Genomic DNA, 110801 nt, shown 5'->3' on the forward strand with positions numbered 1-110801 from the left:
TCACATAAAGTGTCGCGGGATGGAGCAGCCCGGTAGCTCGTCAGGCTCATAACCTGAAGGTCGTAGGTTCAAATCCTACTCCCGCAACCAAACTAAACGGTCGGATATCAAACACTTAGCCTCGCAACTCGCGAGGCTTTTTGCTTTGCGCCAACCCAACTGGAAGCACTGTGGAAGCAAACGGTGCGGAAATATTGGTGTGGCGGACCCGCAACAGACATAGTTCGCCCAATTACCCGCGATAGGTCGCGATGAAGCTCTAACCAGACCTTCACCGTTTATCTGAGATGCCGCGAGTGCATCCGGCAACTCCGAGCCCATAGTCAGGATGCTGCACCGCGCGTCAACGCCAATTTCGCTCGCGCTTTTGCAACTGGCTTTCCATCACTAATCACTATTGGCGGGCGTATATCCACTAGAGATCAAGGGATAGTTGAATCAAGTATCGACAGTTTTTACGACACGTGAGAACAAAAATTAATTTAGGGTAAGTCATGTTCTATCGTTTCTTTTCCTCAGTGGTCCTGACGGCGGTTTTGTTCAGTGTGAGTGCGTGTGCTTCGAGGGAAGAAAGGCGTATCGCAAGAATTAGCGAGCCAAATGTTGTCGTTCCGAAGGCCGAATTCACTTCAGGGGAACTCACCGAACTTTTCTTGGAAGTGTGTGTAGAGCACGTGAGCGACCCAAGCTTTGTGCAGAAAAAAGGAGCAGAGCTAGGACTAAAGAGACGTTTTACATCCTCGCCAGACCTTTACCGCGCAACACGACGGGCGGAAGACGGGGGGCAAGTAGTACTCGCTTATGGCAATAGCACCGTCCTATGGCATAGTAGTAATGACGCCGGTGGATATGATGTCTTCAGTTGCATCGTTGAAGCCAATGTAAGCGATGCCTATTCGCCAATCTCGGATGAGATTTATGAGGCATTTTCAGTTGAACCAAGTTTTACAGCCGACGAGGAAAGGTGGGAAGAGTCGCGGACCATGGAAGCATACTCGTCAGGCAGAAAAGGTGTTCTGCGGGTCCGTCTTCCCACTGCCTATATAGGTAGCTCAAATCTCTGCGTAGGAATTCCGGATTGCAGTTTTGTCGGACCGCTAAATTTACAATTAGAAATCCGAAGGTGAAGCAAACTAGGTATTGTCCAACCTTTAACCGGCGAGGCCCCAAAAACGGCGGTCAGGCACATTTAGGTGGTTCGGACGTCTTTCCTGCCTTACGCCCTGTAGAACAAGCTCCTAAACCATCGAGATGGTGAAAATGGCTGGAGTTTCTACCTGTGGATTCAAGCTGATTGTGTGGCCTCTCAAGACAACCGATACTTCCCGCGCGCTTTGGCAAAGCCGTCAGGGATATCTGCCTGAATGGTGAATTTCAGCCCATCGAAGCCTGAATGCAGGATAGTAGCTTCCATTTGCGCTGACCTTCGCTTTCGTATTCGTGGAGGGGGGTGTTACAAGACCCCCCTCTATCGCGGTAGGGGTTAGGTCGGGCGCTTTCAACCTGTTTTTAAAGAGTGTGATCTTATTGCGGTCTGCTTAACGATGTGAGTGACGCGACACCAATGCAGGCGCGCACGAATGGCCGCTATGCGGGACAAAGCTGACGTTGCAAATGCGGAGTAAACCCACTTCAAACATTTTAGAACGATAAGGCTCAGTTTATGTCGCAACCATTTATTTGAGCATACTTGGAGGTTTCTTTTTTAAACTCTAAAAGCAAGTCAGAGTTGTCAAAATTGAAGTACAGACCAGGATAAAACACTGTGGATTGGCCGAACTTCGAGTAGTCAATTCTCCCGTTCAGCCCCAAGTTAAGAAGGCCAGAGTGCTGTATCTCACGTTCTAACCACGGAACGGCTTCTACTTGGTAATAAGGATGTTCAAACGGCCATACCTGCCCGGTTAAGCGGCGGTTCACGATGATGGCAAAATTTTGGACATTTCTATATGCTTCTGCATACCAATCATCCATAGGGAATCTTAATTCGTATAGTTCTCGACCACGCAAAACGATTCTCTCAACTCGCGCTTCGTCAAATCGGGAAAATGAGTTCAAGTTGAAGAAGTCAGTATAAAGAAAATACTCGTTGTTTTCCTCGGTTGGCTCAACCTCTCGCGAATAAACCATGGTGCAGCCGACCAGCTTAATATCAAAGTAACCCATTTCGTCCAATACGGCGTTTAGGGTTCTCGTTCCTTCGGATGCGCTGGTTCCAGCAACGAACAACACAAGCAATAATGGCAGAACAAGGCAATTAGAAATCGCTTGAAGCATCAGTCTACTATGGATCCTATTCATCACTGGGAGCGTTAAGCCTCTGTTCACATGGAGTGTAGGGGCGTGGTGAAATCAACACAGGTTTCAACATTGACCAACCTTTGAAAATCTAACAATAGAAGTTCTTTAAAGCAACTCAACCATGAATAGTGGGCCGTCACCTCTCGGGATGCCTCTTAACATCAATGCTCGGCGTCTCGGCCTCTATCTAAGTTGTTTGCCTATCAAATAGGCTGTTTGGCTTAAAGGTTATGATCCAAATTTTTGCATTCTTGGTGAATCAAGTAGCTTTGGGCTCAAACCAGACATCTGACGCTTTCTGTTAGGCTTGTGGTCTGTCCCAGCGTGGCTAACGGCCGCTGTGTGGACAAACCTGCCATTCACTCTCAAGAGCCGGATGTCTGCTTAAAAGGGTACAATCATTTCTGCTCAATCCAGCTGAAAATGACGTCGCGGACGTATTGATCAATCGCGATCCAGTCCGCGGGCTTTGTGTTTTCTTCAATCCAAATTTCGTAGGAAAATTTCAGATTTTGATCGATGCGGTATTCGAAATTGCACGTTCTACTCACACAGAACATATGGACAGACGTACCGATGGGTGATGTGTAAGATTTCGGAAAAAGCCAACTGCCAGCTATTGGAATGGTGTTCTGCCCGATCCGATGAGTATACCCATCTTCGGTCACAACCCCACCCTCTGCAATCCGTAGATCTTGGCGAGTTTCATTATCTTCGGCAGCTTTTGCACCGATTGTAGACAATCTAATGGATCGGACGCGTACACCTTCGACGCCGGGGACACCAAATTGCCCATGACCTAGTCTGGGATCGATGAACCCCCCCCAGAGCCCAGAGGTGCTTATTGGCTCAACTTGACATGGCAAGTAATTCAGGAGCTTATTGTTGTCGGCCTTTATCAGCCAGCCACTCGGGTTGGGGAGCGCAATTCCCGTGCGCTCAAGAATGGTGCCCTCGTCTGCGACAATTGACGGCATCGAGACTTTCAATTCGTCACCGTAACACTCAGCGAGGTCGGTTTCATCGGAAGAAGCTGTTAAAATGATCTGCTCAGAAGCAGCACCCTCGGCTAGTGCACCAGATTCAATTTCTTCTGGGAAACCCTGCCCACTGCTCTCAAGTCCGAGTGTATTTGACACATATGCATATGCTTGTTGGCTGCCTAGGGCTATAAATACTGCGCACATTGGGAGGCTGACGTACCAACGGTATTTTTTCAATAAATTCAATTTCGTGCACTCCACTGGAAGTCGCCACGGCAATCCAATTGATGCATGCATAAATTGATAGAGTGGTCAATGTTCTTGATAGTTGCCAACGTGATTGTACATGATAGCTGATTGCAAAGCCGACATTTGTCCACCGGGCAGCATTCGGCACTTTGGACTCGCCCCGGACCTTAGCTGCAAGCTGTTCGGATGGCGGTAGGGCGGACAAAGCGAACCCTAAACAAAGCCTGTCCAACGTCAGCTTTATTCACAAGCTCCTTCGGCAAAGCACTTTAGAAGGTCAGCCTGCTCTAAAGGCGAAATTGAATAGAAAGTCGGACACGGCGAGGTAACCAATTCTACCCTTTTGTTATTTTGGTACCGACGCAAAATTCCAGCAACGTAGATATCTGTTGGCGGCAACAAATCGACAATACCCTCATACTCAGACGATATTGACACACGCGCGTCTATATCTTCTGCAACGAACTGAATGAGTATCCCATCCAAAAGCCGATGTCCTTCAAAACGGTAGTGGCCGGGAACAGCCCCGGCAATGACGTAAGGGTTGTCAGCAAGCCGTGGCAGGGCGCTCAGAACCGCTCGGGCGGCTTGGGGCAGGGGAATGCGCCGCGCGCCTGTTTTGGTGTCTGGAAGTTCCATTCCGGCGTCTGTGATGAAGGACCATTGCAAGGTTTGGATTTCACCAAGGCGACACCCGGTCAGGATCAACAGCCGGAAGGCGGCCATGATAAAGGGTGACTCCGATCCATCCTGTTCTGCCTCTGACAATGCTTGTCCGAGCCGTTGCAACTCGTCTTGGCTCAGAAACCGTTCTCGTTTTTGTTCGCGGTATTTCGGGACATGGCGACAGGGGTTCGACCCGTCAGGGCGCAAGCCCCAGATTTCCGCCAGATTGAACATCTTGGATAGCACACCCAATGTTCGGTTGGCCTGATAGGGTTTGTCCCGGTACTTGTGGTGCAGCTCGGCAATGTCTTTCCGCTCCACATCCACCAATTTGAAGCTGCCAATGGCCGGAACAATGAACAGGTCAATCGCCCTGCGATACTCCCCTTGGGTGGATGGCTTACAGCGTTCCTTGACGTGCGTGTCAAAGAACCGCTCACACAAGGCCGCGACCGTGGGTGCGCGCCGATGCTGGGCAATCTCTTCGGCTGGGTTCTCACCCTTTGCAACTTGGCCCATCAGTTCCTTTGCCAGCTTCCGCGCCTCGTCGACTGTGATCTTGCCATGCCGACCAATGGAAACGCGCCGTGTCCTTCCGCCTTTGCGATATTGCGCCTGATAGGTTTTGGCCCCGGAGGGCATGACGCGAACACCAAACCCGGCAATCTGGCTGTCCCAGACAAAGTAGTCTTTCGCCTCAACCGGTAAGGCTTCTACGGCGCGTTTGGTCAGTTTGGGCATCCCTCATCCTTTCACTGTCATCGCCCCGTGGAAGCATTGTGGAAGCAACTGGAAGCGGTTTATGGCGTAAGAGGTAGGAACGGAGCGTGCCGGTCGTCAATAATAAAACAACGATTACAACAGGATAGGGTAAGTCAGCGTTTTCCGGCGTAGTTGGTGCAAGTGAGCGTAAGCTATCTCATAACCTGAAGGTCGTAGGTTCAAATCCTACTCCCGCAACCAATACTTCCAGTCAGATATCAAACACTTAGCCTCGCAACTCGCAAGGCTTTTTTGCTTTGCGCAACGAAGCTGTCATTCAAACGAGATGTCAATAACTCGATCGGATGCCAGCTCTCATTGCGACATTTGGTTCGCGGCCGCCTGAAATGCAGGCAATGCATTCTCTATCATTTCGTCAGTAGCAGTAAGGCAAATACGAAAATCCGTTGGCCGGTCGAAAACCGTTCCTGGCATCACGTAAACGCCATGCGTTTGAAGACACTCAGCAAAGGCATCGCTGTCACCGCCCGGGGCCCGACCCCATAGATAAAAGGTGCCTTCTGGCCTTGTCATCCTGTATCCCCATTGGCCAAGAGCACCAAGCATACGTTCACGTCGGCGAGCCAAGGCCGCTATGTCGATTGAGACGTTTTCAAGATCCGGCAGCGCATAAATCAATGGAGCATCCGGGACATTCCAACCATCCGCCATCTGCACGGCAAACCTCAGATTTTGAAGCTCTCTTCGTTCCGCCGCAGGCAAGGTTGGAGAGATTGCAAGATAACCAAGGCGCAGACCGGGTGCGAGGAGAATTTTCCCATAGGAATAGTCGATCAGTGTGTGGGGATAGACAGTCGCCGGTGTCGTAAATCCAATACCGTCAAACCGAATGCGGCGGTAGGGTTCGTCAGACAATATCCAAATTCGATGACCGATCTCAGCTGACTTAACTTCGAGCAGGTCGGCGAGCTTTTGCAGATCAGAACGCGAGTAAACGCGACCTGTCGGGTTGTGGGGCGTATTAACAACCACGATCTTGGTGCGCGGGGTAATGGCGCCGGCAATAGCCTCAAGGTCTAGGTCAAAACTGTCCGGATCCAGAGGCACCTGCACCTCTTTGGCGTCGGCTGCGGCGAGCATCGGCCCGTAGCAGAACCAACCCGGCAGCGGCACGATGCATTCGTCTCCGGGCTCAAGAAGCATGGTGAAACACATCTTGATGGCCCCAAAGGCGCCTTTGGTCAACGCGATGTCTTCCGCCTCGAACGGAAGCCCCAACTCCTTGGACAAGGCGTCTGCCAGAAAGGCGCACGGGTCTGCTTCGTTGGTCTTATACGCGAACCAGTCCACACTCTGAGGTTCGGCATGTGTCTTCAGCGCATCGACGACACTGGGCAAAGGCATTTCGTGCGGATTGCCAAATGTGAAATCTGCGACAGCTGGCGTTTCCTTCACCGCAGCATTGTAGGTTGTAAAGAAGGCTTCGACTTTCCGGATGGAATGCGCAGCACTGTTTGCACGGCGGGCAGTCATGGACATTGAACTCTCCTAACAAGATGTCGGCCCTGTAACCACAGAACGAACACTGTATTGGCGAACAGAATATAGATACCCGATTCACAGCATTTTGCAGCCTTTTTCCCTATTTGACTTGTGCGACTGGAAAGCCCGGCCATGGAACTACTTACATATTTGTCCCGGAACCGGCATTGATATCAGTGACCGGCAACGTCTAAGGCGCAAGAAGAACAGGAACCGTTATCCTGACAAACGCGCAAAGTTCAGAGCCAGAAAGCCAAACCACTCTCGCCCAAACAACGTCCAATCCAAAAACGATAAACCAAACCGTTTGTCTGGTTGCATCCGATCGTTCCAGCCGCCACGCGGGACCTTGAGTTTCACCTCGCAGTTATCTCATCAAGCAAGTCACGGGCAGCGATTACATCTGTCGTATGTTCGCCTCCTGCAATTGCTTTCAAGGCGGTACTTAGTAGGGAAGGGGCGGCAGGCGATGCGAAATTCTTGCATTGCCTAAAGTAGTCTACCGCAGTTCGAAGCTCGAACATCCCTGCTTGCTGTCGCCGTGCAGTTTCCAACGCGTCACGAAACTCCGCATCGGCAGGCCCGTTCCCGGAAAGCGCCAGCGCGTAGACCCGGTCCGTTTCAGCTTGTGCCCAACCTTCATTCGTCAGGCCTTGGTGTCTGCGTGCTTGGGCCAGCAATTCCAGAGCACCTTCCCGGTCACCTGTTTTAAGGGTGAGTTCGGCAATCAACGTCAGAAAGAACGGCTTGTAGTTCCCTGCGCCACTGGCCCACCAGGCTTCGGCCGCATTTCGCAGCGCCCGGATCGTGGTCTGGTCGGGTGAAACAAACGCATCCACCCAACTGCGCCACAGGACTGCGGTCACGGACATGAACGTGAATGAGTGTTTTGAGGCCAGATCCTCAAGTTGATCCACACGCTTGATGACCTGATCGGGTTCGCGGCGCAGAAGATGCAACATGCACAGGTAGGTCAGTGATTGGGCGATGCTATGGGCATGCTCAAGCTTTTGGGCGGCCGCAACCGCCTGTTTTTGGACCTCAAGTGCTTTGTCCGGGGCGCCGCGCATCCAAATGGCCAGACTCAGAAAGCACGAGGTGATTGCTGCGTGGTCCGACCCATATATAAAAGCCAGATGCCCATCCCGTTCCCGGTTGTAGAGCTCGAGCGCCTGCTTCAAATGCGCGTAGGCTGGGTTCAGTTCGCCAATGTGAAAAAGCACGGCCCCCATCGCACGATGGGCCACCATCTGATGCTGCGTTTCACCGGTCGTTCCGGCCAATTTCAGCAGTTGACCGGCGACATCCCTTGCCAGATCGTATTCAGCACGCACCAGGTGAAACGAATACAAACCGTTCAAAACCGGGAACAAATGCCCGGTTTCCTCGACGCGCTCACACAGGTCGCGAATTCGCTCGTAGACAGAGCCGGTTTCATCGGCGGCTATTCCGGCCGTCGATCGCAGAACACCTGCTCTGAGAACCTGTATCTCGATTTCTTTTCGGTCACGGTCGTTGCTGTGGCTTTGCTTGCGCAACTGCTCGATCGCCAGGGAAAGCTGTGTGTTTGCTTCGATGTTCGCCGAACGTTTGACCGCGCGCTGACCAGCGAGGTAGCGGCAGTCGATTGCCTGCTTGCCCATCCCGGCCATCGTGTAGTGATGCGCCAGGATTTCCGGACTGGCATCCCCGATGTGAGGGGTTTCCTGATCAAGCGACTCGGCGACCCGCGCATGCAGGACGCGACGCTCGCTTTTCAACAGGCTGTTGTAGGCGGTATCGCGAATTAGGGCGTGACGATAGCTGAAGGTTTCCAGACCTTCCGTTGCGGCGGTGGTGACAATGCCGGCGTCAACCAGCAACTCAAGGCTGGACCGCAGCGCCTTTTCGCCAAGGTGCGAGACTTCGGCGATCAGCGGATAGGAAAACTGAGGTCCGATGACCGCGCCGATCTGGGCCACTTCCTTGGCCGAACTCAGCCGGTCGAGGCGCGCCATCAACGCATCATGCAATGTGCTGGGAACCGGGCTTGCCTGAGAAGACGTACCAACCGGGTGAGTATCCCCGCCTTGGGTCAAAGTGCCTGATTCCAAAAGGTCTTTAGTCACTTCTTCCACGTAAAGCGGTACGCCATCTGATCTGGCCGCGATCAATTCATACATCGCGTCCGAGATTGGCTGACCGTGCGCAACCTCATCCACAATACGTTTGACCTGATGGAAATCCAGTTGCCTCAAGACAACTTTCGTGAGGTTGGATTGCAGCGCCCAGCCCGGGTCGAATTCGGGCCTGAATGTCATCACCACCAGCACGGGAAGGTCCCGAATCCGATCCACGATCCGGTCCAGAAGCAATTTGGTTGTCGGATCAACCCAATGCGCATCCTCGAACAACAGCAGCACTGGCTTTTCCATTGCCAGAGCCGCCAGTTTTTCCAGCAACATTGTCAGCGTCTGATCCATGATTTGCTGTGGCGTCAGATCCAATGGCCCCAATTGGTCCTCGAATGGAACCGAGAGAAGGGACGCTGCCAATTTCAATATGCCGTCGGCTGGATCACCCAGAACCGAGGAAATCTTTGCAAGCTTGGTTTCGTTTGAATCGTCGGGGCGAAATCCTGCGGCGCTCTCGAATTGGCGAATGACAGGGTAAAACGCACTCGCAAAATGATAGGGCGAACACTGGTATCGAATTTGAGTGTGCGACGCCCCCGAACTGTTTTGGCGCAGCTCTTCGACCAGCCGAGATTTGCCAATTCCCGGCTCACCCGACACCAGCACAACCTGCCCCTGACCACCACTGGCCAGCTTCCATTTTTCGTTCAGGGTCTCGTATTCGGCTGCACGGCCAACCAAGGGGTTCAGTAAAACATCGTCCAACGCCATAAAGCGGCTGACCGTTTCCCGCGCGCCGGTTACTTGCCAGGCTTCGACCTCTTTCGCAAAACCCTTGAGCTTGAAGGCGCCGCGCAAAACGTATTCGAAAGCGTCCCCTGCCAACTGATGGGTGCTGGGGGCGATAATCAGCGTGCCAGGGTCCGCCATGGCCTGAAGACGCGCCGCCAGATTCGGTGTCTCGCCCATTGCTGTGCCGTCCTCGAACATCTTTTCGCCGCGCAAATCGCCGACCACAACCAGCCCGGTCGCGATCCCTATTCGGACGTTCAGTTTCGCATGGGTCCGGATGTCCGGGATTTCCTTGATGATCCGCAGGCCCGCACGCACCGCACGCTCGGGATCATCTTCGTGGGCATGGGGAAATCCGAAAAAGACCATGATCCCGTCGCCGTAATAGCTTGCGATGTGGCCATCAAAGGCAGCAACAGACGCCGCACATGTTTCCTTGAAAAGCCGCAGAACTTCGGCCAGGTCTTCCGGATCGACACGCTGGGCGATTTCGGTGGACCCGACCAGATCGATAAACATGACGGTCAGTTGCCGTCGCTCTGCCACAATGGCGGGGCCAGGCGATGTGTGTTGCTGGCGTCGTCCGTCCTCGGCGCCAGCACGAACAGCTTTCAGGAAACGCCGTCTCGGACCCAGAGGAAGCCCGATCGTGACAAGATCTTCGTCGGTCAATTCTGTCAGATCGCCGAGTTCAATTTCGTGCTTTTCAAAGGCCGCTGCGTATTTGGACAATCCGTGATTTTCCAACCAGACCGCGATATCGGACATATTTGATCGTTTCGCTTGCTGCTTCAGCAGAACCGTCGTCTGCACCCCAACAGCGCGCATCCCCCTGTTTACTTGGTCTGTGCGGGACACACCGTGCCGGAGTGTCCAGTCCTTTTTGCCAATGAAGTACGTCGATCCGGTTTTGGTCAAGGGGGTCATGGCGCTTTACCGGGCGGGGCCGCCAACAATTCCGTGACCGTTTTGGGCTTGGCGCAAACGCAAGCCAACTGGTTAGACCCAACCCGATAGGTCCAATGCCTGTCTGCCAGATTTCATTCGATACCTAGTGCATACAGCAGAAGGCCCCGTGCGGAGCGTCTTTCATCAATGTATCGAAATCCTTGCCGCGCATCTCGACCAGTGTCTTGTGGTCACCTGCTTCGAACCAGATCTTGTCCAACCCGGTCAGGCTGTCGTCGACGACGGTCGGCAGATCATAGGCTTCGCCCACAGGCGGCACCGCGCCGAGGGCGCAATCATCGAACAGACCATCCATTTCAGATTCCGGTGCCAATCCAAGACGGCGGTTCATCATCGATTGCAGGGCGGTCAGGTCAACCCGGTGATTGCTGGGCAGAACCGCAAGCAGAGGTCCTTCCTCCATATGGATCAGAACCGATTTGGCGAGGTGGTCACCGGGGACATGCGCCGCTTCGGCACATTCGGCAGCGGTTGCGGCATAAGGATGGGGAACGGTGTCAAACGGAAGCCCTTGGGCATCCAGATGATGTTTCAGACGAGTCGCAATGGTCATGTAGCCCTCCGTATCATCGAAGGCGTCCCGGTCGCGAAACGTGTGACGGTGCGCAACTAGGGCGCAAGTGTGTGTGAGCCCATATTGTGCGCCGATTGGCCGGATCGGGCAAGGGGGCGGGTCGGTGATTGGCTGGATCAGATCGGACCATCTTGACAACATGCTGTTTGAAAACCAAGAAAATCCGAAATGTCGGGAAATCTGTTTGTCGTCCGCCAGTTCCAGACATCATCAGGTATTTGCGCCAAGGAGTTACTTCCATGAAATACGGTTTTCTGGGCATCTGGTTTCTGTTGTCGGCCATCGCGACACCCGCCCAGGCGCAGTACCGGATTGCCGATGGAACACAGGTAAACGATCTGGAGATGTTTCAGGAATGCGACGTCTGCCCTGAAATGGTTGTCCTGCCCCTTGGTGAGTTCCAAATGGGTGGTCCTCCGGGTGAATCCAAGCAGAATGTCAAATTTGATGACGCTGGAAATTGGATACTTGTCACTCCAGATGATCCCTACATAGCGTTTCATGAGGGGCCGGTTCATTCTGTCACGATTGATTTGCCCGTTGCCATGGGCCGCAATGAAGTCACTTATGATGAATGGATGGCGTGCGTGAATGATGGCGGGTGCGGCGGGTACGAACCTGAGGATTTCATTCGGTTACCAAAATCGCAGCGCGCGAAGGTCATTGGGAAACATCCAGTCATCACTGTCTCTAACCTGGACGCGGCTTTGTACACAGATTGGTTGAACAGCAAGGTGGGGGCGGATGTTTATCGCCTGCCAACCGAAGCAGAATGGGAATATGCCGCCCGCGCCGGGACCCAAACTCCTTTTGCCCAGGGCGAAGAGGTGACAACGGATCAGGTGAACTTTCTGGGCAGCGCGACCGAGATCATGTTGGGCGAAGAATTCCCTGACCTTGTCTCACGCGGGAAACCTGTGCCGGTAGATACCCTCGATGCAGCCAATGCATGGGGTCTGCGGCACATGTCCGGCAATGTGGTGGAAAGAACAATGTCCTGCTGGACAGACACGTATGAGGGGTGGGAGACCTCCAGCCTCTACTTGGAAAAGGCCCGCGAACCAAACTGCGAAAGACGCGTTACGCGAGGAGGGGCGTACCCGGCGGCCATGGATAGCTCACGTGTTGCCGGACGGGGCAGCGGATTGGAAGACACCCGAACAAGCGTGTCGGGGTTCCGTGTTTTGAGAGACCTGAAGTGAGTGTTCTTGCCCACAAGTGACGGGCACAGAAGTTGCTTTCCCGCACACAGGCCGGAACGATAGAGGTGTGGGCCAGTTCACATAAAACGGCTCTCGGACTTCGGACTTTCCGCAGTAGGGGGCGTAGTCACTCATTCTCCAATACGCGCCGCGCCACCCGAAAACACTCCAGTGCCTGGGGCACGCCGCAGTAGATGCCGATCACGTGGATGATGGCGCGAATCTCTTCTTTGGTGACGCCGTTGTTCAGTGCGCCTTTGCAGTGAATTTCCCACTCGTGCATCTTTCCCAATGCGCCAATCATCGCAAGGTTCATCATCGACCGGGTTTTTGCGTCGATCACGTCATCGCCCCAGCCAAAGCCCCAGCACCAGGCGGTCATCGCCTCTTGAAACGGGCGGGTGAAATCATCTGCGGCCGCCAGGTTCTTTTCCACGTATTCGGCGCCCAGAGTGCCTTTGCGTTGTTCCAGACCTTTGAGGAAAAGGTCTTCGTCGAAAATATCTGCCATGTTGGGTCTCCGGTGCTTCAGCGCGTCAGGCGGTGTTTGTAGAGGTGATCATAGTGCGGTTTCATCCGGCGATGCACCTGTTTCACCCGGTCCGGGGCATCGTCGATTTCAATATATTTGCGGGGCTGTGGTGCAAGGCCCGTTGAATTCGCAAGGTTGGCGTGGAAGGACCCGCCATCCCACCAGCTATGGGCCGAGGGGTCGCCGCCCGCCTCCCAGCTGAGGGCGTCTTCGATAAAGGGAATGCCGACGGCGTCGCAGAACGCCTGCGTCATGCCGTGCGGGTCTTCCAGCAGATCATCGCTGTCGATCACCGGCGGCGGGGTGCCGTTCAACGCGGTCAGCAAGTCGAACAGGGCGCGTTGTTCGGGAAAGCCAACCTCGCCCTCGGCGAAATCGGGCCAGCGTTTGTAGATGGAAGTGATGGTTTTCGCCGGATCGCGGATCAGGAAGGCATGGTTGAAATGCGACAGGAACTCGGCATCCCACATGTGGTTGATGTAATGCGGGAAGTCCTTGAGGAAGACCGGCCCCATTTTTGCACGCGCCTGAATGTCCTGCCACACGCTGTCCAAAGTCAGGCCGGGCGTCGTCACATCGCCCGGCTTGAACCGATGCCACAACGGGTCTTCGCCCTGATACCAGGCCTCGCCAAACGGTTCGTGCAGGCAATCCAGATCGCCACGTTGCCGCATCATCCATTCAAAGGCCGTCGAGGTGGACCGGGGCACCGCCCAGAGCGCGAGGATTTTGTGCATGGGTTTGGAACCTCCGGGTCAGAGCCGTTTCAAAAGCTGGCCATGCGGCGTTTCCGGTGACAGGCCGAGCGACTTGAAGATGCGCCAATAGAGCGCGATGTCATGGCCGATCACCGGCTTGCCGAGGGCGGCCTCCAGCGTATCGGCCAGATGCAGCGGACGCTGTGGCAGACCATTCGGACCGGTTCGGAAATTGCACATCCCGTTGATCAGGATCGCATCGGCCTGTGGTGCCTGTTCGGCGACGTATTCGAAGCTTTTCAGCGCCAGGTCACTGTCAAACACCCAGCGGCACGCGTTGATATCCTCCTGACTGGCAAACCACCCCTGATCGTGGAAATTGCCCGCATAGAGCACATCGAACCCGGCCTCTTGCAGAAATCCGACCGTGCCCTGCCACCATTCGGGCCAGTGATAGGCGGCATTCAGCGCGACCTTTTCCACATTCACCTCGCGCAGGGCTTCGACCATCGCGTAACCGGCCATGTGGAACCGGGTGCCATACCTGTCCGACAGCTCTGCGCAATGCTGACGGACGCCCTCGACCCCCAACCCGCAGGCATGCACCCAGTTCGAACCGACCTGACCGCAGACGTCGACACCGTTGCGGGACATGCAATGCACGAAATCCTCGAGCATGCCGAAATTCTGCTTTCGTTGATCCAGTCCGTGCGCGTAGTCCGGCACATGCAGCATCCAGCCATGTACGCCGACCGTCTCGGGGCAGATGCGCAGAAAATCCGACGGGGCGGCGTCAAAGTCGAAGGGCGGACAGGTGAAGCCGACCTGATGCGGGAACAGCTTGTGCTCGGGTCGCCAGTCCTCGGGCATCAGCATGGGCATTCACCGGTCAAGGATCGACCGCCTCGCGCATCCATTGCTGCAACCGGGCAATCGAATGTTCCGACATCACGCCACAGCCCGGGTCCAACACCAGCGGGCCGGGGCGGTAGCCGCGGGATTTCAGGCCGCGATGAACGGACTCGACCAGCCGGATATCCTCCTCGACCGTGGTCTCTCGGTCCTGCACCGCCAACTGCCGGATCACGGCGCTTTCCGAGCCGCCCTCGGTGTACCAGCCGCGCCAGACAGTGCAGTGATCCGCATCGTTGGCGCGCCAGTGATAGGTGTTCAGCACATTGCCCGGGTAGCACTGGAACGAAAACATCGGCCACAGGAACCATGACTGGTAATCCCCCGCATGGGGCACTGACAGGTCGATGGGATAGGTCATCTTGTCGAGGCTTTGGCATTCCGTCGTATGGCGCAACACGTAACCACCATCCGCGTCGGGCTGGATGTCATAGGTTTCGGGCTTGACCACGCCTTCGGCAAAGGTCGGGTGGTTGGTCGGGCAGTGATAGCATTCCGAGTAGTTCTCGATGCTGACTTTCCAGTTGCAGTGTTCCGGAATCTCGACCCATTCCAGCGGTTCCAGATCGTCGATCTGCGGCACGAAGGCCCGGATTTCCTCGCGCACGCCGGGATACCATTCGTCCATCGGCGCGGCGTTGTCGTCGAGATTGACGAAGATGAAACCGTTGAACACTTCGGTCCGCACCGAGGTCAGGCAGATGGCGCTGCGGTCGAAGCCGGGGACGGATTTGATGTTCGGTCCGGCGCGCAACTGGCCGGACAGTTCATAGGTCCAGGCGTGGTAGGGGCAGACGACGACGCGGGTGTTGCCCGCGCCGCTGACCATTTCGTGCGCGCGGTGCTGGCAGACATTGTAAAAGGTGCGGATTTCGCCGTCACGGCCCCGGATGCAGAACAGGCTTTGCCCGGCGATTTCGAACGCGAAATAGTCGCCGGTTTCCCGCACCTGCGCCACATGGCCCGCGAATTGCCACGTTCGGGCCAGAAGACCCTGCATTTCCTGCGCGAATATCGCCGGGTCCGTGTAATAGCGCGCGTCCAGTGAGTGCGTCAGCGGTGCGTTCATTCGGGCTCCTCCGCGTAGAGGCCAAGTTGGTGTCTGCGTTGGTGAAACCGCTCCACCCGCTCGACGATTTCGTCGCTGGACACCGCAATCACGAAGGACAGCAACGTTTCCAGCAAGGCGATGGTCGAAACGGAGGAGGGGAAGAATTGCGGCGTATCCGCGGCCACGACAAAGCCATGCTGCGCGTTCAGGATGACCGGGCTGGCCGGGCTGTCCGAGATGCCAATGACGGTCAGCCCCTGCAGGCGGGCCAGTTTGATCGCGTCGATCACTTCGGTCCGGTAGGGGTGACAGGTGATGGCGATCAGCACGTCCTGTTCATCGGCCCAGGCCAGATCGTCCACGGGGGTCGAGCCGGGACGGGGGATGGCGTGAAATTGCTTCATCCCCGTTGAGGCCAGATAGGTGAAGTTCTGCGCGTTCGCATTGTTGACGCCGACGCCCAGCGTGAAAATCTGGCGGCAGTTCCATATGTCTTCGGCCGCCGCCTTTAGGCGCGCGGCGTCGATCCCGGCAAAGGTGTCCTCGATATTGCGGATCGCCGCGCCGACCATATCGGCATAAAGCCCGCCCAGCTCACCGGACTTGCCGATATCCTGCAACCAGCGGGCGCGATCAGGAAACGACACGCCACCCTGACGAATCGCATCGCGGAACGGGGCGCGAAAATCCTCGTACCCTTCGAACCCAACCTGCCGGGCCATGCGGACGAATGTGTTGGGCTTGACCTTTGCAGCCTCGGCAATTTCTCGCACGGTCGAAACCCCAACATCCGTTGGGTTTTCCAGCACGTAACGCGCGGCTTTCTGTGCCTCGGGGGTGAGGGCTTCCCACTCCTGGCTGAGGCGGTCGAGAACGATTGATGATACATTTGTGTCATTCATGATTGACGATGGTACAAATGTGGAATTAGCCTGTCGAGCAGAAAAGCGACTCGGGAAGAGGAAATGTCATGTCCGAGAAGAAATTGCCCACCACAGCCCGCGTGGTCATCGTCGGAGGCGGCGTCATGGGGGTCGGTCTGGCCTATCATCTGGCGCATGAAGGCTGGGGCGCGGATACCGTCCTTTTGGAAAAGGCAGAATTGACTAGCGGCAGCACCTGGCACGCGGCGGGGCAGATCACCCATTCGACCTCAAGCTTTGGGCTGGGCAAATGCGTGGACTACAATATCGGTCTCTATTCCGGGGCGTTGGAGGCCGAAACGGGCCAGCCGGTGACATGGCACGGCTGCGGGTCCTTCCGTCTGGCCTATACCGAGGATGAGATGGACTGGCTGCGCCATACCCTGTCGGTGGGCCGGTCACTGGGCTTCAACATCGAACTGGTTGGCCCCGAAAAGGTCGCCGAGTTGCACCCGTTCTACAATCTCGACGGCGTTTTGGGCGCGTTGCACACGCCGGATGATGGCCATGTTGACCCGACCAATGTGACCATGGCGATGGCTGCGGGCGCGCGCCAGAAGGGTGTGCAAATCTTCCGCAACTGCCGCGCAACCAACATCACGCAGGCCGACAATGGCGAGTGGGTGGTCGAGACCGAGATGGGCACCATCACCTGCGAGCATGTGGTGAATGCTGGTGGCACCTATGCGCGGCAGATGGGCGAATGGTCGGGGCTGCAACTGCCTATGACCTCGATGACCCACCATTACTTCGTGACCGAGCCGGTGCCCGAGTTCCAGAACCTGGACAAAGAGCTGCCGGTGATCCGCGATGACCGCAAGGTCTCGGGCTATATCCGGATGGAGCAGCAGCGTGGGTTGATCGGGATTTACGAGAAAGAGAACCCGAATTCGGTCTGGCATGATCACTGCCCGTGGGAATACGAAAATTGGCTGTTCGATGCGGATTACGACCGGGTGATGCCATGGCTTGAGGAAAGCCTGAACCGCATGCCCATCTTTGCCGAACTGGGTATCCAGCGCGATGTGCATGGGGCGATCTCGCATCCGCCCGATGGCAACCCGCTGATCGGGCCCGCGCCGGGTGTGCAGAACTACTGGTGCTGCTGCGGTACGCAGATCGGCATTGGCTGGGGGCCGGGTCTGACCCGCGAGCTGGCGCGCTGGATGGTGCATGGGGCGGCCGATATCTCGATGCGCGAGTTCGACCCGCGCCGGTTCGGCAGCTATGCCACCAAGGACTGGCAGGTGATCAAGGCTGAAGAGGACTACTGCCTGCGCCATGAAATCCCCTTTCCGCATTTCAACCGTCTGGAGGGGCGTCCGATCAAGCCATCGCCGCTGTATGAGTTGCTGAAGTCCAAAGGCGCGGTGCATGAAGAGGTCTATGGGTTTGAGCGCCCCCGCTGGTTCGCCCGCGACGGGGTCGAGCAGCGCGATCACTACTCCTTCCGCCGTACCCCCGCCGACGACATGGTCGCGGCCGAGGTCAAGGCGGTGCGCGAACGCGTTGGTATCATGGATGTAACCGCCTTCACTAAGGTCGAGGTCTCTGGCCCTGACGCCTATGCCCTGCTGGATCGGCTGACCGCCAATCGGATGCCGCAGAAGGTTGGCTCGATCACGCTGACCCATATGCTGAACCGCCGGGGCCGGATCGAGTTGGAGGCCACGATTGTTCGCATGGCCGAGGATCGCTTCTATCTGGTCTGCGCGGCGTTCTTCGAGCAACGCCTGCTGGATCACCTGGCGCAACACCGCGCGGACGAGGTTGTGCAGATCACCGCCCTGTCCGCCGAATGGTCGGCCCTGTCCCTGAACGGCCCACGGTCGCGGGACGTGTTGGCGCGCTGCACCGATGCCGATCTGACCAATGCAGGTTTCCGCTGGTTGTCCGCGCAAAAGATCACCATCGCGGGGCATAAAATCTGGGCCTTTCGCATGTCCTATGCCGGTGAGCTGGGCTGGGAACTGCACATGCCCAACGCCGCCTGTCTGGATGTTTACACCGCGCTTTGGGCGGCCGGAGAGCCGCATGGCATCGCCGACTATGGCAGCTTTGCCATGAATGTGATGCGGATGGAGAAGGGTTTCAAAGGTGCGGGCGAGTTGACCAACGAAGTCACTCTGGCCGAGGCAGACGTGCTGCGCTTTGCCCGCACCGACAAGGACTATCTGGGCAAGGACAAGACCCTGAACGCGGACCTGCCGTGGATTTGCGCCTATCTGGAAATCGAACCGGATGGTGAGATTGATGGCCACGGTGGCGAAGCGGTGATGCTGGATGGTCGCGTCGTGGGGTCCACTGCGTCGGTGGTCTACGGGCATACGGTCGGCAAAATCCTCGCCTTTGCCTATATCAGGCCCGAAGCCGCAACATCCGGAACCGCCCTGCAGGTCGTAATCCACGGCTCGGCCCGCGCGGCGCGTGTGCTGGGCGAACCAGCCTATGACCCGCAAAGCCTGCTGCCCCGCACCGACACCGCATTGGAGACCGCGTGATGAGACTGCCCGACACAATGAAAGCCATGGTCACGATGGGCCATGGCGGTCTGGACCAGATGGTGCTGCACAAAGACTGGCCCCGGCCCGACCCCGCGCTCGGAGAGGTGCTGATCAAGGTTGCCGCCTGCGGTCTGAACAACACCGACGTCAACACGCGATCCGGTTGGTATTCCAAGACCGTTACCGATGCGACCACCGGAGGAGCCTTTGAAGAAGTCGGCGAAGAGGACCCCACATGGGGCGGCGCACCGATCACCTTCCCGCGCATACAAGGCGCCGATATCTGCGGCGAAATCGTGGCCGTGGGCGACGGCGTGGACCCCGCCCGTATCGGCGAACGTGTCATCACCGATGGCTGGCTGCGCGATCCGTCGGATCCCGGCAACATGGACAAGACCGGTTATTACGGCTCGGAACGGGACGGCGGTTTTGCCGAATACGCCACGACGCTGGCCGTGAACGCGGTGCCGATCACGTCCGACCTGTCGGATGCCGAGCTTGCGACCTTCTCCTGTTCCTATTCCACCGCCGAAGGCATGCTGACCCGCGCCAACGTGACTGACAGGGACACGGTTCTTGTCCCCGGAGCCTCGGGCGGTGTCGGTGGCGCGCTGGTGCAACTGGCCAAACGGCGCGGTGCCCGTGTGATCGCATTGGCGTCCGAGGCGAAACATGCCGACGTGGCAGAGCTGGGGCCGGACATGATCCTGCCTCGGGCACCTGAAAACCTGCGCGCCGCGCTGGGCGATGAAAAGATAACCGTGGTCGCGGATGTGGTCGGTGGCCCCTATTGGCCCAACCTGATCGACATCCTCGAACGTGGCGGCCGGTACACCTGTTCCGGTGCCATCGCCGGCCCGATGGTCGATTTCGACCTGCGCACCTTTTACTTGCGTGACCTGACCTTCACCGGCTCGACCGTGATCGATCCGCAGGTGATGCGGAACCTCGTGACATACATCGAGGCCGGAGAAATCAAACCCGCCCTCGCCGCGACCTATCCGCTGGAGGAGCTGCGCGAGGCGCAAGCCGCCTTCATCGCCAAACAGCACACCGGGAATATTGTGGTGATCCCATGACTCTGGACGACGTATTAGAGGCCGCGCGGCAGCTGCATCAGGCGCATCCTGATCTGTCGGACTTCGGAGCATGGCCCACGGACCTGACCGCAACCCAACTACAGCCCAGCCACATTCCCGCAGTTGATCTGGTGCGCAATTTCGATGCAGGCGGCAGCGAAACCACCCGCGCCTTGTCCGACGCGATCAGGGCCACTGCCCATCTGGCCCACTGGAAGCTGACCTATACCGAGGATGAAGTCGGTGCCGATTTCCTCAATCGCTATGGGTATTACGAACTGTTCGGTCCGACCGGTCATTTCCGCTCGACCCAGTTGCGGGGATACGTCGCCTATTGGGGGGCGGGTCTGCACTATGACTGGCACAGCCATCAGGCCGAGGAGCTGTATCTGACGCTGGCCGGAGGGGCCGTGTTCCGGGTCGCAGGCGATGACAGCTTTGTCGGGCCGAACCAGACGCGCCACCATGACAGTTGGCAAAGCCATGCGATGACCACGACAGACCAGCCGATCCTGACCTTTGTCCTCTGGCGTGGGGAAGGCATGGATGACTTGCCACGGATGGATGCCGCATGAAGATCACCCGCATCCGCATCTATCAGACCGGTCTGCCCTATGTGGGCGGGGCCTATGTCTGGGGTGCGGGCAATGCGATTGAAACGGCCACGGCGTCGGTGGTTGTGATCGACACCGACGCCGGATTGCAGGGCTGTGGTGAGTTCACACCCTGCGGTGAGAACTACATGGTCGCCCATTCCGAGGGGGTGGCGTCCTTGGCGCGGCTGGTGGCGCCGTCGCTGCTGGGGGAAGACCCCCGGCAGGTGGCACGGATCGAACAACTGTTGGACCATCTGGTGCAGGGGCACGGATACGCCAAGGCTCCGTTCGACGCGGCGTGCTGGGATATTCTGGCGCAGGCCTGCGATCAGCCCGTCTGGATGCTGCTGGGCGGAAAGCTGACCGATGGTGCGCCGATGTACCGCGTGGCGCCGCAAAAGGCGGTGGATGAGACGGTGGCCGAGATGAACACCTACCGCGATCAGGGCTATCGCCAGTTTCAGATCAAGGTCGGCGGCGATTGGGTCAGCGATATTGACCGCATTCGCGCCTCGGTGTCCTTGCTGCAACCGGGTGAAAAGGCGATGGCCGATGCCAATCAGGGGTGGCGCGTGGACAACGCGATCCGGGTGGCGCGGGCAACGCGCGATCTGGACTTCATCCTGGAACAGCCCTGCCGTAGTTATGAGGAATGCCAGCAGGTCCGCCGTGTTGCCGAACAGCCGATGAAGCTGGATGAATGCCTCACCGGACTGCACATGGCCCAACGGATCGTTGCGGATCGGGGTGCCGAGATCTGCTGCCTGAAAATCTCGAACCTCGGCGGTCTCAGCAAGGCGCGCCGGGTGCGGGACTTTCTGGTGGAAAACCGCATTCCGGTGGTCAGCGAGGATACCTGGGGCGGTGAGATCACCACTTCGGTCGTGGCGCATTTCGCGGCCTCGACGCCGCCCGAATTCCTGCAGAACACCACTGACCTGATGAATTACAACACCCGATCCACCGGAAACGGCGGCCCGGCGTCGCGGGATGGCAAGCTTTACGCCCCGGATACGCCAGGGTTGGGCGTAACCCCGGATTTCGAAAGCCTCGGCGCACCGGTGGCGGAGTATGCCCTATGAAAATCAAGACCATAACAGTTTTCCAAGTCGATCTGCCGCTGGAGCATCCCTATTGGCTGTCCGGCGGGCGGCTGAAGTTCGAAACGCTCGACGCGACGGTGGTGAAAATCGAAACCGATACCGGCCTGATTGGCTGGGGCGAGGGCACCCCATGGGGCCATACCTACGTGCCCGCGCATGGGCCGGGCATCCGCGCAGGGATTGAAACGATGGCACCGTTCCTGCTCGGCCTTGATCCTCGCAAGGTGCTGAATGTGGAACGCGCAATGGATATTGCGCTGCCGGGGCATCTTTATGCCAAAAGTCCGATCGACATGGCCTGCTGGGATATCGCGGGGCAGGCGGCGGGCCTGCCGATTGCCGATCTGATGGGCGGAGGGTCCCGCACCCCGCGCCCGATTGCCTCGTCGGTCGGCGCAAAAACCATCGACGAAACTCGCGAGGTGATGGACCGCTATCGCAGCCGGGGCTACATCGCCCATTCGGTCAAGATCGGCGGCGATGTGGAACGCGACATCGCCCGCGTCCGCGACGTGGAAAGCACCCGCCGTCCGGGTGAGATCATCCTCTACGATGTCAATCGCGGCTGGACCCGGCAACAGGCCCTGCGGGTGATGAGCGCCTGCGAGGACCTGAACGTGACGTTCGAACAGCCCTGCGAGACATTGGACGACATCGCCGCGATCTCGGGCCGTCATGCCTCGCCCGTGTCGGTCGACGAAAGCCTCGTCACCCTGCAGGACGCCACCCGCGTCGCCCGTGATGGCCTGGCCGAGGTGTTCGGGATCAAGCTCAACCGCGTCGGCGGCCTGACCAAGGCGGCACGGATGCGGGATATCGCGCTGGCGCATGGAATCGACATGTTCGTGATGGCGACCGGAGGCTCGGTTCTGGCCGATACCGAGGCGCTGCATCTGGCCGCCACCATCCCGGATGGCAATTGCCACGCCGTCTGGGCCTGTCAGGACATGATCACCGTCGATATCGCCGATGGTCGCGGGCCGCGCAACATCGACGGCCACCTGCACCTGCCGGAAACGCCGGGCCTCGGCGTCCACCCCGACGAAGACGCCCTCGGCCCCCCGATCGCAACCTACGAGGCCCCGCGATGATCCGCCTCTTCATCTGTCCAAAAATATCCCGGGGAGTGAATTGGCCAAAGGCCAAGAGAGGGGCTGGCCCCTCTGACAGCGCCGCGCCCAAACGCAAAGGACGGGTCTAATGAAGATCAACAAGATAACGCTTTGGTCCGTCGACCTGACCAGCCATGAAACCTATCACATGGCCGAGGGCAAAACCTGCGGTACCGTGACCTCTCATATCCTCTGTCTTGAAACGGATACCGGTCTGATGGGATGGGGCGAGGTCTGCCCGATCCCGCATTACCTGCCTGCCTATGCGGGGGGTGTGCCGAGTGCGATCAGGGAAATGGGGCCGGAGATCCTGGGCATCTCCCCGTTTGGAGCCGATGCGCCGATGCGCAAACTGGACGGATTTCTGCAGGGGCACCGCTATGCAAAGTCGATGGCCGATATCGCCCTGTGGGACCTGTTCGGGCGGGCCACCGGCCAGCCGGTCTATGCGTTGCTGGGCGGCCGGACGCGCAGGGACATGCCGCTTTACCACTCGATCACCTGTATCTCGCCGGACGAGATGGCCCGCATCGCCCAAACCGCTTACCAGACGGGTATTCGGCAGTTTCAGGTCAAGCTGGGCGTGGAAGGCGACTGGCAGGCCGATGCCGAACGCCTGATCAAAGTGCGCGAGGCCGTGGGGCGGGGGCCGCTGGTCTATGGCGACTGGAACTGTGGCGCGTCACGCCTGCAGGCCACGCGGACAGGACGGGCTGTGGCACATCTGGACGTGATGCTGGAACAGCCCTGCAAAACGCTCGAAGATTGTGCAGCCGTAAGGCAGGCCACCGGCTTGCCAATGAAGATCGACGAGAACGCCCATGATCTGGCCTCGCTGCTGCGCGCGCATGAGCTGGGCTGCATGGATGCCGTCGCGCTGAAACTGTCCAAATTCGGCGGGCTGTCGGCGATGCGTCGGGCGCGGGACCTGACCGTGCATCTGGGGGCCGAGATTTGCGCCGAATGCACCTGGGGTTCGGATATTGTCACCGCTGCCTCGCTGCACTTTGCGGCCTCGACCCCGCACGGATCGCTGATGAATACCTGCGACCTGTCCTCTTATGTGGCCCCGCGCCTTTGCCCGGACGCACCAAACCGTGAAGAGGGCTGGATTGCCCCGCCCGACGGTCCGGGCTTAGGTGTAACCCCTGACCCCGAAATCCTTGGTTCCCCGATATTGGAGATCGTGTGAGATGCTGAAGATCAACACCCAATCCGAATGGATCGCCCGCGCGAACGAGGTTCTGCCCGCCGGGGGATTTGGCAATTTCGACCCCGGTATCATCATCGCCCGCAGCCAAGGCAGCCGGGTCTGGGATGAGGATGGCAATGAATATATCGACTATCTGATTGGCTCTGGCCCCATGCTGTTGGGCCATGGCCACCCCGAGGTGATGGAGGCCGTGCTGGAACAATTGCCCAAGGGCATGACCTTCTTTGCCAACAATTCCAAAGGTATCGAATTGGCTGAAGCCATCGTCGCGGCGGTGCCTTGTTGCGAACAGGTCCGGTTTGTCGCCTCGGGTGGTGAGGCGGATATGTATGCCATCCGCCTAGCCCGCGCTTATACCGGGCGCGACAAGATCCTGAAATTCGAAGGCGGTTATCACGGCATGAGCGCCGAGGCGCAGATGAGCCTCGCCCCCAGCCGCCGGGTCAATTTCCCTCAGGCGGTGGCGGACAGTGCGGGTATTCCCGACAGCGTGGCCGAACAGATGCTGATCGCGCCCTACAACGACCTTGAGGCCGTCGCGGCCCTGCTGGATGAACATGACGACATCGCCGCGATCATGGTCGAACCGCTGCAGCGGATCATCCCGCCGCTGCCCGGATACCTGCAGGGTCTGCGTGATCTGTGTGACAAGCACAACGTCCTGCTGATTTTTGATGAGATAGTCACCGGATTCCGACTGGCTTATGGCGGTGCGCAGGAAAGATACGGGGTGACGCCCGATATCTGTACGCTGGGCAAGATTATCGGCGGCGGCTTCCCTCTGGCCGCGCTGGGCGCCAGCGCCGAGATCATGCAGCATTTCGACAAGGCCAAGGTCGGCGAGGAGGGCTGGCTGATGCAGTTGGGCACCCTGTCAGGCAACCCGGTGGCTTCGGTCGCAGGGCTGAAGACAATGGAGGTTCTGCGGCGTGAGGGTGTCTATGACCAACTCCGCGCGACCGGAGCGGCGTTGCAGCAGATGCAGGGGGCGGCGCTGACCAAGGCCGGTATTGCGCATCAGATCGTCGGGGATGAGACGCTGTTTGACATCTATTTCACCGATGCCGCTTGCCGCGATTATCGCAGCGCCAATCATGACGACCCCAGCCGCAATGCGCTTTACAACGATACGTTGCGTGCGCATGGGGTATTCAAATCTCCGGGCAAGCTCTACCCGTCGCTGGCGGTGACCGAGGGTGATCTGGAACAGACCCGGTCGGCCGTCGATCACGCCGTGCGGGCGATCAGTGCGGTCTGAGGTGCTGTAACGGAATAAAGTGGGCCGCTGTCATAATGTGACAGCGGCCCTTACCAATCGGATATCAAGGTTGGTCTCGCCCCCTCGAATACCACTTAATCAAGTTAACTGAACAAAAACTTTCGACTTATTCGAGACCGATCCAACATCGCAACCGGTATGGTTCATTTATGCCCGATCCGGATGTTGGTTACAGTGAAGTTGTTCACATTGAATAAGTTTTTCAGCCTCTCCAGTCGAAAAAACCCGGCCCTGCCTGTTTCAGAAGGGTCTCAGCCATGACGCGGCCCATCTCGGCGCCGTCGGCAATTGCGCCGGTGATGTCCTCGGATATCGCCTCGGACCCGTCGGGGCGCAGCACTTCGCCGCGCAGGCGCAGCTGGCCGCCCTGTATCTCGGCCAACCCGGCAATGGGCGTTTCACAAGAGCCATCCAGCGCCGCCAGCAAAGCGCGTTCCGCAGCAAGACGCTGACCGGTTTCGGCGTGGTGGATCGCCTCGAGCATACCCGCAGCACGGGAATCGTCGCTGCGGCGTTCGATGCCGATCGTACCCTGCGCGATGGCGGGCAGCATGTCCTCGGGCGCGATTGCCGTGGCCGGGACGTCCTCCATATTCAGGCGGCGGATGCCGGCCATGGCCAGAAACGTGCAGTCCGCCACGCCGTCGGCCAATTTCTTCAGGCGGGTCTGCACGTTGCCACGAAACTCGACCACATTCAGATCAGGCCGCCGGTTCAGCAATTGCGCCCGGCGGCGCAGCGATGAGGTGCCGACCACGGCCCCCTGCGGCAGGTCATGGATCGAGCTCAGGCTGGGTGAGATGAACGCGTCGCGCACATCCTCGCGGGGCAGGAACGTATCCAGCACCAGACCTTCGGGCTGCTCCACCGGCATGTCCTTGGTAGAGTGCACCGCAATGTCGATACCGCCGTTCAGCATCGCCTCTTCGATTTCCTTGGTGAACAGGCCCTTGTTGCCGATTTCTTTCAGCGGGCGGTCCGCGTCGATCATGGCGCGGTTGTCGCCGGTGGTTTTGATCACCACAATCTCGAACGCCTCTTCGGGCAGGTCGAATGCCGTTCCCAGCCGTTGCCGGGTTTCATAGGCTTGTGCCAGCGCCAGGGGCGAACCACGGGTGCCGATCTTGAGCGGTGAGTCGGGGGAGGGCAGGGTCAGTGTCATGCGCACAGCTTTAGTCGCGTCACATTGCCCTGACAATGGGGGCATGGCTTGACAAATTGCCGCCGAAGGAAGACCCGTTGCGGCAAACCAGATGATTGGGGGCAAAAGATGGCCGAGACAAAGAAACTGCTGCGGGCGCTGGCGGGCGAGGTACAGGATGTGCCGCCGATCTGGATGATGCGTCAGGCCGGGCGGTATCTGCCGGAATATCGGGCGACGCGGGCGCAGGCGGGGGATTTCCTGTCGCTGTGCTACAACCCGGAACTGGCCGCCGAAGTGACCCTGCAGCCGATCCGCCGCTATGGGTTCGATGCGGCGATTCTGTTTGCCGACATTCTGCTGGTGCCGCAGGCGCTGGGCGCGGATCTGTGGTTCGTCACCGGAGAAGGCCCGCGCCTGTCGACGATCACGCAGCAATCGGAATTCGACGCGCTGAAACCGGTTGAAGCCATCCACGAGACCCTGTCGCCGGTCTATGAAACAGTCCGCATCCTGTCGCGGGAATTGCCGTCCGAGACGACCCTGATCGGGTTTGCGGGTGCGCCTTGGACGGTTGCGACCTATATGATCGCCGGGCGTGGCACACCGGATCAAGGCCCGGCCCACGCGCTGCGCGAGGAAAACACTGCTTTGTTCGAAGCGCTGCTGGAGCGGATCACGCTGGCCACCATCGAGTACCTCTCGGCGCAGATCGAAGCCGGGGCCGAGGTGGTCAAGATCTTCGACAGCTGGGCCGGGTCGCTGAAAGGTGAAGCATTCCGGAAATACGCGGTCGAGCCTTGCCGCGTGATCACGCAGGCCATCAAGGCGCGCCACCCCGGTATCCCGGTGATCGGCTTCCCGCGTGAGGCGGGTGACGGCTATATCGGGTTTGCCAAGGCGACCGGTGTGGATTGTGTGGCGCTGGACAACTCGGTGTCGCCGGAATGGGCGGCCGAGCATGTGCAGGTTGACGGCTGTGTACAGGGCAACCTGGCCTCGTCGCATATGGTGACCGGTGGGCAGGCCCTGGTGGATGAGACGCGGCGGATTGTCGAGGCGTTCTCGAAGGGGCCGCATATCTTCAACCTTGGTCATGGAATCACGCCGGATGCGAATCCGGAAAACGTGCAGTTGATGATCGACACGGTGCGCGGGCGGTAAACAAGGGAAGGGGGCCAGCCCCCTTCTTGGCCTGCGGCCAATTCATCCCCCGGGATATTTTTAGACAGATGAAGAGCCGGATGCCTTTTGTGCGTCGAGTTCATCCAGAATGTCGTGACGGTGTTCTCCGCGGGCGGGGCTGGTTTTGGGGTGCCATTCGGATGTCGAGAATCTGGGTGCGGCGGCGGCTTGTAGGGTGCCATCTGCCGTGCGCCACGTCTGGCGGGCGGCGTTCATCGGGTGGGCGTGTGCTTCGATGGGACTAAGGACCGGCGCGACGCAGGCATCGGTACCGTGGAAAAGATCCGCCCAGTGGTCGCGCGGTTTGCTGGCGAAGATGTCAGACAGGCGTTGGGTGAGGGCGGGCCATGTCGCGGGATCGAATTGCGATTGGAAGCCGGGGTCGTCCGACAGGCCCATTTTCTGCAGAAACTGCGCGTAGAACTTGCGTTCGAGGCATTGGACCGTCACAAAGCCGCCGTCGGAACAGGTATAGGTGCGGCTCCAATGGGGGCCGTCCAGCAGGCTTTGACCGCGGGTTTCCGACAGGTTTCCGGATTGGTTCAGGCTCATGAGCAGGTTCATCATATGCGCCGAACCATCGTAGATGGCGGCATCGACCACGGTGCCTTGGCCCGTTCTCTGCGCGTTCAGCAGCCCGGCCAGAAGGCCCGCGACCAGATACATGGCGCCTCCGCCAATGTCGCCGACCAAAGTGGCCGGGGTTTGCGGGGGCTGGCTGGGTTGAGACGCGTACCAGAGCGCGCCGGACAGAGCGATGTAGTTCAGGTCATGCCCGGCTGTGTCCGAAAGGGGGCCGTTCTGGCCCCAGCCGGTCATCCGCCCGTAGACCAGCCTTGGGTTCATTTGGTGGCAGGGCTCCGGCCCGAGGCCGAGTTTTTCCATCACACCGGGGCGGAAGCCTTCAATCAGAGCATCGGCCGAGGAGATCAGGCGTTTGGCGATCTCCAGATCGCGTGCGTCTTTCAGGTCCAGATCAATGGACCTTTTGCCACGATCCAGCACCGAGTGTTCGGGCATTCCCGGCGTTGCAGCCTGTCCCTTGCGGTGGATGGTGATCACGTCGGCGCCCATATCCGCAAGCCACATGGCGGCAAAAGGGGCAGGGCCCAGCCCCTCAATCTCAATGATCCGAATACCGTTCAGCATGGTCCCCCCTTCGATTATCCGCAGGGTTCCGGGATCGCCGGTAAATTGCAAGGCCAGAGGTCAAACCCGCAAAAAAGCGCAGGGCCTTGTGCGAAATTGGCCTGTTCTGCGCCGGTGGGCCGGGGTAGGGTCGCCGCCAGAACAGGGAACTTGCATGACGACCATTCTTTCGATCAAAGATCTGCGCAAATCCTATGCCGACGGGTTTGAGGCGCTGAAAGGCATTTCTCTGGACATCGAGCAGGGGGAGATTCTGGCGCTGCTTGGCCCGAACGGAGCGGGCAAGACGACGCTGATCTCGACCATCTGCGGGATCACCACGCCGACCTCGGGTTCGGTGACGGTGGGTGGCCATGACATCCAGGCCGACTTCCGCGCCGCGCGTCGTATGATCGGTCTGGTGCCGCAGGAGATTGCGCTGGAGCCGTTCGAAAAGGTGTGGAACACGGTGCGCTTGTCGCGCGGGCTGTTCGGGCTGGGCCGTGACAATGCTATGATCGAGGATGTTCTGCGCAAGCTGTCCCTGTGGGACAAGCGCAAGAACGCGATCAAGGAACTGTCGGGTGGCATGAAGCGCCGGGTGCTGATCGCCAAGGCACTTGCGCACGAGCCGCGCGTGCTGTTTCTGGACGAGCCCACCGCTGGGGTCGATGTCGAATTGCGCAAGGATATGTGGGAGATCGTGGCCGAGCTGAAACGGGCTGGCGTCACCATCATCCTGACCACCCACTATATCGAAGAAGCGGAGGCCATCGCCGACCGCGTCGGTGTCATCGACAAGGGTGAACTGCTGCTGGTGCAGGACAAGGACACGCTGATGGCGCAGATGGGCAAGAAACAGCTTGAGGTGATGCTGGCCGACCCGATCCAGGCCATCCCGGACAGTCTGGCGGCGCATAATCTGGCGCTGAATGGCAATGGGGATGCGCTGGTCTATACCTATGACACCCACGCCGACCGCACCGGCATCACCACGTTGCTGAATGACGTGGCGCAGGCCGGACTGGTGTTGCGCGACGTGCAAACCCGCCAGTCGAGTCTGGAAGAGATATTCGTCAATCTGGTGTCCGGAGAGCCCGCATGAACTGGTCCGCCATCGCCGCCATCTACCGGTTCGAAATGGCCCGGTTCTTCCGCACATTGGCGCAGAGCTTTCTGTCTCCGGTCCTGTCGACCTCGCTGTATTTCGTAGTGTTCGGCACCGCCATCGGCAGCCGTATTCAAGAGGTCGAGGGGGTGTCCTATGGCGCCTTCATCGTGCCGGGGCTGATCATGCTGTCGGTGGTGATGCTGGCGATTTCCAACGCATCCTTCGGCATCTATTTCCCCAAGTTTTTGGGTACGATCTACGAACTGCTCTCGGCCCCGGTGAACTTTATCGAGATCGTGATCGGCTATGTCGGCGCGGCGGCGACCAAGGCGCTGTTTGTGGGGCTGGTGATCCTCGCAACAGCCTCATTTTTTGTGGATTTACGCATCGAACACCCGTTTGCAATGGCGGCGTTCCTGATCCTGACCTGCCTCAGTTTTTCGCTGCTGGGATTCATCATCGGTATCTGGGCCAGCAATTTCGAACAAATGTCACTGGTGCCGCAACTGGTGGTGACGCCGCTGATCTTTCTGGGCGGGACGTTTTACTCGATTTCGATGCTGCCACCGCTGTGGCAGACCATCACCCTGTTCAACCCGGTGGTCTATCTGATTTCGGGGTTTCGGTGGTCGTTCTACGGATTGGCGGATGTCCCGATCGGGTTCAGCCTGCTGGCCATTGTGGCGTTTACCGGCCTGTGTCTGGGCATTATCTGGTGGATCTTCAAAACTGGTTGGCGCATTCGCAGCTAGGTTGTATCGGGCGTTGCATTTTTGCCCACTGACCTTGGGAAATGTGTTCACGTCACAACTATCGGCCAAACGGTCCCTTGTTTACCGGTTGGGTGCACTCTACATCGGCATCCATGAAACTCAGCCTGCCGTTTCTTAAAAAGCAACCCTGCGTGGCCGTCGTGCGCCTGTCCGGAGCCATCGGGATGGCCGGGCGTGGGTCGATGTCCGACACCACGTTGGCCCCGGTGCTTGAGAAAGCCTTTCGCAAGGGCAAACCCGCCGCCGTCGCGCTTGAGGTCAACTCGCCCGGCGGTTCACCGGTGCAAAGCTCGTTGATCGGCGCGCGAATCCGGCGTCTGTCTGATGAACTGAATGTCCCCGTCATCGCGTTTGTCGAGGATGTGGCGGCCTCGGGCGGGTACTGGCTGGCAGCTGCGGCCGATGAGATTTATGCCGATGACAGTTCGGTATTGGGGTCGATCGGAGTGATTTCGTCAGGCTTTGGCGCCCATGTCCTGCTGAAGCGGCAGGGGATCGAGCGGCGCGTGCACACGGCGGGGCAGTCGAAATCCATGCTCGACCCGTTTGCGCCGGAAAAGAAAGAGGATGTCGAACGGCTGGAACGTCTGCTGGCCGATATCCACGAGAACTTCATCACCCATGTCAAAACCCGGCGCGGCGGCAAGCTGGACGAAAGCCAGGACCTGTTCACCGGGGAAATCTGGCTGGCGCGGCGGGCGCAGGAACTGGGCCTGATCGACGGCATCGCGCATCTGAAACCGAAGATGCAGGAACGTTTTGGCGACAAGGTCAAATTCCGCCGCTATGGGCTGCGCAAACCGATCTGGTCACGGTTCGGGGCGTCACTGGCGCAGGATGCCATCGCCGGGTTTGAGGAGCGTGCTGCTTACGCGCGTTTCGGTTTGTGACGTGATTATCAAGATTGTCACCCTTTTCCTGATCGCCATGGGCGTGCTGGCGATGTTCGGCAAGCTGCGCTTTCCGGGGCAGAAACGGCTGCAATCCTCAAGATGCCCGCGCTGCGGGCGGTTCAGGATCGGTAAAGGCCCGTGTGCCTGCGAAAAAGGAGGCCGTACATGACGGCATGGCTGTTATCCGGCCTTGGGTTGCTGATCCTGCTGCTGGCGGGTGACGCGCTGGTGCGCGGTGCGGTAAACCTGAGCCTGCGTCTGGGCGTGCCTGCGCTGATCGTCAGTCTGACAATCGTGGCCTTTGGCACCTCGGCGCCCGAGCTTTTGATCGCCATCAGCGCGATCAAGGAAAACGCGCCGGGGATCGCCCTGGGTAACGTGGTCGGGTCGAATACGGCGAATATCCTGCTGGTTCTGGGCGTTCCGGCCCTGCTGTCGACGCTGCACACCAGCGAATGCAACAGCCACAGGAACTATGTGTTCATGCTGATGGCCTCGGTCCTGTTCATCGGGCTGGCCTTCTGCGGCGTGTTCACCCTGTTCAGCGGGGCGATTCTGCTGACGGCATTGGGTCTGATCCTGTGGAACGCCTTTCGCGAGGCTTATGCGCACCGCAAAGCCTGCGGTCAGGCCTGCGCCGATGATGAGGATTTGGAAGGCCTGGAAGAGGCCGACCCCAACATGGCCTACTGGAAGATTTCGATCTATCTGGTGCTGGGCCTGATCGGCCTGCCGATGGGCGCGCATCTGCTGGTCGAATACGCCACGGTGATCGCCCGCACCTATGGCGTCAGCGAAACAGTGATCGGCCTGACGCTGATTGCGGTCGGAACCTCTTTGCCGGAACTGGCGACCACGGTAATGGCCGCGCTGCGGCGACAGGCCGATGTGGCGCTGGGCAATGTGATTGGGTCGAACATGTTCAACCTGCTGGCCATTGTCGGGATTGCCACGCTGGTCGGGCCGATTCCCGTTGACCCGGAGTTCCTGCGGTTCGACCTGTGGGTCATGCTGGGCGCTTCGCTGCTGTTGATCCCGTTCGTGTTTTTCAAGCAGGACATCACGCGCATCTGGGGCGTTGTGTTGACTCTGTTGTACGCGGTCTACGTCATCGTATTGCTGGCGTGAATTGACTGAGAGGGAACACCCATGACCCGAGCGTTAGTGACCGGTGCCGGAATTCGCCTTGGCCGGGCCATGGCGCTGTATCTGGCCCGCCGCGGCTATGACGTTGCCGTGCATTACGCCACCTCGGAACAGCCCGCGCAGGAGACCGTGACCGAAGTTCAGGCCCTGGGCCGCAAGGCAGTGGCGTTGCAGGCCGATCTGCTGGATGAGGCACAGGTCAGCGATCTGCTGCCCCGCGCGGCCGAGGCACTGGGCGGGCCGGTCACCTGTCTGGTCAACAACGCCTCGATCTTTGAATACGACAACATCAGCACCGCCACCCGGCAAAGCTGGGACCGGCATATGGACAGCAACCTGCGCGCGCCCTTCGTCTTGACGCAGGCCATGGCAGCACAAGGGCTGGCGCCCGGCACGGATGAGGCGGGCGAACCCGTCGCCACCGGGCTGATCGTCAACATGGTCGATATGCGGGTGCGCAAGCTGACGCCCGAGTTCATGTCCTACACCATCGCCAAGATGGGCCTGTGGGCACTGACCCGTACCGCCGCGCAGGCCTTGACCCCTGCGATCCGCGTCAACGCGATTGGTCCGGGACCGACGATTCAGGGGCACCGGCAATCCGAAGATCACTTCAAGGCACAGCGCGCCAACACGGTTCTGGAGCGTGGCGCGAACCCCTCGGATATCACTGCCGCGCTGGGGTATTTTCTGGATGCGCACGCGGTTACCGGCCAGCTTTTATGCGTGGATGGCGGGCAGCATCTGGGCTGGCAAACGCCGGATGTTCTGGGGGTAGAATAGGTAAATTTGCTGCAAGTTTTGCACTGCTCACGTTCGCGTTACCTGCCCGTTACAAAATTGTCTTTTTTTTCATATGCTTGTCTTGTGCACAAAATAAAATAGCCTAAAAACAACAGCTTAAAGATGTGCCTATTTTTTGTGCAACTCATTGAATCCATAAGTATACAAGGGAATTTCGCCATCCCCGGAAACTTATCTGCATAGTTATCCACAGAAACCGTGGATTTGTTTTCTCTTGATCTGGGGGCCTCAAGATTGCAGCCATTGTCAGGGAATCATATCTCAGGCCCATGACGACCCAGGACGAATCAAATCCGGACATTCAGCCCACCGGCTATGCCTGCATCCAGCGCTATGTGAAAACGCTGGACAGCTCGCCCGGTGTGTACCGGATGTTGGATGCGGACAGCCGGGTTCTGTATGTCGGCAAAGCACGGAATCTGCGGGCGCGGGTGTCGAACTATACGCGCCCTGGTCATTCCGGGCGGATCGAGAAAATGATCGCCTCGACCGCTTCGATGATGTTCCTGACCACGCGGACCGAGACCGAGGCGCTGCTGCTGGAGCAGAACCTGATCAAGCAGCTCAAGCCCAAGTACAACGTGCTGCTGCGTGACGATAAGAGCTTTCCGAATATTCTGGTCGCCAAGGATCATGCCTATCCGCAGATCAAGAAACATCGTGGCGCGAAGAAGGAAAAGGGGGCCTATTTCGGCCCCTTCGCCAGCGCCGGTGCCGTGAACCGGACCCTGAACCAGCTGCAGAAGGCGTTCTTGCTGCGCAACTGCTCGGATTCGATGTTCGATAGCCGCACACGGCCCTGTCTGCTCTATCAGATCAAACGTTGTTCGGGGCCGTGTGTCGGGCTGATCTCGGAAGAAGGTTACCGCGAAAGCGTCCGCGACGCCGAACGATTCCTGTCGGGCCGCTCGACCAAGGTGCAGGAGGATCTGGCCGAGCAGATGATGGCGGCGTCTGAGGCGATGGAGTTCGAACGCGCTGCCGGTCTGCGCGACCGTATCCGGGCGCTGACGCAGGTGCAGACCAGCCAGGGCATCAACCCGCGCGGCGTGGCCGAGGCGGATGTGATCGGCCTCTATATGGATAGCGGACAGGCCTGCGTTCAGGTGTTCTTTATCCGGGCCAACCAGAACTGGGGGAACAAGGATTTCTATCCTCGGGTTGGGGCGGATGTGTCCCCGGCCGAGGTGATGGAGGCCTTTCTGGGCCAGTTCTACGACAACAAGGAACCGCCGCGGCAGTTGATCCTGTCGGATGGGATCGAAAACGCCGATCTGATGCAAGAGGCTCTGTCCGAGAAGGCAGGCCGCAAGGTCGAAATCCTCGTGCCCCAGCGCGGCGAGAAACAGGAGCTGGTCGCCGGAGCCCTGCGCAATGCGCGTGAGTCTCTGGCCCGCCGCATGTCGGAAAGCGCCACGCAGGCCAAGCTGCTGCGCGGTGTGGCCGAGGCATTTGATCTGGATGCGCCTCCGGGCCGCATTGAGGTCTACGACAACTCTCACATTCAGGGCACCAATGCGGTGGGCGGCATGATCGTGGCGGGCCCCGAAGGCTTCATGAAAAACGCCTACCGCAAGTTCAACATCCGCGGCGACGACCTGACCCCCGGTGACGATTTCGGCATGATGAAAGAGGTCCTGACCCGCCGTTTCACCCGCCTGCAAAAGGAAGACCCCGACCGCGAAAAAGGCCACTGGCCCGACCTTCTGCTGATCGACGGCGGTGCCGGGCAGGTGAGCGCCGTGCATGAGATCATGGTCGAACACGGCGTCGAAGACATCCCTATGGTCGGTGTCGCCAAAGGCGTCGATCGTGATCACGGCAAGGAAGAGTTCCACCGCATCGGTCAGCGCCCCTTTGCGCTGAAACGCAACGATCCCGTGCTGTATTTCATCCAGCGTCTGCGGGACGAGGCGCACCGGTTCGCCATTGGCACCCACCGCGCCAAACGGGCCAAGGCCGTGGGCGCGACGCCATTGGATGAAATCCCCGGTGTGGGCGCGGCGCGCAAACGTGCCCTGCTGGCCCATTTCGGCAGCGCCAAAGCGGTCAGTCGCGCCAATCTGGCCGACTTGAAAGCGGTGGATGGGATTTCAGCCGGGTTGGCGCAGAAGGTCTATGACTTCTTCCACGACAAGGGCTAGGCCTGTCGCCCGCGCCATAGGATATACAGTCCCGAGGCCACGATCAGCGCGCTGCCGATCCACATGGTCTGGTCCAGCTGCTCGCCAAACATGACCACGCCCAGACCGACACCAAACAACAGCCGCGAATAGCGGAAGGGCGTGACGGCCGAGACCTCACCGGTCCGCATGGCTTTCATCAGCGCCGCGTACGCCGCCGTGCCCATCAGGATCGCGCCGCCCACATGCAGGTTTGTGTGCAGGTCCAGCGGGGCCATCGGTGTGCCCTCCCAGAACCGATAGGCCAGCCCGGCAACAACGATGCAGAGGAAGCCGTAGAACCCCAGCACCTCGGTCCCCAGTGTTGCGGGCGCGGCGCGGCTGGCCAGGTCGCGCCCGGCAAAGCCCAGCATCCCCAGCACCGCAAGGATGGATAGGGCCGAGAAACTGTCTCCGGTCGGTTGGACAATGATCACCACGCCGATCAGGCCGATCAGAATGGCGCTCCAGCGGCGCCAGCCGACGGCCTCGCCAAAGAACAGCGCCGCGCCTGCGACCACGACCAGAGGCGTGGCCTGCAGGATCACGGTTGCCGCAGACAAGGGCGTCAGCGTGATCGCCAGCACATAGAACAGCCGCCCCAGAATCTCGAACAGCACCCGCACCTTCATCGGGCGGGACAGCACATCCCTGTGAAACAGATTCGTACCCCGCAACACGGCCACCGCCGCAAAGATCACCGTTCCACCGGCGCCGAACAGAATCAGAATCTGCCAGATCGGCAACGCGGCAGAGGCGCCTTTCAACAGCGCGTCCTCCAGCGCGAACAGCGCCATTCCGGTAATCATCCATGCACCGCCGATCAGGTTGGATCGGGGGTCGGTTTGAATATGTGCGGTCATGACGTTTTGGTGCTCCTGAGCCGCCCGCCAATCTGACCGCAAAGACGCCTCGCGCCAAGCAGTATCTGACTGAGAGTTCCCGGTTGCGACCCCTTGCCTTTTGGCCCTGCAACCGCCTGTGATCGGGTCAGTTTTTTGCCGCTCCGTCTTTCCTGTCCCGGACCGGCGATGTAGGGTCGGTGCATGAAGTGGAACCTGCCCAATATCCTGACCGTGCTGCGCCTGCTGGCCGCCCCCGGTCTGGCCGTGATGTTTCTGTATTTCACCCGCCCCTATGCCGACTGGTTCGCGCTGATCCTGTTCCTGACAGCAGCGATCACCGACTGGTTCGACGGCTATCTGGCCCGCGCCTGGAAACAGGAAACCAAGATTGGCGCGATGATGGACCCGATCGCCGACAAGGCGATGGTGGTGATCGCGCTGATGATCCTTGTGGGCTATTCGACCGAGCATTGGACGCCGTGGCTGGTGCTGCCCGCCACCGTGATTCTGTTCCGCGAGGTTTTCGTCTCGGGCCTGCGTGAATATCTGGGCGATACGGCGGGAACGCTGAAGGTGACCAAACTGGCCAAGTGGAAGACGACCGCGCAGATGGTTGCCATCGCGGTTCTGTTCTCGCAGGGGATCTTCGAGCATAATTTTGTCATGGCCACCTTTGGGATGGACCCTACGGTCATTGATCAGGTTCTGACCGGGCAGGTCGAGGACCTGAACCACATCCGCTGGCACCTGGAAGGGATGTTCTGGTCGGGCCGCATCGGCTTGTGGCTGCTGTGGATTGCCGCCACGCTGACATTGATCACCGGCTATGACTACCTACGTAAAGCCATGCCCCATCTGAAGGAGAGCTAACCGATGGACGTGCTATATTTCGCCTGGGTGCGCGAACGCATCGGCCTGCCGAAGGAAAAGGTCGAAACACAGGCCGCGACGGTCAATGATCTGGTGGCAGAGCTTAGCGCGCGCGAAGACCGCTATGCCGCGGCATTTGCCGATCTGTCCGCCCTGCGGGTGGCGCTGGATCAGGAGCTTTCGGATTTTGACGCCTCGTTGTCCGGTGTGCGCGAGGTTGCGTTCTTCCCGCCGATGACCGGTGGCTGAGATGCGTATCGCTGTTCAGGAAGAAGCGTTTGATCTGGGGGCCGAAGCCAACGCATTCGCGGCAGGCAACGCGGCCAACGGGGCGATCGTGACCTTCACCGGCGTCGTGCGCGATCTGGCCTCGGGTGATCTGGATGTGATGGAGATCGAGCATTACCCCGGCATGACGGAACGCGCGCTGACCAAGATCGCCGAAGAGGCGCAATCACGCTGGTCGTTGGGGGACGTGCTGGTGATCCACCGCCACGGGAGGCTGGCCCCGGGGGATCGGATCATGATGGTGGCCACGGCTGCACCGCATCGCAAGGACGCGTTCGAGGCGGCGGAATATCTGATGGACTACCTGAAATCCCGCGCGCCGTTCTGGAAGAAGGAAATCACCAAATCCGGTGAGGAATGGGTGGCCGCCAAGGACGAGGACGAAGACGCGCTGACCCGGTGGTGAAGGCTGGGATACTCCATTGCAGCTTCTCCAAAACTACGTATCGTGTAGCTTTTGGAGAGATCATTGATGACATTTTATGCCCCCGAGAACCGTTTGGTTCTGGCGTGTTTCGAAGCGAGCCGCGCATGGTTTTCTGACGAAATAACCTTGCAGAAAGCGATCAGTTCGAAGTCCGAAACAGGCAACGGCGATTTCGCACAATTCCTAAAAGTCTGGCAACTCAGGCGGAATGCCAAAGCGTGTCCGGAGAGTCGGCGACAACTTCTAAAGCGGCTCGGTTTTATTGCTGAAAACTATGCAGATCGAGAAGCGATCAAGCGGCCTGGGTTCCAAGCAGAAATTGACAGTTTGCGAATTACCGAGTCGCAACCGGACGGCCTTACTTACGGCAGACCTGTTTCGATGGTCTCGAAATTCCTGTTCTGCAAAAACCCTTGGGAGTTCTCACCCTATGATCAATACACGCGTCGCGCGTTGAATTCCTTGGGAGCCAGTATAACCGTGGCCAACTATGCTGCATTTGTGGATGCTTTTGACCGGTTCCATGAGTTTGTTCAAAAAGACATGAGCAAAAAAGAACTCGAGTATGAAGCTTTCAAATTTGGCACCAAGAAATTTGAGAGCAACGAGTTGTTCACCCGCAGGGTGGCAGACAAGTACCTCATGCTACTGGGCGGGTTCGGTGATGGCCGAATGGTCAACGACATAAACGAGGTCAAAGGCGAGTTTCCAAGAAAGACGCTGGCAGACCACGGGCACGTACTCGAGCCGCGGTCTTAGTCCGCGTTGTTGATGCGGCCGCGCAGTTCCTCGGCCTCTTGCCGGGCGGCGCGCAGGCCGTCCATGGCGGCAGCCAGTTCGGCCTCGGTCTGGGTCAGTTGATTGGTCAGTTCGGCCTCGCGTTGTTGCAGGTAGGTGATCGCCTGATCGCGGGTTTCCTCGGCCTCGTGCAATTCCTGACTCATGCGGTCCAGGTCGGCCACGTCGCTTTGGCGCACGCGCGACAGGCGATGCGCCAGCCAGTTGGCGAACCAGCCCATGCAGAACGCCGCGAACAGGATGATGGCGGTGGCGATGATGAATTCGATTCTGTTCACTTTACTGGTCCCCTGCATCCGCGTCTGAGGCGGGTGTGTCCGTCTGTTCGGCCTCGATCGATTCTGCCTCGATCGCGTCCAGTCCGGTTTCGGTGTTTTCCACCGGCTCGGGCCGTATCAGGCGGAACTCGATCCTGCGGTTTTCCTCGCGGCCTTCTTCGGTGTCGTTGTCGGCAATCGGTTGCGATTCCCCATAGCCCACGGCGGTAAAGCTGGCGGTGGGCACGCGGCGCCCGCGCAGCTCGTTCAGGATGGATTGTGCCCGCGCCTGGCTGAGCTGCTGGTTCATCTCTTCGCGGCCCTGACTGTCGGTGTGGCCCTGAATCTCCAACCGGATCGGTCCGCATTCGCGCAGGATGTCGGCAATCTGGTTCACCGTATTGCGCGAGTCGGCGGCGACGGTGGCCGAGCCGGGCTCGAACGCGATCTTGGTGTTGGCTTGAACCTCGGCGATGCGCTCTTCGCAGACCTCGGGGTCGGGCAGCTTGTCGGCGGGTTCGGGCGGTTCTTGATAGGTGATGGACAGGGTGAATTCCTGCGCGTCGCCGAGTTTCTCGGACAACAGACCGGCGATCTGTGCCTTCGTTTCGGGGTCATGGCTGATTCCGGTCAGGACCAGATCATCCGGCGTGACCGTCAAAGCGCCGTTATGCAGTTGGGCCAGCGCCTCAAGCCCGGTCAGAATCCGCACCGGCCAGCCCATCGGCAGGCCATCGGGCGCGATGCGGGTCGCGATGTGAACCTGTTCCGAGCCAAAGGCGGCGCGGGCATAGCTGTCGACCATGTCGCGCTGGGTCTCGTCGCCCAGACGCCCGCGCATCTGCACCAGCCCTTCGGGGCTGCGCGTGGCATTGAATTCGGGGGGGCCTTCTTCGCCCTCGGTTTCGGGGGGCGGCAGGATGGCGTGCAGGGCAAAGACCGGGGGCAGGGCGTTCTCCAGCTCACCCACGACACGGTCGAATGTCCCGGTTTCGGTGCCTTCTGCCGCGGCCAGCGTGATATCCGCGTCCGACATGGTTACCGAGCCGCCGCCCAGTTCAGCCAGCGCGTTGATGCTCAGCGCGGCGGCCTCGGACCAGCGGGGTGACGGCACGCCCAGCCCGATAGTGCAGCTATAGGGGCCGGTCATGCCCGCCTCCTGCGCGGCGGCGACGATCGCTTCGCGCGCTTTCTCGTCCTGTGCCGAGCAGGCATCGAACTGACCGCCATCCTCGTCGATCAGAAAGCGCAGAGTAAAAGGCGTGATCACCGGGCGCGGGGCCGAGATCGACAGGCCGATCCGCAGGCTTGGCGGCGCGGCGCGGGTCAGGTCCTGTTCCAGCTTTTCCTTTTCCTGCTGGCTGTCGGCAATCGCGGTGATCTTGACCAGCCCGGGGCTGGCCGAGATTTTGGCGCGCGGCAGGCGTGTCAACGCGTCAACGGCATAGGTGATTGCGGCGTCCCAGCCTTTGGGCTTGGGGTAGTCGGCGGTTTCCATCAGATCGGAAACAGGGGCGCCACCGCCCAGATCGCTCAGCCGTTCCATCAGCGCCTCGCGGTTTTCGCTGGCCGGGATCAGGCCGATCACCGAGATGCCGCTGTCATTGCGCAGAATCTCGGCCGAGAACCGGGGCGCGGCCAGTTCGGTTGTCGGGGCCACCTGCATCTCGTCGATCACGCGCGAGGTGTCGACCTCGGTGCCCGCTGCGGTCAGCGCGTTGAAGCGGGTCGCCTCATCGGTGGCGGTTCCCGTCAGCACGACGCGCAAGCCGTCGGAATGCACCTCGGCCCAGTCATGCCCTTTCAGGTCCAGCGCCCGGCGCACGGCAAATTCGGATGTTTCTTCGACCTTGGTCACCGCAAAGCTGGCGGCCAGCAGGCACAGGCCCGCCGATACGAGGAAGATAAGGGCAACGGCTAAGAAATAGGGCAAACGCATGTGCGGGTTATCGACTCCTCAAGCGATTGAGCGAACTCTTACAGAGGCGCGCGGGCAGGTGCAATCAGAGCAGCAGCGCGACGCAGAGGAAGATCAGCGGAATAAGGCCTGTGTCGCGGTTGGCGCGAAACAGTTGCAGCAGTTTCGCGTTGTCCTCGATATCCAGCCCGCGCAATTGCCACGCCATATGCCAGCCCATTGCCCACGGCCCGCCCAAGGCAACGGCCAGAGCCAGCACCGAGGCCTGCGCCAGTACCCCGTCGATGATGGCCAGCCCCATCAGGAAAACCGTGGCCACAAGGAAGTACTTCAGCCAGCGTGCGGTATCGGTGCCAAACAGCCGAGCAGTGGACTTGATGCCGATCAGTTCGTCGTCCTCGGCGTCCTGATGCGCATAGATCGTGTCATAGAATAGCGTCCATGCGATCCCAGCCAGATAGAGCGTGATGGCAGGCACGCCCACCGTGCCGGTATGCGCCGCCCAAGCCAGCAGGATGCCCCAGTTGAAGGCCAGCCCCAGAAACACCTGCGGCCACCATGTGAATCGCTTGGCATAGGGGTAGATCGTCACCGGCAACAGCGACAGCACGCCCATGGCGATGGCGGCCTGATTGAAGCTCAGCAGAATTCCCAGCGCCAGCAGGCATTGCAGGCCCATCCAGATCACCGCCTGACGCACACTGACCTGACCCGACGGGATCGGACGCGACCGCGTGCGCTCCACCTGTCCGTCGAACTTGCGGTCGGTGATGTCGTTCCACGTACAGCCCGCACCGCGCATCAGGAAGGCTCCGATGGCGCAGCCGACGGCGATCCACAGGTCCTCCCACCGCGGGCTCCCGTCGCTGAGTATCGCTAGGGCCAGACCCCACCAGCAGGGAATCAGCAGCAGCCACGTGCCGATGGGCCGGTCCGCACGGGAAAGGCGCAGGTAGGGGCGGGCGAAAGCGGGCGCGTGTGTGTCGACCCAGTTGCCACTGACCGCATCTGCGACCTGACCGTCTGGTGTTGGGGCGTTGCCTTGCATATGTAACGTCTCATGAGTGCAAAGATCAGACTGTATGTAGAGCACCCTCTGGGTCAGGGGCAATCGGTAGATTTGACGCGCGAGCAGGCCCATTACCTGTTCGGCGTCATGCGTCTGGCCGTGGGCGGGCAGGTGGCCCTGTTCAACGGCAAGGACGGAGAGTGGTTGGCCGAAGTGGCCGAGGCCGGAAAGCGTGGCGGTGTTCTGCACTGTGTGGAACAGACCAAACCCCTGCAGCTGCCGCCCGACCTGTGGTTCCTGTTTGCCCCTATCAAAAAGGCGCGCACCGATTTCATCGTTGAAAAAGCGGCGGAAATGGGCGCAGCGCGGATCATGCCGGTGCAGACCGAGTTCACCAATTCAGAACGCATCCGGCAGGACCGCCTGCAAGCCCACGCCGTTGAGGCGGCCGAGCAATGCGGCGGCACCTTCGTGCCCGAAGTCACCGATCTGCAGCGGCTGGACCGGGTGCTGGACGTGTGGCCCGAAGATCGCCAGCTGATGTTCTGCAACGAAGCTGAGGTTGGCTCGGCCCTGCGTCTGGCAGCAAACGAAAAGGGTCTGCCCTGGGCGATTCTGATCGGCCCCGAGGGCGGATTCTCGGACCGTGAGCGCGCGCGGCTGACGGCGCTGCCTTATGCGCATGTGGTCAGTCTTGGCCCGCGTATCCTGCGGGCAGATACGGCGGCGGTGGCATCGCTGACCATGTGGCAACAGGCGCTGGGGGATTGGTCTTGAATTGGCGTCTGGCGACGGATGCGGATGTGCCAAGGATCGATATGTTCCTGTCGCAGCACATCCAGACCTCGATGTTCCCTTTGGCCAATCTGCGCGATTTCGGCCTGCGTGGCGATGATCCGCGATCAGTAAACATCTGGGTGCTGGGCGATGGCCCGCGCGCTGTTTTCGCCATCACCAACGAAGGCATGGTTTTGGTGCAATGTCCCGATTGCTCGGATGCCGAGCTCGCCGCGGCAATTGCCCTGGTCCGGGGTCAGAAACTGTTCGGCGTGGCATCCGAGGCCACACAGGCCCGCCGGATCATGCAACTGGCTGGCTGGGAAGACAGACCCGCCACCCTGAACAGTGACGAGCCCGGCTTTACCCTGCAATTGGACGACCTTGTCCTGCCGGACACTACTGGCGCGACCTTGGTGCCGTTGGGCGATGTTGATCGTTCCGTGCCCGAAGCCTGGCGCGAAAGCTATCTGGTCGAAGCAATGGACTTCGCCGCCAACTGGGCGCATGTCCAGTCAAAGTTGGATATTGCGAACTACGTTGATCGCGATACGCACCGGGTTCTGCTGGTCGATGATCAGCCCGTTGCGATGACCGGGTTCAACGCCCGCCTGCCCGAAGTTGTTCAGATCGGAGGGGTCTATACCCCGCCCAACCTGCGCGGGCGCGGCTATGCCCGGCTGGCGGTCGCGCTGCATCTGGTTGAGGCGCGCACCGCCGGGGCGTCCCGCGCGGTTCTGTTCGCGGCTTCCGATTCTGCCGTGCGAGCCTATATGGGTATTGGATTCAAACCTGCGGGGCAGTTCTCGCTGATCCTGTTCACAAACCCCGAGGACCCGGCATGAGTTTCATCCGACCCGAAGCCAAACTGACTCTGTGGCGCTGGCGCGAGGTGCTGGTGGCCGGGCTTGTGCTGCTGGTCGGCCTCAGCTGGATCAGCGGCCCTGGTGGATTGCTGGGATGGTTGGGCTGGGTGCTGGTGGTCGTTTCGGTGGCGTTGGCCGTGATCGGCGTTCAGCGGGCCCGCTTCCGCACCGGTGTCGGCGGCCCCGGCGTGGTGACCATCGACGAAGGTCAGATCACCTATCTCGGTCCGCTGGATGGCGGTATGGTCGCCACGCGGGAAATCGAACGTCTGGCGCTGGACCCGACCGCTTCGCCTGCGCATTGGGTATTGGAACAACCGGGCCAACCGTTGCTTCACATTCCTGTGAATGCCGAAGGGGCCGAAGCTTTGTTCGATGTCTTCTCGGCCCTGCCGGGGCTGAAAACCGAACAGATGCTGGCGGAACTGAACGGTGGCGCGGCCCATCCGGTGGTGATCTGGGAACGGACGCCCTCCCGTCCTGCCCACCTTAGGCTGCATTGACACTGGCGCGGTTTGCCCCCACGACTGACCAACTAAACAGACACATAAGGATCGGAGCGCGATTCATGTCCATCCCCCAATCCGGCGGCGGGCCGATCGAACGCCATGAGCAACTGGCCGAATACCTGGAATCGGGCTGTAAGCCCAAGCAGGATTGGCGTATCGGAACCGAGCATGAGAAGTTCGGCTATTGCAAAGACACCCTGAAACCGCTGCCGTTTGAAGGAACGCGATCCATTGTGGCCGTTCTGGAAGGCTTGCGTGACCGCCACGGCTGGGCCGAAGTGCGCGAAGGTGACAAGCTGATCGGTCTGGAAAAGGACGGCGCCAATGTCAGCCTTGAACCGGGCGGCGCGCTGGAACTGTCAGGTGCTCCGCTGGAGACGATCCACGAGACCTGCGACGAGGTGAACACCCACCTGCGCGAGGTGAAGGATATCGCCGACGAGATTGGCGTGGGTTTCATCGGTCTGGGCGCGGCCCCGATCTGGACCCATGACGAGATGCCGTTGATGCCCAAGGGCCGCTATCGGCTGATGAACGACTACATGGAGGAGGTCGGCACCATGGGCCGCGCCATGATGCGGCGCACCTGCACCGTTCAGGTCAATATCGACTTCGGGTCCGAGGCCGACATGGTGCAGAAACTGCGCGTGGCACTGGCCCTACAGCCGGTCGCGACGGCGCTGTTTGCGAACTCGCCGTTCTTCGAAGGCAAGGTCAACGGCCAGAAAAGCTGGCGCAGCTACATCTGGCGGCATCTGGACGACGCGCGCACGGGGATGCTGCCGTTCGTGTTCGAAGAAGGGTTCGGGTTCGAGCGCTACGTGCAATACGCGCTCGATGTGCCGATGTATTTCGTCTATCGCGACGGACAGTATGTCGACGCGCTAGGCATGTCCTTCCGTGATTTCCTGCAGGGCAAACTGCCCGCGCTGCCGGGCGAAACGCCGACCCTGTCCGACTGGGCCGACCACCTGACCACCGCCTTCCCCGAAGCGCGGATCAAGAAATTCATGGAGATGCGCGGTGCCGATGGCGGTCCGTGGCGTCGCCTGTGCGCGCTGCCTGCCTTCTGGGTTGGCCTGACTTACGATCAGGGCGCGCTGGACGCAGCGTGGGATCTGGTCAAGGGCTGGGATGCGGAAACGCGCGAGGCACTGCGTGTTGAGGCCGCCAAAGATGGCCTGCAGGCGCAGGTCGGCAATATCAACATGCACGATCTGGCGCGTGAGGTCGTGGCGATCTCTGAGGCTGGTCTGAAGTCCCGCGCCTTCCCCGGTGCCGGTGGTCTGGTGCCGGACGAGACGCATTTCCTGAACGCGCTGAAGGACAGTCTTGAGACCGGCAAGGTTCCCGCCGATGAGTTGCTGGAACACTACAACGGCGACTGGAACGGCGACCTGACCCGGATTTTCCCCGAATACAGCTATTGACCCGCCCGGTCCCGCTTGCATTCGCGAGGCTGGCCCGATAGCAGGTTGGCGACCAAATTCAGAGGGCGTCATGGACGATCTTAAGGCAAAATATCTGGGCCAAATCGCCGAAGCCGGCGACGAAAACGCGCTTGAGGCGATCCGCGTCGCCGCCGTAGGCAAAAAAGGCGAGGTCGCGCTGAAGATGCGCGAGCTGGGCAAAATGACGCCCGAGGAACGCCAGGTCGCAGGCCCCGCGCTGAACGCCCTGAAGGATGAGATCAACTCGGCGCTGTCCGCCAAAAAGTCCGCGCTGGCCGATGCCGCGCTGGATGAGCGTCTGCGCACCGAATGGCTGGACGTCACCCTGCCGACCCGCGCGCGCCGTCAGGGCTCGATCCACCCGATCAGCCAGGCTACCGAGGAACTGACCGCGATTTTTGCAGAACTGGGCTTCTCGGTGGCCGAAGGGCCGCGGATCGAGGACGACTGGTATAACTTTGACGCCCTGAACATCCCCGGCCACCACCCCGCGCGGGCCGAGATGGACACGTTCTACATGCACCGCGCCGAGGGTGACGACCGCCCGCCGCATGTGCTGCGGACGCATACCTCGCCGGTGCAGATCCGCTCAATGGAGAAACAGGGCGCGCCGATCCGCGTCATCTGTCCGGGCGGTGTCTACCGCGCTGACTATGACCAGACCCACACGCCGATGTTCCATCAGGTCGAAGGGCTGGCCATCGACAAGGATATCTCGATGGCGAACCTGAAATGGGTTCTGGAAGAGTTCGTGAAGGCTTTCTTCGAGGTCGACGACGTCGAACTGCGCTTCCGCGCCTCGCACTTCCCCTTCACCGAGCCGTCGGCCGAGGTCGATATCCGTTGTTCCTGGGACAACGGTCAGCTGAAGATCGGCGAGGGCGATGACTGGATGGAGATTCTGGGCTCGGGCATGGTCCACCCCAAGGTGATCGCCGCCGGTGGCATCGACCCCGAGGTCTATCAGGGCTTTGCCTTTGGCATCGGCATCGACCGTCTGGCGATGCTGAAATACGGCATTCCTGATTTGCGGGCTTTCTTTGATTCTGACCTGCGGTGGTTGCGGCACTATGGATTTGCCGCGCTGGATATGCCGAATCTGCATGGTGGTTTGAGCCGTTAAGTGTATCTGCTCGGCGTATATTTCTCGAAATACTACGACTGGTGCTACGCCTTCTCTGGGCGTAACCGCAGGTGGGTTGGTGCGGGCCTACTATTTGCTTGGTTTATTGTTTTTTGTTTGCTGGCCAGCGTGTTGCCGGGATGGATGAGTGTTTTGATCCTGTTTGCGATGTCTCCGTTTCAGGGGCTCTTTATGCTGGCGCATCATCGGGTCTGGGAGAAACGTGACCAAGTTGAAAGCGATCGACGCAATCAGCTTTGGAGGACCAAGAAACTCATCGGTCGGTTCAAAAAATAACTGCGGAGCAAAGGCCGATAGGCCGCCTCGCTATCGGTCGTTCATTGCGGCGCCATTGGTTCGAGCCCAATGGACGACACCGCCCGGACGGGCCGGCGATTTGTCTCCGCAAGCGCAACGCTCGAACAGTACACGGATTTGGCAGGCATAAAGTGCTCAGCACAGCTGGCAGATCGCCACCCCGCGGTCTGGCGATATCGCGGCTTATTACATCGCCCCACGGGGATGTGACGTGACAGAGGGCGTTGGGGCAGTAGGCTCGGGCCTATGATATGCCGACTGATTTTCATTCTGATGCTGATGGCCTCACCCGCGCTGGCCGCCCCGAGTTGCCACGGCGATACCGCCTGCCCGTTGGGCGACCGTTCCTATCACGTGCTGGAACCTGATGGCTGGGACGGGCAAACACCTCTGCCGGTGTTGCTGCATTTCCATGGCTGGTCGCGGCAGGGCACCGTTGTGGTGAACCATGAACGTATCGCCGGGGCAACGAAACTGCGCGGTGTGTTGCTGGTGGCTCCGAACGGGCTGGGCAAAAGCTGGAACTTCTGGGCGGCGGATACCGGTGATGTGCCTTTTGCCGACCGGGTGCTGGAGGATGTCGCCAAACGCTATCCGGTAGACAAGGACCGCATCTATGTCTCGGGCTATTCCTTTGGCGGCGCGATGGCGTGGCGCTATGTCTGTCAGTCGGGCAATGATACGGCGGCGCTGCTGGCCGTTGCGGGCAGCATCCGCCAGACGGAAGCCTGCCCCGAAGCCCCGCGAGAGGTGCGCCATGTGCATGGGCTGGACGACACCGTGATGGATTTCCCCTTTGGGCCGGGTGGCGACACGACCCATCCGGTGGCGCTGTGGCGCGAGAAATACAGCTGCAACGGCGCCACCCCGCGCGGGGATTGGAGCGTGAAGCCGTTCCTGACGCTCAGCCGTGTGGAATGGACCGATTGCGCGCAGGGGCAGGTGGTGCTGGATACCCATCCCGGCGGGCATTTCATCCCTCATGGCTGGATCGGCTGGCAATTGGACGAGCTTTTGGGCCGCACCCCCACCTATCCGTGACGCGCAGCGCTTGCACCCCGGCGCAATCTTTGCCATTGCCTGTGCCGACTGGATATCTGCCAAAAAAGGCCCCGTGCAATGAAATTCACTCTGTCCTGGCTGAAAGACCACCTCGACACTGACGCTTCGGTTGATGAGATCGCCGAAGCGCTGACCGATCTCGGGCTTGAGGTCGAAGAGATCGTGAACCCGGCGGACCGGTTGGCGGGTTTTACGCTGGGCTATGTGAAACACGCCGAGAAGCACCCCGACGCCGACAAGCTGCGTGTCTGCAAGGTGGACACGGATGAAGGTGAGCTGCAGATCATCTGCGGTGCCCCCAACGCACGCGAAGGCATCACCGTCGTGGTCTGCAAACCGGGCATGTATATCCCCGGCCTGGACCTGACAATTAGCGTCGGCAAGATCCGCGGTGTCGAAAGCTTTGGCATGATGGCCTCGGAACGCGAGCTGGAGCTGTCGGATGAACATGACGGCATCATCGAGCTGCCCTCGGGCGAGGTTGGCGACAAGTTCATCGATTGGCTGGCCGAGAATGAGCCGTCCAAGGTCGATCCGATGATCGAGATCGCGATCACCCCGAACCGCCCGGATGCGCTGGGCGTGGCAGGCATTGCGCGCGATCTGGCCGCGCGGGGCGTTGGTACGTTGAAAGAGCGTGACTATGTGCCGGTGCCGGGCGATTTCGAAAGCCCGATCAAGGTTACGATCGACGAGGATACTCTGGACGGTGCGCCGCATTTCACCGGTCGTCTGATCAAGGGCGTTAAGAATGGCCCCAGCCCGCAATGGCTGCAGGATCAGGTGAAGGCAATCGGTCTGCGCCCGATCTCGGCTTTGGTGGATATCACCAACTACATGACCTTCGACCAGAACCGCCCGCTGCACGTGTTCGATGCGGACAAGGTGCAGGGCAACCTGCGCGTTCACCGCGCCAAGGGTGGCGAGACGCTCGTGGCGCTGGACGAGAAAGAATACACCCTGCAACCCGGCATGATGGTGATCTCGGATGACAAGGGTCCGGAATCCATCGCCGGTATCATGGGCGGTGAGGAAACCGGCTGTACCGAGGAAACGGTGAACGTGTTCCTCGAAAGCGCGTTTTGGGATCATGTGCAGATCGCGCTGACCGGTCGTGCGCTGAAAATCAACTCGGACGCGCGCTATCGGTTCGAACGCGGTGTGAACCCTGAATACACTCTGGAAGGGCTGGAGCAGGCGACGCAGATGATCCTGGATATCTGCGGTGGCGAGGTGTCGAAAGTGGTCGAGGCGGGCAAAGCCCCGAACCACGCGCGCGCCTACAAGCTGGATGCCGAACGTGTGCAGTCTTTGGTCGGTATGGACATTCCCGAAAGCGAACAGCGCCAGACCCTGACCCGACTGGGTTTCCGTCTGGAGGGTGAAATGGCCCACGTGCCCAGCTGGCGTCCGGATGTCATGGGTGAGGCCGATCTGGTGGAAGAAGTCGCGCGGATCGCATCCCTGACCAAGCTGCAAGGCAAGCCGCTGCCGCGTATCACTGACGGTATCCCGAAACCGGTGATGACCCCGACACAGCGTCGTCAGTCCATGGCGCGCCGAACCTGCGCGGCGCTGGGGTATAACGAATGCGTTTCCTATACCTTCATCGATCAGGCCTCGGCAGCGTTGTTTGGTGGTGGGGATGCGGCAACTCAGCTGGAAAACCCGATCTCATCCGAGATGAGCCACATGCGCCCCGATTTGCTGCCCGGTTTGCTACAGGCCGCGGCTCGCAACCAGGCACGCGGTTATACCGACGTGGCGCTGTTCGAGGTTGGCCCCGTCTTCCATGACGGCGAACCCGGCGACCAGAAAACTCAGATCACCGGCCTGCTGGTTGGCCGCAACGGCCCCAAGGACGTGCACGGTGCCTCGCGCTCAGTGGATGTGTTCGACGCCAAAGCCGATGCCGAGGCTGTGCTGGCCGCCATCGGCGCGCCCGCCAAGGTTCAGATTCTGCGCGACGGCGACGCCTGGTGGCACCCGGGCCGTCATGGCAAGATCTGTCTGGGTCCAAAAAAGGTGCTGGGCGTGTTTGGCGAACTGCACCCGCGTATTCTGCAGGCGATGGACATCAAAGGCCCGGCAATGGCCTTCACCATCTGGCCGGACGAGGTGCCTCTGCCCCGTAAATCCGGTGCCACCCGCGCGGCGCTGGAACTGCGCGATCTGCAAGCGGTTGAGCGTGACTTTGCCTTTGTCGTCGACGAAGGTGTCGAGGCGCTGACGCTGGTGAACGCTGCGGCGGGGGCCGACAAGGCGCTGATTGAAGATGTGCGCGTCTTTGATGAATTCATCGGTGGCAGCCTGGGTGAGGGCAAGAAATCTCTGGCCATCACGGTACGCCTGCAACCGACGGACAAGACGCTGAAGGAAAAAGACATCGAAGCCGTGGCCGAGAAGATCATCGCCAAGGTCACCAAGGCGACCGGTGGCGTTCTGCGCGGCTAAAACCTGATGTCCGGAAACAGATCAACGCGCCTACGGGCGCGTTTTTCGTTGGGCTTTCCCGGATTGCGTCATAAGTAGGCTTGGGAACAAAAGCGGAGTTTGTCATGGGCCTGAACGTTTACCTCTCTGGCGAAATTCACACGGACTGGCGGGAACAGATCATCGACGGCGCGCAGGGGTTGGACATAATCTTCAACAGCCCGGTCACCGATCACGCCGCAAGCGATGATTGTGGCGTTGCCATTCTGGGCGCCGAGCCGAACAAGTATTGGCACGATCACAAGGGCGCGATGGTCAACGCGATCCGCACCCGCAAGGGTATCGCGGATGCTGATGTGGTCGTGGTCCGCTTTGGCGAAAAGTACAAACAGTGGAATGCTGCCTTTGACGCGGGCTATGCCGCTGCGCTGGGCAAGTCGTTGATCGTACTTCACGGCCCCGATCACCAGCACGCCCTGAAAGAGGTCGACGCCGCCGCGCTGGCCGTAACCGAAGAGCCGCGCCAGGTGGTTGAGGTGCTGCGCTATGTGTTGACCGGAAAACTGCCGGGTTAAAAAGGCACAACCTGGATTATGGCCCCCCGTGCACGCGGGGCGGCCATGTTGGGCCTGCCGATCAACGGGGAAAACCGGGGCAACTGGCACCTAGACCACGATTCCATTTTCGCTAAGACTTCGGCAAATCCCGCGCGAAAGACGCGGGTTTATTGTTGTGGAAAGGAAAGACGCGTGGATGAAGTCGTAACACAGGTGAATGCGTTTGCACCGCTGATCATGAGCGCGGTCAAGGCGCTGGTTGTTCTGATTCTGGGCTGGATCGTTGCCGGCGCAATCGGAGGACTGGTGCGTCGCCGGATCAACGCGGCCCCGCAGATTGATCCGACACTGGGCAATTTCGCCGCAAGTCTGGTCAAATGGGTGATCCTTGCGATGGTTCTGGTCGCCGTTCTGGGGATTTTCGGAATCGAGGCCACCAGTATCGTCGCCATTCTGGGTGCCGCGTCGCTGGCGATCGGTCTGGCGCTGCAGGGAACTCTCAGCGATCTGGCCGCCGGTGTCATGCTGGTGGTGTTCCGTCCGTACAAGCTGGGCCAATATGTTGATATTGGCGGCACCGCAGGGACGGTGAAAGACCTGAACCTGTTCACCACCGAACTGGTGACACCGGACAATGTGCAGATCATTGTGCCCAACGGACAAAGCTGGGGCTCGATCATCACCAACTACTCGGCCCATGATACGCGGCGTGTCGATCTGGTGTTTGGCATTGATTACGGCGACAGCGCGGATGAGGCGATGCAGATCATTCTGGACGTTGCCAAGGCGGATGAACGTGTTCACAGCGATCCCGAGCCCTGGGTGCGGGTGACCAATCTGGGGGACAGCTCGGTCGATCTGACCGCGCGCCTGTGGTGTGCCGCGGCGGATTACTGGGACGTGAAATTCGAGGTGACCAAAGCGGTGAAAGAGGCGTTCGACGCCAAGGGCGTGTCGATCCCCTATCCACATTCGGTGGAGATCCACAAAGAGGCGTAAGCCTCCCGCCCGTCGGTCGGGCATTGAAATGCCCTCCTCCGGTTGGGTCCGGCGCCGCGCTGAATGCGCGGCGCCGTTTCGTTTGCGGGACCGTTGCGATTCACGCAACCGCGCTGCACCGCAGGTGCGGCGCCTGGCCCAACGCTGTAAACGCCCTCGTCAGAGGGCGCTTTCAGGGGCGGGAGGCCTTAGGCGTTAATGACCGCCTCGGGTGCGACCACATCGATGCCCAGTGCCGTGCCAACCGCTTCATAGGTCAGTTTGCCGGCATGTACGTTCAGACCGGCCAGCAGGTGCGGATCGTCCTGACACGCTTGCTTCCAGCCTTTGTCCGCCAGCGACAGCATGAAGGGCATGGTCGCGTTGCCAAGTGCGATGGTCGAGGTGCGTGCAACGGCACCTGGCATGTTGGCAACACAATAGTGCATGATGCCGTCCACTTCGTAGATCGGATCAGCGTGGGTCGTTGCCTTGGAGGTTTCGAAACAACCGCCCTGGTCGATGGCGACGTCTACAAGAACCGCACCGGGCTTCATGGTGGACAGCTGGTCGCGGGTGATCAGCTTGGGAGCAGCCGCACCGGGGATCAGAACCGCGCCGATAACCATGTCAGCGGTTTGGATCAGTTCAGCGGTGGCACCAGCGGTCGAATACTGGTTGTTGAACTGGCGGCCGAACACATCGTCCAGATAGCGCAGGCGCGGCAGCGAGCGGTCCAGGACGGTGACATCTGCACCCATACCGGCTGCAATCTTGGCTGCGTGGGTGCCGACGACACCGCCGCCGATCACGATAACCTTAGCTGGCCCCACACCAGGAACGCCGCCCATCAGGACGCCGCGACCGCCATTGGCCTTTTGCAGTGTCCACGATCCGACCTGCGGTGCCAGACGGCCCGCAACCTCGGACATCGGGGCCAGCAGGGGCAGGCCGCCGCTTGAATCGGTCACGGTTTCATAAGCAATCGCGGTGCAGCCCGATTCCAGCAGGTCATGGGTCTGATCCGGGTCGGGTGCCAGGTGAAGGTAGGTGAACAGCAGCTGACCTTCACGCAGCATCTTGCGCTCGACCGCCTGCGGCTCCTTGACCTTGACGATCATGTCGGCGGTGGCAAACACCTCTTCGGCCGTGTCGATGATCCGTGCGCCTGCAGCGATATAAGCGTCGTTGTCGAAGCCCGAGCCGAGACCGGCATTGGTTTCGATCAGGACCTCATGTCCGCGCGCGACGGCCTCTTGCGCGGCGTTGGGGGTCATGCCGACGCGAAATTCCTGGGGTTTGATTTCCTTGGGGCAACCGATTTTCATTTTTTGCTCCTCCATTCATAAACTGCTTAAATTATGGGCAATCCAAGGCGCAATTTCTGTGAAACTCTGCCCGCGAATTGGCTTTTCTTCGGGAGAATTTCCGCTAAATTGCTAAATCTCTGCAAAGGAATTGCGTCAATGAGCGTGGATGCGACGGATAGAAAGATTTTGGCTGCTCTGCAGCGGGACGGCCGCATGTCGAATGCCGAACTGTCCGAGCAGGTGAATCTGTCTCCGTCAGCCTGCCACCGGCGGGTGCAGCGGCTGGAGGCGGACGGCTATATCCGCAACTATGTGGCGCTGCTGGATGCGCGCAAGATGAATGTCCCGACGACGGTGTTCGTCGAGATCACCTTGCAGGGACAGGCGGAAGAGCTGCTGGACGCGTTCGAAAAGGCCGTAGCCCGTATTCCCGACGTGTTGGAATGTCATCTGATGGCGGGCACGGCGGATTATATCCTGAAGGTCGTTGCCGAAAATACCGAGGATTTTGCCCGTATCCATCGCCAATACCTGTCACGTCTGCCGGGGGTGGCGCAGATGCAAAGCTCGTTTGCGTTACGCACGGTGTTCAAGACCACTGCCTTGCCGGTATGACGTTCAGACCGCACCGGGATAGGTGAAGAGGGCCAGATGCAAGGCGTTGAAGCCGAAATGCATCAGAACCGGCACCCAAAGCCGCCCGGTCGCATAGTAGCCCAACCCGCAGGCCGCCCCGAGGATCGAAGCGAACACCACCAGCGCCGGGCCTCCGCCCGCGTGGGCCAGACCGAACAGCAGGCTGGCCGTTACGATTCCAAGGGTCGCCCCGAATTTTGTGATAATAACTGATTGCAGATAACCGTGGAAAAAGGCCTCTTCGGTGAGACAGGTCAGAAACAGGTTCGACAGCGCAAAGATCAGCCACCACGGGGGCAGGCCGATCTCGGGCCGGACCGCGCCGGTGGCGAGTCCCAGCAGGAACAGCGCGGGGAGCAGGATCAGGCCAAACACCAGCGGCGCGGTTTTGGTCGGTTCGGCGCCTTGGATCATTCGGGGCCAGACCAGCAGGACGGCAAACAACACCAGCGGCTTGTCCAGGTTCAGATACAGGGTGAAGTCAGTGCTGTCCGGCCCGGCCTGCACCTGATCCAGGACCAGCAGGTTGTGAAATCCGGGAACCAGATGCGCCGCCAGCGCGAGGCACCACAGGATCAGTGCCAGATGCCCTGCCAAAGCCATGGGCCCGGACAGGCGGCGCAGCCCAGCAGCCCCCAGCAACCCAAGGCCGGCGATCACCACCGCCAGCGGTGTGACCAATCCAAGCGCCAGTGCGATGCCGCCAAACGCGGCCAGCAGGGTCAGGCTCAGCTTCTGCTGGCCTGACGCGGCGCCTGTTTGCGCAGCAATCAGGATGAACCAGGGCCAAATTGCGGGCAGAAGGGAGAGAAAATGCGTCACGGTCGTCTCATGCTTTGACGGGTCGTTTTTGCCGTTGGATTGTGGTCTGTGGCAAGGGCCGAAGCGGCAGCTTTAGGCCAACCCGTTGGCAATGCGGCAATTCTTACGCTTGTATCCCACCGCTTGGAGGTTCAAAAAGGGGAAGACCGAACGCCCGCCTGCGTTGCATGTATTGGCATCCGCAGCGCATAATTGGCGAGGGTTTCATCAATTTCTCTGATGACATCAGGCGGTTACACGCGCCCTGTACGGTCCGGACCCGATAGACGATAAGGATATGACCTTGGCTTACGAAAACAATGACGCGCCCAAAGACTGGCTGGAAGCCGAGTTGGAAGACACGCTGGACGAAGATTTCGAGATCGAGTTCAGCGAGCCCATGCTCTCGATGGAAGTCCGCAAGATCTACAAGGATCAGCATCCGGACATGCTGGATCGCAAGGTCTATTTCCGCAACCTGCTGCGCCTGCAGGCTGAGCTGATCAGAGTTCAGGATTGGGTGCAACACACCGGCGCCAAGGTCTGCATTCTGTTCGAAGGCCGCGACAGTGCGGGCAAGGGGGGCGTGATCAAACGCATCACCCAGCGTCTGAATCCGCGGGTGGCCCGCGTCGTGGCTCTGCCCGCGCCCAGCCGACGTGAACAAAGCCAGTGGTATTTCCAGCGTTATGTTCCGCACCTGCCTGCAGCGGGCGAGATCGTTCTGTTCGATCGCTCCTGGTATAACCGCGCCGGGGTCGAGCGGGTGATGGGTTTTGCCAGCGACGATCAGGTCGAGCAGTTCTTTCAGGACGTTCCCGAATTCGAACGGATGCTGGTGCGGTCCGGGATCATCCTGCTGAAATACTGGTTCTCGATCACGGATGAGGAACAGCAGCTACGATTCCTCATGCGTATTCACGACCCGATGAAGCAGTGGAAACTGTCGCCGATGGATTTGGAATCGCGCATCCGCTGGGAGGCCTACACCAAGGCCAAGGAAGATATGCTTTTCCGCACCAACATCCCCGAGGCGCCGTGGTATATTGTCGAAGGCAATGACAAGAAACGTGAGCGCCTGAATTGTATCGAGCATTTGCTGACCAAAATCCCCTACACCGATGTGCCGCAGGAAAAGGTCAATCTGCCGGACAGGCGCTACAACCCGGAATACGAACGCCGCGTCCTGCCGGATGAACTGCACGTGCCCAAGATCTATTGATCACAAAAAAACGCCCCCGAAACCGGGGGCGTTTTTAATTTGGAATGCCGGGCGTATCAGAACAGGAAAAAGTCCTGTGTCAGCTCTGACACTTGCGTGTTCGCCAAGATCAGGCTGTTGCCGTTGCCGTCGTCGATCACAACATCGCTGCCGGACTGCGAAATGTGATTGTTCATCAGATCGCTGTACCCGGTGATCGAGGTCGGGCCTCTGAGGTCGATGTAGTCGTCACTGGAGAAGTCCAGAACGGTGTCCGTCCCGGAGGTGAAGACGAACAGGTCCGAACCGGACCCGCCAGTCAGGTCGTCGTCGTCGCGGCCGCCATACAGAATGTCGTTGCCCGCCCCGCCAAAAAGGTCGTCCTGACCGTGTCCGCCCCGCAGGGTGTCATTGCCGTAGCCCGATTGAATCCGGTCATTCTCGGTGCCGCCCAACAGCAGGTCATTGCCATCGCCGCCATGCAGCCTGTCGTTGCCCCTGCCGCCCTGAGCAAAGTCGTCTCCGCCACCACCTCTGAGCAGGTCTGTTCCCTGACCGCCGATCAGGACGTCGTTGCCGCCATATCCGACAACCGTATCATTGCCCGTGCCGCCGTGAAGAAAATCGCCGCCGTTTGCACCGTTAAGCGTGTCGCTGCCGCCGCGCCCTTCCAGCGACCCGGCCTGATTGAGGTGCAGGGCGAACCAGTCATCCCCGTTATCGCCGACCGTGCCGGCGTTTACATATTCAGGTCCCGGCTCTGGAGGTGTAGGCGTAGGGGCAGGGGTGGGCGCGGGTGTCGAGCCACCGGTATCCAGTTGAACCGCGCCAGTGGTGCGGGCAAAGTTCTGCGTCACGATGATCGCGTTATAGCCGTCGAAATTGCCGACCTCGATGCCGATCCCTACCAGAGTGACATTCGGATCAAGGATGTTGGCCCGGTGGCCGGGGCTGTTCATCAGGCTGTTATGCAGGTCGACAACGTCGTCGGACAGGCCCGGTTCGCCGCGAACGGACTGCCAGGCGATGTTCTCGGTTGCGCGCCAGTTGCCCGCAAAGTTGAACCCGGCATCTTCCATCCGGTCCCACGGCTGCGAGCCGCCGGCACCCGTATGGTCGAACCGGTTGGTGTTCAACATCCATTGACTGTGATCTTCGGCGGCCTCGTTCAGGTTGAGTTCAAGCTGGACGGGGGGCAGCCCCGCCTGTGCGCGCTCTGCATTGATCAATGCAAGCATCTGCCGTTCTAGATCGCTAGCGGTTGACATGATTCTGCCTCCAGTAGATTGCGTTATTTTGGCGGGACATTAATGGCGAGACTTTGGCGGGATAAGGTCACAAACCGGACGCTCCGGCCTGCTGAGCGAATTGTCACCGCCGGTTTTGCCTCATTTGTGCGGAATCCTGCGCAGATTGACCCGCACGTAAGCGCGGGGCGCCGAAAAGGCGCCCCGCGTGCCGGATGTAAGCTTAGACGAAGTCCATCATGCCGGCGTTGTCGATCGAGACGAAGGTGAAGAAATCGTCCTGCATGTCCGCACCCATGTCCGACGTGACATCGGTTTCGGCCGGGGCGTCGTCACACATGTCCCAGGTCAGCATGAAGTCATCCTCAACCTCTGCGGTATCGGTTGCCGGGACATCGTTCAGCCGGAAATCGTCAACCAGGACCAGCAGGTCGTTCACGAAGTCTTCAATCGCCGCAAGGAACCCTTCCACGTCGAAACAATCATCCGCCGGGGCTTCGGTGACGTCGGTATCGGGCGTTTCGTCCGCCGGTTCCTCGGTTTCGGTGACGTCGGTGTCGGGCGTTTCGTCTGCCGGTTCCTCGGTCTCGGTGACGTCGGTGTCGGGCGTTTCGTCCGCCGGCTCTTCGGTCTCGGTGACGTCAGTGTCGGGCGTCTCGTCCGTCGGCTCCTCGGTCTCGGTGACGTCGGTGTCAGGGGTTTCGTCTGCCGGCTCTTCGGTCTCGGTGACATCGGTGTCAGGGGTTTCGTCCGCCGGTTCCTCGGTCTCGGTGAAATCGGTGTCAGGGGTTTCGTCCACCGGTTCCTCATTCTCGGTGACGTCGGGCTCTTCCATCACGGGGTCTTCTGCCACAGGCTCTTCCACCGGTGGGATCGGTGCGGTGCCGTTGTCCAGCACAACAGTGCCATCGGTGGTGGCAAAGTTCTGGGTCACCATGACGGCGTCCCAGCCGTTGTAATTGCCTTCTTCGATGCCGATCCCGATGTATTCGTAATCGGGGTTCAGGATATTGGCGCGGTGACCCGGGCTGTTCATCAGGCTCTGGTGCAACTGCTCGACATCATCGCTGATGCCCTGCGCGCCGCGTTCCGATTGCCAGGCGATGTTCTCACCCGACCGCCAGTTGCCGGAAAAGTCGAACCCGGCGTCCCGCATCCGCTCGGTCGCGCTGGACCCGTTCGATCCGGTGTGGCTGAACGTATCGGTGTTCAGCATCCAGGCGCTGTGATCCTCGGCCGAGTCATTCAGGCGGGTTTCCAGTTTCAGCGGGTTCAGCCCGCGGGATGTGCGCTCTTCATTGATCAGCGCCAGCATTTCTTGCTCGAATGTACTTGCAGTTGACATGGTTGCCTCCGGTTTGAGTGGTCGTCTGTGCAGACCGGGCCAGTTACAGGGGGCACCGAACGGACGGACAGAGGAGGCGGGGATTCAGGCGAAATCCGGCAGGGGCGTGCTGTCGGTGAAAGATTCGCTGCGCTGCAAAATGCCGGTCCAAACGGGCTTGGCGCGACTCGGCGGATTGCCGCACCGGAGGTTTTGGTAAATGGCAAGAACCGACCGATCGGAAAGGTCGCCGCCCGCCAGCTCCAAAGGTTTGTAGGGCCCGGCGTGCTTAGTCTTGCTTCAGACGGTCAGAGGCCTCGGGGTCGATGCAGTGAATATCGGATGCACATAGCTGCAGCGCGTCTTTGGTCGCCGTGTCGTAGGTGCCGTTTATCGACCCATCATAGTGACCGGCACTTTGCATCCTGCGTTGGAACGCTTTCGCAAATTCGGCGTTGCCCCGCTTGAGCGCACTGTCAAAATCGGCCTGCGCCTGATCTGCCCGGTGCCGCGACTGATGGATCGACCCGCGATAGTCATAGGTGTCTGCATAGCCATTTTCACTGTTTGATCTTTCGCCTTCTTCGGTTTCGATCAATCGAATGGCCTGATCATAGCTTGCAAGAGCATCGTTCGGGCGACCGAGCTTTTCCAGAACTACGCCCCGCTTTCGCAAATGGTCCACGCCGTCCGGGTCATGCTCTACCCTCAGGTTCAAAGTGGCAAGGGCGGCATTCCAATCACCCGCCGCCACAAGAATTTCGGTCTTTCGCCTTAGTGAAGAAGCATACAGGGTCATTAAATTCAAGTTGTCTGAAACAAGTTCTTCTGTGACACAACGCTTCCCAGCCTTTAGCAACTCTTCGATTTCATAATGTGTCTGAAGAATTACGTCCTCGCGTGTTTCATTTTTGTCTATCAGTACGTTCAGATCAGCCAGCGCCAAGTCGTTTCGACCAAGTCTCATGTTCGTACCTGCGCGGATAGATATCCACCAATCAGGATAGTCTGCGGCTTCAATCAAGCGATTGAGATCCTGCAAGGCGGTTTCACGGCCTTCTGCCTGCAGGCTGAAGTGATACCGGAGATCCAGAAGCTTGGGGTCGTCGGGGTGCTCGGCGAGGACGTCATCAAGGATATCACGCGCCTTCAATGGCGTGGTTTCACCCATTTCCCAAAGCGTATTACTCCACACGTTCATCGACCAGATGGATCGGCAATAGTGCGGGTTGATCGCCAGGGATTTACGGAAATCCCAATACGCGGCTTTGCGGTCGCCAATTTCCCAGTGCAAAAGGCCCCGCCAAAACCACGTCCAAGCCGAGTTATCGCCCATTTCCAATATCGTTTCGACGTCTGCAAACGCCTCGTCGAGGTTGAAGAGATTACCATTTGACCACGCGCGCGCCTTCCGCAATGGGATGACGTTACTGTCCTGGGGAAGCCTTGCGATCGCCTCGTTCAGCACCAACAGGGCATCTGCGTCGCGGTCCTGTTCTGACAGAATATCTGCTTTTGCCTCGATCGCGTCGATATTGTCCGGGTCGTAATCCAGTGCCGCATCCACATCGGCCATCGCCTCGGTGAATTTGTCCTGTATTTTCAAAACCCGGGCCCGTTGCAGGTACACGTCAAAAAGCTGGTCCGCGTTTTTCCGATTTATATGGCCAATGACGGTTGAGAAATCAGCGACGGCCAGATCGTATTCTCTGGCCTTTCGGTACAGCGCCCCGCGGTTCAGAAAAGCCGACATATTGTCAGGCGTCAGTGTTATTGATTGGGTGTACAGCGCGACAGCGCGCTCTGCGTCATCCGGGGCGACCGCCCGGGCCAGGTAAAACGCAGTGTCGCCCCGCTCGCTGTTGGTGAGGCCATCCAGTTCCAGAGCTTTGGAGCAGGTTTCGATTCTGGTCGCTTTGTCCGGCGCATCGGTGCAGGCAAGGACGAAGGGGTTGTCAGATTTTCCACTGACCGGCTTGAACACCAAAAGACCTGCCGTGCAGGCGAGGGTGAGAACTGCAAGAACTCTGACAATAATTCGGGTCGTCATCGGGGAAATGATCTTTTTTAAAAGGGGCTAACGAATGATGCGCTATGCGCTTGTGATTTTATGTGATGCGATTGTGGCCAAGATGTGGACGCCCGAAAGGAACGCGGTGATTTGAACCGCGCAAGGCGTTTGATCGGCGAAACTGTGGGGGTAAAAACGACAAACCCCCGGGCGGGGCCTCGGGGGTCGTCAAATAGTGTCATCCAAAGCTGGACGAGACTCAGGCAGCTCTTAGAGCAGACCTTCGCGCTGGGCTTTCTTGCGTGCCAGTTTACGGGCACGGCGGATCGCTTCAGCTTTCTCGCGCGCTTTTTTCTCGGACGGTTTCTCGAAATGTTGCTTCAGCTTCATTTCACGGAACACGCCTTCGCGCTGCAGCTTTTTCTTCAGGGCACGAAGCGCCTGATCGACGTTATTGTCGCGAACACTAACCTGCATGTGGTTGTCACCACCTTTCTAGATAGAGTTGCAAGGAAATTGCAGGAGTTGGCCGTATAGCAAAGCCGGTCTATCTTGTCTAGTACTGGCCCCGAGAACCGGAGAACCGCCATGACTGTCACTTATGAAGATGCAAAACAACAGCTTTTGGATGCGATCCTGATCCACGTGCCGTTTGATGGCTGGTCCGAGGTCAGCTTTCGCGCTGCGATCACCGATTGCGATCTGGAGGACGGTTTGGCACGCGCGATCTGCCCCCGCGGTGCGGTTGATCTGGCGCTGGCGTTTCATGCGCGGGGCGATGCGGCCATGGTGGACCGTCTGAAATCCACCGACCTGAGCGAGATGAAATTCCGCGACCGCGTGGCGGCGGGCGTCCGGTTCCGGCTTGAGGCCGTGACCGACAAGGAGTTGGTGCGCCGGGGGATGACGCTGTTTTCCCTGCCGACCCATGCGGCGGACGGGGCCAAGGCGCTGTGGCAGACTTGCGACCTGATTTGGGACACGCTGGGCGATACCTCGGACGATGTGAACTGGTACACCAAGCGCGCGACCCTGTCGGGGGTCTATTCCTCGACCCTGTTGTTCTGGCTGGGGGATGAGTCCCCGGATCACGAAAAAACGTGGGCGTTTCTGGACCGGCGTATCGACAACGTCATGCAGTTCGAAAAACTCAAGGCGCAGGTGAACGGCAATCCGCTGTTCAAGCCGTTCCTTGCGGTGCCGAACTGGTTCGCCAGCCAGGTTAAGCCGCCGATGAAAATGCGCGCTGATCTGCCCGGGATGCTGGACCCGCGCAAGTAAGTATCTGGGCCTTCCGGAATTTGCCTGTTAGGCATTGGGCAAAGGAGGATTTGCCCATGACCCAGACGATGCGCGCCGTAGAAATCTCGCAGCCCGGCGGCCCGGATGTTCTGCACCTGACCGAACGGCCGATCCCCGAGCCGCAAAACGGCCAGGTGATCCTCAAGGTGGCTTATGCGGGGGTGAATCGCCCCGACGCCTTGCAGCGAGCCGGGGCCTATGACCCGCCTCCGGGTGCCAGCGATCTGCCGGGGCTGGAGGCCTCGGGCGAAGTGGTTGCGGTGGGTTCAGGGGTCGAGGGGCTTTCGATCGGCGATCAGGTTTGCGCCTTGCTGCCCGGTGGCGGATATGCCGAATACGTAGCCACCCCCGCCGCACATTGTTTGCCGGTCCCCAAGGGCATGGGGATGAAAGAGGCTGCATGCCTGCCCGAGACTTTCTTTACCGTCTGGTCCAACGTCTTCATGCGCGGCGGGTTGAAGGCTGGCGAGCGGTTTCTGGTGCATGGCGGCTCAAGCGGGATCGGTACAACGGCGATCCAATTGGCCCACGCCTTTGGCGCCCGTGTCTTTGCCACCGCCGGTTCGGATGAGAAATGCGAGGCCTGCGTCAAGCTGGGTGCCGAGCGGGCGATCAACTACCGCGATGAGGATTTCGTCGGCGTGATGCGGGCCGAGGGCGGTGCAAACCTGATCCTTGATATGGTGGGCGGCGACTATATCCCGCGCAACGTCAAAACGCTGGCCGAGGATGGCCGTCTGGTGCAGATCGCCTTTCTGCAGGGGCCGAAGGTCGAACTGAACTTTGCCCTGATGATGGTCAAACGTCTGACTCTGACTGGCAGCACCCTGCGTCCGCAAAGCGACCTGGCCAAGGCGAAAATCGCTCAGGAATTGCGTGAGGCGGTCTGGCCGTTGCTGGAGGCCGGGAAGGTTGCCCCCGTCATGGACAGCGAGTTCGATCTGGTAGAGGCCTCAGCGGCACACGCGCGGATGGAAAGCTCGGGCCATATCGGCAAGATCGTCCTGAAGGTCGCGGGTTAACCGAGCGGCGCGGGCCTGTCCCGCGCGCTTTCCGTCAGACCACCGCGCGGCGATACAAGTGCCATGTAGCGTGACCCAGTACCGGCATCACCACGATTAGCCCCAGCATCATCGGGATTGCGCCAAGGACCAACAGGGCAGCGACGATGAAGCCCCATGCCAGAATCACTCTGGGATTGTGGCGCAGCACCCGTACCGAGGTCACGACTGCCACCGGCAGCCCCACCTTGCGATCCAGCAGTAGCGGAAAGCTAACCACGCTGATGGCCAGCGCGACCAAGGCAAACAGGAATCCGACCGCATTGCCGAAGATGATCATCGTCCAGCCCGCGCCGGTGGTGAAGACCTGCGTGACAAAGGCGCCGATTGATGTGGGCACGTCGGGGCCGAGCGTGTGAACAAAGATGCTCTGCGCGACCATCAACCAGATCAGCAGCCACATGACCAGATAAAAGCCCAGCATCAGGATTGCCCCGAAAGACGGCGACTGAAACACCCCGAACGCGTCAAGCCAGTGCACCTCGCCCCCCTTTTCGCGTTTGCGGCTGATTTCATACAGGCCCACGGCGGCGATCGGGCCAATCAGGGCAAACCCCAGAATCAGCGGTGCCAGCAGCGGCACCATATTGCGGTTCAGGCCGAAGCCGAACATCAGCAACCCCGCGATGGGGTAGATCAGCACGATGAATATGGCATCGGCCCGCGTTTCCAGAAAATCGCCATAGCCCGCCCGCAGACAGGCGCGCAGGTCCTGCATCGTCAGGGTCCGTACCTCTGGCAGGTGCCGTGTATCTGCGCTGCCGATGCGGTTCACGCTTTCTGCAATATGATCGCCGGTCGCGCCGATATTCCGGGCGGTCCAGCTGATCGGATTTCCAATCGTCTTGGCCATCGTCTTTCCCCTCCCTTTGCGTATCCGCGCAGCAGGGTGGTTCCGGCATCGGTTGCCCTTGGCCGGACCAGCCGGCAACGCCCGGTCATGAGTATAGCACATTTTTTCGCGTTGCGGTTGCGTGGCGCGGAATCGTGCCGATTGCCCTTATTTACAGGCGTGTTAGCTTGGCTTCAGGCAACAGGAGGTCAGCATGCAGCAAACGGCAAGAACCGTCGTCATTCACGAACACGGCGGCCCCGAAGTTCTGAAGATCGAAGACCGCCCCCTGGGAGACCCCGGTCCCGGAGAGGTGCGCATTCGCCATCACGCCTGCGGGCTGAATTTCATCGACGTCTACCAGCGCACGGGGCTGTACCCGATGGACCTGCCGCATGCTTTGGGCATGGAGGCCGCAGGTGTGATCGAAGCCGTCGGCGAAGGTGTGACCCATCTGGAGCCCGGCCAGCGTGCCGCCTATGCCGCCGCGCCCTCGGGCGCCTATTCCGATGCGCGGGTGATGCCTGCGGCGCAGGTTTGCCCCTTGCCCGACGGGATTTCATTCGATGCGGCGGCGGCGATGATGCTCAAGGGGATGACGGTGGAATACCTGTTTCACCGCACCACGCCGCTGAAACGCGGCGATACCGTGCTGTTTCACGCGGCGGCGGGGGGCGTGGGCCTGATCGCCTGCCAATGGGCCAAATCCGAGGGGATCACCCTGATCGGCACCGCTGGTACGGATGAAAAATGCAGCCTGGCCCAGTTCAACGGGGCGACCCATTGCATAAATTACCGCAAAGAGAACTTTGCCGAACGCGTGGCCGAGATCACCGGCGGCAAGGGCGTGGACGTGGTGATGGACTCGATCGGAGCGGATACGTTCAACGGATCACTGGACAGCCTGAAACCTTTGGGAATGATGATTTCGTTCGGTAACGCGTCTGGGCCGGTGCCGCTGATGGATATCGGAATTCTGGCAAAGAAGGGCTCGCTCAAGGTCACCCGGCCAACCCTGTTCACCCATATTTCCGATCACACGGTCTGTCAGGCGATGGCCCGGCGCCTGTTCGGCAAGGTCGAGGGCGGAGAGGTCAAACTCCACATCGACCAGCGTTTTCCGTTGGATCAGGTCGCCGAGGCCCACCGCGCGCTTGAGGCCCGGCAGACCACCGGCAGCACGGTTCTGGAGCCCTGACACGCAGAACCCGGCCCATAGGGGCCGGGTCCGTTGCTGACCTGTCGTCCGATCAGAACCGATAGGCCGCGCGCACCTGTACGGTGGTTGCGTCCACGTCGATGCCGGTGCGGTCGAAATTGTCGAATTCGTGATAGAGGATCTCGCCGCCAACGCTGATGTTCGGGGCGACGATCTGTTCATAGCCTGCCCCGATGAACCAACCATCCTCGCTGCCCAGACTGTCGGTTCCGGCTTCGGCAAAGCCGCCGACTCCATAAAGCAGGCCGTTGGAGGTCACTTTGTAGCCCGCACGCGCCTTGACGCGCCAGACCTCTTCGACCTCGACGCCGGGGGCCAGTCCGATACCGGTCCAGTCATAGTCGAACCCCAGACCGACAACCCAATCGCTCAGGTCGTAGTCATAGCCCAGAATGATGCCGCCGATCACGCCGTCGCCGTCCACGCCCGATGCGCTGGTGTTGATATCGGCGTAACCCAGCTGCAAGCCGCCATAAAAGCCGGTCCAGTTGCCTGAGGACTGCGCTGCGGCCGCACCCGCGGAAAAGGCCGCGATCACTGAGGCGAGAAGAAACTTACCTTTCATGTTATGTCCTTTCATCGGAAATGGCCTGCAGCAAATCCGCGCTGCCTGCGTGTGTATTGATCACTACGGTCCGGTTTCACGACCGGATCACAGTTTGTTCAAAGTGTCCGACCCAAAAGATGCGCCGCGTTTGCAATCGGTGGCGGCACCGGCCCGCTGAAACCGGGCGTTTCCTTTCCTTTAAATGTAGGTTTTCAAAATGGGTGTTGCAAATGGCAATCGGCGGCAGAGTGATCCGCCGCCGATCCGGTAATTTCTGTCAGCGGGTTATTGCTGCAGTTCTGCCGGGGTCTTGTCGGCAATGGTTTCCCAGTTGGCGCTGGCTTGGTCGATAAAGCCCGGGATATCGCCTTCCCAGCGTTCCTGAATGTCCTGCGACAGGTTCAGGTACAGCTTGTTGTCGACGATCTTCCAATAGGTCGGATCGCCGTCGAACTTGAAGCCCATCGCGGCACCGAATGCGCAGTAGCCACCGTATGCGGGCAGGTAGGCTTCGGGGTTCTCTTCGAACGCGGCTTTGTTTTCCTCAGTGGCGAAGCGGTACAGCGCGTCATTGTGCAGCGCGGTGATGCGGTAATCGCCCTTGGTCGGCTGACCTTCGGTGAAATAGGCAACCGGGTCGTAGCCCTGCAGCGCCAGACCGGTCGAGCTTGCGTTCAGTTCAACGCCTGCGGCCAGAGCCGAGCTTGCGATTGCAACGGACAGCGCAACGCCGCCAAGGATGGATTTGATCTTGTTCATTGTTTTCACCTTTCGTGAAACGGGCGATCCGGCGGCGCTGAAATTACGCCTGGGCACCCCTTGGGATTTTTGTCCGTGCGACCGGTAATTGGCCGTCACGCAACCGAAGTGGGCAATCGCGTCATCACGTTCAAAACAATCAATTGTGAATGTGCGACGGCGAAGGGGCGCTGTTCAAATTCGCGCATTGGCGCCTCAGGGGTCGGGTTCGAACGCAACCACGAAGGCGATGACTTTGTCCGCAGGTATCTCGCACGGGCGCAGCAGCGCGCCGCTGCTGCCTGTCAGATAGAGGTTCACGCTGATGTAGTCGCCGCCGCCCAATTGATGCGCGACAAGCTTATGGGACTTGCCGCCAGCCAGTGCCGTGCGGCTGACGATATACCGCCTGCCTTGGCTTTGCCCGGTGGACGAGCCGAGAGGGATGGCGAAAAAGGCGGACAGAAACGCGTCGGGGGCGATCAAGACTGGCCGATTTTGGGTTCGGTCCCGGCCCTGATCCGCGCCAGGTTTGCGCTGTGGCGCCAATAGACCAGCAGTGTCAGGGCGATGCCCAGGAAAAAGGTCGAACCATCCGTCAGCAGCAGCACCCAGACAGTCGACATCGCCGCGGCGACCAACGCGCCCAGAGACGAAATCCGCCAGATTGCGGCCGCGACCAGCCAGCTTAAGCAGCAGGCGACGCCCACGCGCCAGTCCAGCGCCAGCCACAGGCCCAGAAAGGTGGCCACGCCCTTGCCGCCCCTGAACCCCAGCCAGACCGGAAAGCAATGGCCCAGAAACGCGGTCAGGGCGGCGATCTGGGCGGCGTCCTCTCCGGCCAATGCGCGTGCCAGCAGCACGGCCGCCGCGCCTTTGCCGGCGTCAAAAAGCAGAGTCAGCGCGGCGGCGCCCTTGTTGCCAGTCCGCAGCACATTGGTCGCGCCTATATTGCCCGACCCGATATTGCGCAGATTGCCCAGCCCCATGATCTTGGCGACGATCATACCAAAGGGGACAGACCCCATCAGATACCCAATCACGGCCCAGAGGATCAGCTGGGTCGTCGTACTGTCGAGTAGGGGCATCAGGATCTCCGGTAAACTTCTTGGCCAGCGACATAAGTTGCGGTGACCTTACCCTGCATCCGCTGGCCGTCAAACGGTGTGTTCTGCGATTTCGATTTCAGCGCAAACCGGTCAAGCACAAAGGGCACATCCGGGTCGAACAGGACCAGATCTGCGGGCGCGCCCTCGGCCAGACGGCCCGAGTCCAGCCCCAGCCGTTTCGCCGGGTTCAGGGCCATGGCGCGGAACAGGGTGGGCAGGTCCAGCTGATCCGCGTGATACAGCCGCAGCGCCGCAGGCAGCAGCGTTTCCAGCGCCACCGCGCCCGAGGCTGCCTCTTCAAATGGCAGGCGCTTGCTTTCCTCGTCCTGCGGCGTGTGCATCGAGCTGATGATGTCGATCAGGCCGGACCGCACCGCGTCGATCACCGCCTGCCGGTCGTCTTCCGACCGCAGCGGCGGTTTGACCTTGAAAAAGGTGCGATAGTCGGCCACGTCCAGCTCATTCAGCGTCAGGTGGTGGATCGAGGTTCCGGCAGTGATGTTCAGCCCGTTGCGCTTGGCGCGTTCCAGCGCGGGCAGGGCGCGGGCAGTGGTGATCTGGTCGGCGTGATAGGCCGCACCGGTCATTTCCAGCAGTGCGATGTCACGGTCCAGCCCCATGCGTTCCGCCATCGGTGACACCGCAGGCAGGCCGCGCAGGGCGGCAAATTTGCCGCTGGTGGCCGCCGCACCGTTGCTGAGGCCGGGTTCCTGCGGGTGGGCGATGACCAGCGCGCCGCAGGACCGTGCATAGGTCAGCGCGCGGGAAAACACCTTTGTATTGGCGATGACGTGATCGCAATCGGTGAAGGCGACGGCCCCGGCATCCTGCAGAAAGCCGATCTCGGTCATCTCGCGCCCGTCGCGCCCCTTGGTCAGGGCGGCCATGGCCAGCACGTTCACCGGCGCATCCGCCTGCGCGCGGCGGGTGGCGAATTCCAGCGTTTCCGGCGTGTCCACCGCAGGCAGCGTATCAGGCCGGGTGACGATGGTTGTCACCCCGCCCGCGGCTGCCGCCAGTCCGGCGGATTTATAGCTCTCCTTATGCCGTTCCCCGGGTTCGCAAACCTTGACGCCGATATCGACGATCCCCGGCGCAAGGCACTGCCCGCTGCAGTCGATGACTTGTGCGTCCAGTGTTGGTGCCTCGCCTTCACCGCGCGCGGTAATCCGGCCTTCGGCCACCTGTAGCCAGCCGAGGCTGTCCGTCCCGGCCTCGGGGTCGATCAGGCGGGCGTTGGTAAAGATCAGGTTGCTCATGCCATCGCCCTTTCGATTGCGGCTTTGGTGGCGGCCGGGTCGGCCTGGTATTTGATCAGATGCTTGTCGCCGCCCTTGGTGACGATCTGGACAAAGCTGCCCATGATGTTGACCGCCTGGATCTGGTTCAACGCCACCTTGCGCGGGCCGGGGCCGGTGAGGGTGGTGTCGGACATATCCCACGTGGCGACCAGTTCCTCTGAGGCTAGATACCACGCACGGATGCCGATGGCGGCAAGGCCCGCAGGAGCGCCGGTCCAGGGATAGGGGTTGCCGATCAGCCAGAGGATGATCATCGCGCCGGCCATCGCAAAGGCAGCAAGCCATGCGTTGGTGCGGATATAGGCGCCTTTGTCGGGGGCGAAGGTCACAGGATCAGCCACAGGGCACCTCCGATAGCCAGCAGGATCACCAGCGCCAGAACGGCCGAGCCGATGCGGCGGGGCCGGTCATCCTGCGGTGCGGTTTGCGGCGCCGAGAACGGCTTGGCGCTTTCGGTTTCAATCGGACCGCCGGTCCAGTTGGTGGCCTCTTCGGTGTAGAGCCCGGCCAGATGCAGCCTCGGGTCCGGCGTCAGCGTTGCCGCGCGGTCGCCGAAGGCGGCGCTGCGGAGGGCCATGACCCAACCTTCGATGGCCTCCAGCGCGGCGCGGTCCAGTTGATCGGCGGACACGCCACACCCCTCGTTCAGATAGCCGTAAAGCCCAAGGTCTTCGAGGTCCGAGACCGGAAAGACGTCAATCTGCTCCGGGTCCAGCCCCGCCACCCCCAGAACCTGATCGGCGGCACCCGGTTCGCGCAGGAACTTCGCCTCTTCCGGGCGCATGTCCAGCGAGAACAGGCGGATCACGCCGCGTTCATGGGGGGCGACGGTCAGATCGCTCATGCGGCGTCTCGCAGGTTGCGGGCCAGCAGTTCCATCGCAGCCATGCGGACGGCAACGCCCATTTCAACCTGTTCCTGAATGACGGATCGGTTGATGTCGTCGGCCAGAGTCCCGTCGATCTCGACCCCGCGGTTCATCGGGCCGGGGTGCATGACGATGGCGTCGGGCTTGGCCAGCGCCAGCTTGGCGGCGTCCAGACCGTAGCGGTGGTAATATTCGCGTTCCGAGGGGATAAAGCCGCCATCCATCCGTTCTTTCTGAAGCCGCAGCATCATGACGACGTCGACGTCTTTCAGGCCCTCGTTCATGTCGTCATAGATCTCGGCGCCGAAATCTGCGAACTGGCCGGGCACCAGAGTCGGCGGGCCGATCAGACGAATGCGGTTTTCCATCTTGCCCAGCAGGATCAGGTTCGACCGTGCCACGCGGGAATGGGCCACGTCACCACAGATCGCGATGTTCAGCCGGTGCAGACGTCCCTTGGCGCGGCGAATGGTCAGCGCGTCCAGCAGCGCCTGCGTCGGGTGTTCATGCCGCCCGTCGCCCGCGTTCAGTACCGCGCAATTCACCTTCTGCGCCAGCAGGTCGACCGCACCGGAATGCGGATGCCGCACCACCAGCAGATCGGGATGCATCGCGTTCAGCGTCATCGCGGTGTCGATCAGGGTTTCGCCCTTTTTGATCGAACTGGCCTGCATCGCCATGTTCATCACATCCGCGCCCAGCCGCTTGCCCGCCAGTTCGAAACTGGCCTGCGTGCGGGTCGAGTTTTCGAAGAACATGTTGATCTGCGTCAGCCCCGACAGCACGTCGGAACGCTTGGTCGACTGGCGGTTCATGTCGACATATTTCTCGGCCAGATCAAGGATGGCGGTGATATCGGATTGCGACAGATGCTCGATGCCAAGAAGGTGACGATGGGCGAAACGCATGGGCGGGCTCCTGTCTGACAATCGAGCCGCTTATAGGAAGCCCCGCGCGCGAGGGCAACCTAAGGATCAGTGCCTTCGGGCAGTTTCTCGCATCCACCTTCGGGCAAACACTGCTCGCCGGGTTTGCACCACTTGCCATAGCCGCAATCGACCGCCTTGACCGGCACGCAGCCCTGATGCTCGGAACATTTGAAGCCGGGGCGGCATTGCGAGTCGGTTTCTTCGCACAAAAACCAGCCGGGGCGTGTGCATCCGCCGCCCGGCAGGCAGGATGTACCCGCCGCGCAGGATTGGCCGTCATCGCATAGGCTGGGCAACCCTTCGATGGCGGTGTTCGGGTCAAACTCGGGTGAGGTCCGTTCGCATTCGCCGCGCGCGTTGCAGAAGGTGCCTCCGGGGCAATCAAGGCGCGAGGTGCATTTGTTAGCCCCTGCTGGGGCGCAGCGTGTGCCCCCGGCCACGCAGCGTTCGAACGGTCCGCAGGTGCGCCCGCCGCCGCAATAGGTGCCACCCAGCGGGATGCAGTGGCCGTCAAAGCTGCATCTTTGGCCGCCGGAACAGCAGCGGGTGCCGCATTGGAACTGACCGGGGCGGCATTGGCCGTTGCGGTCGAACAGTTGCGCAAAGGAGGGGCCGCTGAGCGGGATCAGCAGCAGGGAAATCAAAAGGAATCGCACAAGAACCAACATGAATGCCGCAATGGTCGGTGCGACGGACCGCCCGATCAAGGCCTATTCGCTTTCCCTCGATCAAAAGCTGGTTAGATTGAGGGGTATGGAATCGGCTTTGGACTATCATACTGCGCGGGCGCTGCTGGACTGGCAGATCGAACTGGGCGCAACGGATGCGATCGGTGATGCGCCGGTCGACCGGTATGCGCTGCCCGATACTGCGCCCAAGGCCAAGAAACCCGCAGTCGTTCAGGCCGCGCCCGAAAAGCCGAAAAAGGTCGATCCGGTCGCGGTGGCAAAGGCCGCTGCCCAAAGCGCCGGATCGCTGGATCAATTGCAGGCCGCGATGCAGGCGTTCGACCATTGCGAGTTGAAACGCGGCGCGCGGCAGTTGGTGTTTGCCGACGGCACGCCGGGCGCGCGGGTGATGATCATAGGCGAGGCCCCGGGCCGCGAGGAAGACCGCGAGGGCAAGCCGTTCGTGGGACGGGCCGGGCAATTGCTGGACCGGATGCTGGCGGCGATTGATCTGGATCGCAGCCAGAACGTCTATATCACCAATGTCCTGCCGTGGCGACCGCCGCAAAACCGCGATCCCAAACCCGAAGAAATCGGCATGATGAAGCCCTTCCTCGAACGTCACGTGGCGTTGGCCAAGCCCGAGGTTCTGGTGATCATGGGCAATATCAGCTGTCAGGCGGTGCTGGGCAAACGCGGCATCACACGGCTGCGGGGGCAATGGGATCAGGCGCTGAACCTACCGGTTATCCCGATGTTCCACCCTGCTTATCTGCTGCGCCAGCCGCAGATGAAGCGCCAGGCCTGGGCCGATCTGCTGGAGCTCAGGGCCAAGCTGGAGGGGAAATGATGCGCGTTCTGGCCTTTTCCGACCTGCATATGGCCCGCAACCGCGCGGCCGAGGTTGTGGCCGCCAGCGCCGAGGCTGATCTGGTGATCGGAGCCGGAGATTTCTGCAACATGCGGCAGGGGCTGGATGAGGCGATGGCGATGCTGTCCGGCATCACCGCGCCCTTTGTCATGGTACCCGGCAATGCGGAAAGCGCGCAGGAACTGACCGACGCGGCGCCCGAAGGTGGCCATGTGCTGCATGGCACCGGCATGACCCTGGACGGATTGCGCCTGTTCGGGCTGGGGTATGGCGTGCCGGTCACGCCGTTTGGCGACTGGTCCTGCGACCTCACCGATTCCGAGGCCGCCGAGTTGCTGGATCGCTGCGATGGCGCCGATATTCTGATCGCGCATTCTCCGCCCAAGGGGTATGGCGATGTCACGTCGCAGGGCGACGCGGTCGGCTCGGTCGCCGTGCGCGACGCGGTCGAACGGTTGCAGCCGCAATACGCGCTGTGCGGCCATATCCACGACAGCTGGGGCTATCGCGGCGCGCTGGGGCGCACGCAGATCGCCAATCTTGGCCCCAAGGTAAACTGGTTCGAGGTCACCTTATGATAGAAACGGTCACTCTGCTGGCATTCATCCCGGCAGCTCTGGCGCTGAATTTCACCCCCGGCGCCGACATGATGTTCTGCTTTGGTCAGGGCCTGCGGTCCGGTGCCCGCCCGGCGCTGGTGGCCAGCGCGGGTATCTCGCTGGGGCTGATGGTGCACGTGCTGCTGGCCGGGCTGGGGTTGGGTGCCGCGGTGAACAGCCTGCCGTGGCTGTTCGACGTGATCCGCTGGATGGGCGTGGCCTATCTGCTGTATCTGGCATGGGGGGCGATCCGGAACGGGGCGGTGTCTGCCGATGCGCCCGCGAAACCCACAAGCCATGCGTTTCGGGACGGGATGGTGGTGAACCTGACCAATCCCAAGGTCATCCTGTTTGTCTTGGCCTTCATCCCGCAATTCGTGAACCCCGCCACCGGCCCGATCCTGCCGCAATTCCTGATTTTCGGCGTCATCATCGCGCTGGGCGGGTTTGTCGTGAACGGGCTGGTGGGCATATTTGCCGGTGGCGCGGGCAAGGTTCTGATCTCGAACCCGCGCGCCTCTCGTATCATGGGCTGGGTGACGGGGGGGATTTTCACCGCCCTTGCCGTCCGGCTTGCCATCATGGAAAGGGCCTGACGCCAAATGTCGCGCATTGATGAAAGCAAAGAGTTCATTCCGGTTCGGATCGCCGTTCTGACCGTCTCGGATACACGGTCGCTGGACGAAGACCGCTCGGGTCAGACGCTGGTCGACCGGATTGAGCGCGCGGGCCATTCGGTGGCCGACCGCAAGATCATCCGGGATGAGCGGGGCGAGATCGCGGCCCAGCTGCGGCTGTGGGTTGGTGATCCCGAGATTGACGTGGTGATCTCGACCGGGGGCACCGGCCTGACGGGCCGCGATGTATCGGTTGAGGCACATCGCGACGTCTATGAAAAGGAAATCGAGGCGTTCGGCACGGTGTTCACCATTATTTCAATGGAAAAGATCGGCACCTCCGCCGTGCAGTCCCGCGCCACGGGCGGCGTGGCGGGCGGCACCTATCTGTTTGCGCTGCCCGGCAGCCCCGGCGCCTGTAAGGATGCCTGGGACGGGATTCTGGAAAAACAGTTCGATTACCGCCACCGCCCCTGTAATTTCGTGGAAATAATGCCCCGATTGGACGAACATCTGCGACGGAAGTAGACTGGTTGCACGTATAACTGTTTGTAACCGCTTTGTGGCTTGGCATTTTTCTGTGCCCGGCTACCTTTTGCACGTGGCAGCCTGATGCGACCGGGGTGAGTGATTGATGCGATTTCTGAGGCAAAGCCTTGTTGGTGTCTTTCTGGCGTTTCTGACGCTGGCCCTGCTGTTTGTCGCAGTGCAGATGATCACCGGCGCGGTGCAGGACGCGCTGACGCGCGAAAACACGCCGCCCGAGGCGCGCGAACGCATCTTTGCTGTCAGCGTGCGCCCGGCTGAACTTGAAACCGTCACCCCCTATCTTGAAGCCTTTGGCGAGGTGCAAAGCCGCCGCCGTCTGGAATTGCGCGCCGCGCTGGGCGGGCGGGTGGTGTCTCTGGCCGAGGATTTCGAGGATGGCGGCGTCGTCACCGCAGGGGAGGTTCTGGTCGAACTGGACCCGGCGGATGCGCAATCGGCGCTGGATCGCGCCAAGTCCGATCTGTTGGACGCCCAATTTGAAGAACGCGACGCGGAACGATCGCTGCTGCTGGCGCAGGACGAACTGAACTCGGCCGAGGCGCAGGCGGCCTTGCGGGGGCGCGCCTTGCAACGGCAGAAAGACCTGCAGGGCCGCGGGGTCGGAACCCCTGCCGCCGTGGAAGAGGCGGAACTGGCCGAGGCTGCCGCCCAGCAATCGGTGCTGGCCCGCCGTATATCTCTGGCGCAGGCGGAATCGCGGGTCGATCAGGCAACCACCTTGCTGGCCCGCGCCCGTATCGCGCTTGAGGCCGCCGAGCGCGATCTGGATGACATGACCGTCCGCGCGCGGTTTGCCGGGACACTGACAGATGTAACGCTGGTCGAAGGGCGGCTGGTGTCGGCCAACGAAAAACTGGCGGAACTGGTTGATCCCACCGCGCTTGAGGTGGCGTTTCGCGTCTCGACTGCGCAATACGTGCGTTTGCTGGATGCCGAGGGTGACCTGATCAACGCGCCGGTCACCGTATCCCTTGAGGTCACGGGTACTGATCTGACGGCCCATGGCCGCATCAGCCGCGACAGCGGTTCCGCGGGCGAAGGCCAGACCGGGCGGCTGGTCTATGCAAGGCTGGAGGACGCGCCGGGGTTCAAGCCCGGCGATTTCGTCACAGTCACGGTCGAAGAACAGCCGCTGGACAACGTGGTGCGCCTGCCCTCCTCGGTTCTGGACGCGGCGGGCACGGTGCTGGTGCTGGGCGCCGATGACCGGCTCGAGGCGCTGCCGGTGCAGCTGATCCGTCGTCAGGGCGATGAGGTGCTGCTGCGCGGGCAGGGGCTGGTCGGGCGCGAGGTTGTGATTGGCCGCACGCCGCTGCTGGGCGGCGGGGTGCGTGTGCGACCGCTGCGGGATGAGGCCAATGCCGGGGCCGATCCGGGGCTGGTCGAACTGTCCGACGAACAACGCGCCCAACTGGTGGCGCAGGTCGAGGCCAGCGATCAGATGACCACTGAGGCCAAGGCCAGCGCCCTGAGCCAGCTCAGCGCGCCCAAGGTTCCGGCCTCTCTGGTGCGCAGCATCGAGAACCGGGCAGGGGGTTAGGCGCCATGATGCGCGAGATCCCAGGCGCGGCGGGCGGTATCCTCAGCTATTTCACCCGCCACAGGACGGTCGCCAACCTGCTGTTGCTGGTGATGCTGGTTCTGGGTGCGGCGGCAATTCCGGCGATGCGGGCGCAGTTTTTTCCGGACGTGATCCTTGAACGTGTGAACGTGGCCATCAAATGGGAAGGCGCTGGTCCCGAGGATGTCGATAACGGCATCGTTCAGTTGCTGGAACCGGCCCTGCTGGCGGTCGAAGGGGTGGCGAGCACGACCTCGACCTCGCGCGAGGGGCGGGCCAATATCCGGCTGGAGTTCGAGCCCAACTGGGACATGTCGCGCGCCGTGGATGAGGTTCGGACCGCCGTCGATGGTGTGACCAACCTGCCCGACGATGCCGAGGAACCGTCGATCAGGCGCGGGGCGTGGCGCGATCGGGTCACGGATGTTGTGGTGACCGGCCCGGTCGACCCGGACCAGTTGGCGAAATTCACCGACGAATTGATCAGCCGCCTGTTTGCGGTTGGCGTGACCCGCACCACGATCCGGGGCATTGCCGCGCCCCGCGTGGTGGTCGAAGTGCCGACAGCACAGCTGATCGCCAATGACGTTACCCTCTCGGAAATCGCGCAGGCCATCGCGGCCGAGGCTATGGCCAACCCGGCAGGCGACGTCGCCGGCGCCAATGCCCGTATCCGCACCGGCACGGAAAAGCGCACCCCAGAAGAGATCGAGGGTATCGCGCTGCGCAACTTTGCCGACGGTTCCAAGCTTTTTGTGGGTGATGTGGCGGAAATCCGGGTCGAAGGGGTCAATCGCAACCGCAGCTATTTCGTTGGCGAGAACCCGGCCATGTCCGTGCGGGTGGACCGGTCCAATCTGGGGGACGCCATCAAGATACAACACACGGTCGAGGACGTGGTGGCCGAATTGCAGGCCAGCCTGCCCGAAGGTGTGACCATCGAGCTGATCCGCACCCGAGCACAGGCCATCACCGAGCGTCTGGATATTCTGGTCGATAACGGGCTGGTGGGGCTGGGCCTTGTGGTCTGTTTGCTGTTCCTGTTCCTGAACGCCCGCATCGCCTTCTGGGTTGCGGCGGGTATCCCGGTGGCGATGTCCGCGGCGATTGCGTTCATGTATATCGGTGGGCTGTCGATCAACATGATCTCGCTTTTCGGGCTGATCATCACGCTGGGCATCGTGGTGGATGACGCCATCGTTGTGGGCGAACACGCCGACTTCCGCGCCCGGAGGCTGGGCGAGGCCCCCGTGGTGGCCGCTGAAAGCGCCGCACGGCGCATGGCGATGCCGGTCTTTGCCGCCACCCTGACCACCGTCATCGCGTTCTTCGGCCTCACTGCCATCGGTGGCCGGTTCGGAGAGTTGATTGGCGACATCCCCTTTACCGTGATCGCGGTGCTGCTGGCCTCGCTGATCGAGTGTTTCCTGATCCTGCCCAACCACATGGCCCATGCGATTACGCATTCGGCCAAGGAACACTGGTATGACTGGCCCAACCGCGTGGTCAATCGCGGGTTCCGTTGGGTTCGGGACCACCTGTTCCGCCCGCTGATCGCCTGGGTCGTCTGGGCGCGCTATGTGGTGGTGGCGGTGATGGTGGTGATCCTGGCCAGCCAGATTGCCTTGTTCATCAAAGGTGATGTGAACTGGCGGTTCTTCAACGCGCCGGAACGGGGCTCGGTCACCGGCAATTTCATCATGGTCGAAGGTGCCACCCGCGAAGACACGCTGGAAATGATGCACCAGATGCAGCGCGCCGCCGAAGAGCTGGGCCGGATTTATGAAGAACGCCACGGGCGCAACCCCATCGACTATATTCTGGCCGAGGTCGGCGGCAATGCCGGGTGGTTCAACCTGAGCGCCGCCGATGGCAAGGACGGGGACCTGCTGGGCGGAGTTTCGATTGAACTGATCGACTCGGACCTGCGCCCCTATTCCAGCTTCGAGTTCGTGGGCGAGTTGCAGGATTTTGTCCCGCGTCATCCCAAGGTCGAGCTGCTGACCTTCCGCGGCTGGCGTTCCGGGCCCGGTGGCGATGCGATCGACGTGCAGTTCTATGGCGCTGACGTGAACACGCTCAAGGCCGCGTCCGAGGATTTGCAGGCCGAGCTGTCGAAATACCCCGAAGTGTCGGCGCTTGAGGACAATCTGGCCTATGACAAGGAAGATTTCATTCTGGACCTGACCGCCAAGGGGCAGGCGCTGGGCTTTCGTATGGAGACACTGGGCCGGGTGCTGCGTGACCGGCTGAACGGGATCGAGGCCGCCACCTTCCCAGACGGCCCCCGCAGCGCCGAAATTCGCGTGGAACTGCCCGAGGGTGAGCTGACCGCCGATTTCCTGGAACGCACGCTGATGCGCACACCAGATGGGGTCTATGTGCCGCTGGCCGATATCGTTTCGGTCGAACGTAAATCGGGTTTCTCGGCCGTGCGGCGCGAAAACGGTCTGCGGGTGATTTCCGTGATCGGTGATATTTCCGAGGATGACCCGGCCCGCGCGGCGGAAATCGCCCGAGCCCTGAGCGAAGAGATTCTGCCCGATATCGCCGCCGAACGGCAGGTCGAATGGCAGATGGCGGGCCTGAGCGAGCAGGAGGATGAATTCCTGAACGAGGCCCGCACCGGCCTGATCCTGTGTCTGACCGGCATCTATCTGGTGCTGGCCTGGGTCTTTGCCAGCTGGACGCGGCCTGTAGTGGTGATGGCGATCATACCGTTTGGCTTGGTGGGCGCGATCTGGGGCCATTACATCTGGGACGTGCCGCTGAGCATGTTCACCGTGATCGGCCTGTTGGGGATGACCGGGATCATCATCAACGACTCGATTGTTCTGGTGACGACCATCGACGCTTATCAGCAGGACCGAGGGCTGGTGCCGTCGATTGTCGAGGGTACGGCGGACCGGCTGCGCCCGGTGATGCTGACGACGCTGACCACGGTTCTGGGGCTGACACCGCTGCTTTATGAAGGGTCGCAACAGGCGCAGTTCCTCAAACCCTCGGTGATCACGCTGGTCTACGGGCTGGGCTTCGGGATGCTGCTGGTGCTGTTGCTGGTGCCCGCACTGCTGGCCATCTTGAATGACCTGTCGCGCCCGATGACCGCAATGCGCCGGGCACTGCGGGCTCCGGACCGGGTGGTGCAGGGCGCGGTGACCGCCACCGGGATGGCGCTGCTGATGTGGTTCGGTGTGACGATGGTCTGGCCTGCAATCTCGGGTGCGCCTGTTGGCCTGTTGTCGGGGTTTTATGCAGGTGACGAGGGTGTCGCGGCGTTGCAAATGGGACTGGGGGCGTTCATCGCCGGTGCCGTGCCGATCCTTGTTCTGAGTGTCGTGCTGTCCGGCTTGCTTTATGTACGCCTCAGAGGGCGGGCGGTTTAAGTCCGACGCAAGGCCGTTTCCAGCAGGTCGATGACACGGTCGCTCATAGGCAGGTCACCCCGGCGTATCTGATCAAGCGGAAACCAGCGGGCGTCCAGCGCATCATCCCCGGCCAGCGGAGCGCCCGAGCGATACTGACAGGCGACCCCAACCAACAAATAGTGCGACTGCACAACGCCCTGAGCGTCATGGCGCAGCAGGTCCAGATTGTCGAGATAGTGCAGGGGAGCTGCGATAACCGAGGTTTCTTCGCGCAGCTCCCGCTGTGCCGCCTGCATGACGGTTTCACCCCATTCCACATGACCGCCGGGAAACCCCCACAGCCCCGCGTCCGGCTGCTTGCTGCGCTGCACCAGCAGCACCTGGGCGTCATGCACAACAACGGCCAGCGCGCCGATCTTCGGGGTTTTCTCCATCAATCAGCCCGCGCTGCAGCCCCGAATGTCGACGGCGTGGTTAGCTCCCAGCACCGTGATCCTGATTTCGGACCGGTCCAGCGCGAAAGGCCCGCCCGAGGCGCTGATCACCTCGGATGTGGCGACCAGAGTATCACCCTGCCGCGTGGTTTCAGGCTGCGAAGCCCAAAGTGCCGGGTTGCCCGGTTCGATCACGGCCACCTCGCGCCCGCCGGCCGAGGGCATTTTCACGCGCGCCTCGATCTGCATCCCGTCTGAGGTTGGCGTCAGATGGCAGCTTGCGGCGGTCACGCGTGCCTCTTTCGCGGAATAGGGGCGCTGGGCCAGAGCCGCAGCGATAGCAGGGTTGCGGTCGGCATCGGCATTCAGCGTGTGGTCGAAATCCAACCGCTCGGGGATGCAGACATCCTTGCAGACGCCCAAGTCCATGTCGCCACGCAGCCGCACCGGTTTGGCGGGGTTCTTGGGCGTGATCTCGACCGGCAGCACCAGTTGATCCGCGTAACCGATGGATTGCAGCCCGTTCTGCACAAACACATCCGGCGCGGGCCAGGTGATCGACACATCACCCACATTCTGCGAGCCGCGCCAGTCAAACTGTGGCGGAATACCGGCATCGCCCGGTGCGCGCCAATAGGTTTTCCAACCGTCCTTCAGCGTCAGCCGCAACGCGCCCAGATAGGTGCCGCTGGCGGTGCGCCCGCCATCCAGCACGTCCAGTTGCACAACCCCGTCCACGTCCTGCGCCACCGCAGGCGCGGTCAGGGCGAAACAGGCGGTCAGGGCGACCGTGGCTGGCTTCAGAAAACACTTCATACCCCATAAATGCGTGGTCCGGGCCAGGATTCCAAGTCACGTTCCGGTCACCTGGATGAAATCTGGCGAAATGTGGCCTCTTCACTTGCCAATCCCCCTGCCCCGGGGCCATTGTTGAAGGGGGACGAAGCAAGAGATGTAAATCCATGGACCTGACCGGAAAACTGTTGATTGCGATGCCTGGCATGGGTGATCCGCGCTTCGATCATTCGGTGGTTTACATGTGCAGTCACGGCGAAGACGGGGCGATGGGTCTGATCATCAACAAGCCCTCGGATTTGCGGGTCAAAACCCTGCTGAGCCAGTTGAACATTGCCTGTCGCATCCCGGTCGTGGGGGAACGGCTGGTGCATTTCGGCGGCCCGGTCGAGATGTCGCGCGGCTTTGTCCTGCACAGCGCGGACTATGAGGCCAACCTGCATTCGATGCAGATATCCGATGATTTCAGCATGACCGCGACGCTGGATGTGCTTGAGGATCTGGCCTCGGGGCGTGGACCTTTGAATTCAACGCTGGCGCTGGGCTATTCCGGCTGGGGGCCTGACCAGTTGGAGGATGAGATCGCCATGAACGGCTGGCTGACCACCGACGCGACCCAGAAACTGGTGTTCGACGTGCCCGATGACGAGAAATGGGAGGCCGCGCTGGCAACGCTGGGTGTCGACCCGCTGACCCTGTCGGCCAGCGCCGGGCGCGCCTGATCAGCTGTCGCGTGGGGCCGCAGCGCGGCGCAGACGGTCATTGATGGCTGCACCTAAACCCTGATCCGGGATCGGAGACACCGCAATTGGGCGGCCTGTGGCGTTCAGCCTATGCAGGGCCGAGAACAGGTTGGCGGCAGCTTCGGTCAGACTGCCCTTTTCCGACAGGTTCAGATCGCACTCGACCGGGCCAAAGCCCAGCAACACCTCATCCCCTTGCGGGTTGCCGGCATTCAGCCGTACTGGCGCGTCCGGGGCGTAGTGCGACTGCAACTGGCCCGGCGCGGTCAGCAGGTCTCCGGCCTGATGAATGTGCAGTTGTGTTCCCAGCACGGATTCGACCTGTTCCAGCGCCACGCCGCCCGGGCGCAGCAGAGAGGGTTCTCCGGCCAGTCCCACGATAGTGGATTCCAGTCCGACACCGCAGGGACCGTCGTCCAGAATGGCCGCTATGCGCCCGTCCAATCCGGCGCGCACGTGATCGGCAGTTGTGGGGCTGATCTGGCCCGAAGGGTTTGCAGACGGGGCCGCGACCGGCCCGTCGAACGCTGCCAGCAGTGCCCGCGCGGTGCCATGGGCGGGCACCCGGACCGCCAGCGTCTCCAGCCCCGCCGTGACCAGCGGAGAAATCCCATGCCCGTCGCGCAGCGGCAGAACCATCGTCAGCGGACCGGGCCAGAAAGCTGCGGCCAGGGTCTCGGCCCGGTCGGACCATTCGACAAATCTCTGCGCTGCTGCGACCGAGGCCACATGCGCGATCAGCGGGTTGAAACTGGGCCGCCCCTTGGCCGCATAGATGCTGGCCACGGCCTCGCCATTGCGGGCGTCACCGCCCAGACCATAGACCGTTTCAGTGGCAAAGGCGACCAGCAGGCCCTGCCGCAGCAGGTCTGCCGCCTGTGCGATTCCGCCCGGATCGGCGGACAAATCCAATGTGCCGTTAGGGATCATGTCTGGTGACGCCGCGTTTTGATTGCTTGTACCATCTGGCTGGCTAGGTAATCGAATTGATCAAGGATGCATAAAGGTGGGCATTGCAATTTCCAACCCCACCCGCGAAAAACCATACAGTTAGCCCCGAGGGAACTCATGCCATACCGCGCGCCCATTTCCGATTATGAACTGCTTTTCCGCCACGTGGTCGGGTTCGATCAGATTGCCGCGACCGAGAAGTTCTCGGAAGCCAGCGAGGATGTCGTCGGCGCGATCCTGACCGAGGCCGGCAAGATGTGCGAAGAGGTGATGGCCCCGTTGCAGCGCCCCGGCGATCTGGAACCGGCGCGGCTGGAAAACGGCGTGCTGCGGACCTCGCCCGGCTATGCCGACGGCTGGAAAGCTATCGCCGAGGGTGGCTGGATCGGGATGAGCGGTGATCCCGAGCATGGCGGTATGGGCCTGCCGATGACCCTGACCACTGCGGTGAACGAGATGATGTCGGCCGCCTGTCTGTCGCTGCAGCTGGCGCCGTTGATGACGCAGGGCCAGATCGAGGCTCTGGAGCATCACGCCAGCGACGAGTTGAAGGCGCTGTACCTGCCCAAGATGATGTCGGGCGAATGGGCGGGCACCATGAACCTGACCGAGGCGCAGGCCGGGTCGGATGTGGGGGCTTTGTCCTCGAAAGCCGAGGCCAATGGCGACGGCACCTATTCGGTGACGGGGCAAAAGATATTCATCTCGTGGGGTGACAACGACTTTACCGAGAATGTCTGCCATCTGGTGCTGGCGCGCCTGCCCGACGGTGTGCCGGGGACCAAGGGGATTTCGCTGTTTTTGGTGCCCAAGTACCTGCCCGACGAAAACGGCAATCCCGGCGTGGCGAATGACCTGAAGGTTGTGTCGGTCGAACACAAGATGGGTCTGCACGGCTCGCCGACCTGCGTGATGCAGTATGACGGTGCCAAGGGCTGGCTTGTGGGCAAGGAACATGGCGGTATGGCCGCGATGTTCACCATGATGAACAACGCCCGTCTGGGTGTTGGCGGTCAGGGCGTTGGCGCTGCTGAGGGCGCTTATCAGCACGCGCTGGCCTATGCGTTGGAGCGCAAGCAGGGCAAGACGCCCTCGGGCACGATCATCGACCATGCGGACGTACGCCGGATGCTGATGAGTATGCGGGCGGATACTTTTGCTGCGCGGGCGATCATGCTGGCCAATGCAGCCGCCATTGACATGGGCAACGCCACGGGTGATGCCGAGTGGAGCGCGCGCGCCGCGTTGCTGACACCGATCTGCAAGGCTTTCGGAACCGAAACAGGAATGCGGGTCTCCGAGACCGGCGTGCAGGTCCATGGCGGCATGGGCTTTATCGAAGAAACCGGTGCGGCGCAGTTCTACCGCGATGTGCGCGTCACCGCGATCTACGAAGGCACCAATGGCATTCAGGCCATGGACCTGGTGGCGCGCAAGATGATGGACGGCGGCGAGGCAGCCTCGCGCCTGCTGGATGAGATCGAGGATCACGCCGAAGAGGCTCGGGCCACCCTGCCCGATCTGGCCGGTCCCGTCTGGGAGGCCACCGAAAGCCTGCGCGAAACCACCGAATGGATCGTGGCGCAGTCCGACATGAATACTCGCTTTGCGGGGGCTGTGCCCTATCTGCACGCCTTCGCCCGGGTTCTTGGGGCGCATTTCCACCTCAAGGCCGCATTGGCTGAACCCAATGGTCCGCGCTTCAAACTGGCGCGGTACTACATCAACGCGCTGCTGCCGGAATATGCCGGTCTGCTGGCGCAGGCACAGAACGGGGCCGGGGACCTTTATGCCCTCAGCGCCGAGGAATTGGCGGTATAATGGACGGGGAAACTCCTTTGGCGATCCGATACCCCTGGCCCGAGCCCCCGGCACCGGGAGAGGCCATCGAGGTCGCCGAAGGTGTGCTGTGGATGCGCCTGCCGCTGCCCATGGCGCTGGACCACGTCAATATCTATGCGCTGGATGATGGCGACGGCTGGACGGTGATCGACACGGGAATTTCGTCGAACAAGACCCGCCGGGTCTGGGAAACGCTCATGGCCGGGCCGCTGGGCGGCAAGCCGGTGACCCGTGTGGTGGTCACGCATCACCACCCCGATCACGTTGGCAATGCGGGCTGGTTCCAGTCCGAGCATGGCGCCGAACTGGTCACGACTCGCACTGCCTGGCTGTTTTCGCGGATGCTGCAATTGGATGTGCAGGAAACCTGGCCGCAAGAGACGCTGGACTATTACCGCAGCGCGGGGATGCATCCTGACGTGCTTGCCAAACGCATGACCGAACGCCCGTTCAACTTCTGCGACACGGTCTATCCGATGCCGCTGGGCTTTACCCGGATCAAACAGGGCAGTGTAATCCGCATGGGCGGGCGCGACTGGGAGGTGCATATGGGCAATGGCCACGCGCCCGAACACGCGACCTTCTGGAGCTGCGATGACAATCTGGTGATCACCGGGGATCAGATTCTCAGCTCGATCAGCCCCAATCTCGGCGTTTATGTCACCGAGCCGATGGCCGACCCGGTGGCCGAATGGCTGGAGGCTTGCGAACGGCTGCAGGGTCTGGCGCGCCCCGATCATCTGGCGCTGGGCGGGCACAAGCTGCCCTTTACCGGCCTGCCGCTGCGGATGCGGCAGCTGATCGACAATCACCACGGCGCGCTGGATCGCTTGCAGGACTATCTGGATACACCGAAAACCGCCGCCGAGTGTTTCACCCCCCTGTTCAAACGTCAGATTGGCGAGGGCGAATATGGGCTTGCGCTGGTCGAGGCGGTTGCACATCTGAACCATCTTTACCACATTGGAACCGTGACCCGGACGCGGCGCGCGGACGGGGCATGGGAGTTTCAGCACAAAGGGTAAGGCCATGCAGGACCAGATCGAAACATCGGCCGAGGCGGCAGAAGCGGCGGCTTTGCCCAGGTGTTACGAGTTCCACGCGAACCCCAACGCCGAGTCCGCGGCAAAGAATCTGCCCGAGCCACTGCAAAAACCGGTTCAGACCAAAAGCCCGGCGCAATGGGCCTATGAGCGGTTGATCCTTTATATCCAGAACTTCGAAAAGACGCTGACCGGCGATCAGGAGGTCGCCATGGGTTTTACCGGCGGCGATGCGGGGGTCATGCGGATCGAGGGCATGGGCTATTTCGATCCCGATATCATCACCTATTACGGCTCGGACGCGAGCGGGGCGCGGACCCAACTGGTGCAGCATGTCAGCCAGCTGAACGTGATGCTGCGCGCCCTGCCCAAATCGGTCGAGGACAAGCCCGCCAACCGCATCGGTTTCCGGCTGGCAAAGGATCTGGAAGAAAGCTGACCGCCTGACTTGCAATTCACGTCGGCGCAGCCTTGAATGAGTGCACCATTCAAGGGGGTGCCGCGTGTCCGATTTCTCAGCCGTTACAAGCGCCTACAAGGGGGCATGGGCGCGCCGCCGTGTCTTTGTGCCGATCTATATCGCCGTGCGCCTGTTGCTGGTTGCCCTGATCGCACCGGCGGTGGCGATTACCGTCAATCTGGCGGTGTCGCTGTCGAACCAGACCGCGCTGACGGATCAGGCCATTGCCGCCTTCATCCTGTCACCGGTGGGCTTTGTCGCGGCGATTGTCGTGCTCAGCCTGTTTCTGCTGGCTGAGGTGTTTGTGTTCTCGGTCATGGCCGGATCGCTGCGGATGGGCGAATCCGACCCGTGGCGTGCGGGCAGCTCCGCCATCGGCCTGATCCTGTCGCGGCTGCCGGCGCTGTTCGGCTTTGCGGTGCGTTTCGTGCTGCGGGTCCTGGTTTTGGTCCTGCCCTTCGCAGTCGTTGCGGCCGTGATCGCGTGGTGGACGCTGACCGAATATGACATCAACTACTATCTGACCTTCCACCCGCCGTCGTTCTGGATTGCGGTGGCACTGATCGGGGCCGTGGTTCTGGCCATGGCCTGGGTTCTGATCCGTCGCCTGTCGGCTTGGGCGCTGGGCCTGCATCTGGTCCTGTTCGAAGGCGTTCACCCCGCCCATGCCTTCAACATCAGCGCCACCCGGATGGAAGGCAAACGCGGGCGCCTCAAGATCGAGCTGGCGATCTGGCTGATCCTGCGCCTGATCATTGCGGGCCTGATCGCATGGGTAGCGGGGCTGCTGTTTGCCATTGTACCGCTGCAAGGTTCCAGTCACTTGCGGCTGGCACTGATCTACAGCCTGCTGGTGGCGGGTGTCTGGTCCTTGGCTGGCCTTGTGCTGGCGGCAACGGCACTGGGCGCACTGGCGGTGCTGCTGGACGGGTTCTTCGAGATCAGAACCGAGGAACCGCCGCATCCTGAACCCGGCAGCCTGCGTGTTCCACTATTCGCCGCCCTCAGCGCCGCCGTGGCGGCCGTGCTGATCGGGCTGTGGTTCGGGCAGCATCTGCTGGAACGCATACAGGCGCCGGACCGGGCTGAGGTGATCGGCCACCGTGGCGCTGCGGCGCTGCGGCCCGAGAACACTATGGCCTCGGTGCTGAAAGCGATCGAAGACGGGGCGGACTGGGTCGAAATCGACGTGCAGGAAACGGCGGATGACGTGGTCATTGTCGCCCATGACAGTGATTTCATGAAACTGGCGGGGGTGAACCTCAAGGTCTGGGATGCCACGATGGAGGACATCGCTCAGATCGATATCGGCAGCTGGTTCGGCCTCGAATATGCCGACGAACGCACGCCCACTCTGCGCGAGGTGCTGGAGGCCGCAAAGGGTAAATCCAAGGTCATCATCGAACTGAAATACTACGGCCATGACGTTGATCTGGAAAACCGCGTGGCGGCGCTTGTGGAAGAGCTTCAGATGCAGGACGACATCGCCACCATGTCGCTGAAATACCCGGCCGTGCAAAAGATGAAAAAGCTGCGCCCTGACTGGTGGGCAGGGGTTCTGGCCGCGACGGCCGTCGGCGATCTGACCGGGCTGGAAGGTGATTTCATCGCCGTCAATGCCGCCATGGCAACGCCGGGGCTGGTGCGCTCGGTTCATGCGGCGGGCAAGGATATCTATGTCTGGACGGTGAACGACCCGCTGCAGATGTCGGCCATGGCCTCGATGGGGGTGGATGGTCTGATCACCGACCGCCCCGCGATGGCCAATGAGGTGCTGCGGGTGCGCGCCGAAATGGGCCCGGCCGAGCGGCTGCTGCTGTGGCTGGCGACCACCTTCGGCATGACCGTCGACACCCAGGCGATGCGCGATGAAAACCCGTAGTCTATCTGTGATCCTCGCGCTGATGGCGGCCCCCGCCGTGGCGCAGGATTTCATGCGCAATATCGAGATGCCTGCCCACCGTGCGCTGATCGCGCAGCGTGGGGACACGGAACCAACGTCGTTCGAAACCGATGGCTGTTCCGGAGGTCTGTCGGCCAGTTGGCGCTTTGTGGCCGAGACCTTTCCCAAGTTCAGCGCACTCTACGAAGCACATCCGCCGTGGGAATATTGCTGCGTGACCCATGACCGCGCCTATCACAATGCGGGCGGGGCGACGCAGGCCGGGAACAGCTATGACGCGCGCCTGTCAGCGGATGATGCGCTGCGCGCCTGCGTCAAACAGCACGGGGTCGACAATGCCGACGAATATGCTGAACGGTACGACATGACGCCGGACCAGATTCGCACGGCCCACTCTATCACTGCCGAAGCGATGCACGCGGCGGTGCGGCTGGGTGGCGGCCCCTGTTCCGGCCTGCCCTGGCGCTGGGGATTCGGATATCCGGGCTGTTCGGTCTTCCTGTCTGCGCCCCCTGCGCGCGAATGACGTGGTGACAGGCCCATGATTTTCGATTATCCAACATCTTAAACACGCGAACTGGGAATCTCTGACCAATGGCTGAATACAAGCACGGCGACATGGACATCAACGTCCAGGAAAAAACCTTCAACGGCTTTATCAAGGCCACCACATGGTGCGTGGTTGCCATCGCCTTCCTGTGCCTGTTCCTGGCGGTCTTCGCCTCTTAATCCAAAACGGGGATCACCGTGATCAGGATTTTGCTTGCCTGCCTGCTGGCAGTGACAGTGGCGGGCTGCACCGGCTCGCAGCGACCACAGGCTGACCAGTCGGAAGTTGTGGCCCGATCCTATCGTGATCCGGGGCCGTCGACGCTGACCCTCTATACGATGATCAACACCCGGACCGGTTCGGGTGCTCATACGTCATTGATGATCAGCGGCAGTGAGCGGGTGATCTTTGACCCCGCAGGTTCGTTCCGGGCTGACGTGGTGCCGATAAGGAATGACGTGCTGTACGGCATTACTCCGAACGTCGAGCGCGCCTATCGCAGCAGCCACGCGCGTGAGACGCATTTTGCACGAATCCAAACCATCGAGGTCACGCCGCAACAGGCCGAGATCGCCCTGCAACTGGCCAAGCAGATGGGGCCGGTGTCCAGCGCGTACTGCGCCAACTCGACATCTCAGCTGTTGCAGCAGGTGCCGGGGTTCGAGCAGATCAGCACCACCTTCTATCCGGTCAAACTGTCTGAGCAATTCGGCGAGTTGCCGGGGGTGGTCACCAGCGAATACCGCGAGAATGACGACGCCGATCTGCAAAAGGGTCTGGCGGCGAACAACGCCGTTCTGAACCAGCAGGACGTGGCCTTACCCCAATAGGTACAACAGCCCATAGAGGGTTCCGGCCCCGGAAAATATGGCCGCCAGCACGTTTTTCGTGATCAGTCCAACTGTCAGGGCAACTGCGGCCGCAGCCATGCGCGGTGCGTCCGGCTGCCCGCCGGTTGCGGTTGGCCACACCACCAGCGGCGCGATCAGCGCCGGCAGGATGGCCACGGCGGTATAGCGCAGGTGGCGCAGCAGCCACGGCGGCATCGGGCGGTCTCCGACCAGACCGATGAAGACAAAGCGCAGGGCATAGCTGCCAACGGCCAGTCCGATGATGATCGTCCAGATCGTGACGGGATCGGGATGGGTCATGCGTCGACCTTTCTGCGCTGGGCGATCAGTTCAGCCTGAGCGCCTGCGATCATCCCGGCACAACCTGCGATCAAAAGGCCCAGATTGTACGGAAGGGCCACGGTCAGCAACGAAACGACAATGGCCACCAGCGCGGCGACCACATGGGGAAAGGTTCGCATCATCGGACCGATCATGGCCAGAAAGGTGATCGGCAGGGCAAAGTCCAACGCCCAGCTTTCGGGAATGCGCGTCCCCAGAACCGCACCCAGATAGGTGGCCAGAATCCAAAGCGGTGTAATCGGGGTGACCGAGCCTACGAAATAGGCCATGCGCTGGGGCACGGTCATCTTCGGCTCTTTTTCGAACTGCACGATCGAACAGGCATAGGACTGATCGACCGTCAGGTAGGCCGCACAGGCCCTTTGCCACAGGGGTGCCGCCCCCAGAAACGGCGTCAGCGAGGCCGAGTACATTGCCATCCGCAAGTTCACTGCCAGCGCTGAGATCAGAATGATGGCGGTGGGGGTCTGGTCCTGCAACAATTGCAGGGCGGCGAATTGCGCAGCCCCGGCAAAGACCGTTGAGGTGAGCATCATGGTCTGGACGATATCCAACCCGGCCTCGGTCGCGAAAACGCCGAACAGGGTGCCGAAGGGGATTGCGACAAAGATGAACGGTGACCCGTCGCGAAAACCCTTCCAGAAGTACGACTTGGATGTGGTGTCTGCCATGGCTAAATCCTATGGTGTTGCCCGCAGCACTAACGGTCTTGGGAAAGGGTTGCAATTGGCCACGGAACTGGATGTCTCGGACTACATCATCGCCCCCGACCCGGGTGCGGCCCGCCTGACCCGTGCGGTTGAAGGCGTCGACCAGAACGGCGAGGTCAGCCAGATCTCGGTCGTGGAAGAACGCCCGCTGACGATTTTCCTCAACGCGCAGGAAATCGTAACGGCGATGACCATCGGCGATTATCCGGAATATCTGGCGCTGGGCTTTCTGCGCAATCAGGGCATGTTGCTGGCCGATGACCAGATCACCCGCGTTGATTACGATGACGATCTGGAAACCGTCATCGTCCGCACTGCGCGTGAAACCTCGTACGAGGACAAGCTCAGGAAAAAGACCCGCACCAGCGGCTGCGCTGTGGGCACGGTGTTCGGCGACATGATGGAGGGGTTGGAGGACGTCCGCCTGCCGCAGGTTCAGGTGCGAACCTCGTGGCTTTACGATCTGGCCGCCAAGATCAACCGGACGCCCTCGCTGTACCTTGAAGCGGGCGCGATCCACGGCACGGTCCTGTGCCGCCAAAACCGACCCTTGGTCTATATGGAGGACGTGGGCCGCCACAACGCGGTCGACAAGATTGCGGGTTGGATGCTGTCCGAGGGCGAGGCGGCGGAGGACAAGCTCCTTTACACCACCGGCCGTCTGACCTCGGAAATGGTGATCAAGACGGCAATGATGGGCATCCCGGTTCTGGCGTCCCGCTCGGGCTTTACCGCCTGGGGTGTCGAGATTGCCCGCGAGGTCGGCCTGACCCTGATCGGCCGGATGCGCGGGCAGCGGTTCGTGTGCCTGTCCGGCGAAGATCGGCTGGTCCGCGACGTGGACCCGGCGACCGTGGCGGTTGAGGACAAGAAACATCGCAGGAAGAGTGCGGGATGATTATTGAAACACTCTACGCTTTCGCATTGTTCGTTTTGATAATCAGCATTTTGCCATTGGGTTTTCTGATGCTGCGAAGCTACGCACGCAGCAAACGAGGTGTTTTAGAGGGAATGACACGATTAGAGCCCAATGTTCTTCGCCGATTGGGTTGGGAACCCGCTGAGTACATTGGGACATTCGACCTGAGCGCCCCTTTTCGGTTGGGATGGCAGTCTTGGGGGCTGTTGACGCAGCAACAGAACGTCGCCCTTCAACGGGTTTTACTTCACGGTTTGCCCAACTCTTTGGAGTTTTCTGAAGAGACACGGAAATCGGCGCGCAGATTTCGGCGTTACTTTTGCGCCCTTTTTGTTCTTGGTGCCGTGGTCGTTTTTCTGTCTGCCTATTATCGGTTAAGCCGCGTTCTGGCCGAATTTACAGGGGTGCCCACAAGCATATGGTACATTCTGTTTGGCCTCTGCGTCGGTTCTTTGGTCTTTCTTCCACTGGAAAAGTTTAAAAAATGGCCAGAAATCGGAGGAACAACATGACCCGCCCTCTCGGAGTTATCCTCGCAGGCGGTCTGGCCACTCGAATGGGTGGCGGCGACAAGGGCCTGTTGCAGATCGGTGGGCAGAGCCTGCTGTCCCACGTGATCGACCGTCTGGCCCCTCAGGTCGATGGCCTTGCGCTGAACGCCAATGGTGATCCCGAACGGTTCGCTGATCTGAACCTGCCCATCCTATCCGACACGATCGAAGGGTTCGCAGGCCCTCTGGCGGGCGTTCTGGCGGGGTTGGATTGGGCGGCTGATCAGGGCGCTGACTGTATCGTCACTGCCGCCGCCGACACGCCGTTCTTTCCGCGCGATCTGGTGGTCCGTCTTATGCAGGCTGCCGAGGGGCAGGCACATCCGCTGGTTCTGGCGACCACACCGCGCACAGGGGATGAAATGCTGAAGTCTGGCGGCGGAAAGCGTATCAATCGGCACCCGACATTTGGCCTCTGGCCGGTGGCGTTGCGCGATGATCTGCGCGATGCGCTGAACCACGGGCTGCGCAAAGTCGTGCTGTGGACGGACAAACATGACGGGCGCGAGGCCCTGTTCGACGCCGAACCGTTCGATCCCTTCTTCAACGTCAACACGCCCGGCGATCTGGCGCGGGCGGAAAAGCTGTTGGAGCAGGCATGAGGGTCTACGGCGTCACCGGTTGGAAAAACGCGGGCAAAACCGGGCTGATGGAGCGGTTGGTGGCCGAGATCACCAGACGGGGTTTCACCGTTTCGACCCTCAAACACGCCCATCACAGCGTCGACGTAGATCAGCCGGGCACCGACAGCTATCGCCACCGCATCGCGGGCGCGTCCGAGGTGCTGCTGGCCTCGGGCCAGCGCATCGCCATCATGCAGGAACTGCGAGGCGCGCCCGAGCCGTCTCTGGATGATTTGCTCGCGCGGCTGTCACCTGTTGATCTTGTGTTGATCGAGGGGTTCAAACGCGAAGCCCATCCCAAGGTCGAGGCGTTTCGGGTCGAGGCCAAAAACGCTTTGATGGCGCCCGAAAACACAACCATTCGCGCCGTGGCCAGCGATACGCCGCTGACCGCGGATTGCCCCGTATTTGATCTGGATGACACCGCCGCCATTGCGGATTTTATCCTGCAGGAGGTCGGATTATGACCAAGCCAAACATTGCACCTCCGCCTCTGCGCAACGATTGTTTTGCGCTGCCCGCCGGAGTGAACTGGACACCGGTGGACGACGCGCTGGCCCTGCTGCGCCAAAGGTTGACGGCGGTGAAGGGCGCCGAAACCGTACCGTTGGAGCAGGCAACCGGGCGCATTCTGGCCGAGGATGTGATCGCAAAACGCTCGAACCCGCCGCTGCCGAATACGGCGGTGGACGGCTATGGATTTGCCGGTGCCGCGCCCGAGGGGCCGCAAGTGATGCCCCTGCATCCGGGGCGCGCGGCGGCGGGCATTCCGTTTGATGGGGCGGTGCCTGACGGCCATGCGCTGCGCGTGCTGACCGGCGCGGCCCTTCCTGCGGGTGTGGATACCGTCATTCTTGAGGAAGACGTCACCGTTCAGGACGGCCACATCGCCTTTCACGGTCCGTTGAAACACCGCGCCAACACGCGCCGCGCGGGCGAGGATGTGGCCGAGGGCGATCCGGTTCTGTGCGCCGGGCGCAGGCTGACACCTGCCGATTTGGCCTTGCTGTCTGCGACGGGCCTTGCCGAGGTGCCTGTCCGGGAAACGCTGCGGGTGGCCGTTTTGTCCACTGGGGACGAATTGGTCGAACCCGGAGAGCCCGCCGGTCCGGGCCAGATATTCGACGCCAACCGCCCGATGCTGCTGTCGCTGATTGCCCGAATGGGGTTTCAGCCGGTGGATATGGGGCGCGTCGAAGACGACCGTGACGCCCTGCGTGACCGCCTGAACCAAGCGGCAGAGCAGGCGGATGTGGTCCTGACCAGCGGCGGCGCGTCGGCAGGGGACGAAGATCACGTCTCGGCCCTGTTGCGGCAGGCGGGCGCGATGCAGGAATGGCGGATCGCGCTGAAACCCGGGCGGCCTCTGGCGCTGGGCATGTGGGAGGGAACGCCGGTCTTCGGCCTGCCGGGCAATCCGGTGGCGGCCATGGTCTGCACGCTGATCTTTGCCCGTCCGGCCTTGGGCCTGATGGCCGGTGAGGGCTGGCAGGCCCCGCAAGGCTTTGACCTGCCCGCCGCGTTCGAGAAACGCAAGAAACCCGGCCGCCGTGAATACCTGCGCGCCCGCGTCCGCGATGGCCGGGCCGAGGTGTTTGCCTCGGAAGGGTCGGGCCGGATCAGCGGGCTCAGCTGGGCCGAGGGACTGGTCGAGATCGAGGACGGCGCGCGCCACATCAAACCGGGCGATATGGTCCGGTTCATTCCCTACGGAAGCTTTGGGTTGTGACTGTCAGGATCGAACAGGGCTTCGCCGAGGCTGAACGACCAAAGGCCTCAGCCCTGTTCTGGCAGGCTTTCGCAGCCAAGCTGCACAGGGTCATGGGGCCGGACAAAAAGGGTCTGGCTTTCATTGAACATGCCATAAACCCGAAATTTGCCCTGGTCGCGCGGGACAATTCAGACCGGATGCTGGGGCTGGCAGGGTTCAAAACCCAGAACGGCGGGCTGATCGAAGGCAGCCTGTCCGATATGGCAAAGATCTATGGCTGGTTTGGCGGCACATGGCGGGGTCTGGTGCTGAGCGTTCTGGAACGCGGTCTGCAACCCGGCGTGTTCCAGATGGACGGTATCTTTGTGGCCGCAGAAGCACGCGGGCAGGGGGTTGGAACCGCGCTGCTGTCCGCGATCAAGGATCACGCCCGCAAGTCGGGCATGTCAGAGGTGCAACTGGACGTGATTGACACCAATCCGCGCGCAAGGGCCCTGTATGAACGCGAAGGGTTCAAAGCCGTCAGCAAGGAAAAGACCGGTCCGTTTCAGTATCTGTTCGGATTCAGCAGCGCCACGCGCATGAGCTGGCCTGTCACCGCGCCTTAGTCAAACGTCCCGGCCACACGCCCCAGCAGCATGAAAGCCCGCGCCGTGCGGGTTTCGCCAAGAGCGGTCAGGTCGGCATCGCTGGCCTCGGGTTCAAAGGCCACGATCATGTGATCGAAGCGGCGCAGGAAATGATGCGCGGCATCGCGGAAGATCGGGTCCTGTTTCATCCGCGCCGCCGTCAGCGCCAATGACGAGCGGTCGCGGATACCGCCCAGAGCGGCCACCGAACGCCCACGCGCGCCTTGCGCGAACTGCCGCCAGACCTCGGGCCGGGCCATGTCGGGGCGCAGGTCATCCATATAGATGCCTTCCTGGCTGAGCAGGGTCAGAACATCCTGCGACGCCTGAACCAGCTGCGCGGTCTTGCGGTCCTTCAGGGCCAGACGCAGGGCGTTGAACCCTTCGGTATCGTCCTGGGTTTCAGGGAAGTTCAGCGCGCGAATGAAGATATCGGTGCTGAGCGGCGGCGCTATGTCCTCGGCCTGCGTACCCAGTTCCAGTGCTGTCTGGTCGCCGGCGCCGTTCGGGGTCGCGGCGCGCGCGGGTTCCGTACGTTTGGTCGAAAACGTCGCCAGCGCGCTTTCCGTCTTTTTTGTCGCCTTGGCGATTTCATCCAGTTTCTTGCTGACCGCCGGTTCAAAGGAACTGGCCGCACGCTGTTGCTGAATGACATATGTCTGCCGGATCGCGTCGATCGCGGTCTGCAGGCGTTCGCTTTCCTCGCGCATCACGCGGCTGGCGCGCATCGCGGTAGCGGCAACCCAGATCATCGCCACCGGCATGAACACCGCCAGCAGGGTCACGACGAATCCACCGCCCTGCGTCTGGCCGGGCAGCACCAGAAACACCACCGACACCACCAACCAGATCACGCTTAGCGCGATGGCCGCGATCTCGATCTCGGTCACTGCTGGGCGCGACGGCTTGTCATAGATGCCAAGCGAGGTCGGTCGCTCGGGTTCCTGCTCGGGCGTGGGTTCGGACATGGGGACGCTCCGGTCAGGCGTACTCGATACTCAGCACTTCGTAAGACCGCACGCCACCGGGGGTGCGCACCTCGACACTGTCACCTTCGTCCTTGCCGATCAGGGCGCGGGCGATGGGCGATTTGATGTTGAGCAGGCCGTTTTCGATATTGGCCTCATACTCACCCACGATCTTCCAAGTCTTTTCCTCGTCGGTGTCTTCATCGACCAGCGTGACCTTGGCGCCGAACTTGATCGCACCGGACAGCTTGGCCGGATCGATCACATCGGCCAGCGACAGGATGCCTTCCAGTTCCTTGATGCGGCCTTCGATAAAGCCCTGTTTTTCGCGCGCCGAGTGGTATTCGGCGTTTTCCTTCAGGTCGCCCAGTTCACGCGCTGTGGCGATGGCTTCGATGATCGCCGGGCGCTCGACGGATTTCAGGTTTTTCAGCTCTGCCTCGAGCGCGGCATTGCCCGCAGGCGTCATGGGAATCTTTTCCATACTCTTGTCGTCCACGCATAAAGTGATGCGCCCCGCCGCATGGAACCAGCGTCGGGGCGATTTGATGGGTTGGCAAATACCTGACCCAAATGAGGCGTGAAATGCAAGAGGGCATGGCCCTGCAACGGGCGGATTACGGCCTAGGCGTAACTAATCACCTCGAATTCGATGTCATTGTCATCGTTGAAGTAGAACCGGCGGCCGGGTTCGTAATCGGCATGGGATTTGGGGGTGAACCCTGCATCGATCACTTTCTGCTCGGTGGCATCGATATCTTCGACCAATACGCCCACGTGGTTCAGACCTCCAACGATGTCATAGCTGCTTTCATCCGAGGGTTTCGGGTCGCTGGGCGCATAAAGCGCCAGATAGGTATGCGTGCTGCCTACATGAACCGTGTATCCGCCCGCGATGGCGGGGCCTTCCCAACGGGTTTTCCAGCCAAACACCTTGTGCATCCACGCGGCCGAGGCCTGCGGATTGCGGACGGTGAAATTGGTGTGTTCAAGCGTCGCCATCATGGGATCTCCTTTGCGAATTGGGGCTTGTTCCGACTCACCGTAATTTCTAAACCTAACTTTAGGTCAAGGAATTTTTGAGAGGGCGGTATGGCAATATCCGAAGGGTTGGCGATTGGTGCCTTGGCGCGGCGCACCGGGTTGGCGGTTTCCGCCATTCGGTACTACGAGGCGCAGGGGCTGATTGCGCCCTGGCGCAACGCGGGCGGACAGCGCCGCTATCAGCGCGCCGACATCCGGCGGCTGAGTTTCATCATGATCGCCCAGCAGTTCGGTCTGACCCTGCCCGAGATTCGCGAGGTTCTGTCGGGCTTGCCGGGGAACCGCACGCCGACGCCGAAAGACTGGCAAAGGATCAGCATCGGCCTGCGGTCCCATCTGGACCAGCGAATCGATACCCTGACGCGGTTGCGCGACAATCTTGACGGCTGCATCGGCTGCGGCTGCCTGAGCCTGCCGAAATGTGCGCTTTACAACCGCGACGACCGCGCCAAATCCCATGGTAGCGGTCCCAGATACCTCATGGGGGACGCCCCCGAGGCATAACTGCCGCATTGCAGCAATGTTACGCCGTGTTTTGATTGACCAAGGTCTTTCAGACCATGTAATCAGCCTTGAAACAATATTGCGCAGACCACGCAGTGAAAGCGCCAATTCGGAAAGTTAGCTAAGGAGCCCGCGATGGCCGAGATTGAACGCGAAGCGATGGAATACGATGTGGTGATCGTGGGTGCAGGCCCTGCGGGCCTGTCGGCGGCCATCCGTCTGAAGCAGCTGGACGCGGACCTGAACGTCGTCGTTCTGGAAAAGGGTTCGGAAGTGGGCGCGCATATCCTGTCGGGCGCGGTTCTGGACCCCTGCGGCCTGGACGCGGTGATCCCGGACTGGAAGGAAAAGGGCGCACCGCTGAACGTGCCGGTGCACGAAGACAATTTCTACATGCTGGGTGAGGCCGGTAAAATCCGCATCCCCAACGCGCCGATGCCACCGCTGATGAACAACCACGGCAACTATATTGTTTCGATGGGCAATGTCTGCCGCTGGATGGCCGAGCAGGCTGAAGAATTGGGCGTGGAAATCTTCCCAGGTATGGCCTGTTCCGAGCTGGTCTACGGCGACAACGGCGAGGTCAAAGGCGTCGTTGCAGGTGTGTTCGGTCTGGAACCCGACGGATCGTACGGCCCGGGCACCGAGCCGGGCATGGAGCTGCACGGCAAATATGTCTTCCTGTCGGAAGGTGTCCGTGGCTCGCTGTCCAAGGAAGTGATCGCCAAATACGACCTGTCTGCCGGCAAAGAGCCGCAGAAATACGGCGTCGGCATGAAAGAGATTTGGGAGATTGACCCGGCCAAGCACAAGGAAGGCAGCGTCACGCACACGATGGGCTGGCCGCTGGGCAGCAACGCGGGCGGCGGGTCGTTCATCTATCACCTAGAAAACAATCAGGTCTATGTCGGTTTCGTGGTGCACCTGAACTACAAGAACCCGCACCTGTATCCGTACATGGAGTTCCAGCGCTTCAAACATCACCCGATGGTGGCCGAGCTGCTGAAAGGCGGCAAGCGCGTGGCCTACGGCGCCCGCGCGATCACCGAGGGCGGCTGGCAGTCGATGCCGAAACTGGTGGCGCCGGGTGTGGCGCTTCTGGGTTGCTCGGCGGGTATGGTCAACGTGCCGCGTATCAAGGGTAACCACAACGCGATGCTGTCCGGCAAAGCCGCAGCCGAGGCTGCGTTCGATGCCATCAAGGCCGACCGTTCGGGCGACGAGCTGACTGCCTATGAGGTCGACGTCCGCGAAGGCGCCATTGGCAGCGACCTGAAGAAGGTGCGTAACGTCAAGCCGCTGTGGTCGAAATACGGCCTGACCGCCAGCCTGGTGCTGGGTGGCATGGACATGTGGACCAACACGCTGGGCTTCTCGCTGCTGGGCACTCTGGGTCACGGCAAGAACGACGCCCTGTCGACCGAAGAGGCCAGCAAGCATCAGCCCATCGACTATCCCAAGCCCGATGGCACACTGTCCTTCGACCGTCTGACCAACGTCTCGTTTGCGATGACCAACCACGAGGAAAGCCAGCCCTGCCATCTGAAGCTGACCGACCCCGAAGTTCCGGTGAAGGTCAACCTGCCCAAGTTCGACGAACCGGCGCAGCGATACTGCCCGGCGGGTGTGTATGAGATGGTCGAGGATGAAGAAGGTCCGCGATTCGTGATCAACTTCCAGAACTGCGTCCACTGCAAAACCTGCGATATCAAGGATCCCAGCCAGAATATCACCTGGACCACGCCGCAGGGCGGGGATGGCCCGAACTATCCCAATATGTAAGCGAAAATCCGGGCACTGGCAGGGTCGTGAAGGCTCTGCCATTGCCTCTTCCCAGCCAAAGCCCTAGCTTGTTGCGCAGACAAGAATAGCAAGGCAGGATTGTGGTGGTTTCTCTGGTTCGTCGCGCAGCGCTGGCTGTGCTGTTCACCTCGTCTTTTGTACTTCCGGTTCAAGCGGATAACGGGTCCGGCGCCTATCTGGCCGGTCGTCAGGCGATTTACGAGAACGACTATACCGCGGCCGAAAGATACTATGCCCGGGCCCTCAAGGCCGATCCCGAAAATGCAACCCTGCTGGAAAGCGTTGTCGTTGCCCGCCTGTCTCTGGGCGAGGTACAGCGCGCGCTGCCGGTGGCCCAGGTGATCGAGGATATGGGTCTGCCCAGCCAGACGGCGCGGATGGTGATCACCGCCAATCTGGGGGCTGAAGGCAAGCTGGACGAGCTGTTGGCCCTGGATCACGAAACGCAGGGTGTGGGGCCTTTGGTCGACGGTCTGATGATGGGTTGGGCCTATATGGGGCAGGGCGCCATGACCCGCGCCATGGAGCAATTCGATGAGGTCGCCACGCAGGACGGGCTGCGGGACTTTGCGTTGTATCACAAGGCGCTGGCGCTGGCGTCGGTGGGTGACTTCGAAGGCGCCGAAGAGGTGTTTACGGCGCATAACGGCGCCGTGTCCCGCTTTTCGCGCCGCGCGGCCCTGGCCCGGGCCGAGGTCCTGTCGCAACTGGATCGCCATGACGACGCATTGCAGTTTCTGGCCGAGGTCTTTGCCGCCGGCAGCGATCCGTCCATTGAGGGCTATGTCGCGCGTCTGAGCGCCGGTGAAACGTTGCCGTTCACCCATGCGCAATCGGCTCAGGACGGGATGGCCGAAGTGTTCTTTTCCGTCGGTGCCGCGCTCAGCAACGAAGCGGCGCAGAATTATGTCCTGCTTTATGTGCGCATCGCCGCATTCCTGCGCCCGGACCACGTGGATGCGATCCTGCTGAGCGCGGAGTTGCTGGACGATCTGGAACAATATGATCTTGCGGTGGATGCCTATCGCAAGGTGCCGCCCAGCAGCAGCGATTACCACGCCGCCGAGCTGGGCCGGGCAGAGGTGCTCAGCCGCTGGGGCAAGAAAGATGCCGCAGCCGAAGTGCTGCAGACACTGGCCAGCCAAAGCCCGAACCTGCCCAGCGTGCATGTGGCGCTGGCCGATCTGCAGCGCCAGCAAGAGGAATACGCGGCCGCTGTTGTGTCTTATGACAGGGCGATTGACCTGACCGAGGGCAGCACGGGCGGCAACTGGTTCCTGCACTATGCCCGCGGTATCTCGCATGAGCGGTTGAAGAACTGGGATCAGGCCGAGGCCGATTTCCGCCGCGCGCTGGAGCTGAACCCGGATCAGCCGCAGGTACTGAACTATCTGGGCTATTCGCTGGTCGAACGGCGCGAGAAACTGGACGAGGCGCTGGACATGATCGAACGCGCCGTCGCGGCGCGGCCTGACAGCGGTTATATCGTCGACAGTCTGGGCTGGGTGCTGTTCCGTCTGGGCCGCTATGACGAAGCGGTCGAGCATATGGAACGCGCGGTCGAGCTGATGCCGGTCGATGCGGTGGTGAATGACCATCTGGGCGATGTTTACTGGGCTGTAGGTCGCGCGCGCGAGGCTGAATTTCAGTGGAGCCGCGCCCTGTCCTTCATCGACCCCGAAGATACGGATGGCGAGGCCGACCCCGAACGCATCCGTCGCAAGCTGGAAATCGGGCTGGATGCGGTTCTGGCCGAAGAAGGGGCCGAGCCGCTGAAGGTCGCCAATGGCAATTAAGGCCTTCGCGCCCGCCAAGATCAACCTGACCCTGCACGTCACCGGCCAGCGGCCGGACGGCTATCACCTGCTGGATTCGCTGGTGGTGTTCGCGGATATCGGCGACACGCTGGAATTCACGCCCGGCCTCGGATTGTCGATGGCGGTCACCGGTGAACATGCGGCGGGTGTGCCCACGGACAACCGCAATCTGGTCTGGAAAGCCGCCGAGGCTGCGGGTTGGACCGGGCATATCGACCTGAACAAGGTGCTGCCCCACGGCGGCGGGATCGGCGGGGGCTCGTCCGACGCTGCGGCGACGCTGCGGATGATTGCGGATCAGGGGGGGGCTGTCTCGCCGGATACCGCATTGTCATTGGGTGCGGACGTTCCTGTGTGCGTGTTGGCCGCCGGTGCGCGGATGCGCGGTATCGGTGAGCAGTTGGACCCAGTCAAATTGCCCCCTTTGCCTGCCCTTCTGGTCAATCCCGGCGTCGAAGTGCCCACAGGCGCGGTGTTCTCGGCTTTGGCCAGCCGAGACAACCCACCCATGCCGGGCACGATACCGCAATTCGATGCTCCCGAGGACTGTGCGGCATGGTTGCAGGATCAGCGCAATGACCTTGAACCGCCCACCACCGGGTTGGCCCCGGACGTGGCCCGTGTGCTTGAGGAACTGGAAGATACTAAGAATAGCCTTCTTGCCCGGATGTCGGGCTCAGGTTCGACCTGTTTCGCGCTATATCCAACGATGAAAGACGCGCATTTCGCGGCCTATGAGATCGGCGCGGCCCATCCCGACTGGTGGTGCCGCGCAACACAGCTTAATTGAGGCGCGAGACCACGTAATCGGCCAGATCACGTAGCAGGGTGCGGATCTCGTGATCGGGCAGGGCGTCCAGCGAGGCCTCGGCCTTGGCGGCCCATCCGAACGCATCCGCGCGGGTGGCGTCCAGAGTGCCGTATTTGCCCATCAGGCTCAGCGCGTGGTCCAGATCACCGTCTTCCTGACGGCCTCGGCCAATGGTGCGCTCCCAAAAAGCGTGTTCTTCGGGGGTTGCCTGCGCCACGGCCTTGATCACCGGCAGGGTCAGCTTGCGTTCACGGAAATCGTCACCGATATTTTTGCCGGTGGCTTTGCTATCGCCCTGATAATCCAGCAGATCATCCGCGATCTGGAAGGCGATACCCAGCGCATCGCCATAGTCGTACAGCGCCTTGACCTGCTCTTCGGAGGCGCCGGCGATCACACCGCCGACCTCGGTTGCAGCCGAGAACAGCGCAGCGGTTTTACCGCGCACGACCTGCAGGTAAATCGCCTCATCCGTGCCCAGATCGGTTGCGGCGGTCATTTGCAGCACCTCGCCCTCGGCAATGGTGGCCGAGGCATTGGCCAGAATGTCCAGAACCCGCAGAGAACCAGTTTCGACCATCAGCTGGAAGCTGCGAGAGAACAGATAATCGCCGACCAGAACGCTGGATTTGTTGTCCCACAACAGGTTCGCCGTGGGCCGCCCGCGCCGTTGGGCGCTTTCGTCCACCACGTCGTCGTGCAGCAGGGTGGCGGTGTGGATGAATTCGACCGTCGCGGCCAGACGCACATGGTGGTCGCCCTTGTATCCGAACAACCACGCGGCCGCCAATGTCAGCATCGGGCGCAGGCGCTTGCCACCGGCCTCAACCAGATGTGCGGTAACCTCGGGGATGCGCGGCGCGTGCTCAGAGGCCATGCGCGTGCGGATCAGCTCATTGACCGCGTCCATTTCGCCAGCCAGAATTTCCGCCAGCCGTTCATGCGGTTTCGTGATCGTGTCGATATCCATCACACTCCTGATACAAGGCTCGACTTTCGGCGGTCCTTGCCCTTACATCCGTCCCATGAAAGAACTTTTGCGCAGCACCGATCCAACGATCCTGGCCTTTGCTTCGGCCCTTCTTGAGGGAGAGGATATAGACTGCTTTCAGATGGACGTAAATATGAGCATCCTCGAAGGTGGCATCGGAATCTTCCCGCGCCGCCTGATGGTGCGCACAGATGATCTGACCCGTGCGGAACGCGTGATGCGCGACAATGACATCCCGTTGGGACGATGACCCAGTTCCCCGATAGTGACTTGACCCGTAATGATTTTTTGAATGGACGTGTGCGCCTTTGGCAGCCGCGTGCAGGTTATCGCGCCGGAGTTGACCCGGTGCTGTTGGCGGCATCGGTTCCGGCGACACGTGGTCACACCGTGTTGGAGCTGGGCTGTGGCGCCGGAGCGGCAATCCTGTGCCTGTTGGCCCGTGTACCGGGGGTGCAGGGGGTCGGCGTGGAGTTGCAAGCACCTTATGCCGGTCTTGCGCGTCGTAACGCTGTTGAAAACGGCGCGCCGCTGGAGGTGATCGAAGCGGACCTGAACGCTCTGCCCGCCGATCTGAAGCAGAGGCAATTCGACCACGTGATCGCCAACCCGCCTTATTATCTTGCGGGTGCGCACAGCCCGGCAACGGATAAAGGACGCAGCGTGGCATTGGGGGAAGAGACGCCGCTGGCTGATTGGTTTGATGCTGCGGCCAAACGCCTTGCGCCGCGTGGGTATCTGCACATGATCCAAAAGGCCGACCGTCTGCCCGACATGCTGGCGGGCTGCACCGGGCGTCTGGGCTCGGTTGAGGTGCTGCCGCTGGCTGCGCGCACTGGCCGTAGCGCTGAACTGGTCATTTTGCGAGCCAGAAAAGGCGGTAGGGCGGCATTTCGGCTGCACGCACCGCTGATTTTGCACGCGGGCGACCGCCATGAAAAAGACGGCGAAAGCTATACGACTCAGGTCTCTTCGGTGCTGCGCGACGGGGCCGCGATCTGCGGCATTTTCGACCGATAGGCAGTAACCAGCCGAATTTGTCGGATTTATGACAGAATCTGTGCGTCTGCAGCGTGACAGGGTGGAAACGATGTGGTCAACTTCTTACGTGAAACTCAGACACCAACAGAGGAGTATCGCCATGAGCGTGAGCGCACACCTGACCGAACTGAAGAAAAAGCATGAAAACCTCGGTCTTGAAGTAGAACAAGCCCAACGCTCGCCTGGCATCGACGATCTCCATATTGCTCAGCTTAAAAAGCAGAAGCTGAGGCTGAAGGAAGAGATCGAGCGACTGTCGAACTAGCGTCTCATACTGGCCCGCGCGGCAATCGCTGCGCCGCCTGTGATCAAAACCGCCGCGATCGCCAGACCCCAGGACGGGGCGGCGATCCCGGCCACAACCAAAGCCAGAGTAGACAACAGGGGTGCCGCGTAGGACGCTGTGCCCAGTATCTGGATGTCGCCCTGCTTGACCCCGATATCCCAGACATAAAACGCCAGCCCAACCGGCCCCAGCCCAAGGGCCACGACCGAGATCCAGCCGATGGCATCATCGGGCCAGACAGTGTCTTCGACCGCCAAATGCAGCAGGCCTGAGGCAATCGCCGCCGTTATGCAGAACACCGCGACCGAACTGGTCGGCGTATCGCCCAATCGGCGCGACAGGACGGAATAGCCCGACCATGTCAGCGCGCAGAGCAGCGCCAGCCCATAACCCGGCAGATGACCGACCTCAAACCCCATGCTGCCGCCCCCGGCTATGATCACGGCTGCCCCGGCAAAACCAAGGCAGGCGCCGATCAGATGTCCGATGCGCAGGTTCTCATCCGGCAGCAGCCCTGAAAACAGCACGATCAGCAGTGGCCAGAGATAGGCGATCAACCCGGCCTCGGCTGCCGGGGCCATGCGCAGGGCCGAAAAATATAGCGCGTGATAGCCAAACAGCCCCGCGGTGCCGAACAGGTATGTCGTCCAGGGCACCGCGCGCAGCTGGCGCAGGCCACCATTGGTCCCGGTCCAGATCAGGCCCAGCGTGCCTCCGATCGAAAAGCAGATGGTGTTCAGCAGCAAGGGCGGGGTCGGAGATGACCCGACGGTGAACAGGGCCAGCAAAGACCACAGCAAAACGGCGATAAACCCTATGGCTGTTGCGCGTGTTCTGGTCATGAGGCAGGGACGTCTTCCACCGGGATGATCCTGAATTCGTCCGAGATATGCGCGGCCTTTTCGATCTCGGCAACGAACCAGTCCCGAAACGCTGCGATCTGGGGCCGGTTTTCGGCACCGGGCAGGCACAGAAAGCGGAATCGCCCGCTGGTCTCGATGGCGACCTTGAATGGGGCCACCAACCGCCCTTCGGTCATGTCTTTCAGGATCATGGCGCGGCGACCCAGCACCACGCCAACACCCGCAACGGCGGCATCGATCGCGTGATCGGCGTTTGAGAAACGTGCGCCATGCTCGGGCGTGAAATCGATCCCTACCGCCCGGAACCAGGTGGGCCAGTCGCAGCGCGGTCGCAGAAACGCTATCGAGTCATCATGGATCAGCGGTGCCTCCTTCAGGCTTTCGACGGTTGGAAACCGCTCGGCCAGTTCAGGGGTCATCACCGGGGTCAGCCACTCTTTGCGGACGGGCACGGAATACAACCCGTCATCCGGGCCGTAACCAAAGCGGATGGCCACATCCACATCATCGCGTTCCAGATCCACGATCCGCAGTGTGGCCGAGAATTTCAGGTCGATCTCGGGGTGCGTTCGGGCGAAATCATAGAGCCGCGGCGCCAGCCACTTGGCCGTCAGCGCAGGCCCCGCAGTCACCGTCAGGCTGGTGTCGTCGCCCTGCCGCCGGGTCGCCTGCCACGCGGCCTGCAATGTGGCAAACCCCTCGGCTGCACCGGGGGCGAGGGCGCGCCCGGCCTCGGTCAGTTCCACCGCGCGGTTCAGGCGGTGAAACAGGGGGCGGCCCAGGTGTTCCTCAAGGGATTTGATCTGAAAGGACAGCGCTGCGGGCGTGACGTGCAACTCGTCCGCCGCTTTGGCAAAGGACATATGCCGTGCGGCAGCATCAAAGGCACGCAGGGCGGTCAGAGGGGGAAGGGGTGTGCTCATTTGTCAAGAAATTCTTAACTGAAACCTGTAGAAACCTCGTTTGTAAGCTTAGAATGTAAGGCGCATATTCAGTTCAAGTCAAACAGAGTTGAACTGAAAGGAAGACTGCCATGATTGAGGTCACCACCAACCCGGCCACCGCCCGCGCCTTTCAGCGAGCGCATCTGGAACGGTCTCGCGCAATCAACAACGCCCTGAAATGGCTGTTTGGTTCCCGCTGAGCGCAGCGCGCGCGTTCTTACGGGATAAAAAAGGGCCGGTCCAAAAGGACCGGCCCGATTTCTTACAGGTTTGTTGGATCAGACGAAGAACTGTGCACCGTTGGCCGAAATCGTCGAGCCGTTGATGAACTGAGAATCGTCGGAGGCCAGGAACGCCACACAGCGGGCGATTTCCTCGGGCTCACCCAGACGGCCGGCCGGGATCTGGCCGATGATGGATTCACGAACCTTTTCCGGAACCGCCATGACCATCTCGGTCGCGATATAGCCAGGGCAGATGGCGTTGGCGGTGATGCCCGCACGCGCGCCTTCCTGCGCCAGCGACTTTACGATGCCCAGATCGCCCGCTTTGGTCGCGGCATAGTTCACCTGCGCGAACTGGCCCTTCTGACCGTTGATTGAGCTGATGACGATCACGCGGCCGAACTTGCGTTCACGCATTCCGGGCCAGATAGGATGGACGGTGTTGAACACGCCGGTCAGGTTGGTGTCGATCACGTCTTTCCACTGATCCGGGGTCATCTTGTGGAACGGTGCGTCGCGGGTGATGCCCGCGTTCGCGACAACGATGTCGATCGGGCCGACCTCGGCCTCAACCTTTTCGATGCCCGCTTTGGATTCGTCGTAGTCGGCTACATTCCACTTGTAGGTGGCGATGCCGGTTTCCTCGGTGAATTTTGCCGCCGCTTCGTCGTTCCCGGCATAGGTGGCTGCAACATTATACCCTTCGGCCTTGAGCGCCTTGGAAATTGCTGCGCCGATGCCGCGGGAACCGCCGGTTACGAGTGCTGTACGTGCCATTGAGGACTCCTTCAATTTTGTCTGCTTGGTAATTCTGTTACTCTGAGAGAGATTTCTGCGCAATATCGTTTCGTGTTCGATTTTGGCTTTCTGTCCGGCGATATTGTCGCATCTAAGGTGTAAAGCTTGGTTTCAACAAAAAGGGCGCCCGGCGGACGCCCTTTTATGTTCAATCTTCAACGCACTTAGTCACGCTCCACGCAGAGCGCGACACCCATGCCGCCACCGATACAGAGGGTCGCCAGACCCTTTTTCGCATCGCGGCGCTTCATTTCGAACAGCAGCGTGTTCAGAACGCGGCAGCCGGATGCGCCGATCGGGTGTCCGATGGCAATCGCGCCGCCGTTAACGTTCACGATCGACGGGTCCCAGCCCATGTCCTTGTTCACGGCGCAGGCCTGTGCGGCAAAGGCTTCGTTGGCCTCGACCAGATCCAGATCGTCAACCGACCAGCCTGCTTTCTCCAGCGCCTTGCGCGAGGCGTAGATCGGGCCGACGCCCATGATCGACGGGTCCAGACCGGCGGTGGCGTAGGACGCGATCCGGGCCAGAGGCTCGATCCCGCGCTTTTCAGCATTCTCCGCCGACATCAGCAGGGTCGCTGCTGCACCGTCATTCAGACCCGAGGCGTTGGCCGCCGTGACCGAACCGTCCTTGGTGAAGGCAGGGCGCAATTTGGCCATGGCCTCCATGGTGGCGCCGTGGCGGATGTACTCGTCCTTGTCCATCACGATGTCGCCCTTGCGGGTTTTGATGGTGAAGGGCACGATTTCGTCCGCGAACTTGCCGGCCTTCTGCGCGGCTTCGGCCTTGTTCTGCGAGGCGACGGCGAATTCGTCCTGCATGTCGCGGCTGATCTGCCATTTCTCGGCCACGTTCTCGGCGGTCTGACCCATGTGATAGCCGTTGAAGGCGTCCCACAGGCCGTCACGGATCATCGTGTCGATGTATTTCATGTCGCCCATCTTGTGACCGGCGCGCAAGGCGGCGGCGTGGGGCGAGAGGGTCATGTTTTCCTGACCACCAGCGGCGACGATTTCGGCATCGCCCAACTGAATGTGCTGAGCCCCCAGTGCCACGGCACGCAGGCCCGAGCCACACACCTGGTTGATACCCCAGGCCGCGCTTTCCTGCGGCAGGCCGGCATTGATATGCGCCTGACGCGCCGGGTTCTGACCCTGAGCCGCAGTCAGCACCTGACCCATGATGGTTTCGCTCACCTCACCCTTTTCGACTCCGGCGCGTTCGACGACGGCTTCGAGAACGGCAGTCCCCAGATCATGTGCGGGTGTGTTTGCAAACGAGCCGCCAAAACTGCCGACGCCAGTCCGTGCTGCGGATGCGATTACTACGTTGGTCATATAGACAATCCTTTACCATCAAGGTCCTGTGGGAACCGTAACGGCGCGGATCGCAAAGGCAATGCCCCTGTGAACCAGAGCGCCCGCTGATCCCCCGCTCCAACTTCATATGGCATAGCGTAATGCTGCAAACGCAGCAACGGTCACCTTGTCTCAGGGTGCCCCTAGGGCAACCCATGCGTGGTTAGCTGCCGGTTTGATGGGCTTTTTGGTCTTTCCACGGGGCCGAGACGGTCGGGGCGCCGAACAAATAGCCCTGCAGACAGTCCACGCCATTGGCCACAAGGAATTCGGCGTCCGCCTTGGTTTCGACCGATTCGGCGGTTACCAGAATCTCGAATTCCCGCGCCACGGCAACCAGAGCACGGACCAGCGCCTGATTGTCGGGATTGTCGCTGATGCCGCGCACGAATTGCCCGTCGATCTTGGCGGCATCGAACAGAAACTCTCGGAAATGGCGGAAGCTGAAGTTGCTGGCGCCGAAATCGTCCAGCGCGAAGGCGACGCCGCGCGGTTGCAGCCGGTCCATGAAATCGATCACCAGCTCGGGCACCGTCATCGCCGAGCTTTCCGAGATTTCGAGGATCAGCCGTTCGCCGATACTGGCGTCTTTTTTTAGGAACCGGTCCAGCACCCGCGAATACCGCGTATATCCGATCGAGCGTGCGGACATGTTGATCGACAGCCGTATGTCGGGGTTTCTGGCCAGCGTCCGCAGCCCCATTTCCAGCGCGACGCAATCTAGATCCCGGCCGATGGGGGTGTTTTCCAACTGCGGCATGAAATCGCGCGCGGGGATGACCCGCCCGGTCTCGTCCAGCACCCGGATGAACCCTTCGTAAAAGGCCACGCCGAAAGGTGGGTGCGCCTGCATGACAGGTTGAAAGGCCAGTTTGCACTGTTTGTGCTTTACCGCCTCGGTCGCCATCTGGACCGTGGAAGTGTCGCGGGATGCGACGGCCGCATTCAGCGGGCTTTCCGCCCCCTCGGGCACGTCTGCCTGTTTTTTGTCCCGCATCGCTTTGCCATTCCCTTTACGTCGCCGCTCGGGGTTTGATTTCAGGACAAAACTATGAATCTGTGGTTAAGGAGCGAGAATTTGATGCGGTTCACCGCGTCGTTTCCCAGACGCGACCCAGGGCCGTTGCCGCTCCGATCAGGGCGCCCATGAAGCCGAGTGCCAGCATGACAAATCCCAGAGCGATGATGCCCTGCGCGCCGCCCGCCAGCGCCGTAAGCATTGCCAGAACCAGCCCGACCAGGCCAAGAACGGTTGATACAGTTGTCAATCTGGGCATGTCGGCCTCCGGCTACTCGATACGGGTCACATCCGCTGAATATGGAATGTGAAATCGCGCTTTCAAGGAAAGGGGGGTGCCGGGTAGGCGGATTTAAGCCTGTTTTGCCTGTGTATTGTGCGTTTTGGCTTCAAATTGTTCAAATCCGGGCGTTCCGCGATCTTCCGGATGCCGGGCCAGGTGTTTGGCTTTGATCTGGTCTGAGCTGTCGCGGCTGCCGTCGTGGCTGTAGCCCGGCGGCGCAAAGCAATAGGCCAGACGTTCGCGCAGGGTCAGCCCCGGCTGGGTCGCGTCGTGCCAAATGCTGACCCATTCGTGAAACGCGACGCGCAGCGGGTTGAACGTGCCGATATTGTGGACCAGCCCGTAATCGACGCGATCATCCTCCTGCTCGGGGACAAAGGTGCCGAACATCTTGTCCCAGATGATGAAGACGCCCGCATAGTTGCAATCCAGATAGCGCGCGTTGCGGCCGTGGTGGGCGCGGTGGTGGCTGGGGGTATTCATCACCGCCTCGAACCAGCGGGGCATCTTGCCGATGGCCTCGGTGTGAATCCAGAACTGATAGATCAGGTTCAGCCCGCCCACGAACAGCACCATCGCCGGGTGGAACCCCAGCAGGATCAGCGGCGCCCGCACCACCATCATGAAGGTGAACGTGTAGGTCCAGGTCTGCCGCAGCGCGGTGGTCAGGTTGTAATGTTGCGAGCTGTGATGGTTCACATGGCTGGCCCAGACCCAGCGGATGCGGTGGCCGAACCGATGCACCCAATAGTAACGCAGGTCGTCCAGCACAAAGCACAGGATGATCACCGGAATCGAGGTGCCCAGATTCAGCGGCGTGATCTGCCACAGCCACATGAAAAACGCATATGCGATGAAGCCCAGCAGAAACCCGGACGCAATATTGCCCGCGCCCATGATGAGAGAGGTCACCGCATCGCGCGTCTCATACCGGCCGCCTTTGCCCTTGATGGCGATCCACAGGAACTCGACCAGAATGGCGGCGATGAAGAAAGGCACCGCCCATTGCACGGCGTCGGGAAAGGTAATTTGGTCGGTCATGCGGGGTCCATCAGATGTTCCCAGTGGGGGCGTTCGAATTCGTCAAGGTGGATGATGACTTTGGGCGTGCCGAATTCGTGGAACTGGATCTCGAAACCCTCGGGGTGATCCAGCCAGTCGAAATCCAGCAGATGACGCGCCACGGTATCGGCGCCAAAGGACCACAGCAGCCCGTTTCCGGTCTCGGTGCGGATCAGGGCCGCGTGTTTGTCATGGGCAAGCGTGATGTCGATGATCTCGTCGTCAGGCGCATGACGCAGCCATTCCGCGCGCACGGTCCCGGGCGTCAGTTCGCGCAGCTTGGACCGCCCGGTCAAATGCAGCATCACCGTCACGCCGACGATGCCTCCGACAACCAGAACCAGCAGTATTTCAAGCGGCATTCCATCCTCCCGGCTGGCACAGTGCAGAGCGGTCAGGACAGTGTCAAAGGTTGCGTGGCGTCAGCCAGTCTCGAGCGTGTCGAGGATTTCGTGCTGCACGACACGTTCCACAAAGGGCACGAGCCCGTCAGGGCCGGAGGCGCGATCCTTGAGGTGGATACAGATATCCGGCCTGCGGGCGGCGATGATGCCCACCAATTCGCCGCGTATCCTGTCATCCAGACCGGCGCCCATGATGGCGCAGACAATCCGGGGCTCGGCATCCAGTTGCCGCCGGACCTCATCGGTATCATGCGCGCCCAACCATTGGATCGGCATGTGATCCAACTGCCGCGCCACGTCGCCGATGACGTTGGGCAAGCGGCCAATCAACAGAACGACGGGTTTCATAGTCGCCTCCCTTTCAAAAGGTTACAAACGAAAAACCGGCCCATCGTGGGCCGGTTCCAGTCTAGCACAGTTTGCGGGGAATGGCGTATTCCTTAGCTTTCAGCGCCTACCAGCGTCGAGATGATCGCCTTGGCGCTGTCCGAATTCCATTCTGCGTCGCCGATCAGCCGGGCGATTTCATTGCCGTCCGGATCAAGGATCACCGTGATCGGCAGGGCAATGACACCAAATTCCCGCGCCACGGTCGAGCCTTTATCCTGATGGCGGGGCAGGTTTTCGATGCCGTTCTCTTCGAAGAACTTCTTGATACCGGCGGGCGAGTTGCGCCCGGTGGCCAGGGTCAGCACCTCGAACTTGTCGCCTCCGAACTCGGCCTGCAGCTCGGCGATCTGGGGCATTTCCTTGCGGCAGGGCGCACACCACGTGGCCCAGAAGTTCAGCAGAACATACTTGCCTTTATAGTCCTCAAGCGTTGCGGTGCCGCCATCGTCTTCCAGCTGAAACTCGACCAGTTCGTGGGGTTTGGGTTCCTTGTGCAGGATCAGCCGTTTCAGCGTGC

At 60.8% G+C, this 110801-nt stretch carries 115 protein-coding genes and 1 tRNA gene (1 of these 116 running past the window's edge); 64 read left to right on the forward strand and 52 right to left on the reverse strand.

What is annotated here, in order from left to right; genetic code table 11:
* The first annotated feature begins 13 nt into the window (after positions 1–13).
* Positions 14–90: transfer RNA gene (locus ACR0DO_RS12845), tRNA-Met, on the forward strand.
* A gap of 404 nt (positions 91–494) precedes the next feature.
* A complete protein-coding gene (locus ACR0DO_RS12850) occupies positions 495–1127 on the forward strand; it encodes a hypothetical protein (protein WP_480559246.1) in 633 nt (210 codons plus the stop codon).
* A 529-nt stretch (positions 1128–1656) separates the two neighbouring features.
* Here the strand turns inward: ACR0DO_RS12850 and ACR0DO_RS12855 are convergent.
* The 6 genes from ACR0DO_RS12855 to ACR0DO_RS12880 form a co-directional block, all read right to left on the reverse strand.
* The gene (locus tag ACR0DO_RS12855; RefSeq protein ID WP_480559248.1) at positions 1657–2277 is read right to left on the reverse strand and encodes a hypothetical protein; all 621 of its coding nucleotides are present in this window, start codon (positions 2275–2277) and stop codon (positions 1657–1659) included.
* Between the two features lie 422 nt (positions 2278–2699).
* The gene (locus tag ACR0DO_RS12860; RefSeq protein WP_480559250.1) at positions 2700–3581 is read right to left on the reverse strand and encodes a hypothetical protein; all 882 of its coding nucleotides are present in this window, start codon (positions 3579–3581) and stop codon (positions 2700–2702) included.
* A gap of 192 nt (positions 3582–3773) precedes the next feature.
* Positions 3774–4940 (reverse strand): tyrosine-type recombinase/integrase, encoded by a 1167-nt coding sequence (locus ACR0DO_RS12865; RefSeq protein WP_480559252.1) that lies wholly within the window; start codon positions 4938–4940, stop codon positions 3774–3776.
* 336 nt (positions 4941–5276) lie between these two features.
* Positions 5277–6461: an aminotransferase class I/II-fold pyridoxal phosphate-dependent enzyme gene (locus ACR0DO_RS12870; RefSeq protein ID WP_480559254.1), complete on the reverse strand. Its 1185-nt coding sequence runs from the start codon at positions 6459–6461 to the stop codon at positions 5277–5279.
* Between the two features lie 359 nt (positions 6462–6820).
* The gene (locus ACR0DO_RS12875; protein WP_480559256.1) at positions 6821–10138 is read right to left on the reverse strand and encodes an ATP-binding protein; all 3318 of its coding nucleotides are present in this window, start codon (positions 10136–10138) and stop codon (positions 6821–6823) included.
* A 283-nt stretch (positions 10139–10421) separates the two neighbouring features.
* Positions 10422–10892 carry a YbaK/EbsC family protein gene (locus tag ACR0DO_RS12880; protein ID WP_170446438.1) on the reverse strand — a complete coding sequence of 157 codons (471 nt, stop codon included), beginning with the start codon at positions 10890–10892 and terminating at the stop codon, positions 10422–10424.
* 260 nt (positions 10893–11152) lie between these two features.
* Here ACR0DO_RS12880 and ACR0DO_RS12885 point away from each other — a divergent pair, with 260 nt between their 5' ends.
* The gene (locus tag ACR0DO_RS12885; protein ID WP_480559258.1) at positions 11153–12115 is read left to right on the forward strand and encodes a formylglycine-generating enzyme family protein; all 963 of its coding nucleotides are present in this window, start codon (positions 11153–11155) and stop codon (positions 12113–12115) included.
* 127 nt (positions 12116–12242) lie between these two features.
* On the opposite strand, the gene ACR0DO_RS12890 is transcribed toward ACR0DO_RS12885, so the two are convergent.
* The 5 genes from ACR0DO_RS12890 to ACR0DO_RS12910 are packed head-to-tail and all read right to left on the reverse strand — an operon-like array spanning position 12243 to position 16210.
* A complete protein-coding gene (locus ACR0DO_RS12890; protein ID WP_480559260.1) occupies positions 12243–12626 on the reverse strand; it encodes a carboxymuconolactone decarboxylase family protein in 384 nt (127 codons plus the stop codon).
* A 17-nt stretch (positions 12627–12643) separates the two neighbouring features.
* On the reverse strand, positions 12644–13384 hold the full coding sequence (locus ACR0DO_RS12895; protein WP_480559262.1) for a sulfotransferase-like domain-containing protein: 741 nt from the start codon (positions 13382–13384) through the stop codon (positions 12644–12646).
* A gap of 18 nt (positions 13385–13402) precedes the next feature.
* Entirely contained in the window at positions 13403–14227 is an 825-nt protein-coding gene (locus ACR0DO_RS12900; RefSeq protein WP_480559264.1) for an aspartate racemase/maleate isomerase family protein, read from the reverse strand.
* 7 nt (positions 14228–14234) lie between these two features.
* Entirely contained in the window at positions 14235–15326 is a 1092-nt protein-coding gene (locus ACR0DO_RS12905) for an aromatic ring-hydroxylating oxygenase subunit alpha (RefSeq protein ID WP_480559266.1), read from the reverse strand.
* Positions 15323–16210 carry a MurR/RpiR family transcriptional regulator gene (locus tag ACR0DO_RS12910; RefSeq protein ID WP_480559268.1) on the reverse strand — a complete coding sequence of 296 codons (888 nt, stop codon included), beginning with the start codon at positions 16208–16210 and terminating at the stop codon, positions 15323–15325. The genes ACR0DO_RS12905 and ACR0DO_RS12910 overlap by 4 nt, the downstream gene beginning before the upstream one ends.
* Before the next feature lie 68 nt (positions 16211–16278).
* Here ACR0DO_RS12910 and ACR0DO_RS12915 point away from each other — a divergent pair, with 68 nt between their 5' ends.
* From ACR0DO_RS12915 to ACR0DO_RS12945, 7 genes are all read left to right on the forward strand, one after another.
* Positions 16279–18732: an FAD-dependent oxidoreductase gene (locus ACR0DO_RS12915; RefSeq protein ID WP_480559270.1), complete on the forward strand. Its 2454-nt coding sequence runs from the start codon at positions 16279–16281 to the stop codon at positions 18730–18732.
* Positions 18732–19814 carry an alcohol dehydrogenase family protein gene (locus ACR0DO_RS12920; RefSeq protein WP_480559272.1) on the forward strand — a complete coding sequence of 361 codons (1083 nt, stop codon included), beginning with the start codon at positions 18732–18734 and terminating at the stop codon, positions 19812–19814. Before ACR0DO_RS12915 ends, ACR0DO_RS12920 begins: the two co-directional genes overlap by 1 nt.
* The gene (locus ACR0DO_RS12925) at positions 19811–20389 is read left to right on the forward strand and encodes a dimethylsulfonioproprionate lyase family protein (RefSeq protein ID WP_480559274.1); all 579 of its coding nucleotides are present in this window, start codon (positions 19811–19813) and stop codon (positions 20387–20389) included. The genes ACR0DO_RS12920 and ACR0DO_RS12925 overlap by 4 nt, the downstream gene beginning before the upstream one ends.
* Complete coding sequence (locus ACR0DO_RS12930; RefSeq protein ID WP_480559276.1) at positions 20386–21492, forward strand: mandelate racemase/muconate lactonizing enzyme family protein; 1107 nt, start codon at positions 20386–20388, stop codon at positions 21490–21492. The genes ACR0DO_RS12925 and ACR0DO_RS12930 overlap by 4 nt, the downstream gene beginning before the upstream one ends.
* Positions 21489–22604: a mandelate racemase/muconate lactonizing enzyme family protein gene (locus ACR0DO_RS12935; protein WP_480559278.1), complete on the forward strand. Its 1116-nt coding sequence runs from the start codon at positions 21489–21491 to the stop codon at positions 22602–22604. The genes ACR0DO_RS12930 and ACR0DO_RS12935 overlap by 4 nt, the downstream gene beginning before the upstream one ends.
* Positions 22605–22713: 109 nt before the next feature.
* Entirely contained in the window at positions 22714–23817 is a 1104-nt protein-coding gene (locus ACR0DO_RS12940) for a mandelate racemase/muconate lactonizing enzyme family protein (protein ID WP_480559280.1), read from the forward strand.
* Between the two features lies 1 nt (position 23818).
* Positions 23819–25096, forward strand: coding sequence for an aspartate aminotransferase family protein (locus ACR0DO_RS12945; protein WP_480559282.1), 1278 nt, complete (start codon positions 23819–23821; stop codon positions 25094–25096).
* Between the two features lie 223 nt (positions 25097–25319).
* Here the strand turns inward: ACR0DO_RS12945 and hemC are convergent, their stop codons facing one another.
* The gene (gene hemC, locus ACR0DO_RS12950) at positions 25320–26279 is read right to left on the reverse strand and encodes a hydroxymethylbilane synthase (protein WP_480559284.1); all 960 of its coding nucleotides are present in this window, start codon (positions 26277–26279) and stop codon (positions 25320–25322) included.
* A gap of 108 nt (positions 26280–26387) precedes the next feature.
* Between hemC and hemE the strand changes: the two genes are divergently transcribed.
* Positions 26388–27422 carry a uroporphyrinogen decarboxylase gene (hemE, locus tag ACR0DO_RS12955; protein WP_480559286.1) on the forward strand — a complete coding sequence of 345 codons (1035 nt, stop codon included), beginning with the start codon at positions 26388–26390 and terminating at the stop codon, positions 27420–27422.
* 60 nt (positions 27423–27482) lie between these two features.
* Here the strand turns inward: hemE and ACR0DO_RS12960 are convergent, their stop codons facing one another.
* Positions 27483–28592, reverse strand: coding sequence for a CaiB/BaiF CoA transferase family protein (locus ACR0DO_RS12960; RefSeq protein ID WP_480559288.1), 1110 nt, complete (start codon positions 28590–28592; stop codon positions 27483–27485).
* Between the two features lie 154 nt (positions 28593–28746).
* On the opposite strand from ACR0DO_RS12960, the gene ACR0DO_RS12965 reads away from it, so the two are divergent.
* The 7 genes from ACR0DO_RS12965 (at position 28747) to uvrC (ending at position 35442) form a co-directional block, all read left to right on the forward strand.
* Positions 28747–29676, forward strand: coding sequence for an ABC transporter ATP-binding protein (locus ACR0DO_RS12965; protein ID WP_170673685.1), 930 nt, complete (start codon positions 28747–28749; stop codon positions 29674–29676).
* On the forward strand, positions 29673–30434 hold the full coding sequence (locus ACR0DO_RS12970) for an ABC transporter permease (RefSeq protein ID WP_480559290.1): 762 nt from the start codon (positions 29673–29675) through the stop codon (positions 30432–30434). The genes ACR0DO_RS12965 and ACR0DO_RS12970 overlap by 4 nt, the downstream gene beginning before the upstream one ends.
* Positions 30435–30547: 113 nt before the next feature.
* Positions 30548–31345 (forward strand): S49 family peptidase, encoded by a 798-nt coding sequence (locus ACR0DO_RS12975; protein WP_480559292.1) that lies wholly within the window; start codon positions 30548–30550, stop codon positions 31343–31345.
* A 1-nt stretch (position 31346) separates the two neighbouring features.
* Positions 31347–31517 carry a hypothetical protein gene (locus ACR0DO_RS12980; RefSeq protein WP_170446400.1) on the forward strand — a complete coding sequence of 57 codons (171 nt, stop codon included), beginning with the start codon at positions 31347–31349 and terminating at the stop codon, positions 31515–31517.
* Complete coding sequence (locus tag ACR0DO_RS12985; RefSeq protein ID WP_480559294.1) at positions 31514–32476, forward strand: calcium/sodium antiporter; 963 nt, start codon at positions 31514–31516, stop codon at positions 32474–32476. Before ACR0DO_RS12980 ends, ACR0DO_RS12985 begins: the two co-directional genes overlap by 4 nt.
* 21 nt (positions 32477–32497) lie before the next feature.
* Positions 32498–33277 carry an SDR family oxidoreductase gene (locus ACR0DO_RS12990; protein ID WP_170673673.1) on the forward strand — a complete coding sequence of 260 codons (780 nt, stop codon included), beginning with the start codon at positions 32498–32500 and terminating at the stop codon, positions 33275–33277.
* Positions 33278–33567: 290 nt separating this feature from the next.
* The gene (uvrC, locus tag ACR0DO_RS12995) at positions 33568–35442 is read left to right on the forward strand and encodes an excinuclease ABC subunit UvrC (protein WP_480559297.1); all 1875 of its coding nucleotides are present in this window, start codon (positions 33568–33570) and stop codon (positions 35440–35442) included.
* Here the strand turns inward: uvrC and ACR0DO_RS13000 are convergent.
* Complete coding sequence (locus ACR0DO_RS13000) at positions 35439–36323, reverse strand: DMT family transporter (protein ID WP_480559299.1); 885 nt, start codon at positions 36321–36323, stop codon at positions 35439–35441. The genes uvrC and ACR0DO_RS13000 overlap by 4 nt on opposite strands.
* Before the next feature lie 183 nt (positions 36324–36506).
* Here ACR0DO_RS13000 and pgsA point away from each other — a divergent pair, with 183 nt between their 5' ends.
* The 4 genes from pgsA (at position 36507) to ACR0DO_RS13020 (ending at position 38649) form a co-directional block, all read left to right on the forward strand.
* A complete protein-coding gene (gene pgsA, locus ACR0DO_RS13005) occupies positions 36507–37175 on the forward strand; it encodes a CDP-diacylglycerol--glycerol-3-phosphate 3-phosphatidyltransferase (RefSeq protein ID WP_170327279.1) in 669 nt (222 codons plus the stop codon).
* Between the two features lie 3 nt (positions 37176–37178).
* Positions 37179–37424, forward strand: coding sequence for a molybdopterin converting factor subunit 1 (gene moaD / locus ACR0DO_RS13010; RefSeq protein ID WP_480559301.1), 246 nt, complete (start codon positions 37179–37181; stop codon positions 37422–37424).
* Between the two features lies 1 nt (position 37425).
* Positions 37426–37869 carry a molybdopterin synthase catalytic subunit gene (locus ACR0DO_RS13015; protein ID WP_170446388.1) on the forward strand — a complete coding sequence of 148 codons (444 nt, stop codon included), beginning with the start codon at positions 37426–37428 and terminating at the stop codon, positions 37867–37869.
* Between the two features lie 66 nt (positions 37870–37935).
* Positions 37936–38649 (forward strand): hypothetical protein, encoded by a 714-nt coding sequence (locus tag ACR0DO_RS13020; protein WP_480559303.1) that lies wholly within the window; start codon positions 37936–37938, stop codon positions 38647–38649.
* Here ACR0DO_RS13020 and ACR0DO_RS13025 read toward each other — a convergent pair.
* The 3 genes from ACR0DO_RS13025 to ubiA all read right to left on the reverse strand — a co-directional run bounded on the left by ACR0DO_RS13025 (position 38646) and on the right by ubiA (position 41911).
* Positions 38646–38966, reverse strand: a complete 321-nt coding sequence (locus ACR0DO_RS13025; RefSeq protein WP_170446384.1) for a hypothetical protein — start codon at positions 38964–38966, stop codon at positions 38646–38648. The two genes, ACR0DO_RS13020 and ACR0DO_RS13025, sit on opposite strands and share 4 nt — an antisense overlap.
* A gap of 1 nt (position 38967) precedes the next feature.
* Positions 38968–40884 (reverse strand): OmpA family protein, encoded by a 1917-nt coding sequence (locus ACR0DO_RS13030; RefSeq protein ID WP_480559305.1) that lies wholly within the window; start codon positions 40882–40884, stop codon positions 38968–38970.
* A 64-nt stretch (positions 40885–40948) separates the two neighbouring features.
* A complete protein-coding gene (gene ubiA, locus ACR0DO_RS13035) occupies positions 40949–41911 on the reverse strand; it encodes a 4-hydroxybenzoate octaprenyltransferase (protein WP_480559307.1) in 963 nt (320 codons plus the stop codon).
* Between the two features lie 12 nt (positions 41912–41923).
* On the opposite strand from ubiA, the gene ACR0DO_RS13040 reads away from it, so the two are divergent.
* From ACR0DO_RS13040 to ACR0DO_RS13085, 10 genes are all read left to right on the forward strand, one after another.
* Positions 41924–42649: a 16S rRNA (uracil(1498)-N(3))-methyltransferase gene (locus ACR0DO_RS13040; RefSeq protein ID WP_480559309.1), complete on the forward strand. Its 726-nt coding sequence runs from the start codon at positions 41924–41926 to the stop codon at positions 42647–42649.
* Positions 42646–43494 carry a GNAT family N-acetyltransferase gene (locus tag ACR0DO_RS13045; protein WP_480559311.1) on the forward strand — a complete coding sequence of 283 codons (849 nt, stop codon included), beginning with the start codon at positions 42646–42648 and terminating at the stop codon, positions 43492–43494. The genes ACR0DO_RS13040 and ACR0DO_RS13045 overlap by 4 nt, the downstream gene beginning before the upstream one ends.
* On the forward strand, positions 43491–44018 hold the full coding sequence (locus ACR0DO_RS13050; protein ID WP_480559313.1) for a hypothetical protein: 528 nt from the start codon (positions 43491–43493) through the stop codon (positions 44016–44018). Before ACR0DO_RS13045 ends, ACR0DO_RS13050 begins: the two co-directional genes overlap by 4 nt.
* A gap of 65 nt (positions 44019–44083) precedes the next feature.
* Complete coding sequence (locus tag ACR0DO_RS13055) at positions 44084–45454, forward strand: glutamate--cysteine ligase (protein ID WP_480559315.1); 1371 nt, start codon at positions 44084–44086, stop codon at positions 45452–45454.
* A 70-nt stretch (positions 45455–45524) separates the two neighbouring features.
* Positions 45525–46598: a phenylalanine--tRNA ligase subunit alpha gene (gene pheS, locus ACR0DO_RS13060; protein ID WP_480559317.1), complete on the forward strand. Its 1074-nt coding sequence runs from the start codon at positions 45525–45527 to the stop codon at positions 46596–46598.
* A complete protein-coding gene (locus ACR0DO_RS13065) occupies positions 46599–46895 on the forward strand; it encodes a hypothetical protein (RefSeq protein ID WP_170673642.1) in 297 nt (98 codons plus the stop codon). It begins immediately after the preceding gene.
* A gap of 294 nt (positions 46896–47189) precedes the next feature.
* Entirely contained in the window at positions 47190–47957 is a 768-nt protein-coding gene (locus ACR0DO_RS13070; protein WP_480559319.1) for a CE1 family esterase, read from the forward strand.
* 78 nt (positions 47958–48035) lie between these two features.
* Positions 48036–50432, forward strand: a complete 2397-nt coding sequence (pheT, locus tag ACR0DO_RS13075) for a phenylalanine--tRNA ligase subunit beta (protein WP_480559321.1) — start codon at positions 48036–48038, stop codon at positions 50430–50432.
* A 104-nt stretch (positions 50433–50536) separates the two neighbouring features.
* Entirely contained in the window at positions 50537–50986 is a 450-nt protein-coding gene (locus tag ACR0DO_RS13080) for a YtoQ family protein (protein WP_480559323.1), read from the forward strand.
* Between the two features lie 219 nt (positions 50987–51205).
* A complete protein-coding gene (locus ACR0DO_RS13085) occupies positions 51206–51967 on the forward strand; it encodes a mechanosensitive ion channel family protein (RefSeq protein WP_480559543.1) in 762 nt (253 codons plus the stop codon).
* A gap of 188 nt (positions 51968–52155) precedes the next feature.
* Here ACR0DO_RS13085 and ald read toward each other — a convergent pair whose 3' ends face one another.
* Positions 52156–53274 carry an alanine dehydrogenase gene (gene ald / locus ACR0DO_RS13090; protein WP_170446361.1) on the reverse strand — a complete coding sequence of 373 codons (1119 nt, stop codon included), beginning with the start codon at positions 53272–53274 and terminating at the stop codon, positions 52156–52158.
* A gap of 138 nt (positions 53275–53412) precedes the next feature.
* Between ald and ACR0DO_RS13095 the strand changes: the two genes are divergently transcribed.
* A complete protein-coding gene (locus ACR0DO_RS13095) occupies positions 53413–53871 on the forward strand; it encodes an Lrp/AsnC family transcriptional regulator (RefSeq protein ID WP_170446358.1) in 459 nt (152 codons plus the stop codon).
* A 3-nt stretch (positions 53872–53874) separates the two neighbouring features.
* On the opposite strand, the gene ACR0DO_RS13100 is transcribed toward ACR0DO_RS13095, so the two are convergent.
* Complete coding sequence (locus ACR0DO_RS13100; RefSeq protein ID WP_480559326.1) at positions 53875–54714, reverse strand: CPBP family intramembrane glutamic endopeptidase; 840 nt, start codon at positions 54712–54714, stop codon at positions 53875–53877.
* Between the two features lie 277 nt (positions 54715–54991).
* On the opposite strand from ACR0DO_RS13100, the gene ppk2 reads away from it, so the two are divergent.
* Positions 54992–55915, forward strand: coding sequence for a polyphosphate kinase 2 (gene ppk2, locus ACR0DO_RS13105; protein WP_170673634.1), 924 nt, complete (start codon positions 54992–54994; stop codon positions 55913–55915).
* A gap of 56 nt (positions 55916–55971) precedes the next feature.
* Here ppk2 and ACR0DO_RS13110 read toward each other — a convergent pair whose 3' ends face one another.
* From ACR0DO_RS13110 to rpsU, 4 genes are all read right to left on the reverse strand, one after another.
* Entirely contained in the window at positions 55972–57162 is a 1191-nt protein-coding gene (locus ACR0DO_RS13110; protein WP_480559328.1) for a CAP domain-containing protein, read from the reverse strand.
* Positions 57163–57364: 202 nt separating this feature from the next.
* Complete coding sequence (locus tag ACR0DO_RS13115) at positions 57365–58486, reverse strand: CAP domain-containing protein (RefSeq protein WP_480559330.1); 1122 nt, start codon at positions 58484–58486, stop codon at positions 57365–57367.
* 268 nt (positions 58487–58754) lie between these two features.
* A complete protein-coding gene (locus ACR0DO_RS13120) occupies positions 58755–60515 on the reverse strand; it encodes a tetratricopeptide repeat protein (protein ID WP_480559332.1) in 1761 nt (586 codons plus the stop codon).
* A 231-nt stretch (positions 60516–60746) separates the two neighbouring features.
* The gene (gene rpsU / locus ACR0DO_RS13125; protein ID WP_005614280.1) at positions 60747–60953 is read right to left on the reverse strand and encodes a 30S ribosomal protein S21; all 207 of its coding nucleotides are present in this window, start codon (positions 60951–60953) and stop codon (positions 60747–60749) included.
* Between the two features lie 111 nt (positions 60954–61064).
* On the opposite strand from rpsU, the gene ACR0DO_RS13130 reads away from it, so the two are divergent.
* On the forward strand, positions 61065–61757 hold the full coding sequence (locus ACR0DO_RS13130) for a COQ9 family protein (RefSeq protein ID WP_480559333.1): 693 nt from the start codon (positions 61065–61067) through the stop codon (positions 61755–61757).
* 56 nt (positions 61758–61813) lie between these two features.
* Entirely contained in the window at positions 61814–62800 is a 987-nt protein-coding gene (locus ACR0DO_RS13135; protein WP_480559334.1) for an NAD(P)H-quinone oxidoreductase, read from the forward strand.
* Positions 62801–62834: 34 nt separating this feature from the next.
* On the opposite strand, the gene ACR0DO_RS13140 is transcribed toward ACR0DO_RS13135, so the two are convergent.
* Positions 62835–63692 carry a DUF2189 domain-containing protein gene (locus tag ACR0DO_RS13140; protein ID WP_480559336.1) on the reverse strand — a complete coding sequence of 286 codons (858 nt, stop codon included), beginning with the start codon at positions 63690–63692 and terminating at the stop codon, positions 62835–62837.
* Positions 63693–63885: 193 nt separating this feature from the next.
* Between ACR0DO_RS13140 and ACR0DO_RS13145 the strand changes: the two genes are divergently transcribed.
* On the forward strand, positions 63886–64869 hold the full coding sequence (locus ACR0DO_RS13145; protein ID WP_480559338.1) for a quinone oxidoreductase family protein: 984 nt from the start codon (positions 63886–63888) through the stop codon (positions 64867–64869).
* A gap of 52 nt (positions 64870–64921) precedes the next feature.
* Here the strand turns inward: ACR0DO_RS13145 and ACR0DO_RS13150 are convergent, their stop codons facing one another.
* The 9 genes from ACR0DO_RS13150 to ACR0DO_RS13190 all read right to left on the reverse strand — a co-directional run bounded on the left by ACR0DO_RS13150 (position 64922) and on the right by ACR0DO_RS13190 (position 71050).
* Positions 64922–65455, reverse strand: coding sequence for an outer membrane protein (locus ACR0DO_RS13150; RefSeq protein WP_480559340.1), 534 nt, complete (start codon positions 65453–65455; stop codon positions 64922–64924).
* A 267-nt stretch (positions 65456–65722) separates the two neighbouring features.
* Complete coding sequence (locus ACR0DO_RS13155) at positions 65723–66196, reverse strand: YHS domain-containing (seleno)protein (protein WP_170446338.1); 474 nt, start codon at positions 66194–66196, stop codon at positions 65723–65725.
* Positions 66197–66391: 195 nt separating this feature from the next.
* Positions 66392–66661 carry a hypothetical protein gene (locus ACR0DO_RS13160; RefSeq protein ID WP_480559342.1) on the reverse strand — a complete coding sequence of 90 codons (270 nt, stop codon included), beginning with the start codon at positions 66659–66661 and terminating at the stop codon, positions 66392–66394.
* Positions 66658–67263, reverse strand: a complete 606-nt coding sequence (gene plsY / locus ACR0DO_RS13165; RefSeq protein WP_480559344.1) for a glycerol-3-phosphate 1-O-acyltransferase PlsY — start codon at positions 67261–67263, stop codon at positions 66658–66660. The genes ACR0DO_RS13160 and plsY overlap by 4 nt, the downstream gene beginning before the upstream one ends.
* Entirely contained in the window at positions 67263–68543 is a 1281-nt protein-coding gene (gene pyrC / locus ACR0DO_RS13170; protein WP_480559346.1) for a dihydroorotase, read from the reverse strand. The genes plsY and pyrC overlap by 1 nt, the downstream gene beginning before the upstream one ends.
* Positions 68540–68926 carry a hypothetical protein gene (locus ACR0DO_RS13175; protein WP_480559348.1) on the reverse strand — a complete coding sequence of 129 codons (387 nt, stop codon included), beginning with the start codon at positions 68924–68926 and terminating at the stop codon, positions 68540–68542. The genes pyrC and ACR0DO_RS13175 overlap by 4 nt, the downstream gene beginning before the upstream one ends.
* Positions 68911–69429: a hypothetical protein gene (locus ACR0DO_RS13180; protein ID WP_480559350.1), complete on the reverse strand. Its 519-nt coding sequence runs from the start codon at positions 69427–69429 to the stop codon at positions 68911–68913. Before ACR0DO_RS13180 ends, ACR0DO_RS13175 begins: the two co-directional genes overlap by 16 nt.
* Positions 69426–70361 carry an aspartate carbamoyltransferase catalytic subunit gene (locus tag ACR0DO_RS13185; RefSeq protein WP_480559352.1) on the reverse strand — a complete coding sequence of 312 codons (936 nt, stop codon included), beginning with the start codon at positions 70359–70361 and terminating at the stop codon, positions 69426–69428. Before ACR0DO_RS13185 ends, ACR0DO_RS13180 begins: the two co-directional genes overlap by 4 nt.
* Before the next feature lie 59 nt (positions 70362–70420).
* The gene (locus tag ACR0DO_RS13190) at positions 70421–71050 is read right to left on the reverse strand and encodes a scavenger receptor class F, member 2 (RefSeq protein ID WP_480559354.1); all 630 of its coding nucleotides are present in this window, start codon (positions 71048–71050) and stop codon (positions 70421–70423) included.
* Positions 71051–71135: 85 nt separating this feature from the next.
* Here ACR0DO_RS13190 and ACR0DO_RS13195 point away from each other — a divergent pair, with 85 nt between their 5' ends.
* The 6 genes from ACR0DO_RS13195 to ACR0DO_RS13220 all read left to right on the forward strand — a co-directional run bounded on the left by ACR0DO_RS13195 (position 71136) and on the right by ACR0DO_RS13220 (position 78633).
* Positions 71136–71900 carry a uracil-DNA glycosylase gene (locus ACR0DO_RS13195; RefSeq protein WP_480559356.1) on the forward strand — a complete coding sequence of 255 codons (765 nt, stop codon included), beginning with the start codon at positions 71136–71138 and terminating at the stop codon, positions 71898–71900.
* Complete coding sequence (locus tag ACR0DO_RS13200) at positions 71900–72499, forward strand: metallophosphoesterase family protein (RefSeq protein ID WP_480559358.1); 600 nt, start codon at positions 71900–71902, stop codon at positions 72497–72499. The genes ACR0DO_RS13195 and ACR0DO_RS13200 overlap by 1 nt, the downstream gene beginning before the upstream one ends.
* Positions 72496–73116 carry a LysE family translocator gene (locus ACR0DO_RS13205; RefSeq protein ID WP_170446325.1) on the forward strand — a complete coding sequence of 207 codons (621 nt, stop codon included), beginning with the start codon at positions 72496–72498 and terminating at the stop codon, positions 73114–73116. Before ACR0DO_RS13200 ends, ACR0DO_RS13205 begins: the two co-directional genes overlap by 4 nt.
* Before the next feature lie 6 nt (positions 73117–73122).
* Entirely contained in the window at positions 73123–73665 is a 543-nt protein-coding gene (gene moaB / locus ACR0DO_RS13210; protein WP_170402870.1) for a molybdenum cofactor biosynthesis protein B, read from the forward strand.
* Positions 73666–73771: 106 nt separating this feature from the next.
* Positions 73772–75226, forward strand: a complete 1455-nt coding sequence (locus tag ACR0DO_RS13215) for an efflux RND transporter periplasmic adaptor subunit (RefSeq protein WP_480559360.1) — start codon at positions 73772–73774, stop codon at positions 75224–75226.
* Between the two features lie 5 nt (positions 75227–75231).
* Positions 75232–78633 carry an efflux RND transporter permease subunit gene (locus ACR0DO_RS13220; protein WP_480559362.1) on the forward strand — a complete coding sequence of 1134 codons (3402 nt, stop codon included), beginning with the start codon at positions 75232–75234 and terminating at the stop codon, positions 78631–78633.
* Here the strand turns inward: ACR0DO_RS13220 and ACR0DO_RS13225 are convergent.
* Positions 78630–79049 carry an NUDIX hydrolase gene (locus ACR0DO_RS13225; RefSeq protein WP_480559364.1) on the reverse strand — a complete coding sequence of 140 codons (420 nt, stop codon included), beginning with the start codon at positions 79047–79049 and terminating at the stop codon, positions 78630–78632. The genes ACR0DO_RS13220 and ACR0DO_RS13225 overlap by 4 nt on opposite strands.
* A 3-nt stretch (positions 79050–79052) precedes the next feature.
* Complete coding sequence (locus tag ACR0DO_RS13230; protein ID WP_480559366.1) at positions 79053–79865, reverse strand: protein-disulfide reductase DsbD domain-containing protein; 813 nt, start codon at positions 79863–79865, stop codon at positions 79053–79055.
* A 146-nt stretch (positions 79866–80011) separates the two neighbouring features.
* Between ACR0DO_RS13230 and ACR0DO_RS13235 the strand changes: the two genes are divergently transcribed.
* On the forward strand, positions 80012–80566 hold the full coding sequence (locus ACR0DO_RS13235; RefSeq protein ID WP_170446314.1) for a YqgE/AlgH family protein: 555 nt from the start codon (positions 80012–80014) through the stop codon (positions 80564–80566).
* On the opposite strand, the gene ACR0DO_RS13240 is transcribed toward ACR0DO_RS13235, so the two are convergent.
* Positions 80567–81517, reverse strand: coding sequence for an L-threonylcarbamoyladenylate synthase (locus tag ACR0DO_RS13240; RefSeq protein WP_480559368.1), 951 nt, complete (start codon positions 81515–81517; stop codon positions 80567–80569). It lies immediately after the preceding gene.
* A 138-nt stretch (positions 81518–81655) separates the two neighbouring features.
* Between ACR0DO_RS13240 and ACR0DO_RS13245 the strand changes: the two genes are divergently transcribed.
* From ACR0DO_RS13245 to ACR0DO_RS13275, 7 genes are all read left to right on the forward strand, one after another.
* The gene (locus tag ACR0DO_RS13245; protein ID WP_480559370.1) at positions 81656–83359 is read left to right on the forward strand and encodes an acyl-CoA dehydrogenase family protein; all 1704 of its coding nucleotides are present in this window, start codon (positions 81656–81658) and stop codon (positions 83357–83359) included.
* A complete protein-coding gene (locus tag ACR0DO_RS13250) occupies positions 83359–84405 on the forward strand; it encodes an MBL fold metallo-hydrolase (protein WP_480559372.1) in 1047 nt (348 codons plus the stop codon). Before ACR0DO_RS13245 ends, ACR0DO_RS13250 begins: the two co-directional genes overlap by 1 nt.
* 4 nt (positions 84406–84409) lie before the next feature.
* Positions 84410–84862: a DUF6173 family protein gene (locus tag ACR0DO_RS13255; protein ID WP_480559374.1), complete on the forward strand. Its 453-nt coding sequence runs from the start codon at positions 84410–84412 to the stop codon at positions 84860–84862.
* A gap of 64 nt (positions 84863–84926) precedes the next feature.
* A complete protein-coding gene (locus ACR0DO_RS13260) occupies positions 84927–86765 on the forward strand; it encodes a glycerophosphodiester phosphodiesterase (RefSeq protein WP_480559376.1) in 1839 nt (612 codons plus the stop codon).
* Positions 86752–87312, forward strand: a complete 561-nt coding sequence (locus ACR0DO_RS13265) for a hypothetical protein (protein WP_480559378.1) — start codon at positions 86752–86754, stop codon at positions 87310–87312. The genes ACR0DO_RS13260 and ACR0DO_RS13265 overlap by 14 nt, the downstream gene beginning before the upstream one ends.
* 68 nt (positions 87313–87380) lie before the next feature.
* Positions 87381–87515 carry an aa3-type cytochrome c oxidase subunit IV gene (locus ACR0DO_RS13270; protein ID WP_170446301.1) on the forward strand — a complete coding sequence of 45 codons (135 nt, stop codon included), beginning with the start codon at positions 87381–87383 and terminating at the stop codon, positions 87513–87515.
* 18 nt (positions 87516–87533) lie between these two features.
* Positions 87534–88166: a hypothetical protein gene (locus tag ACR0DO_RS13275; protein ID WP_170446299.1), complete on the forward strand. Its 633-nt coding sequence runs from the start codon at positions 87534–87536 to the stop codon at positions 88164–88166.
* On the opposite strand, the gene ACR0DO_RS13280 is transcribed toward ACR0DO_RS13275, so the two are convergent.
* Together ACR0DO_RS13280 and ACR0DO_RS13285 are read right to left on the reverse strand one after the other, a co-directional pair.
* Positions 88155–88487, reverse strand: coding sequence for an AzlD domain-containing protein (locus ACR0DO_RS13280; RefSeq protein ID WP_480559380.1), 333 nt, complete (start codon positions 88485–88487; stop codon positions 88155–88157). The two genes, ACR0DO_RS13275 and ACR0DO_RS13280, sit on opposite strands and share 12 nt — an antisense overlap.
* The gene (locus ACR0DO_RS13285) at positions 88484–89200 is read right to left on the reverse strand and encodes an AzlC family ABC transporter permease (protein ID WP_170446294.1); all 717 of its coding nucleotides are present in this window, start codon (positions 89198–89200) and stop codon (positions 88484–88486) included. Before ACR0DO_RS13285 ends, ACR0DO_RS13280 begins: the two co-directional genes overlap by 4 nt.
* Positions 89201–89249: 49 nt before the next feature.
* On the opposite strand from ACR0DO_RS13285, the gene ACR0DO_RS13290 reads away from it, so the two are divergent.
* The 6 genes from ACR0DO_RS13290 to ACR0DO_RS13315 are packed head-to-tail and all read left to right on the forward strand — an operon-like array spanning position 89250 to position 93651.
* The gene (locus tag ACR0DO_RS13290; protein ID WP_480559545.1) at positions 89250–90137 is read left to right on the forward strand and encodes a formate dehydrogenase accessory sulfurtransferase FdhD; all 888 of its coding nucleotides are present in this window, start codon (positions 89250–89252) and stop codon (positions 90135–90137) included.
* Positions 90134–90670, forward strand: coding sequence for a hypothetical protein (locus ACR0DO_RS13295; protein WP_480559383.1), 537 nt, complete (start codon positions 90134–90136; stop codon positions 90668–90670). Before ACR0DO_RS13290 ends, ACR0DO_RS13295 begins: the two co-directional genes overlap by 4 nt.
* Positions 90667–91311 (forward strand): molybdenum cofactor guanylyltransferase MobA, encoded by a 645-nt coding sequence (mobA, locus tag ACR0DO_RS13300; RefSeq protein WP_480559385.1) that lies wholly within the window; start codon positions 90667–90669, stop codon positions 91309–91311. The genes ACR0DO_RS13295 and mobA overlap by 4 nt, the downstream gene beginning before the upstream one ends.
* Positions 91308–91799, forward strand: coding sequence for a molybdopterin-guanine dinucleotide biosynthesis protein B (gene mobB, locus ACR0DO_RS13305; protein ID WP_480559387.1), 492 nt, complete (start codon positions 91308–91310; stop codon positions 91797–91799). The genes mobA and mobB overlap by 4 nt, the downstream gene beginning before the upstream one ends.
* Entirely contained in the window at positions 91796–93061 is a 1266-nt protein-coding gene (locus tag ACR0DO_RS13310) for a molybdopterin-binding protein (RefSeq protein WP_480559389.1), read from the forward strand. The genes mobB and ACR0DO_RS13310 overlap by 4 nt, the downstream gene beginning before the upstream one ends.
* Positions 93058–93651, forward strand: coding sequence for a GNAT family N-acetyltransferase (locus ACR0DO_RS13315; RefSeq protein WP_480559391.1), 594 nt, complete (start codon positions 93058–93060; stop codon positions 93649–93651). Before ACR0DO_RS13310 ends, ACR0DO_RS13315 begins: the two co-directional genes overlap by 4 nt.
* Here ACR0DO_RS13315 and ACR0DO_RS13320 read toward each other — a convergent pair.
* The 3 genes from ACR0DO_RS13320 to ACR0DO_RS13330 form a co-directional block, all read right to left on the reverse strand.
* On the reverse strand, positions 93648–94640 hold the full coding sequence (locus ACR0DO_RS13320; RefSeq protein WP_480559393.1) for a hypothetical protein: 993 nt from the start codon (positions 94638–94640) through the stop codon (positions 93648–93650). The genes ACR0DO_RS13315 and ACR0DO_RS13320 overlap by 4 nt on opposite strands.
* Before the next feature lie 13 nt (positions 94641–94653).
* Positions 94654–95124 (reverse strand): transcription elongation factor GreA, encoded by a 471-nt coding sequence (gene greA / locus ACR0DO_RS13325; RefSeq protein ID WP_170446282.1) that lies wholly within the window; start codon positions 95122–95124, stop codon positions 94654–94656.
* Positions 95125–95264: 140 nt separating this feature from the next.
* Entirely contained in the window at positions 95265–95645 is a 381-nt protein-coding gene (locus ACR0DO_RS13330) for a VOC family protein (RefSeq protein WP_480559395.1), read from the reverse strand.
* A gap of 87 nt (positions 95646–95732) precedes the next feature.
* Between ACR0DO_RS13330 and soxR the strand changes: the two genes are divergently transcribed.
* The 4 genes from soxR (at position 95733) to ACR0DO_RS13350 (ending at position 100598) form a co-directional block, all read left to right on the forward strand.
* A complete protein-coding gene (gene soxR, locus ACR0DO_RS13335; protein WP_480559397.1) occupies positions 95733–96188 on the forward strand; it encodes a redox-sensitive transcriptional activator SoxR in 456 nt (151 codons plus the stop codon).
* A 135-nt stretch (positions 96189–96323) separates the two neighbouring features.
* A complete protein-coding gene (locus tag ACR0DO_RS13340) occupies positions 96324–97970 on the forward strand; it encodes an electron transfer flavoprotein-ubiquinone oxidoreductase (RefSeq protein ID WP_480559399.1) in 1647 nt (548 codons plus the stop codon).
* Between the two features lie 104 nt (positions 97971–98074).
* Positions 98075–99787, forward strand: coding sequence for a tetratricopeptide repeat protein (locus ACR0DO_RS13345; protein WP_480559401.1), 1713 nt, complete (start codon positions 98075–98077; stop codon positions 99785–99787).
* Positions 99777–100598, forward strand: a complete 822-nt coding sequence (locus ACR0DO_RS13350) for a 4-(cytidine 5'-diphospho)-2-C-methyl-D-erythritol kinase (RefSeq protein ID WP_480559403.1) — start codon at positions 99777–99779, stop codon at positions 100596–100598. Before ACR0DO_RS13345 ends, ACR0DO_RS13350 begins: the two co-directional genes overlap by 11 nt.
* On the opposite strand, the gene ACR0DO_RS13355 is transcribed toward ACR0DO_RS13350, so the two are convergent.
* Positions 100591–101589 carry a polyprenyl synthetase family protein gene (locus tag ACR0DO_RS13355; RefSeq protein ID WP_480559405.1) on the reverse strand — a complete coding sequence of 333 codons (999 nt, stop codon included), beginning with the start codon at positions 101587–101589 and terminating at the stop codon, positions 100591–100593. The genes ACR0DO_RS13350 and ACR0DO_RS13355 overlap by 8 nt on opposite strands.
* A 55-nt stretch (positions 101590–101644) precedes the next feature.
* Between ACR0DO_RS13355 and ACR0DO_RS13360 the strand changes: the two genes are divergently transcribed.
* The 3 genes from ACR0DO_RS13360 to ACR0DO_RS13370 all read left to right on the forward strand — a co-directional run bounded on the left by ACR0DO_RS13360 (position 101645) and on the right by ACR0DO_RS13370 (position 102916).
* On the forward strand, positions 101645–101860 hold the full coding sequence (locus ACR0DO_RS13360; RefSeq protein WP_170333283.1) for a putative signal transducing protein: 216 nt from the start codon (positions 101645–101647) through the stop codon (positions 101858–101860).
* Entirely contained in the window at positions 101857–102630 is a 774-nt protein-coding gene (locus ACR0DO_RS13365) for a tRNA1(Val) (adenine(37)-N6)-methyltransferase (RefSeq protein WP_480559407.1), read from the forward strand. The genes ACR0DO_RS13360 and ACR0DO_RS13365 overlap by 4 nt, the downstream gene beginning before the upstream one ends.
* Before the next feature lie 121 nt (positions 102631–102751).
* Positions 102752–102916, forward strand: a complete 165-nt coding sequence (locus ACR0DO_RS13370) for a YdcH family protein (protein WP_170385717.1) — start codon at positions 102752–102754, stop codon at positions 102914–102916.
* On the opposite strand, the gene yddG is transcribed toward ACR0DO_RS13370, so the two are convergent.
* The 10 genes from yddG to ACR0DO_RS13420 form a co-directional block, all read right to left on the reverse strand.
* A complete protein-coding gene (gene yddG, locus ACR0DO_RS13375) occupies positions 102913–103779 on the reverse strand; it encodes an aromatic amino acid exporter YddG (RefSeq protein ID WP_480559409.1) in 867 nt (288 codons plus the stop codon). The genes ACR0DO_RS13370 and yddG overlap by 4 nt on opposite strands.
* A complete protein-coding gene (locus ACR0DO_RS13380) occupies positions 103776–104723 on the reverse strand; it encodes a transcriptional regulator GcvA (RefSeq protein WP_480559411.1) in 948 nt (315 codons plus the stop codon). Before ACR0DO_RS13380 ends, yddG begins: the two co-directional genes overlap by 4 nt.
* Positions 104724–105022: 299 nt before the next feature.
* The gene (gene phbB / locus ACR0DO_RS13385; protein WP_170327209.1) at positions 105023–105745 is read right to left on the reverse strand and encodes an acetoacetyl-CoA reductase; all 723 of its coding nucleotides are present in this window, start codon (positions 105743–105745) and stop codon (positions 105023–105025) included.
* 185 nt (positions 105746–105930) lie between these two features.
* On the reverse strand, positions 105931–107106 hold the full coding sequence (locus tag ACR0DO_RS13390; RefSeq protein ID WP_170673566.1) for an acetyl-CoA C-acetyltransferase: 1176 nt from the start codon (positions 107104–107106) through the stop codon (positions 105931–105933).
* Between the two features lie 184 nt (positions 107107–107290).
* Complete coding sequence (locus ACR0DO_RS13395; RefSeq protein ID WP_480559413.1) at positions 107291–108124, reverse strand: EAL domain-containing protein; 834 nt, start codon at positions 108122–108124, stop codon at positions 107291–107293.
* Between the two features lie 91 nt (positions 108125–108215).
* Positions 108216–108404, reverse strand: a complete 189-nt coding sequence (locus tag ACR0DO_RS13400) for a hypothetical protein (RefSeq protein ID WP_480559415.1) — start codon at positions 108402–108404, stop codon at positions 108216–108218.
* A gap of 93 nt (positions 108405–108497) precedes the next feature.
* Positions 108498–109469 carry a sterol desaturase family protein gene (locus ACR0DO_RS13405; protein ID WP_480559417.1) on the reverse strand — a complete coding sequence of 324 codons (972 nt, stop codon included), beginning with the start codon at positions 109467–109469 and terminating at the stop codon, positions 108498–108500.
* On the reverse strand, positions 109466–109852 hold the full coding sequence (locus ACR0DO_RS13410) for a hypothetical protein (protein WP_480559419.1): 387 nt from the start codon (positions 109850–109852) through the stop codon (positions 109466–109468). The genes ACR0DO_RS13405 and ACR0DO_RS13410 overlap by 4 nt, the downstream gene beginning before the upstream one ends.
* Before the next feature lie 60 nt (positions 109853–109912).
* Positions 109913–110242 (reverse strand): hypothetical protein, encoded by a 330-nt coding sequence (locus ACR0DO_RS13415; protein WP_480559421.1) that lies wholly within the window; start codon positions 110240–110242, stop codon positions 109913–109915.
* A gap of 92 nt (positions 110243–110334) precedes the next feature.
* Positions 110335–110801 carry the 3' portion of a TlpA disulfide reductase family protein gene (locus ACR0DO_RS13420; RefSeq protein WP_170673555.1) on the reverse strand. It continues 100 nt past the right edge of the window, so only the last 467 of its 567 coding nucleotides appear in the window; its start codon lies off the right edge, out of view — the gene reads right to left on this strand; the stop codon is at positions 110335–110337.

The sequence above is a fragment of the Ruegeria sp. AM9 genome (assembly GCF_056540565.1).

Excerpts from the sequence above, each read along its gene's own strand:
- ACR0DO_RS13235 (WP_170446314.1), top strand. The coding sequence starts at position 80,012 with ATGGACCTGACCGGAAAACTGTTGATTGCGATGCCTGGCATGGGTGAT.
- ACR0DO_RS13310 (WP_480559389.1), top strand. The coding sequence starts at position 91,796 with ATGACCAAGCCAAACATTGCACCTCCGCCTCTGCGCAACGATTGTTTT.
- ACR0DO_RS12895 (WP_480559262.1), bottom strand. The coding sequence starts at position 13,384 with ATGCACAAAATCCTCGCGCTCTGGGCGGTGCCCCGGTCCACCTCGACG.
- uvrC (WP_480559297.1), top strand. The coding sequence starts at position 33,568 with ATGACGACCCAGGACGAATCAAATCCGGACATTCAGCCCACCGGCTAT.
- ACR0DO_RS12900 (WP_480559264.1), bottom strand. The coding sequence starts at position 14,227 with ATGCCCATGCTGATGCCCGAGGACTGGCGACCCGAGCACAAGCTGTTC.
- ACR0DO_RS13190 (WP_480559354.1), bottom strand. The coding sequence starts at position 71,050 with ATGTTGGTTCTTGTGCGATTCCTTTTGATTTCCCTGCTGCTGATCCCG.
- ACR0DO_RS13140 (WP_480559336.1), bottom strand. The coding sequence starts at position 63,692 with ATGGCCAAGACGATTGGAAATCCGATCAGCTGGACCGCCCGGAATATC.
- ACR0DO_RS13230 (WP_480559366.1), bottom strand. The coding sequence starts at position 79,865 with ATGAAGTGTTTTCTGAAGCCAGCCACGGTCGCCCTGACCGCCTGTTTC.
- ACR0DO_RS13000 (WP_480559299.1), bottom strand. The coding sequence starts at position 36,323 with ATGACCGCACATATTCAAACCGACCCCCGATCCAACCTGATCGGCGGT.
- ACR0DO_RS13285 (WP_170446294.1), bottom strand. The coding sequence starts at position 89,200 with ATGGCAGACACCACATCCAAGTCGTACTTCTGGAAGGGTTTTCGCGAC.
- ACR0DO_RS13130 (WP_480559333.1), top strand. The coding sequence starts at position 61,065 with ATGACTGTCACTTATGAAGATGCAAAACAACAGCTTTTGGATGCGATC.
- ACR0DO_RS13185 (WP_480559352.1), bottom strand. The coding sequence starts at position 70,361 with ATGCGTTTCGCCCATCGTCACCTTCTTGGCATCGAGCATCTGTCGCAA.
- yddG (WP_480559409.1), bottom strand. The coding sequence starts at position 103,779 with ATGACCAGAACACGCGCAACAGCCATAGGGTTTATCGCCGTTTTGCTG.
- ACR0DO_RS12965 (WP_170673685.1), top strand. The coding sequence starts at position 28,747 with ATGACGACCATTCTTTCGATCAAAGATCTGCGCAAATCCTATGCCGAC.
- ACR0DO_RS13245 (WP_480559370.1), top strand. The coding sequence starts at position 81,656 with ATGCCATACCGCGCGCCCATTTCCGATTATGAACTGCTTTTCCGCCAC.
- mobA (WP_480559385.1), top strand. The coding sequence starts at position 90,667 with ATGACCCGCCCTCTCGGAGTTATCCTCGCAGGCGGTCTGGCCACTCGA.
- moaD (WP_480559301.1), top strand. The coding sequence starts at position 37,179 with ATGGACGTGCTATATTTCGCCTGGGTGCGCGAACGCATCGGCCTGCCG.
- ACR0DO_RS13320 (WP_480559393.1), bottom strand. The coding sequence starts at position 94,640 with ATGTCCGAACCCACGCCCGAGCAGGAACCCGAGCGACCGACCTCGCTT.
- ACR0DO_RS12975 (WP_480559292.1), top strand. The coding sequence starts at position 30,548 with ATGAAACTCAGCCTGCCGTTTCTTAAAAAGCAACCCTGCGTGGCCGTC.
- moaB (WP_170402870.1), top strand. The coding sequence starts at position 73,123 with ATGTCGCGCATTGATGAAAGCAAAGAGTTCATTCCGGTTCGGATCGCC.
- ACR0DO_RS13270 (WP_170446301.1), top strand. The coding sequence starts at position 87,381 with ATGGCTGAATACAAGCACGGCGACATGGACATCAACGTCCAGGAAAAA.
- pheT (WP_480559321.1), top strand. The coding sequence starts at position 48,036 with ATGAAATTCACTCTGTCCTGGCTGAAAGACCACCTCGACACTGACGCT.
- ACR0DO_RS12855 (WP_480559248.1), bottom strand. The coding sequence starts at position 2,277 with ATGCTTCAAGCGATTTCTAATTGCCTTGTTCTGCCATTATTGCTTGTG.
- ACR0DO_RS12935 (WP_480559278.1), top strand. The coding sequence starts at position 21,489 with ATGAAAATCAAGACCATAACAGTTTTCCAAGTCGATCTGCCGCTGGAG.
- ACR0DO_RS13155 (WP_170446338.1), bottom strand. The coding sequence starts at position 66,196 with ATGAACAAGATCAAATCCATCCTTGGCGGCGTTGCGCTGTCCGTTGCA.
- ACR0DO_RS13410 (WP_480559419.1), bottom strand. The coding sequence starts at position 109,852 with ATGCCGCTTGAAATACTGCTGGTTCTGGTTGTCGGAGGCATCGTCGGC.
- ACR0DO_RS12910 (WP_480559268.1), bottom strand. The coding sequence starts at position 16,210 with ATGAATGACACAAATGTATCATCAATCGTTCTCGACCGCCTCAGCCAG.
- ACR0DO_RS13150 (WP_480559340.1), bottom strand. The coding sequence starts at position 65,455 with ATGAAAGGTAAGTTTCTTCTCGCCTCAGTGATCGCGGCCTTTTCCGCG.
- ACR0DO_RS13215 (WP_480559360.1), top strand. The coding sequence starts at position 73,772 with ATGCGATTTCTGAGGCAAAGCCTTGTTGGTGTCTTTCTGGCGTTTCTG.
- plsY (WP_480559344.1), bottom strand. The coding sequence starts at position 67,263 with ATGCCCCTACTCGACAGTACGACGACCCAGCTGATCCTCTGGGCCGTG.
- ACR0DO_RS12880 (WP_170446438.1), bottom strand. The coding sequence starts at position 10,892 with ATGACCATTGCGACTCGTCTGAAACATCATCTGGATGCCCAAGGGCTT.
- ACR0DO_RS13145 (WP_480559338.1), top strand. The coding sequence starts at position 63,886 with ATGCAGCAAACGGCAAGAACCGTCGTCATTCACGAACACGGCGGCCCC.
- ACR0DO_RS13195 (WP_480559356.1), top strand. The coding sequence starts at position 71,136 with ATGGAATCGGCTTTGGACTATCATACTGCGCGGGCGCTGCTGGACTGG.
- ACR0DO_RS13395 (WP_480559413.1), bottom strand. The coding sequence starts at position 108,124 with ATGCGGGACAAAAAACAGGCAGACGTGCCCGAGGGGGCGGAAAGCCCG.
- ACR0DO_RS13365 (WP_480559407.1), top strand. The coding sequence starts at position 101,857 with ATGACCCAGTTCCCCGATAGTGACTTGACCCGTAATGATTTTTTGAAT.
- ACR0DO_RS13225 (WP_480559364.1), bottom strand. The coding sequence starts at position 79,049 with ATGGAGAAAACCCCGAAGATCGGCGCGCTGGCCGTTGTTGTGCATGAC.
- greA (WP_170446282.1), bottom strand. The coding sequence starts at position 95,124 with ATGGAAAAGATTCCCATGACGCCTGCGGGCAATGCCGCGCTCGAGGCA.
- soxR (WP_480559397.1), top strand. The coding sequence starts at position 95,733 with ATGGCAATATCCGAAGGGTTGGCGATTGGTGCCTTGGCGCGGCGCACC.
- ACR0DO_RS13030 (WP_480559305.1), bottom strand. The coding sequence starts at position 40,884 with ATGCGTTTGCCCTATTTCTTAGCCGTTGCCCTTATCTTCCTCGTATCG.
- ACR0DO_RS12875 (WP_480559256.1), bottom strand. The coding sequence starts at position 10,138 with ATGTCCGATATCGCGGTCTGGTTGGAAAATCACGGATTGTCCAAATAC.
- ACR0DO_RS13330 (WP_480559395.1), bottom strand. The coding sequence starts at position 95,645 with ATGATGGCGACGCTTGAACACACCAATTTCACCGTCCGCAATCCGCAG.
- ACR0DO_RS12940 (WP_480559280.1), top strand. The coding sequence starts at position 22,714 with ATGAAGATCAACAAGATAACGCTTTGGTCCGTCGACCTGACCAGCCAT.
- ppk2 (WP_170673634.1), top strand. The coding sequence starts at position 54,992 with ATGACCTTGGCTTACGAAAACAATGACGCGCCCAAAGACTGGCTGGAA.
- ACR0DO_RS13240 (WP_480559368.1), bottom strand. The coding sequence starts at position 81,517 with ATGATCCCTAACGGCACATTGGATTTGTCCGCCGATCCGGGCGGAATC.
- ald (WP_170446361.1), bottom strand. The coding sequence starts at position 53,274 with ATGAAAATCGGTTGCCCCAAGGAAATCAAACCCCAGGAATTTCGCGTC.
- ACR0DO_RS12890 (WP_480559260.1), bottom strand. The coding sequence starts at position 12,626 with ATGGCAGATATTTTCGACGAAGACCTTTTCCTCAAAGGTCTGGAACAA.
- ACR0DO_RS13350 (WP_480559403.1), top strand. The coding sequence starts at position 99,777 with ATGGCAATTAAGGCCTTCGCGCCCGCCAAGATCAACCTGACCCTGCAC.
- ACR0DO_RS12945 (WP_480559282.1), top strand. The coding sequence starts at position 23,819 with ATGCTGAAGATCAACACCCAATCCGAATGGATCGCCCGCGCGAACGAG.
- hemC (WP_480559284.1), bottom strand. The coding sequence starts at position 26,279 with ATGACACTGACCCTGCCCTCCCCCGACTCACCGCTCAAGATCGGCACC.
- hemE (WP_480559286.1), top strand. The coding sequence starts at position 26,388 with ATGGCCGAGACAAAGAAACTGCTGCGGGCGCTGGCGGGCGAGGTACAG.
- mobB (WP_480559387.1), top strand. The coding sequence starts at position 91,308 with ATGAGGGTCTACGGCGTCACCGGTTGGAAAAACGCGGGCAAAACCGGG.
- ACR0DO_RS12960 (WP_480559288.1), bottom strand. The coding sequence starts at position 28,592 with ATGCTGAACGGTATTCGGATCATTGAGATTGAGGGGCTGGGCCCTGCC.
- ACR0DO_RS13265 (WP_480559378.1), top strand. The coding sequence starts at position 86,752 with ATGAAAACCCGTAGTCTATCTGTGATCCTCGCGCTGATGGCGGCCCCC.
- ACR0DO_RS12930 (WP_480559276.1), top strand. The coding sequence starts at position 20,386 with ATGAAGATCACCCGCATCCGCATCTATCAGACCGGTCTGCCCTATGTG.
- ACR0DO_RS13110 (WP_480559328.1), bottom strand. The coding sequence starts at position 57,162 with ATGTCAACCGCTAGCGATCTAGAACGGCAGATGCTTGCATTGATCAAT.
- ACR0DO_RS12885 (WP_480559258.1), top strand. The coding sequence starts at position 11,153 with ATGAAATACGGTTTTCTGGGCATCTGGTTTCTGTTGTCGGCCATCGCG.
- ACR0DO_RS13115 (WP_480559330.1), bottom strand. The coding sequence starts at position 58,486 with ATGTCAACTGCAAGTACATTCGAGCAAGAAATGCTGGCGCTGATCAAT.
- ACR0DO_RS13255 (WP_480559374.1), top strand. The coding sequence starts at position 84,410 with ATGCAGGACCAGATCGAAACATCGGCCGAGGCGGCAGAAGCGGCGGCT.
- ACR0DO_RS13400 (WP_480559415.1), bottom strand. The coding sequence starts at position 108,404 with ATGCCCAGATTGACAACTGTATCAACCGTTCTTGGCCTGGTCGGGCTG.
- ACR0DO_RS13015 (WP_170446388.1), top strand. The coding sequence starts at position 37,426 with ATGCGTATCGCTGTTCAGGAAGAAGCGTTTGATCTGGGGGCCGAAGCC.
- ACR0DO_RS12925 (WP_480559274.1), top strand. The coding sequence starts at position 19,811 with ATGACTCTGGACGACGTATTAGAGGCCGCGCGGCAGCTGCATCAGGCG.
- ACR0DO_RS13415 (WP_480559421.1), bottom strand. The coding sequence starts at position 110,242 with ATGAAACCCGTCGTTCTGTTGATTGGCCGCTTGCCCAACGTCATCGGC.
- ACR0DO_RS12905 (WP_480559266.1), bottom strand. The coding sequence starts at position 15,326 with ATGAACGCACCGCTGACGCACTCACTGGACGCGCGCTATTACACGGAC.
- ACR0DO_RS13095 (WP_170446358.1), top strand. The coding sequence starts at position 53,413 with ATGAGCGTGGATGCGACGGATAGAAAGATTTTGGCTGCTCTGCAGCGG.
- ACR0DO_RS13280 (WP_480559380.1), bottom strand. The coding sequence starts at position 88,487 with ATGACCCATCCCGATCCCGTCACGATCTGGACGATCATCATCGGACTG.
- ACR0DO_RS13070 (WP_480559319.1), top strand. The coding sequence starts at position 47,190 with ATGCTGATGGCCTCACCCGCGCTGGCCGCCCCGAGTTGCCACGGCGAT.
- ACR0DO_RS13340 (WP_480559399.1), top strand. The coding sequence starts at position 96,324 with ATGGCCGAGATTGAACGCGAAGCGATGGAATACGATGTGGTGATCGTG.
- ubiA (WP_480559307.1), bottom strand. The coding sequence starts at position 41,911 with ATGCAAGGCAACGCCCCAACACCAGACGGTCAGGTCGCAGATGCGGTC.
- ACR0DO_RS13250 (WP_480559372.1), top strand. The coding sequence starts at position 83,359 with ATGGACGGGGAAACTCCTTTGGCGATCCGATACCCCTGGCCCGAGCCC.
- ACR0DO_RS13405 (WP_480559417.1), bottom strand. The coding sequence starts at position 109,469 with ATGACCGACCAAATTACCTTTCCCGACGCCGTGCAATGGGCGGTGCCT.
- ACR0DO_RS12865 (WP_480559252.1), bottom strand. The coding sequence starts at position 4,940 with ATGCCCAAACTGACCAAACGCGCCGTAGAAGCCTTACCGGTTGAGGCG.
- ACR0DO_RS13390 (WP_170673566.1), bottom strand. The coding sequence starts at position 107,106 with ATGACCAACGTAGTAATCGCATCCGCAGCACGGACTGGCGTCGGCAGT.
- ACR0DO_RS13360 (WP_170333283.1), top strand. The coding sequence starts at position 101,645 with ATGAAAGAACTTTTGCGCAGCACCGATCCAACGATCCTGGCCTTTGCT.
- ACR0DO_RS13120 (WP_480559332.1), bottom strand. The coding sequence starts at position 60,515 with ATGACGACCCGAATTATTGTCAGAGTTCTTGCAGTTCTCACCCTCGCC.
- ACR0DO_RS13370 (WP_170385717.1), top strand. The coding sequence starts at position 102,752 with ATGAGCGTGAGCGCACACCTGACCGAACTGAAGAAAAAGCATGAAAAC.
- ACR0DO_RS12990 (WP_170673673.1), top strand. The coding sequence starts at position 32,498 with ATGACCCGAGCGTTAGTGACCGGTGCCGGAATTCGCCTTGGCCGGGCC.
- rpsU (WP_005614280.1), bottom strand. The coding sequence starts at position 60,953 with ATGCAGGTTAGTGTTCGCGACAATAACGTCGATCAGGCGCTTCGTGCC.
- ACR0DO_RS13205 (WP_170446325.1), top strand. The coding sequence starts at position 72,496 with ATGATAGAAACGGTCACTCTGCTGGCATTCATCCCGGCAGCTCTGGCG.
- ACR0DO_RS12970 (WP_480559290.1), top strand. The coding sequence starts at position 29,673 with ATGAACTGGTCCGCCATCGCCGCCATCTACCGGTTCGAAATGGCCCGG.
- ACR0DO_RS13135 (WP_480559334.1), top strand. The coding sequence starts at position 61,814 with ATGACCCAGACGATGCGCGCCGTAGAAATCTCGCAGCCCGGCGGCCCG.
- ACR0DO_RS12860 (WP_480559250.1), bottom strand. The coding sequence starts at position 3,581 with ATGCATGCATCAATTGGATTGCCGTGGCGACTTCCAGTGGAGTGCACG.
- ACR0DO_RS13200 (WP_480559358.1), top strand. The coding sequence starts at position 71,900 with ATGCGCGTTCTGGCCTTTTCCGACCTGCATATGGCCCGCAACCGCGCG.
- ACR0DO_RS12850 (WP_480559246.1), top strand. The coding sequence starts at position 495 with ATGTTCTATCGTTTCTTTTCCTCAGTGGTCCTGACGGCGGTTTTGTTC.
- pgsA (WP_170327279.1), top strand. The coding sequence starts at position 36,507 with ATGAAGTGGAACCTGCCCAATATCCTGACCGTGCTGCGCCTGCTGGCC.
- ACR0DO_RS13180 (WP_480559350.1), bottom strand. The coding sequence starts at position 69,429 with ATGAGCGATCTGACCGTCGCCCCCCATGAACGCGGCGTGATCCGCCTG.
- ACR0DO_RS13085 (WP_480559543.1), top strand. The coding sequence starts at position 51,206 with ATGAGCGCGGTCAAGGCGCTGGTTGTTCTGATTCTGGGCTGGATCGTT.
- ACR0DO_RS13050 (WP_480559313.1), top strand. The coding sequence starts at position 43,491 with ATGAGTTTCATCCGACCCGAAGCCAAACTGACTCTGTGGCGCTGGCGC.
- ACR0DO_RS12870 (WP_480559254.1), bottom strand. The coding sequence starts at position 6,461 with ATGTCCATGACTGCCCGCCGTGCAAACAGTGCTGCGCATTCCATCCGG.
- ACR0DO_RS13020 (WP_480559303.1), top strand. The coding sequence starts at position 37,936 with ATGACATTTTATGCCCCCGAGAACCGTTTGGTTCTGGCGTGTTTCGAA.
- ACR0DO_RS13295 (WP_480559383.1), top strand. The coding sequence starts at position 90,134 with ATGATTATTGAAACACTCTACGCTTTCGCATTGTTCGTTTTGATAATC.
- ACR0DO_RS13080 (WP_480559323.1), top strand. The coding sequence starts at position 50,537 with ATGGGCCTGAACGTTTACCTCTCTGGCGAAATTCACACGGACTGGCGG.
- ACR0DO_RS12920 (WP_480559272.1), top strand. The coding sequence starts at position 18,732 with ATGAGACTGCCCGACACAATGAAAGCCATGGTCACGATGGGCCATGGC.
- ACR0DO_RS13040 (WP_480559309.1), top strand. The coding sequence starts at position 41,924 with ATGAGTGCAAAGATCAGACTGTATGTAGAGCACCCTCTGGGTCAGGGG.
- pyrC (WP_480559346.1), bottom strand. The coding sequence starts at position 68,543 with ATGAGCAACCTGATCTTTACCAACGCCCGCCTGATCGACCCCGAGGCC.
- ACR0DO_RS13355 (WP_480559405.1), bottom strand. The coding sequence starts at position 101,589 with ATGGATATCGACACGATCACGAAACCGCATGAACGGCTGGCGGAAATT.
- pheS (WP_480559317.1), top strand. The coding sequence starts at position 45,525 with ATGGACGATCTTAAGGCAAAATATCTGGGCCAAATCGCCGAAGCCGGC.
- ACR0DO_RS13220 (WP_480559362.1), top strand. The coding sequence starts at position 75,232 with ATGATGCGCGAGATCCCAGGCGCGGCGGGCGGTATCCTCAGCTATTTC.
- ACR0DO_RS13380 (WP_480559411.1), bottom strand. The coding sequence starts at position 104,723 with ATGAGCACACCCCTTCCCCCTCTGACCGCCCTGCGTGCCTTTGATGCT.
- ACR0DO_RS12985 (WP_480559294.1), top strand. The coding sequence starts at position 31,514 with ATGACGGCATGGCTGTTATCCGGCCTTGGGTTGCTGATCCTGCTGCTG.
- phbB (WP_170327209.1), bottom strand. The coding sequence starts at position 105,745 with ATGGCACGTACAGCACTCGTAACCGGCGGTTCCCGCGGCATCGGCGCA.
- ACR0DO_RS13055 (WP_480559315.1), top strand. The coding sequence starts at position 44,084 with ATGTCCATCCCCCAATCCGGCGGCGGGCCGATCGAACGCCATGAGCAA.
- ACR0DO_RS12915 (WP_480559270.1), top strand. The coding sequence starts at position 16,279 with ATGTCCGAGAAGAAATTGCCCACCACAGCCCGCGTGGTCATCGTCGGA.